Genomic DNA, 115,343 nt, shown 5'->3' with positions numbered 1-115,343 from the left:
GAACTCGCTGCCCGGCCCGGAGGAGCAGCCGCTGCTGCGCCGGCACGACTCGCTGCACCGCTTCCTGCTGCGGGCCACCGACCCGGACCCGGAGCAGCGGTTCGCCACCGCGGAGGAGATGGCCGAGCAGCTGACCGGCGTGCTGCGCGAGGTGCTGGCCCAGCAGGACGGCGTGCCGCGGCCGGGTGTGTCGCACCAGTTCACGCCGGAGCGGCGGGCGTTCGGCGCGGAGGGCGGGTTGGACGCGCGGGCGGCGGCGACCGGGCTGCCGGTGCCGCAGGTGGACACCTCCGACGCGGCGGCCGGGTTCCTGGCGACCGCGGCGACGACCGGTGACCCGGACCAGGTGGTGGCGGCGTTGCGGGTGGCGCCGGTGCAGACGGTGGAGGTGCGGCTGCAGGTGGTGCGGGCGCTGGTGGAGGCGGGCCGGGTGGCCGAGGCGGTCGTCGAGCTGGACGCGCTGGCCTCGCCGTTCGGCCACGACGACCTGGACGACCCGCGCACGCCCGCGCCGGACGACTGGCGTCCCGGCTGGTACCGGGGCGTGGCCGCGCTGGTGGACGGCCGGGTGGAGCAGGCGCGGGCGGCGTTCGAGCGGGTGCGCGACGCGCTGCCGGGCGAGGCGGCGCCGAAGCTGGCGGTGGCGGTGTGCGCGGAGTCCTCGGGTGACGACGTCGCGGCGGCGGCCGGGTACGAGGTGGTGTGGCGCACCGATCACTCGTTCGTGTCGGCGGCGTTCGGGTTGGCCCGGGTGCTGCTGGCGCGGGGTGAGCGGGAGGCCGCGGTGGACGTGCTGCACTCGGTGCCGGACACGTCGGTGCACCACGTCGCGGCGCAGGTCGCGGCGGTGCGCGCGCAGATCGGCGCGGCCCGCGACTGCGCGGGTGGTACGGGTGTGGCCGATGCGCTGGCGGAGGTGGTGGCGGCCGGTGCGAGGCTGTCCGGGTTGGAGTTGGACGTGGCGAGGCGGACCGGGTTGACGGTGGAGTTGCTGGACGTGGCGTTGGAGTCGTTGCCGGGCACCGGGTCCTCGCCCGCGGGGAAGCTGCTGGACTGCGAGTTGAACGAGGTGGGGCTGAGGTTGGGGCTGGAGCGCTGCTACCGGCTGCTGGCGCGGTTGGCCGACACCCCGGAGGAGCGCATCGCTCTCGTCGACCGCGCGAACGCGGTCCGGCCCAGGACGTTGGTGTGAAGCCCAGAATGTCGGTGAACATGGAATCCTGTCCCGAGTGCGCGTCGCCGGTGTCGGCGAAGGACCGCTTCTGCGAGGCGTGCGGGCGCAACCTGCGCGTGCAGCGGACACCGGTGGGTGGTCCGGGCGCGCAGTGGCCGCCGATGTGCGGGTGCGGCGGTGAGGAGTTCGACGCGGACGGGTGCTGCGACCAGTGCGGGCGGGCGCGGCCGTCGGCGCGGGACCGGGTGGAGTTCGTGCTGCCCGGGGTGGCCGGGGTGAGCGACCGGGGCAGGCGGCGGCAGCGCAACGAGGACTCGATGGCGTTCGGCCGGGTCCGGGGTCGTGGGGTCGCGGTCGTGGTGTGCGACGGGGTGGCGTCGTCGGAGCGGGCCGAGCAGGCGTCGCAGCTGGCGGTGGACACGGCGGCGGACGTGCTGCTGACGGGGTTGCAGTCCGGGATGGACGCCGAGGCGTTGACCACCGACGCGGTGCTGGCGGCGAACGACGCGGTGGGCAGGCTGGCCCGGCCGGAGGCGGCCGAGGTGGCGCCGTCCTGCACGTTCGTGTCGGCGGTGGTGCACGACGGCTCGGCGACGGTGGGCTGGGTCGGCGACAGCCGCGCGTACCTGGTGGGCGAGACGGGCGCGGCGCGGTTGACCACGGACGACACGTGGGCGGCGCAGCTGGTCGCGGAGGGCGTGCTGACCGAGGAGGAGGCGCTGACCGACCGGCGGGCGCACGTGCTGTCGCGGTGGTTGGGCGCGGACTCGGGGATCGAGGCGCCGCAGACGGTGGCGTTCAAGGTGGAGACGCCGGGGCTGCTGGTGCTGTGCAGCGACGGCCTGTGGAACTACGTGCCCGAGCCGGAGGACCTGCTGGCCGTCCTGCCGCGCGGCGTCCCGCCGGTGGAGGTGGCGCGGGAGCTGGTCGACGTGGCGTTGCGGGCCGGTGGGCACGACAACATCACGGTGGTCGTCGTGCAGCTGCGGGGCGTCGCCTAGGTGCGCTTGTCGCCCAGCATCCTCTCGATCCCCCTGACCAGCTCGGACGTGACGTTGACGTGGTCGGCGGTGACGTTGGCGGGACCGGTGACAGCGCGGTGGAAGCCGACGGCGTCCTCGCGGCGGACCTGGAGCGGGCCGCCGAGGGTGATCACGCCGTCGTCAGGGAGCCATTCAGGGGTGAAGTCGCGCACGACCGCGCCGCGTTCGCCCAGGAACAGCACCCGGTCACCGTGTTCCGCGTCCTGGTAGGGGAAGGCCCAGCCGCGGGTTTCCAGCAGCGGGGTGGTGACCTGCTCGATCCGGCGTGAGCCGAGCCAGGTGCGGCGGGTCGCCCCGCCTCGGTGCCGCACGCGGATCGGGGGCGCCTCCTCGCCGCGCTGTCCGGCGAGGAGGAGGAACAGGTTCGCCAGCGTCCGGTCGTGGCCATCGGCCAACCACGGCGGGCGTCGGCCCGCCACCGCCTCCACGGCCCGGGGCCCGACCGGGCGACTCATGTTGGCGTTGTCCCTCCACGCGGCCAGGAGGGCGCACCGGACCGCCGCGCGGTCGGGGGCGCCGCCCTCGGCGGCGCGCAGCGAGACGGCCAGTGCCGCGACGGCCTCGGCGAGGACGTGCTCGTAGCAGTCCGGGCACAGCGACAGGTCCTTCGCGTCCGCCGCCGTCCGCACCTCCAACGCGTTCCCGGAGGACCGCTCCAGGCGTCGCGCGCCGATCAGGCCCCACTCCAGCCACCAGCCCACCGGGTCGGGGTAGCGGCGGCGGTGGCGGTGGCAGGTGGTCGTGCGGTCGCGGACGCAGCGGGCCGTCGCCGCTTGGCCGCAGTCGCAGTAGTCCGCGCTCACCCCCGGCCTATCGGGGCGGCCGGGTGATCCGTTTCACCGGCCGTCGGGGGAGCTACGGCAGCCAGCAGACCGGGGCGCTGGTGCTGCCGGTCAGACCGAACCTGGTCTCGTAGTTCACCCCGTTCACCGCCACCAGTCCGTAGAAGAACACGCACTTGCCCGCCGCACCGTAGACCTCGATGCCGCCGGCGTAGGTCGCGAAGGTGCCGGTGTCGTAGCCGCTGAGCGCCGCCGTCGCGGGCAGGTCAGCGCGGCACGGCGTCCAGTGCCTTGAAGATCCGCTTGTCGGAGACGGTGTAGCGGGTGCCGATGGTCTGGGCGAAGTAGCTCAGCCGCAGCTCCTCGATCATCCACCGGACCTCGTCCAGCTCCTCGTGGGGCTCGTCGGCGGGCAGGGCGGCGCGCAGTTCCCGGTACTCGGCGTGCACGGCGTGCACCCGGTCCATCCACTCCTGGTCGCGGCGGACGTTCTCGGTCAGCTTCTCCAGCCTGCGGGCGATGCCCTGCAGGTAGCGGTGCACGTCGACCAGCCGGCCGGCGCCCGCCCCGGTGACGAAGCCCTTGTGCACCAGGCCGGCGAACTGGGCCCGGACGTCGGCCAGCGACTCCTCGAACACCGCGCCGCGCACGCCGTTGATCCGCAGCTCGACGTCCTGGGCGGCCTCCAGCACCCGGCGGACCTTGTGCACGACGTCGAACGTGGTCTCGCCGAGGCCGCGTCGGACGTGCTCGGTGAGCTTGGCGAACGCCGCCTGGTCCCACACCGGGCCGCCCGCGTCGCGCAGCAGCTCGTCCACGGCGGCGGAGATGCAGTCGGCCAGCAGGGGCGCCACGCCGCCGTGCGGGTTGCGGGTCAGCGCCAGCTTCTCGGCGTTGTTCAGCCCGCGCTGCAGGGTCTTGACCGGGGAGGGGGTGTTGAGCAGCAGCAGGCGGCGGGTGCCGCGCCACATGGCCTGCCGCTGGCGCCCGGGCGTGTCCATGATCTCGACCGCGACGGTGTCGCCCTTGTCGACCAGGGTCGGGTAGGCGGTGACGACGATGCCGGACCGCTGCCGCTGCACGGTGCGGGGCAGGTCGCCGACGTCCCACGTGGTCAGGCCGGTGCGGGCGAGGTTGCCCGCGGCGGCGGCCAGGGTCTGCCGCAGCTCGCCCTGCAGCTTGCGCTTGAGCGCGGCGAGGTCCTTGCCCTGGGCCAGCTCGCGGTCGTCCTCGTCCACGACGCGGAAGGTGAGCTTGAGGTGTTCGGGCACCTGGTCGAGCTGCCACTGCTCGCGCGCCACCACGACGCCGGTCAGCTCGCGCAGCCGGCGTTCCAGCGCGGGCAGCAGCGGCTCGTCGTCGGTGATGCCGGTCAGCGCGGCGGCGGCGACGTCGGGCACCGGCACGAAGTTGCGGCGCACCGGCTTGGGCAGCGAGCGGATCAGCGCGACGACGAGCTCGGTGCGCAGGCCGGGCACCTGCCAGGACAGCGAGTCGTCGGGCAGGGTGGTCAGCGCGGGCAGGGGCAGGTCGACGGTGATGCCGTCGACGGCGGCGCCGGGCTCGAACCGGTAGGTCAGCGGCAGGGTGAGGCCGCCGCGGCGCAGCTCGTCGGGGTAGGCGTCGGGGGTGACCCGGGCGCGCTCGTTGACCAGCATCGCCTTGTCGAACGTCAGCAGCTCGGGCTGGGCGTGCCGGGCCTTCTTCCACCACGTGTCGAAGTGCCGGGCGGACACGACGTCGGCGGGCACGCGCTGGTCGTAGAAGTCGTGGAGGGTGTCGTCGTCCACGACGATGTCGCGGCGGCGGGCCCGGGTCTCCAGCTCCTCGACCTCGGCCCGTAGCTCGCGGTTGCGGTGGAAGAACTTGTGGTGGGTGGTCCACTCCCCCTGCACCAGGGCGTGCCGGATGAACAGGTCGCGGGACAGCTCGGGGTCGATGCGCCCGTAGTTGACCTTGCGGGAGGCCACGATCGGCACGCCGTAGAGGGTGACCTTCTCCAGCGCGACGACGGCGCCGCGCCTGGCCTCCCAGTGCGGCTCGCTGTAGGTGCGCTTGACCAGGTGCTCGGCCAGCTTCTCGGCCCACTCGGGCTCGATCCTGGCCACGATCCGGCCCCACAGCCGGGAGGTCTCCACGAGTTCGGCGGCCATCACCCACTGGGGTGGTTTGCGGAACAGCGCGGAGCCGGGGAAGATCGCGAACTTCGCGTTGCGGGCGCCCAGGTACTCGGTGGCGGCGCGCTTGCCCGGGTCACGCTTGGGCACGTCCTTGACGCCGATGTGCGACAGCAGCCCGGACAGCAGCGACAGGTGCACGTTGCGCGGGTCGGCGGGCTGGTCGTTGACGTGCACGCCGAGGGTCTTGGCGACCTGCCGCAGCTGCTGGTAGATGTCCTGCCACTCGCGCACCCGCAGGTAGTTCAGGAATTCGCTGCGGCACAGCCTGCGGAACTGGTTGGACGACAGCTCCTTCTGCTTCTCGCGCACGTGCTGCCACAGGTTGAGGAACGCGGTGAAGTCCGACTCCGGGTCCTTGAACCGGGCGTGGAACTCGTCGGCGGCCTGCTGCTTGTCCGACGGGCGCTCGCGCGGGTCCTGGATCGACAGCGCGGCGGCGATGACCATGACCTCGCGGACGCAGCCGTTGCGGTCGGCCTCGATGACCATCCGGGCCAGCCGGGGGTCGACGGGCAGCTGGGCGAGCTTGCGGCCCAGCGGGGTCAGCTTCTGCTCGGCGGGCAGGATCGCGCCCAGCTCCTGCAGCAGCTGCACGCCGTCGTTGATGTTGCGGGCCTCGGGCGGGTCGATGAACGGGAACGCGGCGATGTCGCCCAGCCCGATGGCGGTCATCTGCAGGATCACCGAGGCGAGGTTGGTGCGCAGGATCTCCGGGTCGGTGAACTCCGGGCGGGCGTCGAAGTCGTCCTCGCTGTAGAGCCGGACGCAGATGCCCTCCGACACCCGGCCGCAGCGGCCCTTGCGCTGGTTGGCCGAGGCTTGGGAGACCGGTTCGATGGGCAGCCGCTGCACCTTGAGCCGGTGGCTGTAGCGGGAGACGCGGGCGGTGCCCGGGTCGACCACGTACTTGATGCCGGGCACGGTCAGCGACGTCTCGGCGACGTTGGTGGCCAGCACGACGCGGCGGCCGCGGTGCGGCTGGAACACGCGGTGCTGCTCGCCGAACGACAGCCGCGCGTACAGCGGCAGGACCTCGGTGTCGCGCAGCTCCAGGGCGGCCAGGGCGTCGGCGGTGTCGCGGATCTCGCGTTCGCCGGACAGGAACACCAGCACGTCGCCGGGCCCCTCGGCCTGCAGCTCGCGCACGGCGTCGCAGATGGCCTGCGTCTGGTCGCGCTCGGGGTCGGCGTCGGGGTCCTCCGGGTCGACCACGGGCCGGTAGCGGACCTCGACGGGGTAGGTGCGGCCGGAGACCTCGATGACCGGCGCGTCGCCGAAGTGGCGGGAGAAGCGCTGCGGGTCGATGGTGGCCGAGGTGATGACGACCTTGAGGTCGGGCCGCTTCGGCAGCAGCTGCTTGAGGTAGCCGAGCAGGAAGTCGACGTTGAGGCTGCGCTCGTGCGCCTCGTCGATGATGATCGTGTCGTAGCGCGACAGCAGCCGGTCGGTCTGGACCTCGGCCAGCAGGATGCCGTCGGTCATCAGCTTGACCAGGGTGTCCTCGCCGGACTGGTCGGTGAACCTGACCTTGTAGCCCACGGCGCTGCCCAGCGGGGTGTCCAGCTCCTGCGCGACGCGCTCGGCGACGGTGCGCGCGGCGAGGCGGCGCGGCTGGGTGTGGCCGATCTGGCCGAGCACGCCGCGACCGAGTTCGAGGCAGATCTTGGGCAGCTGGGTGGTCTTGCCGGAGCCGGTCTCGCCGGCCACGATCACGACCTGGTGGTCGCGGATGAGCGCGGCGATGTCGTCCTTGCGGGTGCTGACGGGCAGCTCGGCCGGGTAGGTGATCTTCGGCACGGCCTCGCGGCGCAGGGCCACGCGCAGCTCGGCGGCCTCGACCTCGGCTTCGATCTCGGCGAGGACGGCCGCGCGGGCCGCGCCGTCGCGGACCTTGCGCGCGCCCTCGAGCCTGCGTGCCAGCCTGCGCTGGTCCCGCGACATCAGGTCGGACAGGCGTTCGCGCAGGTCGGGGTGCGACATCTGGTTCATTTGGGTCAAGGATATCCAGGGAGGGCCGGTGGGGCCGCCGATTATCGGCCGGCGGGGGTCACTGGTCGGCCAGCAGGGCGAGTTGGCGGGACTGGGCGACGAGCCGACCGGTGGCGTCCCACAGCTCGACGTCCTCCTCGTGGTAGCCGCCGGCCAGGTGCCGGGTGGTGACGCGGGCGGCCAGCCACCCGGCGGCGGGCCGGGCCCTGATGTGCACGGTCAGCTCGACGGTGGCGGAGTCGGTCTCGCCGAGTTCGAGCACGGCGGGCGCAGCGGCGTCGACCAGCGTGGCCAGGCTCGCGGTGTCGGCGGGGCGGCCGTCGGCGAAGCGGAGCCAGAACTCGGTGCGCGGGGCGCCGGTCGGTTTGCCCCGGGTCCAGCCGTGCGGCTCGGGCGCGCGCAGCTCGACGCGGTCGGCGACGGTGACGCCGGGCAGCCGCAGGCCGCCGTAGGCGTCGACGCACTCGTCGGGCGGCGGCAGGTCGGGCGCCTCGCCGAGCACGAGGGTGCGGCCGGAGCTCGCGCCGAGGTCGGCGTAGGAGGCGACCACCCGCAGCACTTCGCGGTCGCCGCAGGTCAGGCGGGCCTCCCCGGTGGAGATCCGGCGGCCGGCGCGCACCGGTTCGGTGTCGACGCGGGCCGGGCCGACGACGCCGGGGCGCAGGTAGTGGGCGCCGACGACGAGCGGGTCGGGGTGGGGCAGCACCTCGCCGAGCGCGCGCAGGCAGAACGCGACGAGGTAGCCGCCGTTGGGCCGGCCGCCGGCGCTGCCCCACCGGTCGGTGAGGTGGGCGGCGAACCGCCCGTCCCCCGTCGCGTCCACCCGCGTGTCGGTGTCCCACTCGTGCATGCGGGTCACCCTAATGGGCGCTACTGGCGGGTAGTTCAGCCGCCGTAGGGGCTGCCGCCGTCACGCTTGATGTCGCCGACGATCGACCTGAGCTGCCTCATGAGCAGGTTGTGCAGGCCGGGCCCGAAGCTGACGCGGGCCACGCCCAGCTCGGTCAGCCGGGCGGGCGAGGGCGAGCCGGGGCCGTGCCCGATGTTGACCGGGCGCCCGCCGACCGCCTGGACGAACGCGGCGACCTTATCGGCGGGCAGGAACAGCGGGAAGACGCAGTCGGCGCCCGCCTCGAAGTAGGCCAGGGCGCGGCGGACGGTCTCGTCGAAGTTCCCGTCGCCGTTGACGTGCACGTCGATCCGGGCGTTGATCACCAGGTCGGGGTCGGCGGCGCGCACGGCGGCCAGGAAGTCGACCTGCTCGGCCAGCCCGACCATGGTCCGGGCGGCGGGGTCGGAGTCCTCCAGGTTGCAGCCGACCGCGCCCGCCTCGGCCAGCCGGGCCGCGATCCGCGCCGGCGGCAGGTCGTAGCCGCGCTCGATGTCGGCGGTCACCGGCACGTCGACGGCGGAGGCGATCCGGCGCACGGCGGCGAACGCCTCGTCGGCGGGCATGCCGTGCCCGTCGCGGTAGCCGAGGGCAGCGGTGACCGCGGCGCTGGCGGTGGCCACCGCCGGGTAGCCGGCCTCGGCCAGGACCCGCGCGGAGGACACGTCCCACGCGTTGGGCAGCACCACCGGCGCGCCGGGCACGTGCAGCGCGCGCAGCGCCTTCGCCGCGCCGCTCAGGTCGGATCCGATCCTGCTCACATCTGCTCCCGTGACAACTGGGGCCGCGGCCGTGCGACGGCTCGGGGTGTCGGTTGCGTGAAGATCCGGACACTACGCGCCGGCACCGGCCCGTCGCCGGGGTTCGCGACCGCGCCGCGCCGGAGGCGTGATCCCGCCGTGGTCCGCGGAAAACCCGTGGCGGGCCGCGACGGCCGCTGCTAGCTTCCCGGAGGCCGTGCCGGAGGACGAGGAGGTGGTACCCGTGAGCGCAACGACATGGGTGCTCCCCTCGGGGGTCATGGTCGGGCGATAGGTCGTCCGGGAGCGCCGTCCACGAGCACTCCCGAAGGGCAAGACCATGCGATTCACCTCCGAACAACGCCTCGACGCCGGCGTCCTCGAACGCCGGTTCACCCTCGACGGGATTCCCGGCGTCCTGTGGACGCCCGGACCCGCGCCGGCCCCGCTGATCCTGCTCGGCCACCCCGGCGGCCTGTCCGCGATGCACCCCCGGTTGGCGGCCCGGGCCCGGCACGCGGCCGCCGAGGGCTTCGCCTCGGCCACCATCGAACTGCCCTGGAGCGGCGACCGGCCCCCGTCCGCCGCCGCCGACCAGGCCCGCGCCGACCTGCGCCGGGCGCTGGAGGCCGGTGAACGGGTCGACGACGAGGTCGTGGACCGGCTCGTCCTCCCGCTGGTCGACCAAGCCGTCCCGGAGTGGCGGGCCGCCCTGGACGCCCTGCTCGACCTGCCCGGCATCACCGGCCCGGTCGGCTTCTCGGGCGGGGTGATCTCCATCGGCGTCCGGCTGGCGGCGGTCGAGCCGCGCATCGCGGCCGCCGTCCTGTTCGCCGGGAGCTACGTGCCCCGCGCCGTGGTCGCGGAGGCCCGGCAGGTCGCCATCCCGCTGCTGGTCCTGCTGCAGTGGGACGACGAGGGGAACGACCGGCAGGTGGCCCTGGACCTGTTCGACGCCCTGGGCTCCCGGGAGAAGACGCTGCACGCCAACACGGGCGGGCACACCGGCGTCCCGCGCTTCGAGGGCGACGACGCGAACCGGTTCTTCGCCCGGCACCTGAAGTGAGGCCGCGCCGCCACGGCGGCAGGTAGGGGGATGCCGCTCACCGCGAGCGGCATCCCCGTCGGGACTACGGCTCCAGGTCCAGGGCCGCGCCGAAGCTGCCGTCCATGTGGAACGGCGTCGAGGTGTGCTCGTGGGCGATGCGCCACGCGCCGTCGACCCGCCGCAGGCACACCGTGGAGCGGAACCACAGGTCGAACGCCTCACCGTGGCCGCGCGGCACGGCCGACATCCGGTTGAGGCTGCGGCAGAACGCCAGGTCGCCCTCGGCGGTGACCTCCAGGTCGCGGATCTCGTAGTCCACCGCCGAGTCGAAGCCCGCGAACCAGGCCCGCAGCGCGTCCGGGTCGGTCACCTCGGGCGCGGTGCGCGCCAGCGGCGGGGCGAGGGTGAAGGTGACCGCGTCGGGCAGGTAGTCGGCGACGAGGCGGTCGGCGTCGCCCGCGCGCATCGCGGCGGCGCGCCCGTCGAGCAGGTCGCGGATGTCGGTGTGCCGGCTCATGGTGGTGCTCCTCTCCGGTGAGCGCCCCGGTCGGGCGCCTTCCGCAGGGGACGTAGAAGCTGGGCGCGCGTTCTCGACATCCCCCGGACGGGTTTTTTCGGAGGTTCGGTGAAGTACCTGGTCCTGATCTACAGCAACCCCGAGTCCCGCGCGGTCTGGGACCGGCTGGGCGACGACGACCGGTCCGCCGGCCTGGACGCCTACGCGGCGCTGGACGAGGAGCTGGCCGCCTCCGGCGAGCTGGTGGTGTCGGAGGCCCTGGCCGAACCGGCGCGGACCACCCGGGTCACCGTCCGCGACGGCCGGGCGCTGACCACCGACGGGCCGTTCGCCGAGGCCAAGGAGCTGCTGGCCGGGTTCTACCTGGTCGACGTGCCGACCCCGGAACGGGCCGTGGAGATCGCCGCCCGGATCCCCGAGGCCCACCTCGGGCTGGTCGAGGTGCGGCCGGTGCGGCCGTCGCTGGACGACTTCCTGCGGTGACCGCGATCGGTCCGCTGCTGCGGGAGCTGGCGCCGCGGGTGCTGGGCGCGCTGGTGCGCCACCACGGCGGGTTCGACGCCTGCGAGGACGCCGTGCAGGAGGCGCTGCTGGCCGCCGCGACCCGCTGGCCGGTCGACGGCGTGCCGGACAACCCCACCGGGTGGCTGATCACGGTCGCGTCCCGCCGCCGGATCGAGCTGTGGCGGGCCGACGCGGCCCGGCGGCGGCGCGAGGAGGCGGTGTTCGCCCTGACCCCGCCGGACCCCGAGCCGGCGCCCGGCGTGGACGACACGCTCACCCTGCTGGTGCTGTGCTGCCACCCCTCGTTGACGCCGCCGTCGCGGGTGGCGTTGACGCTGCGCGCCGTCGGCGGGCTGACCACGGCGGAGATCGCGCGGGCGTTCCTGGTGCCAGAAGCCACCGTGGCGCAGCGCGTCAGCCGCGCCAAGCAGCGCGTCAAAGCCTCCGGCGCCCGGTTCGACCTGCCCGTCGGTGACGAGCTGGAAGACCGGCTCGACGCCGTGCGGCACGTGCTGTACCTGGTGTTCACCGAGGGCCACACCGCCAGCTCCGGCGCCGACCTGCACCGGGTGGACCTGTCCGGGGAAGCGGTCCGGCTGGCCCGCGAGCTGCACGCGCGCCGGCCCGGTGACGGCGAGTCGGCCGGCCTGCTGGCGCTGATGCTGCTCACCGACGCCCGCCGCCCCGCGCGCACCCGCGCCGACGGCTCGCTGGTGCCGCTGGACGAGCAGGACCGCACCCGGTGGGACGCGGCCATGATCGCCGAGGGGACCCGGCTGGTGCACGACGCGCTGACCACCACCCCCGTCGGCCCCTACCAGCTGCAGGCCGCCATCGCCGCCCTGCACGCCGAGGCCCGCCACGCCGACGACACCGACTGGAAGCAGGTCCTCGGCCTCTACGACCTGCTGCACTCGGTCGCGCCGGGCCCGATGGTGGCGCTGAACCGGATCGTGGCCGCCGCGATGGTGCACGGCCCGACCGCCGCCCTGGCCCGGCTGGAGCGGGCGGCGACCGACCCGGCGCTGGCCGGGCACCACCGGCTGCACGCCGTCCGCGCGCACCTGCTGGACCTGGCGGGCGAGGCGGAAGCGGCCCGCGAGCACTACGCCCTCGCCGCCCGCGCCACGCTGAGCCTGCCCGAACGCCGCTACCTCGAACACCGCGCCGACCACGTCCGGGCCGATCGACACCGGGCCAACCAGGACCAGGACAACCAAGACCGGGCCGGTCGCACCGACGACGCGGAAGCGCCACCCGACCCGCCCGCGACCTACCGCTAGCCGGTCCGATCTCGATCGGTGGTCGCGGGAAGACCCGCCCGCCCGACCACCGCGGCGGCTCGGCGCCCTCGGCTCGCCCCGCCACCCGTGCCGGCTCGGCCGGCCGCAGCGGCTCGATCACCTGCCCGGTTGTCCGCGGCGGCCCGACCCGCTCGGTCATTCGCGGCGGCCCGACCACCCGACGCGGCAACGACAAGCCGCCGTTCGGCGGCTGGCGGAGCGGTCCCGCGGCCGATGAGCTGGATCGTGCGATGAGTCGGGGGACTTATCGAGGGGGAGTTCGCTTGTTCCGACCCGTGCCGGTGCCCGTGCTGCCGCCCAGCACCGCACTGGCCGACCTGGCCACCGCGGGCGAGCGCCACGCGTGGCTCGCGGGCACCACCGGCGTGTTCACCAGCCGCCCGTCGGCGCCCCTGGTGCTGAGCTGGACCGGCGAGACCTGGCGGGTCGAACCGCTGCCCGAGCTGCCCGCCGCGGCGAGCCTGTCCGGGGTGTCGGCCGCCGCGCCCGACGACGTCTGGGTCGTCGGCAACAGCGCCGGCCGCCCCCTCGTGCTGCACTACGACGGCACGTCCTGGCACGTCGTCGCGACACCGCCCATCGCCTGGGCCAAAGCCGTGGCCGCGGTGGGCGACGGCGACGTGCACGTGGTCGGCGCCGACCGCGACACCCTGCACTTCGACGGCACGTCCTGGCAGCGCCGCGCCACCCTGTCCTCGGCCCGCGAAGGGCTCCAGACCATCACCGCCACCGGACCGCACGACGTCTGGGCGGCCGGCGGCGGCCTGGCCGGGGCCGGACCGGCCACCTACGACTACCCCGTGCTCGTCCGCTGGGACGGTCGCGCCTGGACCGAACCGGCCCGGCCACGCCTGGAGCGCGGCCACATCACCCGGCTCGCCGCCACCGCGCCCGACGACGTCTGGCTCGGCCACGCCCGCGACACCGAGGGCCTGCGCGTGCACCGCTGGGACGGCGCGCAGTGGAACGCCGTCCCGCCGCCCGACGACGTCGACCGCCTCAGCCTGCACGGCGTCGCCGCCGGCTGGACCTGGGGCGTGCGCGCCACCCGCGGCTCCTTCGAGACCAGGCCCGCCTTCCACCGCTGGGCCGACGACCGCTGGACCGCCGTGGCACTGCCCGACGACCTCGCCCGCACCTCCGCCTCGCACGTCGGCCTGGCCACCGCCGGCGCCACCACCTGGGCCTACCTGAAAACCGCAGCGGGCGTGCACGTGCTGCGCCACACTGTCGCGTGACCTTGCGCCTGACCGTCCTCGGCACCGCGACGCCCTACCCGCGCCCCGACAACCCCTGCTCGGGCTACCTGCTGCGCACCGACGACACCACCGTGTGGGTCGACGCCGGCACCGGCACCCTCGCCGAGCTGCAACGCCACCACCGGCCCGACCGGCTCGACGCCGTGTGGATCTCCCACACCCACGCCGACCACGCCGCCGACCTGCTGCCCTACTACTACGCGCTGCTGTTCGCCGACCAGGAGCCCCACGCGCCCATCCCCCTCTACGGCCCGCCCGGCCTCGCCGCCCGACTCGAGACCTTCCTCGCGGGCGCCGCCCCCAACCCGGCCGCCGCCGCGTTCGACGTGCACGAACTGCACGACGGGCACCACGCCGAGGTCGGCGACCTCACCCTCACCACCCGCGCCGTCCGGCACGGGCTGCCCGCCTTCGGCCTGCGCGCCACCCGCGGCGACACCGTGTTCGCCTACTCCGGCGACACCGGACCCTGCCCCGCCCTGGACGACCTCGCCGACGGCGCCGACCTGTTCCTGTGCGAAGCCGACAGCGCCGGACCCCACCACTGCTCCCCCGAGGACGCCGCCGCCGCGGCCCGGACCGCCGACCGCCTCCTGCTCACCCACGTCGGCCACACCACCGACCCCGCCGAAGCCGCCGAGCGCGCCAACGCACCCGTCGCCCGACCGGGCGACACCATCACGCTCCGCTGACCCCGACTGGCCACCGCGCCGAACAACTGTGCGAAACCCACCGGCCAATGTCAGCGGATAACCGGTGAACCGCCGCATTCCACCCGACACACCGCGCATCGGGTAAATCCCCGTCGAAGTGATCACGCCCACAACCACGACGGCGAACAACGACCCGAGCTTTTCCACGACCGTTCCACCAACACCCCGCGACACCGACACCGACACGCCCACCACGACGAGCACCGGCGCCACGGCTCCACCCGCCACCCGTCCCGCCCCCACCCCGCGCCAACACGCGCGACGTGGCACGACCCGCCCGCCGCCCGACCGCCGGGAAAGCACCCCGACCCACGATGTTCACCAAAAGGTAAAACGACGCCACCACCGCCGCTCCCACCGCCGACGGCGAATGTCCGGCCATCACCGCGAACGCCTAACCCGACGCACCCAGCACCAATGCGCCCGACACCACCACGACTGCGGGATTCGTCGGACGTGGGGGCGAGATGCCTGCGCTCACCGCCCACACAGTAGGCTGCGGCTTCACCGCCTCCGCTAGCCCTGTCCTGGCGCGCGGGCGGCTCCGACGGCAAAGAGCGCAGGGAAGGGTCGTGGCAATCGGATGGGTGTCCCACACCGCAGCGTGATCGCCGGTCCCACGAGGTGACGATGACCGCCATCGACATCATGCTCCCCCACTACGGGGACGTCTCGTACCTGAAAACCGCGGTGCGCAGCATCATCGCCCAGGACGACGACAACTGGCACCTCACCGTCGTGGACGACACCGCGATCGCCGACACCAGCCTCGCCGAGTGGTTCGACTCCCTCGACCACGACCGCGTCCACTACCGGCGCAACGAGCGCAACCTCGGCATCAACGGCAACTTCCAGCGGTGCCTCGACCTGGTCGAACGCGACTTCCTCGTGGTCATGGGCTCCGACGACGCCATGCTGCCCGACTACGTCAGCACCATCCGCCGCACCATCGAAGCCCACCCGGCAGCCGACGTCATCCAGGCGGGCGTCGAAGTCATCGACGACTCCGGCCAGGTCGTGCGCCCCCTCGTGGACCGCGTCAAGCGCAAGGTCTACGCCCCCGACACCACCACCCCCCGCCTGCTGGGCGGCGAAGACCTCGTCGTCAGCCTGCTGCGCGGCAACTGGACCTACTTCCCGTCGCTGTGCTGGCGCCGCGAAGCCCTCAGCGGGCTCGGCTTCCGCCCCGGCCTGAGCGTCGTGCTCGACCTGGCCCTCATGCTGGACCTCATCGAACGCGGCGGGCAGCTCGTCGTCGTGCCCGACACCTGCTTCCAGTACCGCCGCCACGACGCCAGCGTCTCCTCCGCCCTGGCCTCCGTCGGCGGCCGCTTCACCGAGGAGCGCGACTTCTTCCTCGACGTCGCCGACCGCATGGACCGCATCGGCTGGCACCGCGCCGCCAAGGCCGCGCGCCTGCACCTGTCCTCCCGGCTGCACGCCCTCCTGCTGCTGCCCGGCGCCGTCACCGCGCGCCAGACCGGCAGCGCCAAAGTGCTCGCCCGACACGCCTTCGGAACCACCAAACCAGTGAGGAAGTGATCAACGGTGCTGTCGACCGCGCCAGAACAACCGCCGCGGACCAGCCCCGAGAGCCCTCCGCCGCCGGCCACCCCCGCTCCACCGCACCGCCGAGGCGCGCTCTTCGCCGCTGAAGCCGCCGTGTCCGTGGCCGCCGCCGCGCTCATGGTGCTCCTCGCCCGCCGCGTCGACGTCAACCCGCTCGACCGCATCGGCCAGGTCAGCGGACTCGCCGCGCTCCAGCTCCGGTACGCGCTCATCGCCGTCGTCGTGCTCGCGCTCGCCGTGATCACCGCCCGCACCCGCTGGGCCGCGCACGCGCCCCTGATCCGCAGGCTCGGCGCCGCCACCACCGCCGGCCTGTTCGGCGGCCTCGTCGCCGGCGCCGTCGTCATCGCCCTGCGCGGCACCTCATGGGGCCTGTTCGCCAGCTACGGCGACGTCGGCGTCATCACCAGCTGGGTGCACAAGCTCATCGACACCGGCGCCATGCAGGACAACTACCCGCCCGGCTGGCCCCACGTGCTGGCCTGGTACTCCCAGCTCACCGACACGCCACCGGAGTACGCCCAGAAGACCCTGGGGATCGTCTTCACCGCGCTGTACGGCCCGATCGCCTACCTGTCCTGGCGACTGCTGCTGTCCCCGATGTGGGCACTCGGCCTGGGCGTCGTGCCCGCCATGGCGCTCATCGACCCCTACAAGCCCTACACCAACATCATGCTCGTCGTGATGGTGCCGGTGATGATCGCACTGCTGCGCCGGCTGCGCCGCTCCCCCGAAGCCCCCTGGCGCAGCCTGGTGCTCCAAGGCGTCGCGTTCGGCCTCGGCCTCGGCGTGGTGTTCCTCGTCTACTCCGGCTGGTTCGTCTGGTCCGCGCCCGGCGTCATCGTCGCCGCCCTGGTGCTGTTCCCCTGGCGCAGGGGCTGGAAGCAGGGCCTGGTCCTGGTCGGCGTCACCGCCGCCGTCTTCTTCGCCGTCAGCTTCCGCCACGTCCTCGGCCTGCTGCGCGCCTCCCAGGGATCGGGCGACGACAGCTTCTTCTACCTCGACACCTGGATCGAGCCCACCTACATCGCCATGTGGAAGAACGACCTGCCCGGCGAGACCGGCCCCTGGCCGCCGCTCGGCGAACTCGGCGGGGTCGGCCTGTTCACCGTGCTCGCCATCGCCGGCATGGCCGCCGCCATCGCACTGGGCCGCAAGCACACCGTGGTGATCACGCTGACCTCGATGTTCGCCGGCGCGTGGCTGCTGCGGTTCTGGTTCAGCTCGCAGATGTACGCCACCAACACCGTGCAGCTCTACCCGCGCAGTTCGGCCGAGCTGCTGTACTGCCTGCTGCTGCTGGCCGGGTTCGCCGTCTTCTACGGCGTGCGCCGCTTCGACGGGGTGGCGGCCGTCCGGGAGCGGCTGGCCTCGCCGTCGCCCGCCATCGGCGCCCTGGCGGCGCTGATGCTGCTCATCGCCTCCGCCGGCTCCGCCACCGGGGACCGCTACATGCCGCGCACCGACAACTCGCTCGGGTCGCTGGCGACCGCCGCGCAGCTGGCCCGCCAGCTCGACGGCCGGTGCTCGGCCTACGCGGCCACGCTGAACCGGGGCTGCTTCGAGCAGAAGGACATGACGTTCTTCGCGGTGATGGGCGAACTGGTGGACGTCGGCCCGCGGCGCGGCGAACTGCCCCACCAGCAGCCCGGGGGCTGACCGGCGCGGGACGCGCGTGGACGACGGCGGGGGTGGTCGGGTTTCCGACCACCCCCGCCGCCTGTCCGACCGGATGCGAATTCCACCCGGTCAGGTGAAGATCGGGCGATGAGGCTGACCGCGACCGTTCTCGACGCCCCCGACGCCCAGGCCCTCGCCCGCTTCTACCGCGACCTGCTCGGCTGGTCGTTCGGCGTCGACGAGCCGGGCTGGGCCACCCTGCGCGCGCCCGGCGGCGGCGCGGGCCTGTCGTTCCAGACCGAGCCGGACCACCGTCGGCCGGTGTGGCCCGGCCACGGCGGCGACCAGCGGATGATGGCGCACCTGGACATCGAGGTGGACGACCTGGACGCGGCGTGCACGCGGGCCGCCGAGCTGGGCGCCACCCTGGCCGAGCACCAGCCGCAGGAGCACGTGCGCGTGCACCTCGACCCGGCGGGCCACCCGTTCTGCCTCTACGTCGAGGGCTGATCCCCGATGGCGCGGGTGATGGAGTCCAGGACGCCGGGGAAGCGGTCCTCCATCTCTTCGCGCCGCAGTTCGTGGGTGCGGTAGCTGCCCTGGGGCGTCACCCTCAGCACCCCCGCCTCGCGGAGGACCTTCAGGTGGTGCGACAGCGTCGACATGCTGACCGGCACGTCGAACTGCCCGCAGACGATTCCGCCCGATCGGGCGAGTTCGGCCACGATGTGCAGCCGCACGGGGTCCGCGAGCGCGCTCAGCACGACCGCGAGTTGCAGGTCTCCCACATCCGGGTGTTGTAGAGCGCGCACGGTTTCGCATAGTAGTCACCCTGGTCAAGGGGTCAATTAGTCCACACTGAAGATATTGCGCTTGGCGAAATAGCTGCACGTCCGGGGGAGACCTGCGGCGCAGTGTGATCGACAGCGCACCGCGGGTCGTTAACTTCTAACAGGTCCGGTTCTTCCGGCCTGAACCGAACGGTCTAGGAGATTGGCGCGGGCGACTGCTTGCGCGGTTTGTTTCCAGCGCGTTTCCACACCGGCTGAGCTGCGGTTTTGATCGCTGCCGAGCACTTGGCGGGCGGGCTGACCTGCGCGACTGCGGCGAACGCGCGGGAGTTTCAGCCCTTAGGAGGGCATTTATCGGCGCATTAACGGCAATACGATCGTCTGCACGAGGCCGCCCGCCCCGGCCAAGCGCACCGTGGCCCCCGGACTACCCTGCACTGTCCGGGGGCCACGCGCTGCTCGCACCGGGTCAGGCGCCGGTGGCGCCGCCCACGACCGCGTCGGAGGACGGCGCTTCGCCCGGGCTCTCGGTGGGGTTCTTCGCCGGCACGGGGACGACGCCGGACAGGTCGCCGCCGTTGTCGTTGACCCGCAGCACGAACGGCCGGGTCTCGGTGTACTGGACGACCGACACCGACGCGGGGTCGACCACGATGCGCTGGAACCCGTCGAGGTGGACGCCGAGCGCGTCGGCCAGCACGGCTTTGATGACGTCGCCGTGGCTGCACGCCAGCCACACGGCGCGCGGGCCGTGCTCGGCGGTGACGCGGGCGTCGTGCGCCCTGATGGCGGCCACGGCGCGGGCCTGCACCCCGGCCAGCCCCTCGCCCTCGGGGAACACCGCGGCGGACGGGTGCTGCTGCACGACCGACCACAGCGGTTCGGCCAGCAGGTCCTTGATCTCGCGGCCGGTCCACTGCCCGTAGTCGACCTCGGCGAGGTCGGGTTCCTCGACGGCGTCGAGGCCGCGTTCGGCGAGCAGGGGCGCGAGGGTGCGCCGGCAGCGTTCCAGCGGCGAGGTCACCACGGCGCTCAGCGGCACGTCGGCGAGCCGGTCGACCAGCGCCTTCGCCTGCTCCTCGCCCCGCTCGGACAGCTGAACGCCCGCCTGACGGCCCGCGAGGACGCCCGCCCCGTTGGCGGTGGAGCGGGCGTGTCGCAGCAAGATCACGGTAGCCACGCGGTCAGCCTATGTCGGGTTGAGCAGTCCCATCGACAGCAGCCCCATCAGGACGATGCCCAGCAGCAGCCGGTACCACACGAACGCCGAGTAGCTGTGCTTGGAGACGTAGCGCAGCAACCAGGCGATGGTGGCGTAGCCGACGGCGAACGCGACGATCGTGGCCACGATCATCTGGGGCACGGACGCGGCGTTGGGCTCGGTGCGGTCCAGCACGTCGGGGATGCTGAAGATGCCCGCGCCGAACACGGCGGGCAGCGCCAGCAGGAACGAGTAGCGGGCGGCGGCGGCGCGGTCGAGGCCGAGGAACAGGCCGGCGGTGAGGGTGCCGCCGGAGCGGGACACGCCGGGGATCAGCGCCATCGCCTGCGCCAGGCCCATGCCGACGGCGTCCTTGAGCTGGAGCTTGTCGCGCACGTGCCGGGCGAACTGGTCGGCCACGCCGAGCAGCAGGCCGAAGACGACCAGCGTGGTGGCGGTGATCCACAGGTTGCGGAACGAGGAGCGGATCTCGTCCTTGAACAGGTAGCCCAGCACGCTGATCGGGATCGACCCGATGATCACGTACCAGGCCATCCGGTAGTCCTCGGTCTTGCGCGCGGCCTTGCTGAACAGGCCGCGGAACCAGGCCGAGACGAAGTTGCCGATGTCCTTGGCGAAGTAGATCAGCACCGCGACCTCGGTGCCCAGCTGGATGACCGCGGTGAACGACGCGCCCGCGTCGTTGCCGAAGAACAGCGTGGAGACGATCCTGACGTGCGCCGACGAGGAAATGGGCAGGAATTCCGTGAGTCCCTGGACGAGTCCGAGGACAAGGGCCTGCAACCAGCTCAACTACCCACTCCTGCCAGATCCAGAGCTTCGGTCGCCGTGCGGAGCGCGGCGATCCCCTGCTCGAGATCTTGCAGCATGGGCGAAAGGGTGAGCGTGGTGACCCCCGCGTCGGCGTAGGCGCGCATCTTGTCGGCGATGCGCTCCTTGGCGCCGAGCAGGGAGGTGCCGTCGAGGAAGTCGACCGGCAGGGCGGCCATGGCGCCCTCGTAGTCCTTGGCCAGGTAGCGGTCCTGCACCTCGGCGGCTTCGGCGGCGAAGCCCATCCGCGCGGCGTTGTCGTTGTAGAAGTTCTTCTGCCTGCTGCCCATGCCGCCGACGTAGAGCGCGGCGTAGGGGCGGATGCGGTCGGCGCAGGCGCGCCAGTCGTCGCCGACGACCATGGGCACGGTGGCCGCGACGTCGAACCCGTCCAGGGTGCGGCCCGCCTTCTCGCGGCCGGCCTTGAGCGAGGCCAGGGCGTCGCCGGAGTGCTCGGGCGACAGGAACAGCGCGAGCCAGCCGTCGGCGATCTCGCCGGCCAGCTCCACGTTCCTGGGCCCGACGGCGGCCAGGTAGACCGGGATGTGCTCGCGCACCGGGTGCACGGTCAGGGTGAGCGACTTGCCGGGGCCGTCGGGCAGCGGCAGCGTGTAGTGCTCACCGTCGTAGCGCACGCGGTCGCGGCGCAGGGCGGAGCGGACGATGTCGACGTACTCGCGGGTGCGGCCCAGCGGCTTGTCGAACCGCACGCCGTGCCAGCCCTCCGACACCTGCGGCCCGGACACGCCGAGGCCGAGCCGGAACCGGCCGCCCGACAGCGAGTCGAGGGTGGCGGCGGTCATCGCGGTCATCGCCGGCGTCCGCGCCGGGATCTGCAGGATGGCGCTGCCGACGTCGACCCGCTCGGTCTGCGCGGCCACCCAGGCCAGGACCGTGGGCGCGTCGGAGCCGTAGGCCTCGGCGGCCCACACCACCGAGTAGCCCAGTCGGTCGGCTTCCCTGGCCAGTTCGAGGTTCGCGGCGTCGTTGCCCGCGCCCCAGTACCCGAGGTTCAGTCCCAGTCGCACGAGCGATGACCGTACCGGTCGGTAACCTGCGGCGCCAGGGCGGCGTGCCCCGATCGTGGCGCGATCCGGCCTTGACAGGTGCGTGCCACGGGCCGCCGGAAAGTCGATCAACCCTTAGGCTCCCCCGCGTGGAACAGCGATACCTCGGGCGCAGCGGACTGCGGGTCTCCCGGATGGCCCTGGGCACGATGACCTGGGGGCGGGACACCGACGCGGACGAGGCGGCCACCCAGTTGCTGGCCTTCGCCGAGGCCGGCGGCACGCTGGTGGACACCGCCGACGTGTACGTGGAGGGCGAGAGCGAGCGCATCCTGGGCGGCCTGCTCGGCGAGGTCGTGCCGCGCGACGAACTGGTGATCGCGACCAAGGCGGTGGCCAGGCGCAACGACGGCCCGTTCGGCGGCGGCGCGTCGCGCGGCGCGCTGCTGCACGCGCTGGACGGGTCGCTGCGCAGGCTGGGCGTGGAGCACGTCGACCTGTGGCAGCTGCACGCGTGGGACGCGGGGGTGCCGCTGGAGGAGACGCTGTCGGCGCTGGACGCGGCGGTGACCTCCGGCCGGGTGCGGTACGCGGGCGTGTCGAACTACTCGGGCTGGCAGCTGGGCACGGCGGCGGCGCTGCCGGGGCACACGCCGCTGGTGTCGACGCAGGTGGAGTACTCGCTGCTGGAGCGCGGCGTGGAGCGTGAGGTGGTGCCGGCCGCGCAGCACCACGGGGTCGGGCTGCTGCCGTGGGCGCCGCTGGGGCGGGGCGTGCTGACCGGCAAGTACCGCAACGGCACGCCGTCGGACTCGCGCGGCGCGTCGGCGCACTTCGCCGGGTACGTGGAGCAGCACCGCACGGAGCGGGCGGCGCGGATCGTGCAGGCGGTGGCGACGGCGGCGGACGGGCTGGGCACGAACGCGCTGTGCGTGGCGCTGGCGTGGGTGCGGGACCGGCCGGGCGTGGTGGCGCCGGTGGTCGGCGCGCGGGACACGGGCCAGCTGCTGGGTTCGCTCGCGGCCGAGGAGCTGACCCTGCCGTCGGCGATCCGGGCGGCGCTGGACGACGTCAGCGCGATCGAGTTCGGCTACCCCGAACGGCCGATGGGCTGATTCGCGCGGTGTGTCCGAAAGGCCCCGCATGGGCGTATTGTCACTGTGCGTGGCCGATCATGTGATCTCCGTAACCCATCGTCACTCGAAAGGCCGAACCGGGTCTAGGTTCTGCCGCGTGCGTGAATTGAGCGTTGAGCCGACCGCGGTGACGCGGCGTCGGATGTTCGGCATCACGGCCGGGACCGCGGCGACCTTCGTGGCCGCCGGGGCGCCCGCATCGGCCCAGGCCCCCGCGTCACCCCAGGCCACGAGCCTGGACGCGGAGGGCGCGTGGCGGAAGCTCGCGGACGGCAACCACCGGTTCGTCACCGGCCGACAGACCCACCCCCACGAGTCGCTGCGCTGGCGCGAGTCGCTGGTGCAGGGCCAGCACCCGTTCGCCGTCGTCCTGGGCTGCGCGGACTCGCGGGTGCCGCCGGAGCTGGTGTTCGACACCGGGCTGGGCGACCTGTTCACCATCCGCGCCGCGGGCGAGGTGCTGGACAACAGCGTGCTGGGCAGCATCGAGTACGCGGTGGAGCACCTGGGCGTGCCGCTGATCGCCGTGGTCGGCCACGCCAAGTGCGGCGCGGTGTCGGCGGCGGTGGACGTGGTGCGCGGCCGGGCGCAGGTCTCCGGTGACGTCAGCGTGCTGGTGCGGTCGATCGAACCGGCCGTGCTGTCGACCCGGCCGAACGCCGACGAGGCGAAGTTCCTGGCCGCGGCCGTGGACAACCAGGCCAAGCGGGTGGCGTCGCTGATGCTGGAGCGCTCGGTGACGATCCGCACCGCGGTGGAGCACCACGGCGTGAAGGTCGTGGCGGCCAGCTACCAGCTCGACACCGGCGCGGTCACCCGCCTGACCTGAGTTCGCCCGCGGCCGGCCACAGCCAACCGCGCACCCCGTCGAGCCGGTCCTCCAACCAGGTCGCCACGTCGGCGGCGAGGTCCAGCGCGCGGGGTGTGCGGACCCGGCCGGCGACGTGCTCGACCAGGGTCTGGATGCGCCGCACGGGCGGCGGGTGCAGACCGGCGAACGGGACGGCGAGGCCCAGCTCGTCGGCGAGCCGGTCGGTGACCTCGTGCAGGAACAGCACCAGCAGCAGCGCGCCGACCAGGCACGGCTCGTGCGCCTCCAGCTCGCGGGCGCCGAGGTCGTCCAGGCTGTGCAGCATGATCGTGGCGGCGGCGCGGTCGGCCTCGTGCTCGCGCGGCCAGCCCACGGCGCGGGCGTCGAGCGCGCCCACAGGGGTGTCGACGTCGGTGTGCCGGCGGGCGTGCACCAGGTGCCCGGCGTGCACGTGGCCGATCTCGTGGGCGAGCACGAACTGGGTGGCGCGCCGGGCCATGAGCGAGACGAGCGCGGCGCGCTGCCCGGTCAGCTCGGGCAGCCGCCTGGCCCGGACCGCGCCGTTGCCGAAGAGGTGGGCGTTGAGGACTTCGGCCAGCGCGTAGGACGCCTGCTCGCCGGTCAGCAGCGGCGGCGCGCCGTAGTTCGGCGACGCCGCGGTCATGATCGTCAGCACGCCGTCGACCAGGTCCAGCAGCGAGGCGTTGACCAGCACCAGCACGCCGCTGCCCGGCACCGGGACGCTGATGCCGTCCAGCGTGCCGGTGGGGAACACGCCCGCGAGCACCGGGGTGGCCGGTTCGCGCCCGGCGGTGCGGGCCAGGTGCAGCACCTCCGGCTGGACGGCGTCCAGCGTCCGCTGCCGGTCGAGCAGGTGCCGGCGCCGGTAGGCGGCGGGCCGCACCCGCACCTCGACCAGCCGGGCGAGCAGGTCGGCGGGCGGCTCGGCGGCCACCCGGTTCCACGTGTGGTACCGCTCGCCGACGTCGGCGGGACCCGCCCGCGGGTCGGTGTGGTCCGGGTGGCCGAGGTCGTCGACCACCCGCCGGTCGCGCAGCAGCCGCACGTGCCGGCAGCGCAGGTCCTCCACGGTCATCGCGACGCCTCCCTCCACCGGGATAGTCGTCCTGAGTGGTCCGGGGGTACGGCCGCGGCGCGACTATCACCTTCCCAGACCAACGACAACACCCGCCCCCTGCGTGACGATGGCGGTTCGGTGATGGATGCTGGGAGGGCTGAACGGGGTCGATTCGGGAGGTCCGACGTTGCGCCGACTGGCGGCGGTAGTGCTCACCGGGGCCGCTCTGGTCTCCGCCTGCGCGAACGGGGACAACCCGGGCGACCCGTTGCAGGTGGCCACCACGCTGGAGCCCGCGCGGCCCGCGGTGGCGCCGGCGCAGTCCGCGCAGCCGGAGGGCCGGGTGCTGCCGCTGGGCCGGGCGACGGCCGTCGCGGTGGCCGGCGGCCGGGTGGCGGTGGCCGTGGCCGACCCGCCCTCGGTGGCCCTCTACCCCGCCGACGCCCTGGGCGAGCCGCTGGTGGTGCCGCTGCCCGGCCCGGCGGAACGGCTGGTGGCCGCGGGCGACGCGGTGGAGGCCGTGGTGCCCGCCGGCGCGGTGGTGACGATCCGGCCGGACGGCACGACGTCGCAGCGCGCGGTGGACGGCGCGCCGGTGGACGTGGCCGCGGTCGGCGGCCGGACCCTGGTCGCGCAGCGCGACCTGCGGCAGGTGTCGGTGGACGGGCACGTGGTCGGCGGCATCTCCAGCCCGGACCGGCTGGTCGCGGTGGGCGGCGCGGCGGTGGTGCTGGACCGGCCGCGCAGCGCGGTGTTCGACCTCGACCCGGCGGCGGACGGCCCCGGCGCGGGGCTGCGCGCGGGCGAGGGCGCGACCAACGCGGTGGCCGACCGGTTCGGCCGGGTGCTGGTGGTGGACACCCGCGGCGGCGAGCTGATGGCGTTCTCCACCGGCCCGCTGATCATGCGGCTGCGCTACCCGGTGCCGGGCGCGCCGTACGGGATGGCCTACGACGGTGAGCGCGACCTGCTGTGGATCACGCTCACCGAGCGCAACGAGGTGGTGGCGTTCGACGTCGCCGGGGGCGAGCCGGTGGAGAGGCGCCGGCACGCCACCGTCCGGCAGCCGGACTCGGTGGCGGTTGACCCAGGCAGCGGGCGCGTGTACGTCGCGTCCGGGGACGGCGCAGGGATGCAGGTGATCGGATGACGGTCGACGGGGTGGTCGACGGGGACTGGGAGTACCGGCCGCTGCGGCTGCCGGCCGGCGTCTCCCGCCGCACGGCGACGACGCAGCTGGCGATCCACGCGGAGTTCGCCGGGTGGGAGCTGTCGCGCACGCTGCTGTTCGGGGACGGCTCGCGCAAGATCTGGCTGCGCCGCAAGCGGACGGCCGCCGTGGTGCCGGGCGTGATCACCTAGAACGCGGCATCCGCCCGACTACCACAGGTGTGGTACCACACCTGTGGTAGTGATCGCTCCTGGGCGAACTCCTCGACCGATCGGGCTGTCGGAGGTCACTGGGGCGCCCCGTGATCCGGGTCGGCCGGATCGGATGGGCCGACGAGCGCGCGATCGCCTCAGTCGGTGTCGCCCAAGGCGGCGGTCGGGTCGCGGTGCGGGGCGCCGGTCGGCCACCAGTCGCCGTCGGCGGACCGGTAGGGGTACCAGCGGCCGTCGCGGCCGTAGCGCACCTGTCGGGTGTGGACGGTCCAGCGGTTGCGCCACACCGAGGGTTCGGGGAGTTCGCCGCTGTCCCAGGCGGCACGGGCGCGGGCGGTGGCGGCGCGGTCCGGGGTCCAGGGTTGCTCCAGGACGTCGAGCGCGACGTGGCCGCCCTGCTGCCAGGCGCGCACGGCACGGGGGTCGGCGTCGAGGCGGTCGCGCAGCGCGGGGTGGCAGGCGGCCATCCGGATGACGTCGCGGCGGTCGTCGGGCGCGGGCCACTCGCCGGTGGCGAGGACGTCGCGGGCCTTGGCGGCGGCGTCGGCGACCAGCAGCCGCAGCACCTCGACGTCCAGGCCCGGCACGGGCTCGAACTCCGGCAGCGGGCCGAGTTCTCCGGGTGGCGGGTCCTCGGGCAGGTCGCGGACGGGCCGGGCGTAGGCGTCCACCGCGCGCTCCCCCGCGGCGGACTTGCCGGTGGCCGGTCGGGCGCCCGCGACGACCTCGTCCTGGGCCCGGCCCCGCAGGAGCAGCAGCACCCACGGGTCGGCGTCGAGCAGCCAGGACGCCTGGTGGCACAGCGCGGCGGCGTGCTTGCAGGGCAGTTCCCAGCCCGGACAGGTGCACTCGGGGTCGAGGTCGCCGATGCCGGGCAGCAGCGGCACGCCCGCGTCGGCGGCGGCGTCGGCCAGCTCGCGGGGCATCTCCCGGTCCAGCAGCGCGGCCAGGTGGCCCGCCTTCGCGGCGATCTGGCCGAGGAACCGGTCCCACTCGGCGTCGGTGAGCGGGGTGAGGCGCACCGAGGTGCGGTAGGTGTCCTCGACGTCGTAGACGGTGGCGTCGAGGCGGCCGGGGCTGACGGTGATGGTGCCGACCAGCCCCGCGTGGGCGTACTTGCGGCCCTGCTTCAGGGGCTTCTGGTCCAGCGAGGTGTCCTCCAGGGCCTGCAGCCACGCCTTGCCCCACCAGGAACCGGCGCGGCGCACGCCCTTGCCGAACGCGGGGAAGCCCTTCACGCGATCGCTCATGTGCCGCTCCGCAGTTCGACCAGGTTGCCCAGCTCGTCGTCGGACAGCTCGGTGAGCGCGGCCTCGCCGCGGGACAGGACGGCGTCGGCGAGGTCGCGCTTGGCGCGCAGCATCGCGGCGATGCGGTCCTCGATGGTGCCCTCGGCGATGAGCCGGTGCACCTGCACGGGCCGGGTCTGTCCGATGCGGTGCGCGCGGTCGGTGGCCTGGTCCTCCACGGCCGGGTTCCACCACCGGTCGTAGTGCACGACGTGGTCGGCGCGGGTCAGGTTGAGACCGGTGCCCGCGGCCTTGAGGGACAGCAGGAACACCGGGCACTCCCCGTCCTGGAAGCGGCGCACCAGCTCCTCGCGGGCCGGGACGGGCGTGCCGCCGTGCAGCAGCTGGGACGGGACGCCGCGACCGGCGAGGTGCTTCTCGATCAGCCGCGCCATGGCGACGTACTGGGTGAACACGAGCACCGCGCCGTCCTCGGCCAGGATGGTGTCGAGCAGTTCGTCCAGCAGTTCCAGCTTGCCGGAGCGGCCCGCGAGCTTCGGCGACGCCTCCTTGAGGTACTGGGCGGGGTGGTTGCACACCTGCTTGAGCCCGGTGAGGAGCTTGACGATCCGGCCGCGGCGGGCGATGCCGTCGGCGGCCCGGACCTCGGCCATCAGCTCCCGCACCACCGCCTCGTAGAGCGCGGCCTGCTCGCGGGTGAGGGCGACCGGCTGGTCGGTCTCGGTCTTGGGCGGCAGCTCGGGCGCGATGCCGGGATCGGTCTTGCGGCGGCGCAGCAGGAACGGCCGCACCAGCCGGGCGAACCGCGCCGCGGCCTCCTGGTCCCGGTCGCCCTCGATGGGCCCGGCCCAGCGCGCCTTGAACTGCGCCATCGTGCCCAGCAGGCCCGGGGTGGTCCAGTCCAGGACCGCCCACAGCTCCGACAGCGTGTTCTCCACGGGCGTGCCGGTGAGCGCGACCCGGGCGCGGGCGGGGATGCGGCGCAACGCCTTCGCCGTCTCGGAGGACGGGTTCTTCACGTGCTGCGCCTCGTCGGCGACGACCAGGCCCCAGTCGACGTCGGCGAGCCTGTCGGCGTCCAACCGCATCGTGCCGTAGGTGGTGAGCACGAACCCCTCGTGCGCGACGTCGCGGCGCGGGCCGTGGAAGCGGCGCACCGGCACGCCGGGCGCGAACCGCTCGACCTCGCGCTGCCAGTTGCCCATCAGCGACGCGGGGCAGACCACGAGCGTCGGCCCGTCGCCGCGGTGCAGGTGCAGCGCGATGAGGGTGATGGTCTTGCCCAGCCCCATGTCGTCGGCCAGGCACGCGCCCAGGCCGAGCGAGGTCATCCGGTCCAGCCAGCGCAGGCCGTGCAGCTGGTAGTCGCGCAGGGTGGCGCGCAACGCGGCCGGCTGCGCGATCGGGTCGGTGTCGAGGTCGGCGAGCCGGGACTTCAGCTCGTCCAGCCAACCGGTGGCCGCGACCTCGACGTCCACGCCGTCGACCCGGGTGGCGCCGGTGAGGGCCGCGCCGAGCGCGTCGATCGCGGTGACGGGCTTGAGGGCGCGCTCACGGGCGCGGCGGGCCAGTTCGGGGTCCACCAGCGTCCAGCGGTCGCGCAGCCGCACGACGGGCCGGGTGGCCTCGGCGAGCACGTCCAGCTCGTCGGGGGTGAGCGGGTCGTCGCCCAGGGCGAGCCGCCAGTCCACCGAGGTCAGCTGGTCGGGCCCGAAGAACGCGGGCCGGTCGGCCGGGCGCTCCCCGATGACGACCTTCGCCGACAGGTCGCGCACCAGTTCCCGCGGCCAGTGCACGTCCACGCCCGCGCCGGCCAGGCGGACCGCGCCGGTGGTCAGCAGGTGCTCCACGTCGGCGTCGGACAGCTCGACCTCGTCGGGCACCGGCTGGTCGAGCAGCCGCTCCAGCGGCGACCAGGCGCGGGCCGCGCGGCGCAGGGCGACCGTGGCGTCGGCGCGGGAGCGCTGGTTGGCCGACGCCCACAGCTCGGCGGCGTCCACCACGCGGCCCGCGTCGGCCAGGCTGTGCACCTGCACGACCGCCCGGAACGGGCCGAAGCCCTCGATCCGCAACGAGATCCGCACGCCCTGGTCGGCCCAGTCCCGCAGGTGCGGCACCCGCTGCGGCCGCACGGCGGCGAACGCGGGCGCGCCCGCGGCGCGCACGGCCGCCGCGCCACGCGGCATGGTGTCGGCGACGGCGTCCAGGAACGCCCGCAGCAGCGGCTCCGCGTCGGGCAGCTCCACCGGGTCGCGCCCCGGCAGCGGCACGGCCCTGGCGTGCGCGGGCATCGCGGCGGCCAGGTCCCGCACGCGGGCCTGGTCGGCGTCGTCCAGCGGACCCAGCAGCCACGCGTCGAAGTCGCCGTCGGTGACCGCGGGCCGCACCCGGCCGCGCGCGACGAGCTGCAACGCCACCACCACGGCCGCGCCCCAGAACGCGGTGGCCGGGTGGGCCTGCGACGTGCGGCGAGCGCGGCTGAGCAGCGGGACGGCGTCGGACACCGGCATCCGCAGGGCGGCGACGTCACGGCGGACGCCGTCGGGACCGGCGACGGCGAGCGAGTCGCCGAAACCCTCCGGCGACTCGTCCGGGTCCCGGGCGGGGTAGAAGGCGACGGTGGACGTGCGTGGCGGGTCGGCTGCCTCGAAGACGGCCGCGTACCGCTCCAGACCTGTGCTCAGCGCTCCCCCTCGCTACTCAAGTTTGAGCATACCCCAACTGCCCGGCTCACCGGGCGAACCCGGCTCACCCGCCATCGGGTAGGCGCCGCCCTCCAAGCGCTCCACCAACCCCCGCGTCCACTCCGCCCCACCGGCCGCGGTGTGCTCCCACAACCCGTACAGCTCCCTCACGTGCGACGGCTCGCGCCACCGCTCCGCCTGCACCCGCGCCGCGTCACGACGCGCCTCCAACGCCGCCAACCGCTCGCCGAGCAGCCCCACCGCCTCCGCCCGCGACAACGACGGCAGCAGCGCCAACCCCGCCGCGAGCAGGTCCGGCCGGGTCTCGGGCCGGCGCAACGCGTCCCGCACCAACCTGCGGAACTCCGCCTCACCCCGGTCGGTGATCTCGTAATCCGTGCGACCCGGCGGCACGCTGTGGTCGACCAGGCAGCCGTCCTTGGTCAACTGCTTCAACGCGTGGTAGATCGAGCCCCACTTGACGTTGGCCCACTCCCCCGCGCCCCACGACATCAGGTCGTTGCCGATCAGGTAACCGTGAGCACGCCCGTACCCGCGCACCACCCCGAGCACCAGCAGCCGTGTAGCCGACATCGCGTCCCTGTCAATTCCGGGTTGGGGTGATCAGGGTAGATCGCCGAGGATGACCCGGTGACGCCCGCCGCGATCGACGACGCCCAGCGGCGCGCCCGCCTGGGCGCCCGCCACCTGCTCTCCGCCCGCGCCGCGACGGTCGAGGAAGTCGCCGACGCCGTGGTCGCGCTGCACGCCACCGACCCGGCCACCGTGTTCCTGTCCGCGTGCGCCCGCCTCGAACAACCCTCGGTCGCCGCGGTCGAAGCCGCGCTCTACGACCGCCGGTCGCTGGTGCGGCTGCTCTGCATGCGCCGCACCATGTTCGCCGTCACCGCCGACACCGCCCCGGTCGTGCAGACCGCCGCAGGCGTCGACATCGCCGTGAAGGAACGGCGCAAACTGCTCGCGTACCTCGCCGAAGGCGTCGGCTGGACCGCCGACCGCCTCACCGAAGTCGAGCAGGCCACCCTGGAAGCACTGCGACTGCGCGGCGAGGCCACCACCACCGAACTGACCCGCGACGTCCCGGCACTGCTCGAACAGGTCGTCGTCGCCCCCGGCAAGCCCTACGAGACCCGGCAGAACGTGTCCAGCCGCATCATCCGCGTCCTCGCCGCCGAAGGCCGCATCCGCCGCACCCGCCCCCTCGGCTCCTGGCTGAGCAGCCAGTTCCGCTGGGCCCCCGCCACACCTCGACCCGACCTCGACCCCGCCGCCGCCCGCGCCGACCTGGTCCGCCGCTGGCTCGCCGCCTACGGCCCCGGCACCGAAGCCGACCTCAAGTGGTGGACCGGCTGGAACCTCGGCGCCGTCCGCAAAGCCCTCACCGCCGTCGGCGCGGTCGAAGTCGCGCTGACCGACGGCACCGGCCACGTCCTGCCCGACGACCTGGAACCGGTCACCCGCCCCCGACCGTGGGCGGCCCTGCTGCCCGCCCTCGACCCCACCCCGATGGGCTGGCAGGCCCGCGACTGGTACCTGCCCGCCCACCACCGACCACGCCTGTTCGACCCGGTCGGCAACGTCGGCCCGACCGTCTGGGTCGATGGCGCCGTCGTCGGCGGCTGGGCACAACGCCCCGACGGCGAAGTCGTCTGGCAACTCCTCGACGACGTCGGCGCGGACGCCGTCGCCACCATCACCCGGGAAGCCGACCGGCTGACCGCCTGGCTGGCCGGCGCCCGCGTCATCCCCCGCTTCCGCACCCCACTGGAGAAGGAGCTGGCCAGGTGATCCTGCTGCGCGCCCTGGACGACGACGGGATCGAGCGCCTGCTCGACCTGGCCGTCGCCGACGCCGACCCCGCCGACGTCATGCCACCGGGCTGGACCACCGACCGGCGCGACGCGTTCCGCGACTTCTACCGCGGCTTCCTCACCGACGCCTACGAGATCGTCCGCGACGGCCGCACCGTCGGGATGGCCCGGCTCACCGCCGACGGCGAAACCGGCATGTGGATCGCCCGGCACGCCCGCGGCGGCGGCGTCGGCCTCGCCGCACTGCGCCACGTCGTCGCCGAAGCACCCCGACGCGGCATCACCACGATCGTCGCCGACACCACCACCGACAACACCGCCGCCCTCACCGTGCTCCGGAAAGCCGGCGCGGCGCTCGACGTCGACGGCGACCGGGTCACCGCGAGGCTCCCCGTCCCACCGCCCTAGCCGACCCGGCGGCCCACCACCACCGTCGCCGACAGCTCCTCGTCCGACGCCACCCCCGCACCCCACCCGTGCCGCACGAACTCCGCCACCGACCACACCGCCTGCGCGGCGCCCGTCTCCACCAACAAACGCCCACCCGGCGCCAACCACCGCGCCGCGCCCGCGACCACCCGCCGCTGCACGTCCAGACCGTCCACGCCGCCGTCCAACGCCACCAGCGGCTCGTGCTCACGCGCCTCCGGCGGCATCAACCCGATCGCACCCGACGGCACGTAAGGCGCGTTCGCCACCACCACGTCGACCCGCCCCAGCAACGACACCGGCAACGCCTCGTACAGATCACCCTCGTACACCCGGTCAGCGCCCAGGTTGCGCCGAGCGCACCGCACCGCCACCGGATCGACGTCCGCCGCGTGCACCTCCACCCCCGGCACCCGATCCACGATCGCGGCGCCGACCGCGCCCGACCCGCAGCACAGGTCCACCACCACCGAACCCGGCCCCACCAGCTCCGCCGCGACCCGCACCAGGAACTCCGTGCGCCGACGCGGCACGAACACCCCCGGCTCCACCACCACCCGCGACCCGCAGAACTCCGCCCAGCCCACCACGTGCTCCAGCGGCAGCCCCGACACCCGCCGAGCCGTCAACAGCTCCAACTCCGCCGCGCTGCCGGCCGCGGCCACCAGCACCCGGGCCTCGTCCTCGGCGAACACACAACCGGCCGCGCGCAACCGCGCGACAACACCATCAGGGACAACAGACACAGCCGAACGCCTCTCGCGAGAACCCGCGGGCGCCCTCAGACCGCCACAACGCGGCCGGGAGCGACCCGATCCACCACAGCGCTAATGGGTCCCACCTCCCTCAGCCGCACGAACCCGCACACCCTAACCCACCCCCATGATCGAGTTCCTATCGCCCAGGCGGCTTTTGGATTGGGATTCCTCCTCGCTAAACTTATATCGGGAGAGGATTTATTATGATCTACACTGAAGTCATCGAGTAGATTAAGCGGTTCGGAACGCCGCAGGTCGTTCCCACGGCCGGTCGATTGTCCGGCCCCACCCGCTCCTCTAACGTTCCCGAGCACGTCCGCGCGAACGTGATCGCAGAACCTCCACTCCTCCGGCCGACCCGCTCCGCATGGGTCTGCCGGAGCCCCTGCACGAGGGAGAACCCTGCAATGGGAGACGTTCGCGGATCCAGACGACCCCTGATAGCCCTGGCCGCCGCCGCGGTGACCGCCGCCGCGCTGGCCACCGGCGCCACACCCGCCGCCGCGGAAGGCGACATCCTCGGCGCGAACAACCCGACCGCCATCGCGGACAGCTACATCGTCGTCTACAACCAGCTGTCCACCCAGAGCGTCGACGCGCTCACCGCAGACCTCAGCGCCAAGTACGACGCCCGGGTCGACTTCACCTACCGGCACGCGCTCAAGGGCTTCGCGGGCACGCTGTCCGAACGGGACGCACGCCGGCTCGCCGCCGAACCCGGCGTCGCCTACGTCCAGCAGAACGGCGAGGTGAAGGCGACCGCGACGCAGCCCAACCCGCCGTCCTGGGGCCTGGACCGGATCGACCAGCGGGACCTGCCGCTGGACTCGTCCTACACCTACCCCAACGACGGCACCGGCGTCACCGCCTACATCATCGACACCGGCATCCGGACCACGCACCAGGACTTCGGCGGCCGGGCGTCGTGGGGCACCAACACCGTCGACAGCAACAACACCGACTGCAACGGCCACGGCACGCACGTCGCCGGCACCGTCGGCGGCACCGCGCACGGCGTCGCCAAGGGCGTCCGGCTGATCGCGGTCAAGGTGCTCAACTGCGCCGGCTCCGGCTCGTTCGCCGGTGTCGCCGCGGGCATCGACTGGGTCACCGGCCACCACACCTCCGGCCCGGCCGTGGCGAACATGAGCCTCGGGGGCCAGGGCAGCGACCCGACCGGCGAGGCCGCGGTCCGCAACTCGATCGCCGACGGCGTGACCTACGCCATCGCGTCGGGCAACTCCAACTCCGACGCGTGCAACTTCACCCCGGCCCGCGTCGCCGAGGCGATCACCGTGAACGCCTCCACCAACACCGACGCGCGCGCCTCGTTCTCCAACTACGGCACCTGCACCGACATCTTCGCGCCGGGCCAGAACATCACCTCGGCGTGGATGACCAACGACACCTCCACCAACACCATCAGCGGCACGTCGATGGCGGCGCCGCACGTCGCCGGCGGCGCGGCCGTCCTGCTGGGCGCCACGCCGGGCCTGACGCCCGCGCAGGTGGCCAGTGCGATGATCGCCAACTCCACCCCGAACAAGATCACCAGTCCGGGTTCCGGCTCGCCGAACCGGCTGCTTTTCGTCAACACCGGCGGCGGCCCCGGCCCCGGCAACCCGTCGGTCACTCCCCCGGGCAACCAGACCGGCAACGTCGGCACGGCCACCAGCCTGCAGCTGAAGGCGTCCGGCGGCACCCCGCCGTACACCTGGTCGGCCACCGGCCTGCCGCCCGGCCTGTCGATCTCCGCGGCCACCGGCCTGATCTCCGGCACTCCTACCACCGCGGGCGCCTACACCGTGACGGCCACGGCGACCGACAGCGCGGGCAAGTCCGCGGGCGCCACGTTCACCTGGACCATCAACCCGCCCGGCGGCTCGTGCTCCGCGCCCGGTGAGAAGGTCGTCAACGGCGGCTTCGAGAGCGGCGCCACCGGCTGGTCGAACGGCACCTGGACGATCGGCGCGTGGACCGGCGAGGGCGCGCCGCGCTCCGGCTCCCGCTCCGCCTGGATCAGCGGCTACGGCTACACCAACACCGAGACGCTGACCCAGAGCGTCACCATCCCGGCGGGCTGCACGAGCACCACGCTCTCGCTGTGGCTGAAGATCAGCACGGCGGAGTACGAGCCCGACGTGTTCGACACCCTCACCGTGTCGGTGGCCGGCACCACCCTGGCGACCTACACCAACCTCAACCCGTCCGGCTACGCGGTGCGCACCTTCAACCTGGGCGCGTACGCGGGCCAGAGCGTCACGCTGAGCTTCACCGGCACGGAGGACTGGTCCTACCAGACCTCGTTCGTGCTGGACGACGTCTCGGTCTCGGCGGCCTGATCGCGGGTGTGGGGAGGGTGGGTGCGCGCACCGACCCTCCCCACACCGTCACGTCAGCACGCGACGGGCGAGGAGCCGAGCGCCACGTCGTCGTACCAGAGGGTGTTCGCGCCGTCGCCGTAGCTCTCCCAACCCAACCGCAGGTCGGTGACGGCGGGCCGCCAGTTGGTCTTGCGCAGCCACTGGCCGTCGACGTCGGGGGTCGACACGCCGTCGGCCACCAGGCCCTCGACCACCGAGCCGTTCAGCGAGGTGGAGAGGCGACCGGCCGGGTCGACCGTGAACTGCACGCAGTTCCACTGGCCGGTGGGCAGCGGCTTGCTCTTGGAGACGCCCGTCGGGCTCTGCTCGGGCAGGGTGGCGTCGTCGGACTCGCGGTTCCACTGCAGCGCCGAGTTCTGGCCGCCCATGCGCAGGTCCTTGCCGCCGTCGGCGGAGTCCTTCATGGCCATGAACGTCACGTGCGCCATCGGCAGGGCCGTGGTGTGGCGGACGTAGAACCGGCCGTGCAGGGTCGAGGAGCCGTTGACCGGGGTGCCGAAGAAGATGTGGTTGCAGTAGCCCGAAGCGCCGTTGACCCGCACCGACTTCGAGCCGCTGCGCGCGACCGAGTTGTCGATGCTGACCGAGCCCTGGCCGGTGCAGTTGGCCGCGCCGACGGTCCAGCGGCCGGTCGGGGTCGTCCCGGTCTGCTGCTCGAAGCCGTCGCACAGCAGCGCCGTGCCGCAGTCGACCGGCGGCGTGTCGGTAGTAGTAGTAGTAGTAGTAGTAGTAGTAGTAGTAGTAGTGGTCGTGGGACCGTCGCCACTGCACGAGACACCGTTGAACGCGAAGTCGGTCGGCGCGGCGTTCGTGCCGCTGTAGGTGGCTTGGAAGCCGAACGCGGCGCTCGCGCCCGTCGCCAAGGTGCCGTTCCACGGCATGTTGGCGGCCGTGACCTGGTTGCCGGACTGCTTCACGTCGGCGCTCCACCCGGAGCTGATCGCCTGGTTGCCGGCGAACGACCAGGTGAGCTTCCACGAGGTGACCGGAGCGGACTGGTTGGTCACGGTCACGTTGGCGGTGAACCCGGTGGCCCACTGGTTGAGCTTGTAGTCCACGGCGCAGACGGGAGCCGCACCCGCGGTGCTGGTCCCGCCGATCACCACCAAACCGGCTATCGACACCACAGCGGCCACCGCCGCCAGCAGATTTCGCACAACAACCCCTTCGTTGTCGTCTCTGGGAGCGTTCCCAGAAACTGACTGTAACGATCCCGTCACCGCAATGGAATACTCCGCCTGCCGCAACGGTCACTCGAACGAAGGCGTGCCGGAGGGTGTGGCTCAGAGGCCGAGCACCACCGGGTCGGCGGGCGCGCCGTCCGCGATCAGCGCCGCCAGCGGTGTGGCGAGGTCGCGGGGTGAGAACAGGTCCGGGCCCCGGTGGTCGGCGATCTCCGACAGCGTCCACCAGCGCAGGCCGCTGATGTGCTCGGCGGCCAGTTCCTCGTCGGTCAAGCCGCCGCGTGGTGTGAACGAGTTGGCGCGGACGAGGAAGTAGTCGTTCACCACGCCGCCGTGGTCCGGCCTGACGACCTCCTGCCGCCACACCGGTCGCGGTCCGACGTCGAAGGCCGTCAGCCCGACCTCCTCGTACAGCTCGCGGCGCAGGGCTTCGTGCTCGGTCTCGCCGGGTTCGACGCCGCCGCCGGGCGCGACCCACACGACTGTCGTGCCGTCCGGCTCGGGGATGGCGAGGCGGCAGAGCAGGACGCGGTCGTCCTCGTCCAGGACGATCGCGCGGACCGAGTGGCGCGGCTTCACGGTCCGACTTCCAGCACGGTCACCGTGCCGCGCGATCCGTCGACCCGGACGCGGTCACCGGTCCGGATGCGGGTGGTGGCGTTGCCGCAGCCGACGACGGCGGGGACGCCCAGCTCGCGGGCGACGATCGCGGCGTGCGAGAGCGGTGCGCCGACGTCGGTCACCACGGCGGCGGCGCGGGGGAACAGCGGGGTCCAGCCGATGTTCGTCACCGTGGTCACCAAGACCTCGCCGGGTTCCAGTGCGCCGCCGTCCGCGACGTCGTGGATCACGCGCGCCACGCCCTCCACCACGCCGGCCGCGCCGGGGAAGCCGGACACCCCGTCGCCGAGGGGCGCGGCGGAGGCGTCGTGGACGTCGGACCTGCGGTCCGGGTCGGCGGCCCACGACTCGGGGTCGAACCTGCCCCGGATCACCGTCGGGTACGGCGGCAGCGCGCGGTAGCGGTGGTAGGCGGCGCGGCGGGCGGGCACGGACGCCAGCGGCGCCTCGTCGCCGTCGAGGACGCGCAGGGTCTCCTCGATCGGCAGGAAGAACAGGGCGTCGCCGTGCCCGGTGACCTCGCCCGCCCGCACCAGGAACGCCCGCAGCACGGCGAACGCGCGGGAGAACTCCGAGCGGGCCCGCTCCCGTTCGCGGGCCAGCGCGGCGAGCCCGGCCACCCGGCGGCGCAGCCGCGCCACCTTGCCGGGGTGCGCGGCGCGCAGCCGTTCCCACGCCGCCTCGCGCACGGCCTCCTGCCGAGCCAGCAGCTCTTCGGGGTCGACGCCGCTGTCGTCGAGGTGCGGCCACCGCGGGTCCTCGGCCGGTCGGGGCGCGGACACCTCGAACTCGTCGGCGAACCGGTGCCCGCACTGCCGGGCGTAAACCTCCCTGGTGATCTCGCCGCGCCGGAGCCGGGCCAGGCCGAGCAGCGGTCCCAGGCTCTCCAGCTCACCGGCCGCGCCGTGCGCGCCGGTCAGCAACGCGGTGGCGTCGTCCTCCCCCACCAGCTCCACCAGCCGGCGGCGGACCCTGTGCGAGGACATCACGCCGTTGCGCGCGCCGGCGTCGAACACCTTGGCGTCGACGTGCAGCACGTCGTCCACGTCGGACCGCCACAGCGCGAGCAGTTCGGCGGGCGTGGAGGCGGCGCGGAAGGCGGCGTGCAGCCGTTCGGCCCGAGCGGGCGCGGACGCCAGCAGCCCGTCGATCCTCGCCCGGTACTCGCGGCCCTGCCGGAGGAACGGCAGCGCCGCGCCGACCGCCGCGCGCAGGACGGCGAGGCGCGACATCGGCAGCCGGGGCACGTCCACGCCGGGCGGGAGGCGCCCGAAGTGCTGCTCGACCGTCCGGCCCAGGAACTCCCGGCTCAGGCCGAGGGCCTGCCCGACGGCGAGCACGGCGCTGAGGTTGAGGTAGAACCGGCCGCCGATGTTGCCCGACGTGGGGTGCCCGGCGATCGCCGGCTGGGCGAGCGCCTTCGCGAACGACCAGGTCGCGGGTGACATCACGCTCGGGACGGCTTCCCGCAGGTTCGCGCACGTCCACAGGTAGTCGCCGCGCAGGGTGTCGTTCCAGACCTCGGCGATGGCCGTGATCGGCCGGGCCTGGAGCACCGCGACCCGGCCGCCGGCCACGGCCCACTCGACGTCGACCGGCCCGCCGTGCAGGTCCTGGACGCGCGCGCCGAGCCGGGCCAGTTCCCGCACCCGCTCGTCGGACAGCAGCGAGCCGGTCCGGCGCACCTCGTCGTCGGTCACCACGTACTCGTCGGGGGTGACGGAGCCGCCGACCAGCGCCTCCCCCAGGCCGGGCGCGGCGTTGACCACGGTCTCGGTCCGCGCGCCGGTGACCGGGTTGGCGGTGAACAGCACCCCGGCCGCGTCGGCGGGCACCAGCTCCTGCACCACCACGGCCATCGCCACGTCGGTGACGCCGTGCCGGGCGCGGTAGGCGATGGCGCGCTCCGTCCACAGCGAGGCCCAGCAGCGCTTGACCGCGGCCAGCACGGCGTCGGCGCCGGTGACGTCGAGGACGGTGTCGTGCTGCCCGGCGAACGACAGGTCCGGCAGGTCCTCGGCGGTGGCCGACGAGCGCACCGCGACCGGACCGGTCGGCAGGGCCGCGCGGACCGCCTCGGCGACGTCCTCGGGCACGTCCCGGCGGGCGAAGGCGGCGGCGATCGCGGTGGCCGGGTCGTCGCCGCGCAGCGCGTCCCGGATCTCGGCGTCGAGGCCGGCGGTGAACCGGCGGTAGGCGTGCGTGGTCAGGTGGAAGCCGGTCGGGACGGGCAGCCCGGCGGCGGCGAGCCCGGCCAGCGAGGCGCCCTTCCCGCCGACCGCCTCCAGGTCGGCGGCGGGGTCGGCGAGCGGCAGCACCAGCGCGGTGGTCCCCATCGGTCGATCCTCGCACCGGCGACGGCCGTCTGTCGGGGGAACGGGAAGACCTCACGCCCGTCGAACACCCACGGGGCAGGGTGCCCCGGCGCGCGGCGTGAGGACGGACGCCGCGCGCCGGGGACGATCACAGGCCGTTGGTGAACAGCAGGCGGTTGACCGTGCCGCCGGTGGTGCCGCCGCCGACGACGTTCGGCGTGGCGGAGGAGTTCAGCCAGTTGTGCACGGTGGCCGACGACTGGTCGCCGAACCGCTGCTTGTACAGCGCGGCCACACCCGCCACGTGGGGCGTCGCCATCGACGTCCCGCTCATCGCGCCCGAGCCGCCGGTGCGGAGGGTCGAGATGATCGAGCTGCCCGGCGCGTAGAGGTCGACGCACGCGCCGGTGCTGGAGAACGACGAGCGGGCGTCGGTGTTGGTGGTCGAGGCCACCACGCTGGCGGTCTCGACCTTGCGCGGCAGGCGGTCGCACGAGTTGCCGCCGGTGTTGCCCGCCGAGGTGGCCAGGAAGACGCCCGCGGCGATCATGTTGCGGATCGCGGTCTCCAGGCTCGCCGACGCGGTGAAGTTCCACGACGTGTTGGCCACGGCAGGCTTGGTGTGGTTCGCGGTGACCCAGTTGATCGAGTTGATCGCGGACGTGGTGGTGGCGCTGCCGGAGCAGTTCATCATCTTCACGCCGTGCAGCCGCACGCCCTTGGCGATGCCGTACGTGGTGGAGCCGATCGTGCCGGCGACGTGCGTGCCGTGGCCGTGGCAGTCGGTGTTGTTGGTGTCGTAGCCGTTGTAGTCGAACGTGGCCCGGCCGCCGAAGTCCGCGTGGCCGGGCGTGATGCCGGTGTCGATGATGTAGGCGTGCACGCCCGCACCGGTCTGGTTGTAGGTGTAGCTCTTGGACAGCGGCAGGGCGCTCTGGTCGACCCGGTCGATGCCCCACGACGGCGGGTTGGCCTGGGTGGCGTCGAGCGCGTCGGTGACCAGCACGTCCTGCTCGATCGTGGTGACCGCCGGGTCGCGGCTGAGCCTGCGCAGCTGGGCCGGGGTGAGCTTGGCGGCGAAGCCGTGGAAGGCGGCGTCCCAGACGTGGGTCGGCGTGACGCCCGCCGCGGCGGCCACGCTCACGCCGCTGCGCGCGGTCGGGTTCAGCGCGACGATGTAGGAGTCCTTGATGGGGTGGACGGTGGCGGACGCCGTCGCGGTGACGACGTCGGCCTGGTGCGGGGGCTCGGCCATGGCGGCGTCGGTGGTGAGGCCGACGGCGGTGGTGGAGACGGCCAGGACGACGAGCGTTCGGTGAAGAGGACGCACGGGTTGGCTCCTTCGGGTGAACCCGGACGAGTGCGCCCCGCGGCAGGGTTCGCGGGGTCCGCTGCTCACTCGTCCGTGGTCCAGACCAGCAGCCTGACCAGCGGTTATGCCGTGGTCAACGGTGGTCGGCCGAACGGCCGCGCGGCTCGTCACCCTCGGTGGACATAACGGACAACTGGTAATGCCCAGGTCGCTCGGCCGGGCGCTTGTCCGGTGTCGACCGGCGCACCGCGAGCCGGGTGAGGGCGACGCCGACCAGGACCACGGCCATGCCCGCGAGGACGCGCGGCGTCAGCGGCTCGTCCAGCACGACCGCGCCCAGGGCGACGGAGACGACGGGCAGCAGGTAGCCGACGGTGGCGGCGCTGGTGGGGCCCTCGTCCTCGATGATCCGGTAGTTGAGGATGAACGTGACGCCGGTGCCGAAGACGCCGAGCACCACCACAGCGACGACGGCCGTGGCGTTGGGCGTCGCCGGGGTGCGGTCGAACGGGAGCGTGACGGCGGCCAGGACGGTGGCGGCGGTGAGCTGGGCGGCGGACATCGCCACCGGGCCTCCCCTGCCGACCAGCTTGCGCCCCATGTAGGCGAACGCGACCGCGTAACCGGCCGCCGCGCCGAGGAGGGCGAGCACGCCGGGACCGGCGCCGCCGTGCTGCCACGGGGCGAAGATGAGCAGGACGCCGGCGAAGCCGAGGGCCAGGCCGGCGACCCGGACCGGCGTGACGCCGCGGTCCGTGCCGACGGCGAGTCCGATCAGGAGCGAGAACAGCGGGGTGGTCGCGTTGAGGACGCCCGCCACCCCGGAGTCGACGGTCCGCTGGCCGATGGCGAAGAGCAGGAACGGCAGGGCGTTGCAGAAGAACGCGGCGACCGCCAGGTGCCCCCAGAGCCCGCGGGGCAGCCGCTGACCGCTCGCGCGGGCCAGGACGAGCAGGGTGGCGGCGCCCAGGGCGCAGCGGGTCACGGTGATCTGCGCGGGTGACAGGCCGGTCAGGGCCAGCTCGATCCACAGGAAGCACGAGCCCCACAGCAGGGCCAGCGCCGCCACCCGCAGCACGCCTCGTCCGGTCATGGGATCACCGTCGCGCACGCCGAACTTCAAGAAAAGTGAAACCTCATGACACAGCTTTAAGCAACGCTACAACGTCATCCAGTACCTGAATGGTGAACTCGGGGGTCCTGAACGTTCGACACGCGGGTCCTGGATGTAGGACTCTCGCGAGAGTCCTACATCCAGGGCGCGAGAGTCCTGCGGTCGGGGCCCCCGAGTTCAACGCTCAGCGGGTGTGCACGAGCAGCTTGTCGACGCCGTGCACGATGGACGCGGCGCGGAACGCCGGGCGCTCGGCGGCCAGGCGCAGGTTCGGGAAGCGGCGCAGCAGGGCCGGGTAGGCGGCGCGCAGCTCCATCCGGGCCAGCTCGGCGCCCACGCAGCGGTGCGCGCCGTGGCCGAACGCCAGGTGCGACGAGGCCGGACGGCCGGCGTCGAACTGCGGCGTGCCCTCGCGGTTGGCCGCCGACAGCGACACCACGACCACGTCACCCTCCTCGACCTGCTGGTCGCCGACCCGCAGCGGGTGCCGGGCGAACCGCGGGAACGCCACCTGCACCACGCTCAGGTGCCGCAGCAGCTCCTCGACCAGCGGCGCGGTGGCCGCGTCGTCGTCGCGCATCGCCGTCCGCGCCGCGTCGTCGCGCAGCAGCACGATCGCGCCCAGCGCGAGCATCGACGCCGTGGTGTCGAACCCGCCGGTCAGCACGCCGTCGGCCAGGCCGGCCAGCTCGATGTCGCTGACGTCGTCGCCGTGCTGGCGGATGATCGAGCCGATCAGGCCGTCACCCGGCGACCGGCGCTCGCGGCGCACGATCTCCTCCATGTAGGACAGCGACTCCGAGATCGCGCCCAACGCCTGCCCCGCGCCCCCGAACAGGTCGAACCGGGCCGCCGCCAGCTCCTGGAACCGGTCGCGGTCCTCGTAGGGCACGCCCAGCAGCTCGCAGATCGTCAACGACGGGATCGGCAGCGCGAACTCCTGCACCAGGTCGACCGGCCCGTCGGCGGCCTCCATCGCGTCCAGCCGCTCGGTCACGATCGCGTCGATGCGCGGCACGAGGCGGGACAGCCTGCGCATGGTGAACTCCGGCGTGAGCAGCTTGCGCAGCCGGGTGTGGTCGGGCGGGTCGGCGAACCCGAGGCCGCCGGGCGACTGCTCCAGCCGCCCCACCGCCTCGCCGAGCCGGGCGTAGTCGTTGCTGAACGCACCTGTGTCGGAGAGCACCTTCTTCGCTTCGTCCTGGCCCGTGACCAACCACACGCGCAAGCCGAACGGCACCGGGATGCGGTGCACCGCCGCGGTCTCGCGCATCCGCTCCAGCTCGGCGACCGGGACCACCCCGTCCCGCTTCAGCGGGACCAGCGCGCGGTCCGGGAGCAGCGACAACGCCCGCGAACCGATCTTGCCCAACACCCACCGCGTCGCCGAACGCCGAGCGACCCACGCCACCAAGCCGTCGCGCACGGACGCCAAAGTCGTCATCGAACACCCCTCTTCCCCAGGTCGAATGTTGGACGGTAACCGTACGTAGGGGTGAGCAGCATCGCGCCAGAGGCGGATTGACACACCGGTAACCGTGACAGACGATCGGCAATCGCGCGTGAGAATCGGGGGAAGCCGGTCGAAGTCCGGCGCTGACCCGCAACGGTAGGTCCCGACCGGGACGAGCCCGAACACCCGTCGCGCGCGCCACGCTCCAGACACCGTCGAGGTCACGGGTCGGAGCCCGGGGGAAGTCGGTGACGGCTGTCCGGGGTCCGCTCGCGCCCAGCGCCCGGAAAGGCCGAACATGCCGTTGAGACGGACCGCCGCCGCCATCGCCGCCGCCGCTGTCGCCGCCCTCGCGTCGGTGGCCACCGCGCAGGGCCAGGCCGCGCAGGGCGCGCCCGCGCCGACGGCGGACGTGAGCGACGCCGCCGCCGGGTGGCTGGCCCGCCAGCTCGTCGACGGCGACCACCTGGAGATCGTCCTGGACGGCACCGCCTACCCCGACCAGGGCCTGACGCTGGACGCGCTGTTCGCGCTGACCGCCGCCGGCGTGGCGTCCGACAACGCCGACGGCATCGCCGCCTGGCTCGCCGAACCGGCCATCATGGACAACTACCTGCACTTCGGCGACCCGGCCGAGTCGTTCGCGGGCGCGCACGCCAAGCTCGCGCTCGGCGTGCAGGTGCACGGGCAGGACCCGACGAGCTTCGGCGGCGTCGACCTGATCGCCGACCTGACGGCGTTGCAGGACCCGTCCGGCCGGTTCCGCGACAAGACGCGGTACACCGACTACTCCAACGGCTTCACCCAGGCGTTCGCGGTGCTGGCGCTGGACCGGTGGGACGGCGCGCCGCGGGCCGCGGTCGACTACCTCGTCGGCGAGCAGTGCGCGGACGGCGGCTTCCCGCTGATCCTGGAGGCCGAGACCTGCGCGTCCCACGTGGACGCCACCGCGATGGTCGCGCAGGCGCTGCTGGCGGTCGACCGGACCGCCGAGGCGGACCGGGCCCTCGACTGGCTGGCCGGCGTGCAGCAGCCCGGCGGCGGGTTCCGCGACCAGGGCGCGACCGACGAGGGCAACGCCAACAGCACCGGCCTCGCGGCGCAGGCGTTGCGCGCGGGCGGCCGGACGGCCGAGGCGGACCGGGCGGCGGGGTTCCTGACGTCGGTGCGGGTCGGCTGCGCGGCCGCGGCGGCGGACCGGGGCGCGATCGCGTTCGACAAGGCGGGTTTCCAGCGGGCCACGTCGCTGCGCGCGAGCGCGCAGGGCGTCCTCGGGCTGGTCGGCGTCAACTTCGCGGACCTGACGGCGGAGGGCGGCACGCCGGGCGCGCCGGTGCTCGACTGCGCGGACGTCCCGCCGACGTCGACCAGCTCGGAGACCACGACCACGACGACCACCGCCACGACGACCACGACCGAGGCGACGACCACCACCGCCGACACGAGCACGGCCACGAGCACCACGACGGCGGTCGTGGTCGCGGTGGCCGGTCACGGCAACCTGGCCCGCACCGGCGCCTCGGTCGGCCCGGCGCTGTGGATGGGCGTGCTGCTGCTGGTGGGCGGCGTGCTCGCGGTCGTGCTGGCGCGCAAGCGGCACGCGGGGGCGGGCAGGTGACGGCACGGCGCACGACGGCGGCCGGCCCCCTCGACCGCACCGCGCCGTGACGGGCCGGTGGCGGGCGGTCCTGGCGACGGCGGCCGTCGTCGGGCTCGCGCTGATCGGCGTCCCGCCGAGCGCCCAGGCCGCGGACTGCGCGGGCGTCACCGTGGTGGTGGACTTCGGCCCGTTGGGCGGCGGCGTGCGGACGGGCTGCGCGCCCGGTGACCCGGCCAGCGGGACGGCCGCGCTGACCGCCGCCGGGTTCGGCTACACGTTCGCCGCGCGGCAGCCGGGGTTCGTCTGCCGGATCAACGGCCTGCCGGGCAGCGACCCGTGCGTCACCACGTCGCCGCCCACGGCCTACTGGGGCTACTGGCACGCCCGGCCCGGCGGGTCGTGGGTCTACAGCGACACCAGCGCCGCCGCGCACGACCCGGCGCCGGGCACTGTGGACGGTTGGGCGTTCGGCGGCGGCGGGCAGCCCGGCATCGCGCCCCCGGCGCCGCAGCCGACCCGGCCCGCGCCGCAACCACCCGCGCCCGACCCGGGCCGACCCGCGCAACCGGTCCAACCGGGCCAGCCGGGCCAGCCGGGTCAACCCGCGCCGCCCGCGCCGCAGCCGGGTCAACCGACCCGGCCCGCGCAGCCGACGGAGTCCACCACCCAGTCGGAGCCCGTGCCGACGACGACCACCGAGACGACGACACCGCCTCCGTCGACGTCCTCCGCGGCGACGACGTCGGGCTCCCCCGCGCCGACGAGTGCCACGTCGGTCGCCGTGCAGCCGACGGCGGGCACGTCGTCCGGCGGCGCGGTCGGGCTGGTCGTCGGCGTCGTGGTGATCGCCGCGCTGGCCGGTCTGGGCGTGTGGACCGCGCGTCGGCGGGCCAAGGCGGCCGGGTGAGCCTGCACCCCGGCGCGTGGTGGCTGTGGGCGCTGTGCTTGGCCGCCGTCGCCAGCCGCACCACCAACCCGGTGCTGCTCACGATGGTGATCGCGGTCGCCGGGTACGTGGCCGTGTCGTGCCGCGAGGACACCCCGTGGGCCGGCGCGTACGGGGTGTTCCTCAAGTTCGCCCTGGTGGTGCTCGCGATCCGGGTGGTGCTGCACGTGCTGCTGGGCGGCATCGGCGGGCCGACGGTGCTGGTGACCCTGCCCGAAATCCCGCTGCCGGACTGGGCCAGGGGTGTCCGGCTCGGCGGCCCGGTCAGCGCCGAAGGGCTCGCCTTCGCGGTGTACCAGGGGCTGCAGCTGGCGACGTTGCTGTGCTGCGTCGGCGCGGCGAACGCGCTGGCCAACGCCAAGCGGCTGCTGCGGTCGTTGCCGGCCGCGCTGTACGAGGTGAGCGTGGCGGTGGTGGTGGCGTTGACGGTCGCGCCGCAGCTGGTGGCGGGCGCGCGGGCGGTGCGCCGGGCGAGGGCGTTGCGCGGTGACGTGGTGCGCGGGGTGAAGGCGGTGCGGGTGCTGCTCGTGCCGGTGCTGGAGGACGCGTTCGAGCGGTCCCTGGCGCTGGCGGCGGCGATGGACTCGCGCGGGTACGGCCGGACCGCGGGGCTGCCGAAGCGGGCCAGGGTGGTGACCGGCGCGCTGGTGCTCGGCGGGCTGTCCGGGCTGTGCGTCGGCGCGTACGGGCTGCTCGACGGCAGCGCGCCGGGCCTGGTGGGCGTGCCGATGCTGGCGGCGGGCTCGGTGCTGGCGGTCGCGGGGCTGTGGACCGGGTCGCGGCGGGTGCGGCGCAGCCGTTACCGGCCGGACCGGTGGGGTCCGCGCGAGCTGCTGGTCGTCGCGTCGGGGCTGGTCGCGGCACTGGCGACCTACCTCGCGCCGACGGCGTTGGGCGGCGCCGCGCTGACACCGGGCACCGTGCCGCTGACGGTGCCCGAACTGCCGCTGCTGCCCGCGCTCGGCGTGCTGTGCGCGGTGGCGCCCGTCGTGATCGCCAGGAACGGGGTGGACGCGTGATCCGGTTCGAGGACGTCTCGGTCACCTACCGCGACGCCGGCGCGCCCGCGCTGGCCGGCGTGGACCTGCACGTGCCGGAGGGCGAGCTGTGCCTGGTGGTGGGGCGCACCGGGTCGGGCAAGTCGACGCTGCTGCGCGCGGTGAACGGCCTGGTGCCGCACTTCACCGGCGGCGTGCTCACCGGCCGGGTGCTGGTGGCCGGCCGCGACACCCGCGACCACCCGCCGCGCGAGCTGGCCGACGTGGTCGGCGTGGTGGGGCAGGACCCGCAGGCGGGGTTCGTCACCGATTCGGTCGAGGAGGAGCTGGCGTACTCGATGGAGTCGCTGGCGCTGCCGAACCCGGTGATGCGCAAGCGGGTCGAGGAGACGCTGGACCTGCTGGGGCTGGCCGACCTGCGGCGCAGGCCGCTGGCGACGCTGTCCGGCGGGCAGCAGCAGCGGGTGGCGGTCGGCGCGGCCCTGACCGCCCACCCGCGGGTGCTGGTGCTGGACGAGCCGACCTCCGCGCTGGACCCCGGCGCGGCGGAGGACGTGCTGGCCGCGCTGCACCGGCTGGTGCACGACCTGGGCATGACCGTGCTGATCGCCGAGCACCGGCTGGAGCGGGTCGCGCAGTACGCCGACCGCGTGGTGTGGCTGCCCGGCGGCGGCCGGCCGCCGGTGGTGGGCGAGCCGGGCGCGGTGCTGGCGGACGCGCCGGTCGCGCCGCCCGTGGTGCGGCTGGGGCAGCTGGCCGGGTGGGAGCCGGCGCCGGTGTCCATCCGGGACGCCCGGCGGCTGGCCGGGCCGTTGCGCGAACGCCTCGCCGAGCCGCCGGTGGTGGTCGCGCAGCGGCGGGCGGAGTTGGTGCGGGTCGAAGGGCTCCGGGTGCGCTACTCCGCGGTGGAGGCGTTGCGCGGCGTGTCGTTGGGCGTCGGCGAAGGCGAGCGGGTGGCCCTGATGGGGCGCAACGGGTCGGGCAAGTCGAGCCTGCTGTGGGCGGTGCAGGGCACCGGGAAGCGGGCCGGTGGCGAGGTCGCGGTGGACGGCGTGGACCCGGCGGCGCTCAAGCCGGGGCCGCGGCGCGGGGTGGTCGGCCTGGTGCCGCAGCAGCCCGGCGACCTGCTGTACCTGCACACCGTCGGCGGCGAGTGCGCGCAGGCCGACCGCGAGTCGGACAAGCCCGCGGGCACCTGCCGCGAGCTGCTGGACCGGCTGGCGCCCGGCATCCCGGACGACCGGCACCCGCGCGACCTGTCGGAGGGGCAGCGGCTGGCGCTGGTGCTGGCCGTCGCGCTCACCCCGTCGCCGCGGGTGGTGCTGCTGGACGAGCCGACCCGCGGTCTGGACTACCCGGCGAAGACCCGGCTGGCAGCGGCGTTGCGCGAGCTCGCCGACGGCGGCCACGCGGTCGTGCTGGCCACGCACGACGTGGAGTTCGTCGCGGAGTACGCCGACCGGGTCGTGGTGCTGGCGGAGGGCGAGGTGGTGGCCGACGGGCCGACCGCCGAGGTGGTCACCGCGTCGCCGGTGTTCTCGCCCCAGGTGGCCAAGGTTCTCGCGCCGCGGGCCTGGTTGACGGTGGCGGACGTGCGCGCGGCCCTGGCGGTCCGGTGACCGGCTCCCCCGTCCGCATCCGCCCCCGCGCCACGCTCGCACTGGCTGTGGCGGCGGCGATCAGCGTGGTCGCGTTCGGCTGGCCGCTGCTGGTGTCGGCGGACGCCGGCATCGCCCGCGGCGGCGCCGGGCCGTGGACGTTCGCGCTGCTCCTGCCGCTCGTGCTGGCCGTGGTGCTGGCCGAGATCAGCGAGGGCGGGCTGGACGCGAAGGCCGTGGCGATGCTGGGCGTGCTGTCCGCCCTCGGCGCGGCGATCCGGCCGCTCGGCGCGGGCACGGCGGGCGTCGAGACGGTGTTCTTCCTGCTCGTGCTGGGCGGCCGGGTGTTCGGCCCCGGGTTCGGGTTCGTGCTCGGCAACACGATGCTGCTCGCGTCCGCCCTGCTCACCGGCGGCGTCGGGCCGTGGCTGCCGTACCAGATGCTGGGTGCGGCGTGGGTGGCGTTGGGCGCGGGGCTGCTGCCGCCGTTGCGCGGCAGGGCGGAGCCGGCGTTGCTCGCCGCGTACAGCGCGGTCGCGTCCCTGGTCTACGGGCTGCTGCTGAACCTGGCGTTCTGGCCGTTCGCGTTGAGCGCGGCCAGCACGTCGCTGTCCTACCAACCGGGCGCGCCGGTCCTGGACAACCTGGCGCGCGTGGTGGCGTTCAGCCTGGCCACGTCGCTGGGCTGGGACGTCGGCCGGGCGATCACCACGGCGGTCCTGGTGCTGGCGACCGGTCCGGTGCTGCTGCGCACGCTGCGGCGCGCCGCCCGCAAGGCGTCGTTCGGCGCTAGCGCGGCAACTGGGCCGCCACCTCCGCCAGCGCGTCCAGCACCTCCGGCGTGAGGTAGCCGGTGGCGACCTCGGCCTCGGCGACGGCGACCGTGGACCGGTCCCGCTCGGAGCCGTAGTTCGCGCCGGTGAACGGGACGTCGGCCAGCCCGACCTCGGCCAGGCCGAGCGGTTCCACGTCGCCGGTGCCGGAGGCGTCCACCAGCTCCTGGAACGCCCGCGCGTCACCGCCCGACGCGAAGTCGACCCAGGCCACCGAGACGACCGCCGAGTTGCCGACGTCGTCGCCGACGGTGAACAGCACCCGTTCCACGACCTCGCACCCGGCCCGCCGCAGGAACTCGCGCACCTCGCCGAACGACGCGGCCACGCACTCGTCCCGCTGCCGGTCGGTCCGCTCGATGCCGTGCAACCCCATCCGCCGCCACGCGCCCTCGGCGTCGCCGCGCCGGGCCAGGTCGCTCCCCTCGGCCTTGCGCGTCTCGACGCCGCCGCCCGGACCGCCGGCGCCGGAACCGCCGGCGCTGAGGCCCACCGCTCCCCCGTACCCGACCGCGCTGAGCGCGAGGAGCCCGGCCAGCAGCACCGTCCTGCTGCGCCCGCCCCGACCGGCGACCGGCCGCACGCGGCCTCGCTCGTCGGTGTAGAAACCCCTTGGCACCGTGACCTCCTCCCCCTGTGGGAAGGTTTAGCAACGCCGTGGGTTTCGAGACCCGAATTTCGCGGAGAACCGCTCGAAGAGCGCAAACCAAACGGTCGGTTCACTGACCGTGCGTAACCCGCTACGCCTCGTGGTCCACCTCGGGTGTCATCGGCGACGGGCGGCCAGCAGCAGCGCCAGGCCCAGGACGGACATGACCAGGCCCATGCCGTAGGCGGTGCGGAAGCCGAAGTGCTGCGCCACGCCCAGCAGCGGCCCGGACAGCATCGCGCTGGTCTTGGCCGTGTTGGTGTAGAGCGTGCTGGCGTAGCCGGGCCGGTCGGGCGCGAGGTCCTGGAAGTAGGAGATGCCCACGCCCATGACCGCGGAGATGACCACGGCGTGCAGCACCTGCGCCGCCATCACCTGCCAGGTGGCGTCGGTCAGGAGCATGATCGAGTAGTACGCCAGCGCGACCGCGCCGCCCGCGAGCACCAGCACCCGGTGGTTGAACCGGATCGCCAACGCGCCGAAGCCGAGCATCAGCGGGATCTCCAGGGCCGCGCACAGCCCCAGCACCAGGCCCGCGTCGCCGGTCGTGCCGCCCAGGTTCTCGGTGATGAACAGCGGCATCGCCGCGACGCCGACCGACGTCGCCCCCTGGAGCAGCACGAACGCCAGCGCCGCGAGCACGACCTCCCGCCGCAGCCCCGACTGCCGCCGCACCTCGTCCGACGGCGGCGCGGACGGCCCCAGCTCGGGCAGCCACACCAGGGTCACCACGACGGCCAGCACGTACACCGCGGCACTGGCGCCGAACAGGCCGGTGAACCCGCCGCCGACGATCAGCAGCGCGCCCAGCGGCGGCCCGCCGACCCACGCGATCGACATCGTCATCCGCAGGGCGCTCATCGCCAGCGGCGCCTTGGCCGAGCCGCTGCGCTCCAGCAGCTGCCGGGCGTAGGCGAACATCTGCGGCATCTGCGAGGACGACAGCGCCCACAGCGTGACCGCCACCAGCAGCAACAGCCAGTAGTCGCGCACGACGCCGAACAGCGCCCAGGCCAGCGCGCCGGACACCCCGGCCACCGCCAGCAGCGTGCGGCGGATCGCCCGCGAGTCGGACAACCGCCCGACCAGGGTGCTCACCAGCATCGCGGCCAGGGCGGCGACCAGCAGGAACGCCCCGACCGCGACCGGGCCGGCCTGGACCTCCTTGATCAGGAACAGCGACATGAACGGGCCCGCCAGCGCGTACCCGACGCCCGTCAGCAGGCTCACCGACACCAGCGGGACGAACGGTCGGGACCGGGCGGGGGCAGGGGTTTCGCTCAGGACGGGCACACCGGCGATCCTCGCCGTCCGGGTGGGCGGCGAGGAAGCCGATTTCCAGCATCCGGACTGGTGAGAGCGCTCACACAGTGGTCGGCGCGGTGGTCCGGAAGGCGGTCACCACACCGGTCACCACACCGGTCACCGCGCCGGTCACGCCGTGGCGCGGGCAATCAGCACGGCCATGTCCAGCGGCAGTTCGCGGATGTCCTCCAGCGCGAACCCGTTGGCGGCCAGCAGCTCCCGGTGCTCGTCGGTGGTCCGCTCGCCGCCCTGCACGGTGTTGACCATCATGTGGACGTTGAACGCCAGCGGCAGCAGGGTGCGGGGGTCGTCGCGGACGGGTCGCTCGACGATGGCCAGCGTCGCGCCCTCGGCCATCGCGGCGCGCACGTTGCGCAGGATGGTCGAGCAGCGCTCGTCGTCCCAGTCGTGCAGGATGCGCGAGAGCAGGTAGAGGTCGCCGCCCGGGGGCACCGGGTCGTGGAAGAAGTCGCCCGCGACGACGACGGCCCGCTCGCCGTGGCCGGCGAGGACCCCGGCGGCCGCGCCGGTCACGTGCGGCCGGTCGAACAGCACGCCGCGCAGGTCCGGTCCGGCGGCCAGGACGAGGTCGAGCAGCCGCCCGTCGCCGCCGCCGACGTCGACCACGGTGCCGCGGTCGGGCAGGTCCAGCAGGGCGGGCACGAGTTCCAGGAACGCGGTGCCGGCCGCCATCGCCCCCTCGAACAGCCTGGCGTCGGCGGGGTGGGCGGCGAAGTGCTCGAACGGCTGCGCGCCGTAGACGTGGCCGAACCCGCTCTCGCCGGTGCGCACGGCGTGCTCCAGCCCGCTGAACGACCGGTAGAACAGGCCGCCGTAGATGCGCGCGAGGTCGCGCAGCGATCCGGCGGCGTCGTCGCGCAGCATGGCGCCGACCTCGGTCAGCGACCACTGCTCGCCGTCGCGGCGGAACACGCCGAGCGCGGCGAGGTAGGCCAGCACGCGGCGGAGCTTGTCCTCCCGGGAGCCGGTGCGCTCGGCCAGCGCCGCGGTGTCGAGGGGTCCGGTGGCGAGCAGGTCGGCCAGGCCGAGTTCGGCCGCCAGGGCCACCGAGCGGGTGCGCCACGCGCCGGTCATCAGGTCGAACATCGTGCGTCTGGACTGGTCCGGCCGGCCCCTGTGGTGCTCCAGCACGGCGGGGTGGTGGCCGGGCAGCGTCAGCTCCAGCCGGCCGGCGCCGCCGCGGAAGCGCAGGGCGGTGGCGTTCTCGTGCTCGTCGTAGCCGCCGCCGTCGGCGGTGAGGCCGGAGTCGAGCAGCGTCGCGTGCACGCCGCGCAGCACCACGTCGTCGTCCTCGGTGACGTGGAACGCCAGGTGCGACTCGGCCTCGCGGTCGGCCTCGGACAGCGCCGCTCCGCCGGGCACGGCGAACAGCCGCAGCTCGCGGGGGCCGTCGGCGACGGCGCCGGGCACGACCCGCACGTCGAAGTCCTGCCCGGTCCGGTCGCGCAGCCGGTCCCGCACCACCACGCCCGCGACCGGGTCGCGCGCCTCGACGCCCAGCTCGGCCAGCGCGCCCAGCACGTCCTCGGTCCGCCGCACGGCGACCAGCACCGCGGCGTGCGTGAAGTCGAGGTGGCGCAGGACGCACGCCGGTGGTTCACCGCCCAACACGGACGCCAGCGCGTCCTCCGTGGTGCTGTTCCGGACGAAGGACACGGCTTGCGCCAACCGGCGTAAATCCGCGTCGCCCAAGGCGCCGGGCGCGCCGGCAACGGTCACGGGCATTGCAGGTCCTTCCGAGAGGGTGGCCGTGCCCTGCCCGGACCGGGCAGGGCACGGTGGACTCGTGCCCCCCGAAGCGCAGACGCTAGGCGGTCTCCGCCTCGGGGTGAAGCTCGATGTCGCACCAGCGCACGAGACCGGCGATGCGCGGTTGCCCGTCGTGCCGCCACACCATGGACGGCTTGGCCATCGAGCCGGGGGCGGTGACCCGGCTGGCGCCGAGGAGGGCGAGTTCGCGCGCGGTGCGGCGGAACTCCTCGCCGACCGCGCCGAGGCCGACGTTCTGGAAGTGCCGGGCGAACGGCCGCACCTGGTCGACCGCGGTGGCCAGGTCGGGCACCGAGACGATCCGCGCGACCCGGTTCCCCGCGCCGCTGAGCGGCATCAGGGCGTCGTCCAGCACGACCGTCCACTCCAGACCGTCGGGCGCCCACACCTCGCCGGTGTCCGAGGTGGCGGCCCGCCACTCGGCGACGAGCCTGCGGTGCTGCAGCACGGTGGCGCCCGCGTCGTCCATCGTCCCGGGTGGACTGTCCCGCGCCTCGCGGCGCATCGCCGCGGCCAGGTGCTCGGCGATCTCCCGGGCGTGGTTCCGCTGCACCAGGTACACCTGCGGCGACAGGCACGCCTGCTGGTCGAAGTCGCTGCAGTCGGCGGCGATCCGGCGGGCCACCTCGGCCGGGCCGTGCGCGGTCGCGTACTCGGCGCTGACGATGCCGAACGACAGCTTGTGCGCGTGCTCCTCGTAGAGCCGGTCCGGTCCGGCCTTGGCGCGGATCGCCGCGCACGCCTCGTCCCCGCCGTAGGCGATGACCGCGTCGGACTGCTCCAGCGCGGCGTCCAGCACGGCTTCGTCGTCGCGGTCCCAGTAGGTGGCGACCACGGCGTCGGCCAGCACCGGTTCCACGTCGTGCAGGGTGCGCAGGAACGCGGCGGTGAAGTGCGGTTCCCTGGCCGGGATCTTGGCGATCACGGTGGCCTTGACCAGCAGCGCCCGCACCAGCGAGCGGGCGGGCAGGCCGGGCACGTTGCCGGCGAACACGGCCAGCGCGGTGCGCGGTCCGATCGCCGTGGTGCCGCCGCGGAAGTCGTCGAGCACTTCCGGATCGCCCAGTTCCCTGGTCAGCGCGGCCAGCAGCGACTCGGCGCGCAGGTTGCCCAGCTCGGCGTCCAGGGCGCGGTCGATGGTCTCCTCCGACATGCCGGTGACCAGCGCGGCGTCGCGGACGGTCGCCCGGCGGGCGGTGAAGTCGCGCTTGGCCCACAGGTCGGCCGCGGCGTCGACGGCGGCCACGATCCGCCGCACGGGCAGTCGGCGCAGCTCGTCGTGCGCGGCGCGCAGACCGGCGCCGACGGCGGCCCAGTCGGCGGGTCGGACGCCGCGCCACTCGTGCGGGCCCGATCGCAGGGTGAACGGTTCGCCGTCGGCGGTCAGCCACCGCGGCATCCACGACACGCTCACGCGGCGCCCCCGGTCATCGCGTCCAGGGTCAGCGAGCAGCCGCGGCTGGCGCTGCCCGCGACGCGGCCCGCGATCGCGACGCCCTCGGGGCCCGCGATGCCGACGTCCCCGGTGAGCAGCACGTGCGGCCGGTCCAGCAGGGACAGGTCGGTGACCTCCAGCAGGCCGCGACCCTCGGCGAGGTGTTCGCGGGTGCGCGGGTCGCGGACCTTGGGCCCGCCCGCCGGGTGGCTGCCCTTGGGTCGTTCGCCGAGCGGGCCGACGGGGGTGTCGCCCGCGTCGTAGAGGTTGTTGGCCAGCTCGGTCATGCCGAAGATGTTGCCGTGCCGCTCGATGCCGAAGACCCGGCGCACGGCGTCGCGCAGCTCGTCCACGCGCATGACCCGCGAGCGGCCCTTGAAGCCGCCGCCGTCGTACATCCGCGAGCCGGGCGGCAGTCGCCAGCTCCGGCCCTGCTCCCGCAGCGCGTCGCAGATGTTGACGAACGCGAAGGTCGCGCCGACGAGGACCACCGGCAGCCCTTCGGCCACGGCGGCGTCCAGGCGGGCGGTGAGAAGGTCGAAGTCGACGCCGTCCGGGCCGACGACGGCCGTGCTGAGCGCCGGGTCGCCGCACGACTCGGCGATCCGGGCCATGTCGAACGCGATCGCCATCTCCGGCGCGGTCTGCTCGGAGGGCGCGAACGGCAGCACCACGGGCCGGACGCCGTCGTCGTCCAGCAGGTGCCGCCGCGCGCTCGCCTCGACGGCCAGCCGCTTGAGCTCCAGCCCCCGTTCGGAGTAGCGGACCGAACCCCGCGCGCTGCCCGACGTTCCGCTGGTGCGGAACACGCGGACCACCGGCGCGTCGGGGAACAGGTGCGGGCCCCCGTCCTTGTAGGCGGTGTCCGGGACGCCGACACCGACCCCCACCTGCTTCCAGTAGCGGGCCACGTCCGGCGAGTTGGCCGTGGCCAGCTCCACCAGCTGCTCGTGGACGTCGAGCGGGTCGCCGTCACCGTCGCAGACCAGCCGGGCCATGTGGTCGAACAGCCGCGCGACGTGGGGGTCGTCGTGGGCAACGGTCATCGCGAAGTCCTCCTGCGGTGATGTGCGGCGAGGGCACAGGATGACCCGCGACGGGGCCTGCGTAGAACCGAACATGAGCGTTCCGCTACGGGAAGCGGAACGATCGTCCGCTCCGGTGGTGCCGGCGGACGAACCGGAACGCCTGTGAACGGCCCGGCACGCCGCTGACACGCGTCTGCCCGCCCGATGACACGCCCTCCTCAGGACGACCGCGCGTGCCCTGCCGGGCGGCGTTGTTCGTGGTCGGGTTCGCGCCGCCGGCCAGGCGCGCCTACCGCCGACCCCACCTGGCCGCGTTCCTCTGCGACGTCTGCGACAGCGGGAGGGTCCGGTGCCCGGTCATGGTGTCCTCGGTTCGGGTCGGGTGGCGTTCTCGCGGTCGAGGTGTTCCTTCAGCGCGCTCAGGGGGCCGTCCCAGTCGCGGGCGAGCACGGCCAGGAACTGCTGGGCCACCCGCATGGGCGCGGAGCGCAGCCGGTACCGCACCCGGCGCCGCTCCCCCGGCTCGGCGGTCACCAGGCCGATCTCGGCCAGCAGTGCCAGGTGCTTGGCGATCGCCTGCCGGGTGATGGGCAGGCGATCGGCCAGGTCGGTGGCCGTCGCCGGGCCGCCCGCGGCCAGCGAGGCCAGGATGGCGCGCCGGGTCGGGTCGGCCAGGGCGGTGAAGACCTGTTCGGCGACGGACTCGATGTCAGGCGGCATTGAGGTAGTCGACCAGTTCACCCAGCTCCTTCGTCCAGTCCCCGTCGTTGTTGCCGAAGGCGTTGTCGTGGTCGTCCTGCGAGAGCTGGGCGAAGCCGGTCTCGGACACGGTCAGCCGGGTGCCCGTGCCGACCGGTTCGAGGGTGAACTCGACGTAGGTGCGGCGCGGGTCGTCCTCGGGCAGACCCGCGATGTGCCAGGTGTAGGCGAAGACGGTCGGTTCCTCGACCCGTTCCACGCGCAGCCGGACCGAGGGTCCGCCGGTCCACCTGACCTCCGCCACGCCGCCGGGGCGCAGGTCGATCGTCGCGTCGTCGCCGAGCCAGCCGCCCAGGCCCTCGGCCGTGGTGAGCGCGGCCCACACCTCGCCCGGGGGCTGGGTGATGTCCATGACGCGCTCGATCCGGTCCGGGAAAGCCATGGGTGTCCTCCAAGGAGTGGCAACTGGTTGGTTGCGACATTATGGCAACCGGGTGGTTGCGTCAATGGGTTTGGCGTGCGGGCGCGGCAAGACTGCGGGACGACTGCGGGCTGCCGCAGCGGGTTTCGGCAGGAGGTTGCGACAGGGGTTGCGGCAGCGCCCAGGTGTCGCGGCGGACGGCGAGGCGGCAGGGCGGCGGGGCAGCACGAATGGCGGGACTGGGCTGCGGCAAGCGGTCTGCGTTGGAGTCGACACCGAGGTCGCCGGGCGGTGTCGAGGTCGAAGCCGGCCGGGAACACCGCCAGCCGCTCGGAGAAGTCCCGTTCCGACCCGGACTGCCGCCGCGCGGTGGTCGGGTCGCCGGCGGCCGAGGCGGTCCTGGCCTCACGGACGAGCCGGTCGAACCGCAGCGCGTCGGCCGGCTCCTCCGTCGACCGCCGCGTCGTCCGCCGTCACCTCCAGCGCGCCCAACACCCCCACGCGCGTGCGATCACTGTGCCATGGTGGCCAGGTGGCGGTTGCGCACCGCGTCACCGGGGTCCGCCCAGGTCGGCGCGGTGCGCGACCGCCCGGAAACCCGCTCTGCTGTCCGCAATAGTGCGGACAACGTTCGGACATCCGACCATTCGTGCCGTAACAATGTCAGGGATGGGCTAACGAATGCCCGGAGCAACCGATATCGCCGCTATGGACGAGGATTCCACTCCGACGGAACGAGCCCTCGCGCCCGAACGCCGGAACGCGGCGTCCGAACGAGGGAACAGCGCCGTCGCAGGCCGAGCAACCACCTGGGGTGCCGGATGAACAGCCGAATGGTCGAACTCGAAGCAGTACTGTCCCGGTCCGCGCCGGACCGGCAGGCGGCCCGACGCCTCGCGGTGGACCTCGCGCGGTCGTTGGACGCGCTGAGCGCCCGCCGCGACCTGGACCGCCTGCTGCGCTGCGCCGCCGGGCTGACCCGGATCGGCTCGGCCGACGCCGCGGACGCGCTGCTGATCGCCATGCTGGCCCTGGTCGACCCGGCCGGCCCGGAGGCGTCGCGGGTGCACGACCAGCAGGCGCTGGTGTCGCTGGCCCGCGGCCGGCGGGACCCGGGCACGACCGGTCCGCGCCAGGCGCGGCGACGCCCGCCGGGCACGGCGTTCGGCCGCGGCGCGCCGCTGCGCCAGGTCGTCGGCGACTTCCTCGACCCGCTGCCCGCGCCCGACCCGGTCCCCGTCGGCTCGATCCCGGCCGGCTCGGTGGCGGTCGCCGTGGAACGGGCGAAACCGACCGAGACGGGCGCGCTGGAACTGGCGTTACAGCGCAACGCGGCGGTCCTCGGCTCGAACCACCCGCAGACCTGCGTCACGCGGCTCAACCTGATGTGCGCCCGGTTCCGGATCGCCCGCGACCACGGCGACGCGGAGGAGGTCGCCGAGTCGTTGACCGACCTGCGCGACGCCACCGACCGGGCGCTGAACTCGCTGGGCACCCACCACCCGCGGGCGCTGGTCGCGCAGGCCAACCTGGCGTCGGCGGAGTTCGAGCTGGCCAGGGTCCGCCGGTCCGCCGAACGGGCCCGGCTCGCGCTGCCCAGCCTGCGCTCGGCCGCCGACCGCACGGCGACCCGGCTCGGCCTGGACCACCCGCACGCGGTGATCGCCACGGCGAACCTGGCGTCGGCCGAGCTGGAGCTGGCGCACCTGGACGGCTCCCGCGCCCAGGCGCAGCGCCTGCTGGACGTGGTGCGCGACGCGTCGATGCGGGCGGTGTCGGCCCTGGGCGCGGACCACCCGGCCGTGCGCGCGCTGGACGAGCAGCGGCGGGCCTGCGAGGCCCTGCTGTCCGGCGTCGGCCCGGACCTGTCGTTCGAGCGCGGCTACGCGTCGTTCGCCGACGCCGGCCGCTCCCTGTCCACCACCAAGCCGAACCCGCCCACCGCGCGGCAGGGCGCGACGGCGCCGGAGTGGCCGCCCGGCACGCTGCTGGCCCGGCTGCGGGAGAGCACCCGGCACGAGCTGATGTCGCTGGGCACCACGGTCCGCTACGCCGCCGACCGGGAGATCATCGTCCAGGACGCCACCGACACCCACCTGTTCCTGCTGCTCGACGGCGTGGTGAAGGTGCTGGTCAACGACGCCGGCGGGGACACCGCGGTGCTCACCGTCCGGGTCGCGGGCGACGTCATCGGCGAACTGGCCGCGCTGGACCACAAGCCGCGCTCGGCGACCGTCGTGACCTGCGGCGACGTCACCGCGAAGCTGATCACCAGCGCCGAGCTGCACGGGTTCCTGCACCGCCGCAACGACGGGTTCGTCGAGCTGATCGGCGTCATCGACGACCAGCTGCGGTGGGCCAACCGGCGCCGCCGCGACTTCCTGTCGCACACCGCCGCCGAACGGGTCGCGCGGGTGCTGGCCGAACTCGTCGGCGCGCACGGCAGGCACGAGGTCGGCGGCTGGGTGCTCGGCATCCCGCTGACCAAGGTGGAGCTGGCCTCGATCGCCGGGATGAAGCCGCGCACCGCCGAGAAGGCGTTCGCCGACCTGCGCAAGGCCGGGGTGGTCGTCAGCCACCTGCGGCGCGACGTGGTCGTGCCCGACCTGGAGGGCCTGCGCCGGTTCGCGCGGCTGTGATCAACGGCCCCCGAACCAGCCGTCGACGAGCGGGTTGCCGAACTTGCCCGCCGGGTCCAGCTCGCCGCGCAGCGCGGCGAACCGGGCCCAGTGCTCGTAGCCCGCGCCGGGATCGGCCACCTCGGACAGCTTCCCCCAGTGCGCGCGGGGCTCCCAGGGGCTCAACGCCGCTTCGACCTCGCGCAGCACGGCCCGCACCGCCGCGTCGTCGGGCTGCCAGGTGAAGTGGAGCGCGACGCTCGGCCGACCGTGCACCGGGCTGAGCCACTGCTCGTCCGCGGCGACCGTGCGCACCTCGGAGGTCAGCAGCACGGGCGTGACGACCGCGGACAGGGCGTCGAGGGCGCGCAACGCGTCGGCGGCGTGCTCCCGCGCCACGAAGTACTCCGACTGCAGCTCACGGCCGACGCTGGGGGTGAAGTCGGCGCGGAAGTGCGGCAGCCGCTCGTGCCACGGACCGGGCACGCCCAGCTGGGCCGTGCAGTTCACCGCGAGCTGGCCGGGCACCGGGTGCACCGGCCCCGTCGCGGGCCTCGCCCCCGTCCAGGCCAGGTCGCGGCGGACGTCGGCGGTGCGGTGCTTGGCGAACACCTGCGCCACGCCCTGCCAGGTCGTGAAGGCGCTCACGCTGTAAGCGGAGGCGAAGACCTCCTCCACGTTCGCCACCAGGACGTCGAACGGCATGTCCTGGTAGACGCGCTGCTCGACGTCGAAGGTCGGCACCACGTCCAGCTCCAGCGCGGTGACCACACCCAGCGACCCGAACGCCACCACCGCGCCGTCGAACCCGGCGTCGCCGCGCCGCAGGGTGACCAGGCCGCCGTCGGCGGTGACCAGGTCCAGGGCGCGGACCAGGCTCGCCAGCGACGGCACGTCGTTGCCCGAACCGTGGGTGGCGGTCGCGCACGCGCCGATGATCGTCACGTGCGGCAGCGACGGCATGGCCGGCAGCGCCAGGCCCTCGGCGTGCAGCCGCTCGGCCAGGCGCGCCAACCGCGTCCCGGCGCCCACCCGGACCCACCCGTCGCCGACCTCGAACACCTCGGGCAGCCGGTCCAGGCTGATCAACGTGCCGGCGGTGTCGGCGATCGCGCTGAACGAGTGACCCGCGCCCACCACGCGCGCCGACCCGGCCGCCTCGACCACCCGCCGCACCTCGTCGACCGACGTCGGGTGCGCGGTCCGCGCGGCGGAGAAGGTGACGTTGCCTGCCCAGTTGGTGCTCACCGGCCCGATTCTGCCCCATCACCCCCGCCGACCGGCCCGTCGTCGCACGGGGTGGAACGGATCACCGGCCGATCCCGTCCCACGCGGGGAGGTGCGGGAATGCTGCGCTGGCTGGCTTTGGTGGGCGCGTTGTGCGCCGGGTGCGCGCCCTGGTTGTCCGGTGGCGCGCCGCGACCGGAGGCGGACGTCACGGTGATCGCCGCGGCGGCGGGCGTCGTGCTCGCGGCCCTGGCGGCGGCGACCGGGCCGAGGTGGGTACGGGTGGTGGCCGCCGTGGCGGCGGTCGCACTGGCCGGCGTCGTCGGGCGGCTCCTGGGACTGGACCTGACGACCGGGCTGACCGGCGACGACCTGCCGGTGCTCGCGGTGGGGTCGGCGGCGGTCGCGGTGGCCGCGACCGGACTGGCGCGGCAAGCCGCCGGAGCGCGGCAGGTCCGACCGGCAGGCGCCCTGGCGCTGGTCGTCGTGATCGCCGCCGCCGCCGCCGTCGCACCCACGGCCGCCGACGCGGCGGTGACCCGGTCCGAGACGCGCGACGCGCGCGACTTCGCACCCGAACCGGTCGCCGAACGACCCGGCCACCGGCAGTGGGCCTGGCAACCGGACACCGACGTGGTCGACGTCGTGCCCGCCGGCCACGGGGTCGCGGTCGCTACCCGCGACGGCTCCGTCGTCGCGCTCAACGGCCTCGACGGCCGGCAGGAGTGGCGCTACGCCCGCCCCGGAGCGGTGGTCGGCAGCCTGGCCGCCTCCGTCGACCGGCGCACCGTGCTGGTCTCCTTCGGCTCGCTGCGAGACACCAGGGCGCAGGCCGCCGTCCTCCTCGACGCCGACACCGGATCACCCCGCTTCGAACTGGTCGTCCGGTCGGTGCTCGTGCAGACCGACCAGCTCCTGCCCGTAGGCCGGGTCCTCGCCGTGCGCGACGACGACGTCATCACCGGCTACGACCTCGCCGACGGCCGACACCGGTGGCGCTGGACCCCGCCGCCGGGCTGCACGTCGCGGTTCGGCCAGGTCGCACGAGGCCGCACGACGGTCCTCGTGCCCCTGGAGTGCCCCGACACCCTGAGCGTCACGGCACTGGACGAAGCCACCGGCGAACAACGCTGGCGGCACGAGACACCACGCGGCCCGGCCAGGGACGAACAACAGGAAGTCCGACTGCGCGCGACCCCCGACGGCGCCATCGTCCACGTCCAGACCATCGGCGCGCGCACACCGACCGACGGCCTGCTGGACACCGCGACCGGCCGCGTGCTCTCCCGCCCCGACCGACCGTGGACCGTGCGCACCGACCCCGGCCCCACACCCCTGCTCGAAGAGCAGGAAGGCAACCGCGCCACCACCACCCACGCGCTGCACCCCACCACCGGCGCCACCACACCGCTCTCCGCCGAAGCCTGCCCCGGGCGCACCGCCGACCTCACCACCACCGCCCACTACCTGCGCGCCTGCGCCGACAACGGCCGCGAGCTCACCGTCGTCACCCAACCCCTCGACGGCTCACCACCCACCTCCACCCCGGTCCGCCTCGACGGCTCCGGCTCGCGCTCCGCCGACGTCCTCCTCATCGCCGCGCCCGGCGCCATCGTGCTCGCCCGCACCGCGTCCGGCGGCACACCCGCCCCGGTCGTCGGCCTCACCGGCTGACGCTTCACACCCCCGGAAACCGGAATTTGCCACCGCATTCCGGGGAACAAATGAAAAAATGCCGAAGAACACCCCAAGAATGTCCACACCTCCCCACCCACCACCGCCCACAGCGAGCCTATGGCAGGTCACCGACCCTGCGACAGCACGCCCATCAATTCACTCTTCCTGGTCAACTCACCGGCCGCCGGTTGACAGCACCACCCGACTGGGACAACGTCGGAGCATCATTTGTGAACGGACATCGCCGATTCCCGATGCCTCCGAGACCGGACGACAAGACGGGGCTCACCAGTGCGCACACTCGTCGTGGGACTGGGCCGAACCGGCGCCGAACAGCACCTCCCGGTGCTGGCCAGGGCGCGGACCTCGGTCCGGCAACTGTTCGACGACCGACCGGTCGTGGCGTGCGACCCGCGACGACCCGCCACCGAAAGACCGGGCCTGGCGATGACCGGCAGCCTCGCCGAAGCCGCCACCCTCCTCGACCCCGGCGACACGGTCACCCACCTCTGCACCCCGCCCGCCACCCGCGCCGAGGTGTTGACCGAACTCGCCGAACGCGGCTTCCGCAACATCATCGTCGACAAACCCCTCGCCGCCGACGCCGACGACCTCGCCCGCCTCATCCGCCTGCGCCGCAAGCACGGCCTGCGCATCGCCGTCGTCGAACCCTGGCTCACCAGCACCCTCACCGCCCGCCTCACCGAACTCCTCCGCGGCGGCGCCCTCGGCGAACCCAAGTCCATCACCATCGCCCAGAACCGACCCCGCTTCCGCCGCTCCCTCGCCGGACCCGGCCGACAGACCGCCTTCGACGTCGAACTCCCCCACGGCGTCGGCCTCGCCCTGCGCCTCGCCGGCAGCGCCCGCGTCACCCACGCCGCCGGCTACGACCTCGCCGTCGGCGACGTCGTCGTCCCCCGCATGGGCGGCGCGCGCATCGGCCTGCGGCACAACAACGGCATCCGCACCGAGCTCACCTCCGACCTCACCTCACCCGTGCGCGAACGCCGCGTCACCGTCGAGTTCGGCAAGGGCCGCGCCGTCGGCCACTACGCCGTCGGCGAGGACGACGACCACGCCCAGCTCACCATCACCGCCAACGGCCGCCGGAAGCACGAAGTCCTGCACGACGACTCCCTCACCGCGTGGGTCATCCGCGCCTACCGCCTCTTCCACGCCGACGGCGACCAGCACGCCCGCGGCTTCACCTTCGCCACCGACGTCGTCCAACTGCTGTCCGTCGCCAAGAACGTCTGCGCCGAACCCGTCATCCCCGCCGCCCGCGGCGAAACCACCCCCGGCCCACTCGCCGCCCACGTCCGCTGACCCAGGACGAACGGCGGGACGCCCGCCCCCGGACCCGCGCGGGACCGAGGACGGGCGTCCCGTCGGACGAGCACTAACCCCAGATCGACGCCGCCCACTCCGGGTGGTCGACGAACGGGTTGCGGTTGCGCTGGTACGAGTCGTAGATGACCTGGTTGCGCCGCTTCTCGAACGCGTCCGGCGGGTCCTGCGCGTTCCACTGCAGCAACACCGACAACCGGCCGTGGTACGGCGCCGTGCCGTTGCCGACCCTGTCGTTCAGCTCCAGGTCCGGGTAGCCGTCACCACCCTCGTACCGCACCGCCATGTAGAACAACATCCGCGCGACATCGCCCTTCACCGCGTTGCGCGGCTCCCACGAGTCCGCGTCGGTGTAGTTGCCCGGCGCCTCGCCGACCGGCGAACCACCCCTGTCGAAGTCCTTGTTCCCCCGCTCCGCGTTCACCGACACGTCGGTCGGCCGCAGGTGGTGGACGTCGGTGCCCGGCCCCGTCGCGGTGCCGAAGTCGCCGTGCGACTTGGCCCAGACGTGCTCCCTGTTCCAGTCGTCGGCGTTGCCGCCGTTGGTCGACTTGCTCTGCGAGCGACCGGTGTACAGCAGGATCACGTTGGCGCTGTTGGCCGGGTCCTGGTCGGTGACCTTCAACGCCTCCCACACCTGGTCGTAGGACAGCTTCGAGTTGTTCCGGATGATCCCGTTCAACGCCGTCTTCAACGACGCCCCGCTCTTGCCGAGCGCGTTGCGGTAGTAGGTGTCGTCGTAGTCGCCACCGGGCGTCCCGGTCGGGGTCACCGAGGTCGGGGTGACCGTCGAGGTGGTGGGGGAGGTCCCGGCGTTGGCGAACGCGGTCGGCGACGTCAGGCCGGGGTGCGAGAAGTAGGCGTTCAGCGGACCGGTGACGTCGATCCGCGCACCCAGCAGCCCGGGGTTGCTCCGCAGGCCCCACTGGGCCCGGAACGCCGACGTGACCTGCACGTACAGCATCTGGCCGGTGCTCGTCTGACCGGGCGAGTCGGCCAGGGCCAGCGCGTAGTCGGACGGGAAGCCCGACCGCACGACGGTGGTCGTGGCGGTGGGTTGGCCGACCACGTAACCGCGGACGGTGGCCGCTCCGCCGCCCTGCTGCCCGAGGGCCTGGGCGACGGTGATCGGCGTGGCGCCGGAGGCGGCGGTCGGTACCAGCAGGGCCGCCGCGACCGCGATGACGGCTACGAGGACGGCGAGGGGGTTCAGCAGGGGACGTGTTCGCACGATGGGTGTCTCCTCCCGGGTGCGGCGGCGCAGGGTGGCCGCACGCAGGCAGGATCCCATGAAAGATCACTCGTCAGGGTGAATGATCATCGAACACTCGGGCGGACTCGAAAGCTACTTTTAGTCAACACTGAAGTTATAGAGAGTATGGACCACTGGTCCACTCACGGTTCGGGCACGGCGGTGGCGCGCTTCAGCAGCTCCGCGTCGGCCTCCCCCACCCGCCCGGTCAACGCCGAGAGCAGGCCCGCGATCTTGCGCTCCTCGTACGTGAAGTGGGTTTCCACCAACGCCGCGACGCTGTCCAGCTCCCGGCGCAGCACCACCGGTTCGACGTCGCCCAGCGCCGCCAGCGACCGCAGCGCGTCCGACACGATCCGGTGATCACGACCCAGCTCGTCCAGCACCGGCCGCAGCTCCGGGTGCTCGCGGGCCAGCACCGGGAACGCACCCTCGTCCTCGGCGGTGTGGTGCCGCTCCAGGGCGGCGCAGAACGACAGGCAGTGCACGCGCAGGTCGGCGACGCCGACACCGGCGGACAGGCCGTCCCGCAACGCCTCGATCCGCTCGCGCAGCGCGATGTGCGCCTGCACCAACTGGTTGCCGAACGCCTCCAAGCGCGACGACGGTTCGATGACCCGCTCCCCTCCCCCGGACCGCGACCGCGGTCGAGGGCGCGGGGATCACCGACCGGCCGTCTCCCGCACCCGTTCGCCGATCCTCCCACCACCGGCCGAGGCGTCGGCGCCCCGCGCCCAGGCGGCCAGGCGCGGCGCCAGCTGCCGGTACACCTCGGGGTCCAGGGCCATGCCGGTGTGCGTGCTGCTCACCTCGACGCAGTCGGCGCACGGGTCGGCGCACAGCTCCCACGGCGCGATGTGGTCGTTGCGCGAGTACACCGCGATGGCGGGCACCTCCAACGGCTGCCCCATCGCCGTGGAGTTCGCGTCGTAGCACGAGCCGGCGAAGCAGTCCTGGTCGAGCAGGCCCGGGATGCCGGCGGCGGACAGCCGCGCCAACGTCCGCGCCACCCTGACCACGCTGGGGTGCGCGCCCAGCTGGTCCAGCACCGGGCTGGCGAGCATCACCAGGCCGCGCACCAGTTCCGGCCTGCGCACCGACAACAGCCTGGCCAGGCCACCGCCCCGGCTCTGCCCGAGCAGCACCACCGGGCCGCCGGTCGCCTCGACGTGCGCTTCCAGCCTGCGCTCCAGGCGGTCGACCAGGCTGGTCGTGCAGCCCACGTTCAGCCCGATGCGCGCCCCGATCGGCACGTAGCCGCGCTTGCGCAACCACGTCCTGGTCAGGTGCAGGCTCCGGTCGCCGAAGCCGAAGCCCGGCACCAGCAGCACACCCAGCCCACGGCCCTCGTGCGGATCGGTGGCACGCCACGCCGGGTGGGACAGCAGGCGGGGGATGCCGAGCATCGCCACCAGCACCTGCTCCCCGGCCACCGCACGGGTCCCCTCGACCGCGTCCATCCGACCTCCCTGCGTCCGGACCGCAGGGATTCCCCGGTGGGCGGCGGTCCATACCTGTCGGCCCGGACCCGTTTGCCGGCCGCACGTCCGGGAACCACCGTCCTATGTGGTTGTTGAGGCCGCCGGGCGTCTACCGGCCCCAAGAGGACACGTGGCTGATGGCCGAGGCGTTGACGCACGCGGGGATGCCGCGCGGCGGGCGCGTGCTCGACGTGTGCACCGGCACCGGAGCCCTGGCGGTCGCCGCCGGGCTGGCCGGCGCGAGGGAGGTCACCGCGGTCGACCTGAGCCGACGCGCCCTCGTGGCCGCGCGGGTCAACGCGCGCCTGCGCGGGCTCTCCGTGCGCGTGCGGCAGGGCGACTTCGGCGACCTGGTCGGCCAGGACCGGTTCGACGTCGTCACGGCCAACCCGCCGTACGTGCCGAGCGTCGCGGTGCCGGACCGCGGACCCGCGCGAGCGTGGGACGCCGGTCCGGACGGCCGGTGCGTGCTGGACCGGCTGTGCGCCGTGCTGCCGCTGTTGTTGGCGGACAAGGGGATGGGGCTGATCGTGCACTCGTCGCTGTGCGACCCGGACGTCACCCTGCGGCAGTTGCGCGGTGGCGGGTTGAAGGCGTCGGTGGTGGCCCGCCGCACGGTGGCGTTCGGCCCGGTGATGAGCGGGCGGGCGGACTGGTTGGCCCGACGGGGTTTCATCGAGCGCGGCCAGCGCCACGAGGAACTGGTGGTGGTCCGTGCCGACGCCGCGTGAGACCCGTGTGGTGACCGTCGTGCCCGGCGGCCCCGTCCTGGTGGAGGGGCCGGTCGAGGTGCGGCTGGACGACGGCGCCGTGGTGCGCTCGGACCGGTTCGTCGTCGCGGTGTGCGCGTGCCGCCGCAGCAAGCGGTTCCCGCTGTGCGACACGAGCCACCGCAAACGACGCTGACGGTCGACCGAGGGGTTCGCTAGAGGGGCAGGCGCAACGCCGTCTGCCCCTTCCGCCACGCGCCCAGCAGGTGCTCGCCGAGCCGCTGCTCCAGCAGTTCGGTGGCCTGCACGCCGAACACCACGGATTCCGCCAGCTCCGGCTCCCGGTCCAGCAGGTCGCCGATCACGTCCCGGCGCATCACCTGCTCGTGCACCGCGTCCGCCTCGATGTGCTCGGTGAAGAACTCGACGCAGTCCGGGTGCGCCCCCATACCCTGCAACGCCTTCGCCATCCGGGTGGCGCTGGGCGCGGTGGTGATCTCGGCCGCGGCGAAGTGCCCGACCAGGGAGCCGCGCAGGGACCGGTGCAGCCCGCACAGCGACATCAGGTTCACCGTCGCCAGCGCCACCGCGGGCGCGTGCTCCAGGTAGTGCAGGTAGCCGTGGTCCAGCTCGGCGCCGTCGAGCAGGTTCGCGAACAGCTGCGAGTGCATCCGGTCGCCGCGCCCGCCGCCGAACTCGTCGAACTCCACCGCCACCAGGGCGGCTTTCGCCGTGCCGCGCAGGCGTGGGATCACCCAGGCGTGCGGGTCGGCCTCCTTGAGGTGGTAGATCGAGCGCAGCACCAGGTACTCGCGCATCTGCCACCACTCCCCCTCGTCCTTGAGGAAGTGGCTGACCCCGACGCCGTCGACCGGCTCGACCAGCAGCTCGTCCAGCACGCCCTCGACGTCCGCGCCGCCGGGCACGTCGGCCCGCAGCGCGTCCAGGAACACCCGCTCCAGCGCGGCGCGGAACCGCAGCAGCTCGGGGTCCCACTCCCACTCGTCCGACACGCCCGCGAAGCCCTGGTAGTGCAGCTCGTAGCAGACGTGCAGGGCCAGTTGGAGGTCTTCGCCGTACGGCTCGGCGTCGACGCGCGCGGGCAGGCCGACCGCGGGTGGCGCGCCGCGCAGGGCGTCCAGGACGGCGGCGGACAGGGGGCCGCGCGGTGCGGGCAGCACGGCCCGGTCGACGGCGGGGTCCACAGTGGTCATGACAGGGGACTACCCGCTTCGGACGGGGTGCACGCGAGCAGGTCGACGGCGGCTCCCGGTGATCCCGCCCTCAGCTGCCGGTCCGCGCCGGTCCCCCGTCGCAGCACGTCGCCGACCAGCCGCCCGACGAGGTCGCGGTCGTCGCCCAGGGCGTCGGACACGTGCTCCAGCAACGCGCCCACCAGGTCCATCGCGGGGACCTGCCGCCCGGTGGCCGGGTCGACGCCCGGCCCCGACAGCCCGTGGCGGGCCGCCGACCACACCGCCGCGGCCAGCACCTGCTCGTCCGGCTCGGGAGGCGCCCCGGCCGTGACCGCGGTGTCGACCAGCGCCCTGGTGAGGGCGGCCTGGAGGAGGGCGTCGTCCACCGTCGCCGCGGCGTCGGCCACCCTCACCTCGACCGTCGGGTACCTGGGCGACGGCCTGGCCAGCCAGAACGTCTGGTTCGCGTCCACCAGGACACCGCTGTCCACCAACCGGCGCACCCGCGCGTCGTGCTCGGCGGCAGTGCGGGACAGCGGTGGCACGCCCGAGCCCGGGAACGCCGCCTGGCGCATCAGCCGCCAGCTCGCGTACCCGGTGTCGGCGTCGCCGTCGAAGGGCGAGTTCGCGCCGAGCGCGAGCAGCGTCGGGAGCCACGGCCGCAGGTGGTTCACCACGCGCACGGCCGTCTCCGGGTCGGGAACGCCGACGTGCACGTGGCAGCCGCAGCACTGGTAGCCCGTCACCTGGGCCCGGTACAGCTCGTCCACCCGCTCGAACCGCTCCCCCGCGCTCGACCGCGGTCGCCGGTCGGCCAGCGGCGGCATCCCGGTCGCGACCAGCCACAGCCCTTCGGCGCGGGCGGCGTCGGCCAACGCGCGCCGCCCGGCCACCAGGTGCTCGCGCAGCTCGGCCAGGTCGGCGCAGACGCCGCTGGAGAACTCCACCTGGGCCGCGCTGAGCTCACGTTGCGCCCGCGCGCCCGGCGGCAGGTCGGTGACGCGCGCCAGCACCTCGGCCGCTCGTGACGCCGGGCGACGGGTCGCCGGGTCGACGAGCAGGAACTCCTCCTCCACCCCGATGGTCATCAAGCGGGGTCGCGGCGGGGTAGCGGCTTGGTCGCCGGGCCCTCCAGCACGGCGCCGTCCACGTCGAACCGCGAACCGTGGCACGGGCAGTCCCAGCTGCGCTCGGCCGAGTTGAACCGCACCAGGCAGCCCAGGTGCGTGCAGCGCAACGACACGCCGTGCACGCCGCCCGCCTCGTCGCGGTACACACCCGCCTTGCCCGTGCCGTCCCGCACCACCCGCGCCTCGCCGACCGGCACGTCGGCCACCGAGTCGACCTCGGCCGACTTCAGCCGGTCGCCGACCAGGTCCGCGGCCACCTTCGCGTTCATCTTCGCCAGCTTCGGCGTCGCGCCCAGGGTCAGCCGGTGCGGGCTGAACCGGTCGGTCAGCGGGTTCTCCCGGCCCACGATCAGGTCGGTCAGCAGCTCGGCGGCCATGGTGCCGTTGCTCAGGCCCCACTTCATGTACCCGGTCGCGCCGTACAGCGTGGTCGAGCCGGGCGTGTACGGGCCGATCATGGGCAGGTTGTCGTAGGACGTCGGGTCCTGAGCGGACCAGCGGTGGGTCACCTCGGCGACGTCCCAGTGCTCGGCCGCGAACTTGGTCAGCTCGTCGTACGGCTCGCCGACCGACGAGCCGGTCTGGTGGCCCTGCCCGCACACGATCAGCAGCTCGCCGGCGCGCGACAGCGACCACGAGGGGCTGCCCGCGCTGATCGCCAACCCGGTCGGCGGCGTGCCCGAGGCCAGCCGCACCGCGATGCAGTAGGAGCGCATCGGCTCCAGCCGGGCGAAGTACAGGCCGCGGTCCAGGATCGGGTAGTGCGTGGCGATCACCACGCGCTCGGCGACGACGGTCCCCTGCTCGGTGTGGACGCGGCTCGGGCCGCCGTCCTCGATGCGCAGCACCCGGCTGGCCTCGTAGACCCGGCACCCGTCGCCGTCCACGGCCTCGGCCAGGCCGCGCACGTACTTCACCGGGTGGATCCGCAGCTGGTCGTCCAGCCGCACCGCGCCCGCCACCGGGAACGGCACGCCCATCAGCTCGCCGCGGTCGCGGGACACCGGCAGCCCGGCGCGCGCGGCGGCGGTGGCCTCCTGCTCGACCGTGGCCAGTTCCTGCTCGTCGAACGCGAACGTGTAGGCGGGCATCCGGTGCAGGTCGCAGTCGATGCCCAGCTCGGACACCAGCGAGGCCACCCGCTCGACCGCGGCGACGTTGCCGTTGGCGTAGTCGGCCGCCGCCTCGGCGCCCTGCTTGCGCTCGATGGACGAGTACACGGTGGACTGCAGCGCGGTGACCTTGGCCGTGTTGTTTCCGCTCACCCCGCTGCCCACCCGGTCGGCCTCCACCAGCGCGACCCGCAGGCCCGCGCGCTTGAGCAGCAGGGCGGTGGTGGCGCCGGTGATGCCGCCCCCGACGACCGCCACGTCCACGGTGGTCTCACCGGTGAGCGCGGGGAACCGGCCGTGCGGGATCGCCTCGGACCACAGCGAGTGGCGGGCGGTAGTGGTCGCTTCGGTCATGTCATAGCTCTACCCGGGCCACCCGTGTTCGAACCTCCACCGACGGGGCAACCCCGGCCCATGCGCACCTTCGCCGATCTCACCGACCTGGTCTCGCTGGTCGAGGACCGCGCACCCGCCCGCGAGCTGTACGTGCGCTGGTCACAGGGGCCGGAGGCGGACGGCGGGCGGTCCAGTCGGGACGGGCTGAGCGGCGTGCGGCTGCCCGGCCTGTCGGCCAACTCGCTGGCGGTCGAGCCGTGGTGGGGCGACCGGCCGCTGCGGCTCTGGGTGGCCCGCCGCCTGCACGACTACCGCCACCTGAAGGAGCACCGCGGGCCGGGCACGCGGCCGTGGGTCCTCGAAGGCGTCGAGGTGGGCCGCGGCCCGGACAACGAGCCCCTGGTGCAGTGCCGCCACCCGATCGGGTGGATCGCGGACGACGCGCTGGTGGAGTGCGAGCGCCTGGTGGACGAGCACGCCGCCACGAGCTGGGGCTCGCTGGACCGCGAGTCCTAGCCGACGGTGAACGCCCTGGTCGTGCCGCTGAACGCGGTGATCGCGCCGGTCCAACCGCTCTTCCAGTTCCCGTGGTGCGCGATCCGGTAGCTGCCCGCCGGCGTGTCGGCCGGGATCGTCCAGGTGATCGTGGCGTTCGAGTTGGCGATCCCGTCGCGCTGCCAGCGGTACCGGGTCGACCAGTCGCCGTCGTCGGCGTGCCGGGTCCACTCGCCGTCGACCAGGCGTTGCACCTCCAGGAACGTGCCGTTGCGGCGCAGGTCGTTCTTGGGGTGGCCGGTGACGAACACCGCCGTGGCGGTCTGGCCGCGGGCGTAGGTCGCGGCGGGTTGGGTCAGCACCTGGCCGAAGGAGTGCCACAGCGCCTTGTCGTCGAACACGACACCGGTCTGGAGGTTGAGGTCGGTGAACGGCGGCTTGGTCGGCGTCGCGCCGGGCGCGAGCGGCGTGCCGGCGCGCAGGGACGCGGCGAGCTCGCCGAACTCCTGCTGGTAGGCGGGCAGGGTGTTGCGGCCGAACAGGGTCGAGCCACCTTCGTACTGCTGGAGGTCGTACTCCTCCGGGGTGGTGATGTACTGGCTGTAGTCGTTGGCGTAGCCCTGCACCAGGACGTTCTCCAGCGGCACGCCCGCCTCGGCGGCCACCGCGCGGCGGATCCGCAGGCCGGCCACGATCGTCACCTCGCCGGGCACGGCGACCAGGTGCAGCGGTCCGATCCGGACGAGCTGCAGCGGCAGCACGTTCGGGGTGGCCTGCACCAGGCCGGTCGGCACCAGCGACGCCTTCGGGTACTGGCAGTCGCGCAGCCACTGCGGCACCTCGACGTCCAGGGGCTCGAACAGCGCCTTCCACGGGCTGGTCATGCCCTCGTCGAAACCGGGGATCGCCGGGCCGTCCTCCACGCTGCCCGCCATCGTGGACGCGCCGACCACGCCGGGGCACGTCGTCCCGGGCCGACCGTCGGTGGTGTGCCTGCCGTCGACGGCGACGGCGGCCATGTCCACGAACCGCATCCGGTAGTCCACTCCCCCGGTGACCGGCGACTGCGGTCCGGCGAACACCTGCTGCGCCCTGCGGTTCTGCCGCTCGCCGATGATCCGGGTGTTCTCCACCTCGTCCTCGGTGGGCCCGGAGCCGGGGCGCAGGTTGAGGTTCGGCGACATGTCGCCCGCGTTGGTGTTGGGGAACGCCGCGACGAAGCCCGGCCGGTCCTCCAGGTAGCGCACGCCCCGGTCGTCGTGCTCCCACTGGTAGGACGCGTAGCCCTTGTTGTCCGGGCTGATCAGGGTGTTCTCGTTCGTCATCGAGGTGTTGTGGGTGGCGAACCAGCTGATCGCGCCGACGTCCGCGCCGTTCTGCCGGAACCGCAGCACGGTCATGGCCGGGTCGATGGCCTGCGGGAAGTGCGCCTTGTCGGCGGCCGGGTTCCGCTCGAACGCGACCCGCGAGCGGTTCACGCTGGCGTCGGTCAGCTCGCCGCGGCCCAGGGAGAGCTCGCCGGGCTTGAGGTCTTCGTGCGCCGCCACGATCGACTCGGTGATGCCGTCGGTGATCGCGGCCAGCGTCTGCGGCTGCATGCCCAGGATCGAGAGGTTGTAGGCGAGGTTGTGCGAGTAGCCGCCGGGCCCGGCGTGCGTGTGGGTGGCGGAGAGCAGCACGTTCTCCCGGGTGTAGAGCGAGCCGTAGCGGGCCTGGAGCTTGGCCAGGACGCCCTCCTGCACCGCCCGGAAGATCATCGCCAGGTCGGCGTTGACGTACGCGACCCGCTTGCCGGTGGCCTGGTCGACCACGACGTACGCCCGGGAGCGCTGGCGCTGGTGGATGCCGGTGGTCTTCTGGTCGAACGCCGAGTACCCCATCATCCCGTTCTCGGCCGCGGGCCCGGTGACGTCGGAGATCCCCCGTCCGACCAGGTAGGGCTGGGGCGCCGCGTCCGCCACCGGCAGACCGACCACCACCAGGGCGCCGACCAGCGCCGTTGCCGCCAAGGACCGTCGAGACACCCGCATCCGCACTCCCCGACCCGAGATACGCGAAACCTCTTCACCTTTGCCCGACGGTAGGTGATCGCGCCCACCCCGGCAAGCCCCCGGCCGGCCGTCCCGGAGCCGCCTCTACCGTCTCGGGCATGCACACGGTGGCCGTCCTCGCCCTCGACCGGGTCGTCCCGTTCGACCTGTCCACGCCCATCGAGGTGTTCACCCGCACCCGGCTGCCCGACGGCCGGCCCGCCTACCGCGTGCTGGTCTGCGGCGCGCGGGCGACGGTCGACGCGGGCGCGTTCACGCTCCAGCCTCCGTGGGGCCTGGACGCCCTGGCCCGGGCGGACACGGTGGTCCTGCCCGGCTGCGCCGACGTCACCGCGCCGGTCCCGGACGACGTGCTGGACGCGTTGCGCCGAGCCGCCGCCCGCGGCGCGCGGCTCGCGTCGATCTGCACCGGCGCCTTCGTCCTGGCGGCCACCGGCCTGCTCGACGGGCTGCGCGCCACCACGCACTGGGCGGGCGCCGCCGCGCTCGCCGCCCGGCACCCCGAGGTCGACGTGGACCCCGACGTGCTCTACGTGGACAACGGGCAGCTGCTCACGTCGGCCGGGGCCGCCGCCGGGCTGGACCTGTGCCTGCACCTGATCCGCCGCGACCACGGCTCCGCGGTCGCGGCCGACGCCGCCCGGCTGTCGGTCATGCCGCTGGAGCGCGAGGGCGGCCAGGCGCAGTTCATCGTGCAGGAGCAGCCGCCGACACCACGCGGCTCGACCCTGGAGCCCTTGCTGCGCTGGGTGGAGGACAACTGCGCGCACGACCTCAGCCTGGGCGACATCGCCGCGCACGCGGGCATGAGCACCCGCACCCTCAACCGCCGCTTCCGCGAGCAGACCGGCACCACGCCGGTGCGGTGGCTGCACCGCACCCGCGTCCGCCGCGCCCAGCACCTGCTGGAGGCCACCGACCACCCGGTCGACCGGATCGCCGCGCGCGTCGGCTTCGGCTCGCCCACCGCGTTCCGCGACCGGTTCAAGCGCGTGGTCGGCACCAGCCCGCACGCCTACCGCTCCGCGTTCCGCGCTCAGTCGACCCCGGCGTAGGAGTGCAGGCCGACCGCGACGAGGTTGACGAAGAACAGGTTGAACAGCACGATCACCAGCCCGACGACGTTGATCCACGCCGACGGCCGGCCGCGCCAGCCCGCCGTCGCGCGGGCGTGCAGGTAGGCGGCGTAGCAGAGCCACGAGGCGAAGGCGACCGTCTCCTTCGGGTCCCAGCCCCAGAACCGGCCCCACGCCTGCTCGGCCCACACCGCGCCGGTGATGATCGCGAACGTCAGCGTCAGGAACCCGACCGCGCCCGTCCGGTAGGCGATCCGGTCCAGGTCCTCGGTCGGCGGCAGGCGTCGGCCCGGTTTCCGCTCGCTGATCAGGTGCAGGGCGCTGACCACACCGGACAGCAGGAACACGCCGCTGGCCATGATCGCCGCGGCGACGTGGATGACGATCCAGTACGAGCGCAGCGACGGCACCAGCGGCGCAGCCTCGGTGTAGAGCCGGTTGCCCGCCAGGAACAGCAGCAGCGCGATCGGCAGCAGCACGAACACCGACATCCGCCGCATGCCGTGCCGGAACACCAGGTACAGCCAGGCGGCGACGGCGATGAGCCCGACCGCGGACAGGTACTCGTACATGTTGCCCCACGGCACCCGGCCGGTGGCGATGCCGCGCAGCGCCAGCGATCCCAGGTGCAGCAGTCCACCCAGGACGGTCAGCGCCACACCGGACCTGCCCAGCCGCACCGCGAACGCGGGCGGGCTCGCCGCGTGCCTGGTCAGGGCGTACTCGGCCGAGCACAGCAGGGCGGCGAGCATGTAGACGCCGAACGCGCTGGTGAACAGCCAGTCGCTGAGCAGGGCCGGCGTGGCCAGGCGGTCACCCACGGCCCACCCACAGCTGATCGAGCCGCAGGTTCATCACCGGCACGGCCAGGCAGGTCACGGTCAGCACGCCCGCGCCCCACCGGGACCGCTCGGCCACCGACCACACCGCGCCGAGCGGCAGCACCACGGCGGCGCCGACCAAGTAGCCGACGAACGTGGCGCGGTCCAGCCCGCGGTCGGCGCCGAGCACCGCCACCACGCCCGTCGCGGCCTGCGCCAGCAGCACCGCCTCCAGCAGCAGGACGACGGCGGCCAGGCCGAGGGTCGGCTTGGTGCGCAACGTGATCGGGCGGCCGAGCACGAGCAGCAGCAGCGACCAGGCGGCCGCCGCCAGCGCGACGGCCGTCGACGCGGTCGTCAGGACTTGGATCATCGAACCCCTCCGAAGTGACTACTACGCAACGTAGCACTACGGCTTGTAGTAGTCGGTTCGAGGGGTCAGCGCGCTAGGAACACCGGTTCGGAGGGGTCAGCACACCAGGAACGTCACCGGGGTGGCGAGCAGCACCAAGGCTCCCGCCAGCGCGGACCACCGCAGCACGGCGGGCAGCGGCGGCAACCCCGCCAGCCGGTCCAACCGCGCCTCGACCGCGACGTCGGCCGCGCCCAGCGCGCCCTCCGGCGGCCGGACCGAGCCGAACCGGCGCAGCGCGCCCGCGAGCGACTGCGCGCCGTGCCGCAGGCTGGCGCTCTCGTCCGCCCTCATCTCCACCAGCAGCGCCACCGCCCGCGCGACCGACCGGACCAGCCGGACCCCGGGCAGCACCGAGCACAACGCGCTGAACGGCAGCAGCACCAGGTCGTGCCGCTCGCGCCCGTGGGCGTGCTCGTGCCCCAGCACGGCGTCGACCTGGTCGCGGGTCAAGGCCGTCAGCGCGCCCGAGCTGAGCACGACGGCCGACCGCGCGCCGGGCACGCAGTAGGCGACCACGTGCGGGTGGTCGAGCACCAGCGCGCCGGGCGCGGCGTCGTCCCGGCGGGCCACCAGCGCCAGCACGTCGCGGTGCCGCCGCCGCACCTTCAGCACCGACCACCACGTCCAGAACAGGCCGATCACCAGGTCCAGCGCCGACAGCAGGCCGAGCACGACCAGCACCGCCAGCGGTGTCACGGCGCCGCGCACGGCGTCCTCCGCCCACCGGCCCAGGGCCACCGGGATCGGGGCGTCGTAGGGCGCGAGGCCGAGGGCGAGCAGGAGCCCGACGACCGAGAGCGCCCACGCCAACCCGAGCAGCTGCCACAGCACGATGCCGGTGCGCGGCGCCCGCCACACCCACCGGGCGCGGGCCAGCGGGCCCGCCACGGCCGTGCACAGCGCCAACGTCGCCGCCAGGTGCAGCGCGGCGTTCACCGCTCGTCCAGCGCCTGGCTCAACGCCTCGGCCTCGGGCTCGCTCATCGACTGCGCGAAGTGCGCCAAGGCGGTCTCCCGGTCGCCGGTCAGCGACAGCGCCTCCAGCATCAGCCCGGCGACGTACTGCTCGCGGCTGGCCACCGGCGCGTAGTGCCAGGCGCGGCCCTCACCCGCCTCGCGGCGCACGAAGCCCTTCTTCGCCAACCGGTTCAGCACCGTCATCACGGTCGTGTAGGCCAGGTCCCGGTCGGCCAGCGCCCGGACGACCTCGCGGACCGCGACGGGCTCGCCCCGGTCCCACAGCACGTCCATCGCGGCCCGCTCCAACTCGCCCAACCGGTTCACCGCTGCGCTCCACCCGTCACGTGGCGATGGTACGAGCCGGGGGCCGGCCGCTCACGACGTGCCGGGAGCGGCCGGTCACTGCACGTCGCCCGTGGTGGCCGAGCGGACCGGGCCGGTGGACAGGTCGCCCGGCGGGATGCCGGGGTGGTGACCGGTCCGCGCGCCGAGCGAGGGCGCGGACGGCGCCAGCGACAGCCGGGAGACGATCCGGTAGCGGTCGCCCCGGTACAGCGAGTGCACGTACTCGACGGGCCGGCCGGTGGTGTCGTTGGTCAACCGCTCGAACAGCAGCGCGGGCGCGAAGACCGGCACGCCCAGCAGCTCGGACTCGGCGTCGTTGGTGACCGTCGGCTCGATGGACTGCACCGCGTCGCTGACGTGCACGCCGTGGTCGGCGAGCCGGTCGTAGAAGTTGCCGGACTCCATGTCCTCGACGCCGAGGTCGGGCGCGACGGCGACCGGCACGTGCAGGTGCTCGATCGCCATCGGCGCGCCGTCGACCAGGCGCAGCCGGGCGACGTAGGTGATCTCGGCGGCCGGCGACACGCGCAGCCGGCGGCCGACCCGCACCCCCGCCGGGATGCGGGCGTGCTCCAGCACCCGGCTGGTCCAGACGCCGCCCGCCTGGGGCAGGGTCATCGCCCGGTCGCCGGACACCAGCTCCTGGGTGATCTTGGCGGGCGCCACGAACGTGCCCCGCCCGTGCTGGCGGACCAGCAGGCCGGTGTTGACCAGTTCCTCCACCGCCGAGCGCAGCGTGGGCCGGGAGACCGCGAGCTGGCGGCACAGCACGCGCTCGGCCGGGATCGGCGCGCCCGGCGGGTGCGTCTCGATCAGTTCGAGCAGGTAGTCGCGCACCCGTTCGCGTTTGAGGATCGGTTCGGCCATGCCGCCTCACTTCGTCTTGCCGGTCGCGGACCAGTATGTCAGACCAGTGGTCAGGTGTGGTCTAGTACGACAGGAGAACGCTCTCATGGCTGTGATCTGGGTGTTGACTGCCAGATTGGTCTATGCCATCTTCGACACGCTCCGCCCAGGTTTACCAATTGGTCAGCTGAGAGGTGAGACGTGCCGAACCGACCCGTCGCCCTGTTCCTCGCGTCGCTGCTCGTCCTGTCCGCCTGCGGTTCCGACCCCGGAGAGTCGGGCGGCGAGCAGGAGATCACCGTCTGGCTGATGAAGGACTCGGCCACCGACGACTTCGTCAGCCGCTTCGAGACCGAGTTCGAGCGCGACCACCCCGAGCTGGACGTGAAGATCCAGGTCCAGGAGTGGAACGGCATCACCCAGAAGGTGACCAGCGCGCTGGCCAGCACCGACCCGCCCGACGTGATCGAGGTCGGCAACACGCAGGTCGCGCAGTACGCGGCCAGCGACGGCGTCACCGACCTGTCCGACAAGGTCGGCGAGCTGGGCGGCGAGGACTGGATCCCCGGCCTGGCCGAGCCGGGCGCGGTGGACGGCAAGCAGTTCGGCATCCCGTTCTACGCGGCCAACCGGGTGGTGATCTACCGCAAGGACCTGTTCGCGGCGGCCGGCGTCACCCCGCCCACGACGCGCGACGAGTGGCTGGCCGCCACCGCGGAGCTGGACCAGGGCGACACCCAGGGCATCTACCTGCCCGGCCAGAACTGGTACGTGCTGTCCGGGTTCGTCTGGGACGAGGGCGGCGACCTCGCCGAGCGGTCCGGTGACCGGTGGTCGGGCGCGCTGAACACGCCGGAGGCGTTGGCGGGCGCGGACTTCTACCGGCGGCTGCAGGCCCTCGGCGACGGCCCGAAGGACTCCGACGAGGCCAAGCCGCAGCAGACCGACGTGGTCGCGGGCGGGCAGGTGGCGCAGTTCATCGCGGTGCCCGGCGCGGCGAAGCTGGTCGCCAAGGCCAACCCGGAGCTGGCCGACCAGCTCGGCTTCTTCCCGATCCCGGGCAAGACCGCGGCCACGCCGGGCGCGGTGTTCACCGGCGGCTCGGACCTGATCATCCCGCTCGCCTCGACCCGCCAGGACGGCGCGTACCAGGTGGTCAAGGCGCTGGCCGGGGAGAAGTGGCAGGTCGAGCTGGCCAAGGCGATGAACTACGTGCCGAACCGGACGAGCCTCGCGAGCGCGGTCGGCGACGACCCCGGCGCGGCGGCGATGGCGGCGGGCGCGGTCAACGGGCACGCCACGCCGAACTCGCCGAACTGGGCCGCGGTCGAGGCCCGCAACCCGATCAAGGAGTTCCTGACCGCGGTGCTGACCGGCGCGGACCCGGCGACGGCCGCGGCCGAGGCGGACCAGGTGATCACCCAGGCGCTCAACTCGGGCGCGTAGCGATGTCCACGACGCTGACGCGGGCAGTGGACCACCGCCCGCCGGACGCCCCTCCCCCGGCGCGCCGTCGCCGCACGTCGTGGTGGCCGTACCTGCTGATCTCGCCGACGCTGCTGGCGACCGGCTTCCTGCTGCTCTACCCGATGGTCCGCAACGCGGTCATCTCGGTGCAGGAGTTCGGCCTGCCGCAGCTGGTGCGCGGCGACGCGCGGTTCGTCGGCCTGGCGAACTACGGGCGGGTGCTGACCGACCCGCAGTTCTGGGCGGTGGTGCGGCGGACGCTGGTGTTCACCGCCGTCAACGTCGTGCTGATCATGGTCCTGTCCACCCTGGTCGCGCTGCTGCTGGTGCGGCTGGGCAGGTGGACCAGGCTGCTGGTGATGTCCGGGCTGGTGCTGGTCTGGGCCACGCCGGTGATCGCGGCGACCACGGTCTTCCAGTGGCTGTTCCAGTCCCGGCTCGGGGTGGTCAACTGGGCGCTGGTCGAGCTGGGCTTCGAGGGCTACCGGGACTACACGTGGTTCGCCGACGGCCCCGCCACGTTCGCCATCCTGGTGGTGCTGATCGTGTGGCAGTCGGTGCCGTTCGCGGCGCTGTCGCTGTACGCGGCGATGGTGACCATCCCGGCCGAGCTGTACGAGGCGGCGCGGATGGACGGCGCGAGCGCGTGGCGGGCGTTCGCCTCCATCACGTTCCCGGTGCTGCGGTCCATGTTCGGGTTGATCACCTGCCTGGAGGTGATCTGGGTGGCCAAGTCGTTCGTGCAGATCTGGGTGATCAGCCAGGGCGGTCCGGGGCAGGCCACCACGACGCTGCCGGTGTACGCGTTCCAGGTCGCGCAGTCGCTGCAGCGCTACGACCTCGGCGCGGCGGTGTCGATGCTCATGGTGCTGCTGCTCGTGCTCGTGCTGCTGGCGTACTTCCGGCAGATGTACCGGCAGGAGGAGGTCTCGTGACCGGCCGGGTGCTGCGCGCGGTGGCCGCGCTGGTCGTGTTCGCGGTGTCGGTGTTCCCGGTCTACTGGATGGTGCTGACCGCGTTCAAGCCGACCCGCGACATCCAGGCGCCGACACCGTCGTTCCTGCCGCTGTCGCTGACGTTCGAGCACTTCGGCACGGCGGTGGCCGCGCGGGGGTTCTGGTCGTTCTGGCGCAACAGCCTGCTGGTGGCGGGCGGGGCCGTGCTGCTGTCGCTGGTGGTGGCGCTGCTGGCGGCGTTCGCGGTGGCCCGGCTGAGGTGGAAGGGGCGGCGCGGGTTCATCCTGATGGTGTTCGTGGCGCAGATGACGCCGTGGGAGGCGCTGCTCATCCCGATCTACGTGATCGCGCGGGACACCGGGATGCTCGACACGCTCTGGATGCTCACCCTGGTCTACTTCATGATCACGCTGCCGTTCACGGTGGTGACGCTGCGCGGGTTCCTGGCCGCCATCCCCGTCGACCTCGAAGAGGCGGCGCTGGTGGACGGGTGCTCCCGCGCGCAGGCGTTCCGCCGGGTGGTGTTCCCGCTGCTCGCGCCGGGTCTGCTGGCGACCTCGCTGTTCGGGTTCATCACCGCGTGGAACGAGTTCGCCTTCGCCAACGTGCTGATCATCAAGGACCAGGACGACCGGACGCTGCCGGTCTGGCTGTCGTCGTTCAGCAACACGTTCGGCACGGACTGGGGCGCGACCATGGCCGCCTCGACGCTGTTCATGCTGCCGGTGCTGCTGGTGTTCCTCGTGCTGCAGGGCCGGGTGACCACCGGCATCGTCGGCGGCGCGGTCAAGGGCTGATTCGGGGGGTTGCTGGTGATCGTTCCCAGACCGACGCGGCTGGTCCGCAGGCACGGCCGGTTCGCGCTCGACCGCGACACGGCGATCCGGGCCACGCCCGGCGCGCAGGGCGCGGCCAAGCTGCTGCGCGCGCTGGTGCGCCCGGCCACCGGGCTGCCGCTGCCGCTGCACGAGGACGGCCGGGTGGTGTTCGCGCTGGACGAGCGGCTGGTCGGGCTCGGCGACGAGGGCTACGCGCTGACCGTGAACGAGCACGCGGTGGTGCTGCGCGCGGCCACCCGGCAGGGCCTGGCGCACGGCGTGCAGACCATCCGGCAGCTGCTGTCGCCGATGGCCCTGGGTTCGCGGCCGGTGTCCGGTGTGGACTGGGCGCTGCCCGGCGTGGACGTCCGGGACGCGCCGCGGCTGCCGTGGCGCGGGGTGCTGCTGGACGTGGCGCGGCACTTCCAGCCGGTGGCGGTGCTGCGCCGGTTCGTGGACCTGATGGCCGTGCACAAGCTGAACGTGCTGCACCTGCACCTGACCGACGACCAGGGCTGGCGGATGCCGGTGCCGAGCCACCCGCGGCTCACGTCGGTCGGTGGTTGGCGGGCGGAGAGCGCGGGCGACGGTGTGCCGCACGGCGGTGCGTACACGCGCGCCGAACTGGCCGCGCTGGTCGCCTACGCCGACGAGCGCGGCATCCGGGTCGTGCCGGAGATCGAGATGCCCGGCCACGCCCGCGCCGCCCTGGCCGCCTACCCGCGCCTGGGCAACTTCCCGCGCCGGCGGTTGCCGGTGTGGACCGGGTGGGGCATCAGCGACGCGGTGTTCGGGGTGGACGACGCCGTGCTGGAGTTCTGCCGGGACGTGCTGGACGAGGTCGTCGACGTGTTCCCCGGCAGGCACGTGCACCTGGGCGGCGACGAGTGCCCGACCACCGAGTGGGAGTCCAGCCCCGCCGCGGCGCGCCGGGTCCGCCGCGAGGGGTTGGCCGGGCCGCACGAGCTGCACGGCTGGTTCCTGCGCGCGATGGCCGACCACGTGGTGGAGCGCGGGCGGGTCCCGATGTCTTGGGAGCCGGTCGGCGACCCGCGCGTGGTGGTGATGCCGTGGCGTGACGCGGCGGACGCGCGGTCGGCCCTGGACCTCGGGCACGACGTCGTGATGGCGCCGCACCGGTCGACCTACCTGGACTACCCGCAGTCCACCGACCCCGACGAGCCCGCCGGGCAGCCCGGCCTGGTGGTGACCGCGCACGACGTCTACCACCTGCCCCTGCCGTCCGGCGTGCTCGGCGCGCAGTGCGCGCTGTGGACCGAGTACGTGCCCACGGCGCACCACCTCGAACGGCTCGCCTACCCCCGGCTGGCGGCGTTGGCCGACACGCTCTGGGCGCAGCAGCCGTCCTGGACCGATTTCACCGAACGGATGCGCGCGCACACCGGCCGCCTGAGCGCGCTGTCCGTCCCCTTGCCGCGAAAGGAGGACGACGTCCGCTCCCCTGTCCCACCCTGCTGACTTGAGGAGAACTGTGTCCGCACGCATCTTCGCCGCGATCGGAGCCGCCGCGGTGTCGGTCGCCGCACTGGTGGCCGCACCGAACGCGATGGCCGCCGACGTGGTCACCGCCCAGTACCGGACCAGCGCGTCCGGCGCGACGACCGACCAGGTCGAGCCGTGGCTCAAGCTGGTCAACTCCGGCAGCACGACCGTGCCGCTGGCCGAGTTGAAGGTCCGCTACTACTTCAAGGCCGACACGCCCGACGTCGGCTACCGCTTCGCGTGCTCGTGGGCGGTGCGCGGCTGCGGCAACGTCACCGGCGCCTTCGGCACGCTGACCGGTGGTTCCGCCGACCGGTACCTGGAGGTCGGCTTCACGGCGGGCGCCGGCTCGCTCGGCCCCGGCGCCGACACCGGCGACCTGCAGCTGCGGTTCTACCGGTCGAACTGGGGCCAGATCAACCAGTCCGACGACTACTCGTTCCGCGCGGCGAGCACCTACTCGGCCTGGTCCCGGGTGACCGTGCACCGGGGCGGGACCCTGCTGTGGGGCACGTCGCCCGGTGGCACCGGTCCCACGACGACCACCACCACCTCGACCCCGCCGAACCCGAACGGACCGGCGCTGTTCGACGACTTCAACTACAGCGGTTCGAGTGATTCCCGGATCTCCCAGCGCGGTTGGACGGTCCGCTCCGGCAGCGGTGGTCCGGGCGTGCCGGGCGCGGTGTGGGACCCGGCCATGGTGACGTTCCCGACCGTGGACGGCCAGAAGTCGATGCGGCTGGAGTCGTCCAACAACGGCTCGTCGGCGCGCCAGACCGAGCTGTACCACCAGCGGAAGTTCTTCGAGGGCACGTACGCGGCGCGGGTGAAGTTCTCCGACGCGCCGGTGTCCGGCCCCGACGGCGACCACGTGGTGCAGACGTTCTTCACCATCACCCCGCTGAACAGCAACATGGACCCGAACTACGGCGAGCTGGACTTCGAGTACCTGCCCAACGGCGGGTGGGGCGAGCCCGCCAACATCCTCTACGAGACCACCTGGGAGACCTACCAGAACGAGCCGTGGATCGCCGACAACATCCACACCGAGCAGCGGCGGAGCTACGCCGGCTGGCACGACCTGGTGATCCAGGTGTCCGGCGGCCGGGTGAAGTACTTCGTGGACGGCGCGCAGGTGGCCGACCACGGCGACAAGTACTACCCCGAGACGCCGATGTCGATCAACTTCAACCTGTGGTTCATCTCGGGCGGCCTGGTCGGCGCCCCCGGTGACCGCGCCTACCAGCAGCACGTGGACTACGTGTACTTCGCCAAGGACCAGGCGCTCAGCCCGGCCCAGGTGCAGTCCCGCGTGAACAGCTACCGCTCGTCCGGCGTCGACCACGTCGACACGGTGCCCGCCTCCTAGCCCGACCCGGTCCGCTGCGGCGTCGCGTCCCGCCTCCGACGCCGCAGCGGCCACCGGCGTGCGGCCCGAAGTCTCAGCGGACTCCGAGATCCGGTCGCTACCTTGGCCGGACATTCCCACGACAGTCCGGGAGGGCACCGGTGAAATCACTCGCGCGCAGTGCCAGAACAGCGCTGACCCTCGTCGCGCTGCTGACGTTTCCCCTGGTCGGAACCCTGCCCGCCGCATCCGCGGAGGCGAGCGGGCACACCCGCACGTGGCACTTGGAGAACGGCGGCGACGCGCAGCGGATGTGCGTCCAGCAGGGGTCCGGGAGCGGGGTGCACAGGTCCTACCTGATATTCGCGGTGACCGGCGAGTGGTCCACGAACCTCGACTTCGGGATGGGCGGCCTGCCCCCGGGGTGGACTGCCACGCAGAGCCACATCCCGCCCGGCTCCAACTACCCGGACCCGGACGACGGGGGCGTCACCGTCAACGGGTGGATCTCCGTGGGAGGTCCCTCGTCGGCACCGCTCGGGGTCTACGACGCGGAGATCCGGGTGTCGGACGGAACGGTCACCGAAACGGCGCGGGCGGAGGTGGTCATCACCACCGCGTCCTGGCTCGACTGCATGCGGGCACGAGGGTGAGAGCCGACCGGTGAGCCCGCCCGACCCGGGTGCGGCGTTCATCCGCCGGTGAACGCCGCACCCGGAATCGCGTGACCACCCCCTGGGCTTCCCGAAGCCGGTCTCGCGCAGGTCGGGGGTCGAATGCGAAACTTCTCCGCCTATGCGGCAGATCACTCGTGGGGTCCGGGCGGGGTACGCGGCCGGGTCGTTCGTCACCGGCGCGTTCGGCACCGTGCCGGGCCTGCTCCTGCTGCCGTACCTGACCGACGGGCTGGCCGTGCCCGCGGCCGTCGCCGGGCTGCTGGTGCTCGTGCCCAAGGCGTGGGACGTGCTGTTCAACCCGGTGGCGGGGCGCATCAGCGACCGCGCCGGGGTGCGGCGGCCCTTCCTGCTGCGCGGCGGGCTCGTGACGGCGGTGCTGTTCGCGCTGCTGTTCGCCGGGCCGTTCGGCGGCGCGGGCGCGGCGGTGTACGTGGCGCTGGTGTTCCTGGCCTGCGCGACCGCGTACGCGTTCTTCCAGGTGCCGTACGTGGCGATGGCCGCGGAGATCACCGAGGACTACGACGAGCGCACCCGGCTGATGGCGTGGCGGATGGCGTTCCTGGCGCTGGCGATCCTGGTCAGCGGCGCGGGCGCGCCCGCCGTGCGGGACGCGGTCGGCTACTCCGGCATGGGCGTGGCGGTCGCGGCGCTGATGGTGGCGGGCACGCTGGTGACGTTCGCGGGCACGCGCGGGGTCCCGGTGTCGCGGCGGGTGTCGACCGAGGCGGGGTTGCGCGAGCTGGTGGCCGCGGTGCGCGGGTCCCGGCCGTTCCGGCTGCTGCTGGCCGTGTTCGTGGTGCAGGCCGTCGGGCTGGGCACGATGCTCGCCGGCGTCGACTACTTCGCCCGGCTGGTGCTGGGCGAGCAGGGGTTGCAGACGGCGCTGTTCGCCGGGTTCGTCGGGCCCGCGCTGCTGGTCATGCCGCTGTGGCAGCGGGTCGGGCGGCGGCACGGCAAGCGGGTCGGGCTGGTCGCGGCGTCGGTGCTGTTCGCGGTCGCGGTGGCCGGGCTGCTCGCGGCCCGCGCGCTGCCGGTGCCGGTGGTGCTCGCGCTGATGGCCGTGATCGGCGTCGGCTACGCGGGGATGCAGGTGTTCCCGCTGGCGATGCTGCCGGACGTGATCACCGCCGAGGAGCGCCGGACCGGCGTGACCCGGGCGGGCCTGTTCTCCGGTGTCTGGACGGCGGGCGAGACGCTGGGGCTGGCGCTCGGCCCCGGCGTGTACGGGCTGGTCCTGGCGGTGGGCGGGTACGTCGCGAGCACCGACGGCTCGGCCGTGCAGTCCCCCGGCGCGGTGACGGCCGCGCTGCTCGGTTTCACCGCCATCCCGGCCGTGCTGGCGCTGGCGGCCCTGCCCCTGCTGCGCGAGGAGACCGCGTGACCGACCCCGTCCCGACCGACCCCGTCCCCGCCGACGACGTGCTGGCCGAGCTGCGCGCGCTGCGGGCCGGCGACCTGCCCACCCACGGCGGTCGGACGCTGGCCTACGTGTACGACAGCGCGCTGCCCGGCCTGGACGAGCTGGCGGCGTCCGCGCACGCGCTGGCGGCGTCGGTGAACGGGCTCGACCCGACCGCGTTCCCGAGCCTGCTGCGGCTGGAGAACGACGTGGTGCGCACGGCGTCACGGCTGCTGGGCGGCGGTGAGGCCGCCGTCGGCACGGTCACGTCCGGCGGCACCGAGTCGTGCCTGCTGGCCGTGGTCGCCGCCCGGGACTCGCGGCCCGACGTCGAGCGGCCGTCGGTGGTGCTGCCGGAGACCGCGCACGCGGCGTTCCACAAGGCCGCGCACTACTTCGGGGTGCGGGTGGTCGCGGTGCCGGTCGACCCCTACACGTTCCGGGCCGACCCGGCGGCCATGGCGGCGGCGATCGACGAGTCCACCGTGCTGGTGGTGGTGAGCGCGCCGTCGTACGCGCACGGGGTGGTGGACCCGGTCACCGAGGTCGCGGCCGCCGCGCTCGAACGCGGGGTGCGCTGCCACGTGGACGCGTGCATCGGCGGGTGGGTGCTGCCGCACGCCGACGACGTGCCACCGTTCGACTTCTCCGTGCCGGGCGTCACCAGCGTCTCGGTGGACCTGCACAAGTACGCGTACTGCCCGAAGGGCACGTCGGTGCTGCTGCACGCGTCGGCCGACCTGCGCCGGCCGCAGTACTTCGCGTCGGCCGCCTGGCCCGGTTACACGATGGTGAACTCGACCACGCAGTCCACCCGGTCCGGTGGACCGCTGGCCGCCGCGTGGGCCGTGCTGCGGCACATCGGTGACGACGGGTACCGGTCGCTGGCCCGGCAGGCGCTGGCGAGCGCGGAGGTGTTGCGGGAGGGCATCTCGAAGATCGACGGGTTGCGGGTGCTCGGCGAGCCGTCGGCGACGTTGCTCGCGATCACGGCCGCGCGGGACGACTTCGACGTGTTCACCGTCGCCGACGAGATGAAGGCGCGCAACTGGTACGTGCAGCCGCAGTTCGCCCACCGCTCCTCCCCCGCCAACCTGCACCTGACCGTGACGGCGGCGAACGCGGGGCACGAGTCGGAGCTGCTGGCCGACCTGCGCGCGTCGGTGGAGGCGGCGGTCGAGGCCGGGCCGGTGCGGGTCGCGCCGGAGGTGGCGGCGTTCGTCGGCGGGCTGGAGCCGGACTCGCTCACGCCGGCCGAGTTCGCCGGGCTGCTCGCGGCGGCGGGCATGGGCGGCGGCGACGGCGTGCTGCCGGAGCGGATGGCGGCGGTGAACGCGCTGCTCGCGGTGGCGAGCCCGGCGCTGCGGGAGCGGCTGCTGGTCGAGTTCCTGGGGGCGCTGTACTCGTGACCGGCGGCGTTGCGCCATGTGCGCGATCATCGTCGGCATGCACCTGGACCTGAGTGGGAAGACGGCGCTGGTCACCGGTTCGACGCAGGGCATCGGCGAGGCGATCGCGGTGGCGCTGGCGCGGGCCGGTGCGCGGACGGCGGTGAACGGGCGCAAGCCCGACGCGGTGGACGAGGCGGTGGCGCGGCTGCGCGCGGTCGTGCCGGGGGCGGACGTGGTCGGCGTGGCGGCGGACGTGTCGACGGCCGCGGGCGCGGAGGCGTTGACCTCGGCGCTGCCGGGGGTGGACGTGCTGGTGAACAACGTCGGCATCTTCGGCTCGCGGCCGGCGCTGGAGATCAGCGACGACGAGTGGCGGCGGTACTTCGAGGTGAACGTGCTGGCGGCCGTGCGGCTGACCCGCGCCTACCTGCCGGCGATGCGCGAGCGCGGGTGGGGCCGGGTGCAGTACATCGCCAGCGACTCGGCCGTCGTGATCCCGGCGGAGATGATCCACTACGGCGTGTCGAAGACGGCGCTGCTGGGCGTGTCGCGCGGGTTCGCCAAGGAGGCGGCGGGCAGCGGCGTCACGGTGAACTGCGTGATCGCGGGCCCCACCCACACCGGCGGCGTGGAGGACTTCGTCTACGAGCTGGTGGACCGCTCGCTGCCGTGGGAGCAGGCGCAGCGCGAGTTCATGCGCGTGCACCGGCCGCAGTCCCTGCTGGGCCGGCTGATCGAGCCGGAGGAGATCGGCAACCTGGTGGTCTACCTGGCCTCGCCGCAGGCTTCGGCGACCACGGGCGCCGCGGTGCGCGTGGACGGGGGTTACGTCGACTCGATCCTGCCCTGACCCACCCCCGCGCCGGAGCCGATCGGTCGAGCCCGCGGCACGGGACCGGGCTCTGTGGGCGCGGCACGCCGCCGAGGTGCCGCGCCCACAGCCCGGTCGGTCCTACCCGGAAATCACGAACCGACCTGGAACGTGGCGTCCGCGCGATCGCCCGACGTGCTGATCGGGTCGATGCGCAGGACGTGACCGGAGTGCCGGACGTACCGGTCGGCGAAGTTGTGGGACCGGAACGAGGTCCACGCCGAGTCGGCCAGGCCGGCCACGCGGTGGAAGGTGGCGTCGGCGGCGAAGGTGGAGCTGCCGTCGTCGGCTGCCAGGGTGAGCGCGTAGTTCACGTGCCGCAGGTAGCGGTCCGGGTAGTTGACCGAGCGGAACGACACGCCGGCCGACGAGGCCAGGCCGGGCGCCAGGCGCCACTGCGAGTCCTGGTACGGGTCGAACGGGTAGGGGTCGATGCGGGCGACGTTGTCGGCGTGCCGGACGAGGTGGTCGGGGAAGTTGTAGGACTTGATCCGGTTCCAGCTCGGCGCGCCCCAGCGGGACAGCAGGTTGGCGTGCTCGGTGGCGGTGATGCCGCAGATCGTGGGGTGCTTGGCGTTGAGCGGCTGGGTGTACTGGGCCTTGGTCAGCGGCGACCACGAGTTGCTGTTGACGTCACCGCTGCGCCACGCGTACAGCTCGCCGTTGACCGGCGAGAACGAGTCGCCCCACAGGAACCACTCGTTGCGGTTGTGCGCCTTGACCACGATCGGCGCCTCGATGCCGCCGCTGACCACGCCGCTGGTGTAGGTGCCGCGGTCGAAGCTGCGCGGGTTCAACGTGGTGGAGCGCGCGCCGTACAGGCGGCCGTCGGCGAAGCTCTTGTAGTACAGGTAGTTCATCCCGTTGCCGACGTGCATGGTGGCGTCCAGGACGTTGAAGCCGGGGTCGAAGAACAGCTGCGGCGAGCCGACGGTGACGAAGTCGGTGGTGTAGTTGACGTAGAACGCGTCACGACCGCCGCTGTTGGCCGAGTAGAGGATGCCGTACTGGCCGCGCGCGGCGTCCCAGAACGCCTCCGGCGCCCACGTGTGGGTCGGCATCGAGTGCATCTTCAGCCGCCGGTACCCGGTGAACGACCGCAGGTCGGCCGAGTCCCAGGCGTGGATGTACTGGTTCTGCCGGGTGAAGTCGGTCCCGGTCAGGTCGGTGGCCAGCACGATGAACCCGCCGTTCTGCTTGCGCGTGATGAACGGGTCGCGCAGGCCGCCGGTGCCCGCCGTCGGCGTGGCGACCGGGTTGCCCTGGTTGAGCGGGGTCCACTGGAGGCCGTCGGCGCTGACCGCCAGGTGCAGCGCGTAGCGGTCGGCGACCTTGTTCGGCGACTCGGTGAAGTAGCCCATCACGTAGGCCGAGTCACCGGGCGCGGCCGAGGCGGCGAACCGGCTCGTGCCCGCCAGGGCGACCGCGGCGGCCCCACCGGCGAGGAAAGTGCGTCGTTGCAACATCTGCCGTGTGCCTTTCGCAGGGAGCCCGGGGCGGGCGGGAGACACCCGCCCCGGGGTTCTCATTCGCCGGACGGCGCGGCCAGCGTGGTGCCGAGCCGGACGGGCGTGCCGAAGTTGGGCGTCCCGTCGGAGTTCCAGGTGAACTTCTGCGCGCGGGTCGACCGGTTCATGTCGCAGCCGCCGCTCGCCGAGTCGTTGGCGTGGTAGACGATCCAGTCCTCGGTGCCGTCGGGCGACTTGAAGAACCCGTTGTGGCCCGGGGCGTACACGCCGTTGCCATCGTTGCGCTGGAACACCGGGTTGGGCGACTTGGTCCAGTGCGACCGGTTGAGCGGGTCGGAACCCGTCAGCGTCAGCAGGCCCAGCTTGTAGTCCGGGCCCCAGCACGCGCTGGCCGAGTACACGATCATCGTCCGGCCGTTGTGGTACAGCGGCTCGGCGCCCTCGTTGACCGGCGCGGTCTGCCGCTCCCACGACAGCGTCGGCTGGCTGATCGTCCGCCGCGAGCCGCTGAGCGTGTACGGGTTGGACATCGGGGTGATGGTCAGCGACTGGGTGCCGTCCATCGCGCTGCCCATCAGGTACAGCTTCCCGTTGTGCTGCAGGATGCTCGGGTCGAGCTCCCAGGTGTTGCCGAGGTCGGCCTTGAACGAGTACGGGCCCATCGGGTCGGCGCCCGAGGACTCCAGCACGTGCAGCCGCTGCGTCGGGTTGAAGTCCGACACGTTCTGCCCGGCCACGTAGTACAGGTACCAGCGGCCGTTGAGCAGGAAGAACTCCGGCGCCCACATGTTGCAGCAGCCGTTGGGCCGGGTCAGGTTGAAGATCACCTGGTCCGACGCGGTCGACAGCCCGGCCAGCGTCCGCGACCGGCGCATGGTGACGGTGGAGTTCCACGTCGTCGTGGCCAGGTAGTAGTACCCGTTGTAGTACTGCATCCACGGGTCCGGGCCGTTGCGCTTGATCGGGTTGGTGAACGTGCCCGCGGCGGGCGCGCCCAGCTTGACCAGCTGCCACTGCTGGTTCGTGCCGCCGGTGTCCGGCCACTGGATGAGCTCGGCGCCGTCGGCGGTGGAGAAGTCCAGCACGTCGACGGCCTTGCCGCTGGCGCGGTTGAGCAGCCGCACGAACCCGCCCGCCGAGTCGGCCAACCGGAACTGCTGGTTGGCGCCGTTGCGGTCGGTCCACTGGGTCAGGCCGGTGCGGTCGGCGGTGTTGGCGAAGTCCAGGACCTTGCCGCTGTGCCGCGACTTCAGCCGGTAGTAGCCGCCACCGGAGTCGACGAACTGCCACTGCTGCCACGCGCCGTCGTTGCGCGTGTACTGCGAGATCCGCGCGCCGTCCTGGGTGGCGAGGTCGTAGACGTCCAGCGCCTTGCCGCTGTTGCGGTTGACCAGCACGTACGAGGCGTTGGTGTCCACCGCGGCGGCCGACGCGGCGGGCGGGACGGCCGCGGTGACCCCGCCGAGCAGCGCGGTGACGGTGGCCAGGACGAGGCCGCCGCGGCGCGCGCCCCGATAAGTCGATCTCATGGTTGCTCTCCCTGCGACGCTGCATGGACGAACACGTGCGACCCGAGGCCGTCGAGCCGGTGCGGGCCGGTGGAACGGCGTGGCGGCTGCTGTTAACGCTAACAGCACGATCGCCGAAGGTTCAATAGTCGTCGCAGCAGAACCTCACAGCAGGGCTGTGGTGTCGAAGAGATTCGATGAATTGGGCCGTTCGGCCTCACGAGGTCGATCTGTTAGCGATAACAAGCACTAACCGGTCTTGGTTGCGCTCCGCCTGCTGTGCGACCTCGTCGCCGACGCCAAGATCGCCAGTGCGACGACCCAACCGGCGAACACCAGCGACGTCGCGCGCGGCGTGACGGCGTCCAGCAGCACGCCCGCGGCGGCGGCCCCCACCGGCGTCGCCGCCCAGATCGACAGGCTGAACGTGGCGCCGACCCGGCCGAGCAGGTGGTCGGGCGTGACCTCCAGCTGGTAGCTGAGCGCGGCCACGCCGAAGCACGGCATCGACACCGTGAACAGGGCCAGCACCACCCCCACCGCGACCAGGTCGCCGGCGAACGCCAACGCCACCCACAGCACCGCTTGCAGCCACAGCACCGACAGCAGCAGCCCGCCCAACCCGAGGCGGGCCTTGAGCTTCGGCGCGATCACCGCGCCGACCACGCCGCCGACGCCCAGGGCGGCGAACAACCCGCCGATGGCGGTGGGCGACGCGTCCCCCGCCGCCACGATCGCGACCAGGGAGACACCGGAGATCGCCACCTGCAACCCCGCCGCGGTCAGCGCGATCGACCGCAGCGGCCGGTGGTCCCACAGCCACCGCACCCCTTCGGCGACCTCGGTCCGCAACCGCGTCCGGGCCCGCTCCCCCGCGCCCTCGGCCCGGAAGTCGGCCCGCACCAACGAGAGGCACAGCGCCGACGCCAGGAACGACACCGCGTCCACCAGGAACGGCAGCCCGCGGAACAGCTGCAGCAGCGCGCCGCCGACCGGACCGGCCACCACGCCCGTCGCGGCCTGCGCGGTCTCCGCCGCGGACACGGCGGTGGTCAACTGCCCCCGGTCGACCACGTTGGGCAGCACGGCGTTCTCGGCGGCGGAGAAGAACACGTGCAGCACGCCGCCGACGAGCCCGGTGGCGAACAGGTGCGCCGGTGTCAGCGCGGAGAACGCCAGCGCCACCGGCACCGTCGCCACGTTCACCGCGCGGCCGAGGTCGCACAGCACCATCGTGCGCTTGCGGTCCCAGCGGTCGACCAGTGCTCCGGCGGGCAGCCCCAGCACCAGGTACGGCACCGCGCGGACGGCCGCCAGCGCGCCCGCCATGGCGGCGGAGCCGGTCAGCGCGAGCATCAGCAGCGGGTAGGCGAGCTGCGAGACGCCGTTGCCCAACGACGACAGGGTCTGGCCGGCCCACACCAGCCGGAAGTCGCGGTTGCGCCACAGGCTCACGAGAACCGCTCCCACGCCGACTGCCTGCTCATGCCGAGCGCCGCGCCGATCCGCGCCCACGTGACGCCCCGCTCGCGCAGGGTGGCGACCCGCTCCCGCAGCCCGGTCTCCACCTGGCTCGCGGTGGCCGCGATGCGCGGCAGGTGGGCCAGCAGCTCGTCGTCGGACATCACCGACCACTCCGGGACGGAGGCGTTCGACGTGCCGTCGTCGGCGTCGAGGATCGCGACGCACGCCGACACGCACCCGTCGCAGATGTAGATGCCGGGACCGCTGATGATCTTGCGCACGTCGGCCGCGGCCCTGCCGCAGAACGAGCAGCCCGGTGGGTGGGTCATCGGCGCTCCCGGAGTTGTCAGGCAATTCCTGACAAGGATAGCCGTGATCACCGAATGCCATCGAACCGGCTTCAGCCCTCCCGATTCGTCCCGTTCTGGGGGAAGATGCGCTCCTCCCGCTCCCGGGTTCCGACGCAGAAACGCAGGTGATCGCCGTGGACTCCGCACTGACGAGCGTCGGCCTCCCGGTCGCGCTGGCCGTGGTCATGTTCGGCCTGGGGCTGTCGTTGACGGTCGCCGACTTCGCCCGGATCGCCCGGGAGCCGCGCGCGGTGGCGGTCGCGCTGGCCACCCAGCTGCTCCTGCTGCCGCTGATCTGCTTCGGGCTCGTCGTCGGGCTCGGCCTGAGCCCGGTGCTCGCCGTCGGCATGATGCTGCTCGCCGCGTCGCCGGGCGGCACGACGGCGAACCTGTTCAGCCACCTGTTCCGCGGCGACGTCGCGCTGAACATCACGCTGACCGCGGTGAACTCGGTGCTCGCCGTCGCCACCCTGCCGCTGGTGGTCAACTTCGCCCTCGACCACTTCGCGCCGCCCTCCTCCGACGGCGGCGCGGTCGGCCTGGAGTTCGGCAAGGTCGCGCAGGTGTTCGCGATCGTGCTCGTGCCGGTGGTGCTGGGCATGGCGGTGCGCCGCTGGTCGGCCGCGTTCGCCGACCGCGCGGACCGGCCGGTGCGGATCTTCTCGGCGGTGGTGCTGGTGGCGGTGATCGCGGGCACGATCGTCGCCGAGCGGGACAACATCGGCGCTTACCTGGCCGACATCGGGCTGGTGGCCGTGCTGTTCTGCGCGTGCAGCCTGGCCGCCGGCTACCTGGTGCCCCGGCTGGCGCGGGTCGGCAAGCGGCAGGCGATCGCGTCGGCGTTCGAGGTGGGCGTGCACAACAGCACCCTGGCGATCACGGTCGCGGTGACCGTGCTGGGCAGCGAGCAGCTGGCCGTGCCGGCCGCCGTCTACGGGGTGGTGATGTTCCCGCTGGCGGCCGCCGCCGGGTTCCTGGTGAGCCGGACCAAGGCGGAGCGCGATCCCGTGCTGGGCTGAACGCCGGAGCGGCATCCCCTGTAAAGACCACTTCTCCACCGATTTATAGGGGTCGCCGATACTCCGCTCGTATGAGACCGGGCAGTAGCTCACACCGCGTCCGTCAAAGCAGTGCGTAGTCAGCAATCTTCATGTAAGCCTTCCGTGTTCGCCCAAAAGTGTCACGGATGGGACAAATCTGACTATGCGCTTACTCCGCCGCGCACCACTTCGCACCCGTGCCAGACGCATGACCGCCGTGGCCGCCGCGGCGGTCGTGGTCGCCGCCACCGCGGTGGCCCTCCCGCCGACCGCCACCGCCGCCGTGCCGACCGGGTTCACCGACACCCTCGCCATCGGCGGCCTCAGCAACCCCACCGCCGTCTCGTTCGCGCCGGACGGCCGCGTGTTCATCGCCGAGAAGAGCGGCCTGGTCAAGGTCTTCGACTCGCTCGCCGACACCACCGCCACCGTGTTCGCCGACTTGCGCCCGCAGACGCAGGACTTCTGGGACCGCGGCCTGCTCGGCCTGGCCGTCGACCCGCAGTTCCCGACCCGCCCGTACGTCTACGTCACCTACACCTACGACGCCGTGCCCGGCGGCACGCACCCGCGCTGGGGCGACCAGTGCCCGACCCCGCCCGGCGCCACCGACCAGGGCTGCGTCGTCACCGGCCGGGTCTCCAAGCTGACCATGGGCGCCGGCGGCACCATGACCGCCGAGCAGCCGCTGGTCACCGACTGGTGCCAGCAGTACCCCAGCCACTCCATCGGCACGGTCGTCTTCGGCCCCGACGGCGGCCTCTACGTCGGCGGCGGTGACGGCGCGAGCTTCAACTTCACCGACTACGGCCAGGTCGGCAACCCGTGCGCCGACCCGCCGTCACCGGCGGGCACCAACCTCACCTCGCCCACCGCGCGCGGCGGCGCGCTGCGCTCGCAGTCGATCCGCCGACCCGCGGGCGAGCCGGTGAGCCTGGACGGCTCGATCATCCGGATCGACCCCGACACGGGCGCGGGCCTGGCCGGCAACCCGTTCGCGGGCAACGCCGACGCCAACGCCCAGCGCGTCATCGCGCACGGCCTGCGCAACCAGTTCCGCTTCGCCTTCCGGCCCGGCACCGAGGAGCTGTGGGCGGGCGACGTCGGCTGGAACGTGTGGGAGGAGATCAACCGGATCGCCGACGTCAACGACGCCACGGCGGAGAACTTCGGCTGGCCCTGCTACGAGGGTTCCGCGCGCCAGGGCGGTTACGACGGCGCGAACCTGACGCTGTGCGAGTCGCTGTACACCGGCGCGGGCCAGACCGCGCCGTACTACGCCTACAACCACTCGGCCAAGGTCGTCGCGACCGACCCGTGCCCCACCGGCGGGTCGTCCATCTCGGGCATCGCGTTCGAGGCGGGCAGCAACTACCCGCCCGCCTACGACGGCGCGCTGTTCTTCGCCGACAGCTCGCGCGGCTGCATCTGGGCGATGCAGACCACCGCGGGCCAGCCCGACCCGACCAAGCTGGTGCCGTTCGTGACCGGCGTGAACGTCCCGGTGCAGGTCACCACCGGTCCCGGCGGCGACCTGTTCTACATCGCGCTGGGCGCGGGCCAGCTGCGCCGGGTGAGCTACCCGACCGGCAACCAGGCCCCGACCGCGGTCGCCACGGCCACCCCGCAGTCCGGGCCCGCGCCGCTGGCCGTGCAGTTCAGCGGCACCGGCTCGACCGACCCGGACCCCGGTGACACGCTCGGCTACGAGTGGGACCTGGACGGCGACGGCCAGTACGACGACTCCACCTCCGCCACCCCGACCCGCACGTACACCACGCAGGGCGCGGTGACGGTCCGGCTCAGGGTGACCGACCAGTCCGGCGCGTCGGGCACCACGGCGATCACCGTCACGGTCGGCACACCGGTAGCGGAGGACCCCGTGCCGGTGATCGACACGCCCGTCGCGCCGCTGAACTGGGTGGTGGGGCAGAACGTGCCGTTCACCGGCCACGCCACCGACGCGCAGGACGGCGCGTTGCCCGCGTCCGCGCTGAGCTGGAAGCTCAGCATCCAGCACTGCGCTACCAGCGGCTCGTGCCACGAGCACGTGGTGCAGAACTGGACGGGCGTGGCGTCGGGCTCGTTCATCGCGCCCGACCACGAGTACCCGTCGTACCTCGACCTGACGCTGACCGCCACGGACTCGTCGGGGCGCACCAAGAGCACCACGACGAAGCTGGACCCGAAGACGGTGGCGCTGACGTTCACGTCGAACCCGAGCGGCCGGCAGCTCAGCGTCGGCGGCGCGGCCCAGACCACGCCGTTCACCCGCACGGTGATCGTCGGGTCGAACAACTCGATCAGCGCGCCGAGCCCGCAGCCCGGCGGACCGCTGGGCCTGAAGTACCAGTACAACAGCTGGTCCGACGGCGGCGCGCAGACGCACAACATCGTCGCGCCGGCGAGCGCGACGACGTACCAGGCGAACTACTCGCTCTGCCTGTTCTGCTGACCCACCCCCGACCGGCCGCGGACCTCGCCGTCCGCGGCCGGTCGGCCCCTCACAGCAGCCCGACGGCCACCGCCACGCTGAGCAGCAGGGCCGCCGCACCGGCGAACGCGGCGCCCGCCGTCAGCGCGGCGCCCGGCAGCGGTGAGCCGGCCAGGCGGCTGAGCACGCCCGCCGCGAGGGCGGTCGCGGTGGCCGCGCCCAGGATGGCGGCCAGGGTCAACAACGTCACCAGCAGTGGGTTGGGTGTCATCGGCGTTCCTTCCCGACCTCGTCGTCCGTCGCCTCCGACTGTGCGGCGCGACCGGGGTGCGCGGTGCCGGCCCGCTGACCGATCCGTGACATCCTGACCGGGCGCGCAGGAGGTGGACTTGGTCTCGCTGGACGATGTCGCCGCCGACCTCCGGGTGTTGCGCCGGCGTGGTTTCGGCGAACTGGGCGAACGCACCCTCGCGGCCCGGCTGCCGACGCTCGCCAGCGCGGCCAGGCGGGTCTACGACGTGCCCGCCGACCGCCCCGCCCCGGTGCGGCGGCTGGTCGTCGCGGCGGGCAAGCAGGTCGCGCCCGCGGAGCTGCGCCCCGCGGTGGACGACCTCTTCGGCCTGGCCGACACGTTCGGCCGGAACCTGTCCTACCGCCAGGACGCGGCCGCGGCGCGGTTCACCCCGACGCCCGCGCCCAGCACGTTCCGGCAGGCGCCGCAGTACACCCGCCGCCTGGTGGAGTCGCTGGCGGCGGCCGTGGTCGGCCTGGTCTCCGGCGCCACGCTGACCGAGCTGCGCCGCGACGCCGCCGTCCACCTGGTCGACCGCCCGGCCCTGGTCGAGCGGGGTCTCGCGCTGATCGGGGACGGTGCCCGGCTGCTGTGGGTCCGCGGTGAGCCGGGCACCGGCAAGACGGTGCTCGCCGACCAGCTCGCCGAACGCCTCGCGCACCCCGTGGTCCGCATCCGCCTGGGCAACTCGCGCGTGACGGACGAGGACCTGCTGCGGGCGGTGGGCGAGCCGCACGTGGACGGCGCGGCGCGCTGGGAGCTGTTCCGGCGGGGGCTCGCCGAGGGCGGTTCCACCGGCCTGGTGATCCTGGACGACGCCGACTCCCCCGCCGCCGTCTCGGCCCTGGGTCTTGAGGGGTCGCGCGTGCCCGTCGTGGTGACCAGCCGGACCGCGGGCCCGGAGGGCGTGCCCGAACTGGTCGTCGGCAACCTCGACCCCGAGGACGCCGAGCGGGCCGTGCGCGTCCTGCTGCCCGACCTGGGCGACGAGCACACCGCCCGGCTGGCGCGGCTCACCGGCGGCCGTCCCCTGGTGATCGGCCACGTCTGCCGGTACCTGCGCGGCGCGGCCCTCGACGCGGGCACCGTGCTGGACGGCTTGGAGCAGGACACCGGTCGGGCGCTGGACGCCATCGACGCGACCACCGACCGGGGCCTGACCCCGGTCTACCGCGCGATGCTCGCCGGGTTCGCCGCGCTGGGCGACGTGACCGCGGTGCTGGACACCCTGCTCTGGATCGCGGTCGAGGGACTGGTGCCCCGCTCGGTCGGCCGCGCGTTCCTGGCCCACCGCTTCCCCGGCCCGGTCGGCGCGGTGCTGGTGTCGACGGCGGAGGTCGTGCTGGCCCGGCACGGGCTCGTCGCGGTGCGGGACGACGCGTTCGTCCTGCACGCCCTCACCGCGGAGGTGCTGTGCCGGCTGCGCCGCGAGTCGATGGCCGCGGTCCTCTCCGACTTCTTCGACTTCCTGCGCCTCCCGCCGCCCGAGCGGCCGGTGACCGACGAACGCGGCCTGATGCACGCCGAGCTGACCGTCACCGCCGGTCTGGTGGAGGGTGGCGACCTGCTGTGCCTGGGGACGAACACCTGGATCTCGATGCGGCGCCGCGCCGACGGGTCCCGCTCGGTGACCGTCCACCGCCTGCACCCGACCGGTGTCAACGCCCGGGTGGACGGCGGGGAGAGCCGGGCGATGGAAGGCCGTGAGCTGGCGGAGTGGGACGGGTGGACCGGCGACTACGGCGAGCGGTGCGCCTGGATGTACGGCTTCCGCGCCGAACGGGACGCCGAGCCGACCGAGCACGGCGACGGCCACGTGCACAAGCTCCCGTTCCACCCGGAGGGTCCGGTCGTGGACCGGGGTTTCACGGAGGCGCGGTGCGGCAGGCGGTGGCGCGTCCGGCTCGCCCCGGCGCAGGCCGAGGGTCTGCCCGCGTGCCCCCGGTGCGCCGGGATGTCGTGGCGGGAACCGCTGCGCGCGTGGGCGGACCTCGGCGTGACCACCACCCGACGGCGGCTGCTGGCCGACTTCGGCGCGGCGGTCGCGGCGGGCGACGTGCCGCGGGCGCTGGAGCTGCGCGAGCAGGTGGACCGGCACGTCGAGCGGACCCGAGCGCTGCTCGTCGTGCCCCTGGTGCGGCAGCTCGCCGAGGCGGACACCGCGTTGGCGGGGCTCGTGCGACCGGACGACCCCGAACGCGCGCTGGCGTTGCACGTCCGTGCCGCGAACCGGTACGAGCTGTGCCTCAGCCGCGTCGACGGCGACGACCGCTACCGCGTCCTGGACGAGCTGGCCGGCGCTCTCGCGTCGCAGACCTCGCTGCTGCCGCACGCCTCGACGGCGCTCGACACCGTGCACGCCCGCTTGGTCGAGGTGCACCGGGAGCAGCTCACCCTCCGACCCGACGACGTGTGGGCGCGGGACCTGCTCGGCGTGGTGCTGGCGAGGCAGGCCGACCTGGTCGCCGCGGAGGACCCGGCCGCCACTCTCGCCCTGTTCGACGAACCGCTCTCCCTGCACCGGGACGCCCTGGCCCGTGAGGGCCGTGCCTCCTCGCGGCGCTTCCTGGCCGACCTCCAGTCCACCCGGGCCGGGATCCTGCGCCGACTCGGCCGACCCGACGCCGTGGCGGCGGCGCGGGAGGCCGCCGAGCACTACCGGGTGCTGGTCGCCGACGACCCGACCGTGTTGGACGACCTGATCGCCGAGACCTACCGGGTCGCGTTCGCGGACCGCGACAGCCAGTCACCCGAGGCCCTGGCCCGGTGGGAGGAGCTGGAGGCGAACGCGCGCCGGTCGTCCGCGTCGGACCCCGACGACCCGCGCAAGGCGCACGCGCTCGGGGTGATCCTGACCCGCCACGCGCACGCGTTGCGCGGTCAGGTGGACCCCGAGCGCGCGGCCCGGTTGCGAGCGGAGGCGACGTCGCTGCTGGTGGCGTTGCCGGATCGGCACCCCGACGACGTCCGGACGTCGAGCGACGCGGCCCGGACCCTCGCGCTCCTGGCGGAGGCCGAGACCGCCGACCACGATCCCGCGACCCGTGCGGCGCTCGCCCTGTTCCACCGCCACCTCCTCCACCGGCCCGACGACGCCGAGGCGGCGCACGCGGTCGGCACGGTGTCGGCGCTCCAGGCGTCCCGGCTGTGGAACACCGACCCGGAAGCCTCCGCGCACCACTACGAGCAAGCCGTGACGTGGTTCCGGACCAGCCTCGAACGGCGGCCCGGCCACCCGGCCACCCTCTACCACCTCGCGTTCGCGTCGCACGACCACGCGAACCTGGTCAGCGACGCTGATCGCAGCGGGGAGGCCGTGGAGGCGATCCGGGACGCCTTGGCGGCGTTGCCGGGCGACACGCGCCTCCTGCGCGCGCTCGCCGTGGCGTTGGCCGTGCAGGCGGACCTGTTGTGCGACAAAGGTGATCGCGAGGGGGCGGCCGTCGCGTGCGACGAGGCGTTGGCGCTCTGCCGGAGCTTCCCCGCCGACCTGCCGCACTCCCTCGACACCGCCTGGGTCCTCGCGGTCGGTGCGATCGTCCACGGCTCCGACGCGCTGCGCGCGGAAGCGGAGGAGCGGTACCTCACCTACCTGCGGACGTGGCCGGGCGACCCGCGCCCGCACTACGAGCTGGCCGTCCTGTACGCGGTGAGCGGTGACGCGCACCGGGCGATCGGCCGCCTCGCCCGGTGGTGGCGGACCACGTCGAAGACGCCCGACGTGCGCCGGTGGCAGGTGGCGGTCGAAGCCCGCCTCGACCCGGTGCGCGACGACCCCAGGCTCACCGCCCTGCTGGCACGCGAGAGCTGACCCCGGGGTCGCCCCTGGGGCCAGCCGTCACGAGCGGCGTCAGACGATCGACACCGGGAACCGGTCCCACACGCGGTGCGTGGTGAGGAGGGTCTGGACCTCGGTGAACACGTCCGCCGGGCTGTCGCCGACGACGATGCCCAGGTCGCCGACCGAGCACCCGGCCTCGACCAGGGCGGCCTCACCGGTGCCCCACACGCCGATCGCCTTGGCGTGCCGGTAGCACTCCTGGACCATCAGCACCACGCGCGGGTCGACGGTGGCGGACGGCGCGCCCGCCTTGGCGTCGCGGTTGGGCAGCGCGTCCGGGCCGGGCGGCGGCGCGGCGGCCAGCAGCAGCGCGTCGAACTCCACCGACCGGGCGGTGAGGAACGTCCGCTGGGCCATCAGCCCGTCCTCCAGCAGCCCGCCGCGCGCGGCGATCAGCAGCGGCACCATCCCGGCCGCCATGATCGTCTGGCGCAGCGTGTGCAGGCCGTCCAGGCTCGCCGGGTCGTTCGCGTCCACGACGATGCCGATCAGCCGGCCGTCCGTCGGCCACACCTGCCCGACCTGCGACACCGCCGGGCTGGGCGCGAGGTCGACGGTGTCCGGCACGGTCGCCTCCGGCGCGGGCAGCCCGAGACCTGCCGCCACCAGGGCGCACAGCTCGGCGTCCACGTTGGCCAGCACGCGCAGCTCGCGCTCCTTGATCGCCTGCTCGTAGCACTTGCCCAGCTCGAAGGTGAACGCCCGCACCAGGTGCTCCTTCTCCACCGGGCTCAGGCTCCGGTAGAACATCCGGGGCTGGGAGTAGTGGTCGGCGAACGAGGCCGGCGCGCGGCGCTCCTTCACCGAGTCCGCGACCGCCTGCGGGAACTCCACGTACGCGCCGGTCGCCACGCCCGCCATGAACGGGCAGCCGCCGTCCAGCGTGTTCGGCTTGTACGGCGCCACACCGCTGTGCACGGCGTGCTGGTGGAAGCCGTCGCGCAGCATGTCGTTGACCGGGGCGTGCGGCCGGTTGATCGGGATCTGGTTGAAGTTCGGGCCGCCGAGCCTGCTCAGCTGGGTGTCGATGTAGGAGAACAGCCGCGCGTGCAGCAGCGGGTCGTCGGTCACGTCGATGCCCGGGGGCAGGTGGCCGACGTGGAAGGCGACCTGCTCGGTCTCGGCGAAGTAGTTGGTGGTGTTGCGGTTGAGCGTGAGCATGCCGATCGGCTGGACCGGCGCCAGCTCCTCGGGCACGATCTTGGTCGAGTCGAGCAGGTCGATGCCCTCGAAGGTCTGCTCCGGGGTGTCCGGGAAGACCTGGATGCCCAGCTCCCACTGCGGGAACGCGCCGGACTCGATCGCGTCGAACAGGTCGCGGCGGTGGAAGTCGGGGTCGACGCCCGCGATCATCTGCGCCTCCTCCCACAGCAGGGAGTGCACGCCCAGCTTCGGCTTCCAGTGGAACTTGGCCAGCGAAGTCCCGCCCTCGGCGTTGATCAGCCGGAACGTGTGGACGCCGAAGCCCTCCATGGTCCGGTACGAGCGCGGCACGCCGCGGTCGGACATGTGCCACATCACGTGGTGCGTGGCCTCGGTGTGGGTGGAGACGAAGTCCCAGAAGGTGTCGTGCGCGCTCTGCGCCTGCGGGATTTCGCGGTCCGGGTGCGGCTTGGCGGCGTGGATGATGTCCGGGAACTTGATGCCGTCCTGGATGAAGAACACCGGGATGTTGTTCGCGACCAGGTCGAAGTTTCCCTCGGACGTGTAGAACTTCGTCGAGAAACCGCGGGTGTCGCGCACCGTGTCCGCCGAGCCGCGCGAGCCCACCACGGTCGAGAACCGGGTGAACACCGGCGTGGTCACGCCTTCTTGCAGGAAGGCGGCCTTGCACACGTTCTCGGCGTTGCCGTAGCCGACGAACACGCCGTGCACGGCCGCGCCGCGCGCGTGGACCACCCGCTCGGGGATGCGCTCGTGGTCGAAGTGGGTGATCTTCTCGCGCAGGTGGTGGTCCTGCAGCAGTGTCGGACCGCGGGCCCCTGCCTTGAGCGAGTGGTCGGTGTCGTAGAGGCGCGAACCGGTCGACGTGGTCAGGAACTCGCCCTGCTGCTCCCGCGCGTCGGCCGGGGCGCCGGTCTCCGCGCCGGTCGCGGTGCGGGTCTGGGGCGAAGCCTGGTCGGGCTTGCGGGGCAGCGGGCCCTGCGGCTCGTCCGGCGGGTCCAGCGGCGGCGGCGCGCTGCCCGGCGTGCCCGGGACCGGTGGCGTGACCAGGTCGGCGACCTTCTCCACCGCCTTCTCGAGCGCTTCCTTCACTACCTTGGCGGGTTTGATCGGGTCCACTTGCTCCTCCTCGTCGGCAGTCTTCCGCCGACTACCCGGGTTGGCGCGTCCTACACACCCTCGCCGCTGTTCGATCTTCACAGTGCTCCGCCGGCTCAGGGGCGAGCACGGCCTCGGGCACGGGTACGGGCTGGTCGCGCGCCCTCGCCGGGTAATGGCTCGACGGCGCGGTCCGGTTCCCCTCAGGATGCGCACCGTGACCGGTTCCCTCTTCGTCCCGCCCTCGGCGATCCCCGCCCTCGGGCCGCTCGCCCGGGCGGCGGTCTCGCGCGGGCTGAGCGTCGTGTCCGCGGTGCCGGACGTGCCGCCGGGTCCGGTGCACTACCGCGGCGGGCCGCTGTTCGCCGACCGCGTCGCCACCCGCCTGGGCCTCGGCCTGCTCGAACCGGCCGACGACTGGCTGCCGGGGTTGCCGCCGGAACTGGTCGGCAGGCGCATCCGCGCGACGACGCTCGACGCGGCCCGCGCCGGGCGGTCGCCGGTGTTCGTCAAGCCGCCGAGCAGCAAGAGCTTCACCGCGCGGGTCTACGCGCACGGGGGTGAGCTGCCCGCGGACCTGCCGGGCGGCACGGCGGTGCTGGTGAGCGAGGTGGTCGGGTTCGCCGCCGAGTTCCGGCTGTTCCTGCTGGACGGCGAGGTGCGCGCGGGGTCGCGTTACGCGACGTGGGGCAGGCTCGACCCGGCGCCCCTCGACGAGTGCCCCGAGGCCGGGCGGGTGTCGGCGTTCGCCGCCGCGCTGCCGGGTCTGCCGAGCGCGGTCGTGGTGGACGTCGGGTTGACCGGGCCGCCGGAGGACCCGCGCGCCTCGGTGGTCGTGGTGGAGGCGAACATGGCCTGGTTCAGCCAGGTGTACCTGTCCGACCCGGCGCGGGCGCTGGACGTGGTGCTGCGGTCGGCCGGCCCGGTCGCGGAGGTGCCACCCGACGACCGGTCGTTCCTGCGCCCGGTCTGACCGCTCCACTTCGGACCACGGTCCGATCCCCAACCCGGCGCCGAGTGGCAGATTCCTCGGCATGACCTTCCCCAACCGCTGGATCGCCGCGACCGCGCTGACCCTGGGACCGCTGCTGCTGCTGGCCGCGGTCGTGCTGAGGTGGCCGTTCCACTACTTCTTCCCCCAGCAACTGGCCGCCGTTGCCGAGCACCCGGCCCTCATGACCACCGCGCACACGGCGATGATCGCCGGCAACGTCCTGCTGGCTCCGGCCGTGCTCGCCCTGGCTCACCGGATCGGGCGAACCCACCCGGTGCCGGCGACGTGGAGCGCGGCACTGGTGCTGGTGGGCTTGTTCGAACGGACCTTCCACGCGGGCGTCGACCAGGCGGCCCACGGCTTGGCGCGGCGGCACGGCGCGGCCGTCGCGACCGACCTGGTCGGCCAGGGCTACCAGGACCTGCACCTGTTCAGCTACCTGTCGTTCACCATCATGGCCGGCTGGCTGGTCCTGGCGTTCGCGGCCTACCACAGCGGTGTCCTGGGCCGCGTCCGCGCCCTGGCGTTAGCCCTGATGTGCCTGCTGCCGCTGGGCGTCCTGAAGGGCACCGAGCTCACCTCGCTCATCGCCGTGCTCGGCTTGTGCGTGGCCCTGGTGCCCAGCGGGTTCCGCTTGGCGGCGGAAGGTCCCCGGCCCAGCCGCCGATCGCTCCTCCTGACCGCGACCGCGGCGCCCGCGCTCGGCGCGCTCGCCTACGTCAGCACCCTGGGCTGAGGCGCACCCGGTGCTCGGTCACGGCCGGCATCGAGGTCACCCGGTGAGGGGTCGGTGAGGCGAGGGGCATGGTGAAGCGCCGCATGGTCCAGATCGTGCGCACGGCCAGCGCTTCGGCGAGCGTCCGGCACGGTCGGATCTCCTGGTCCAGGCCACTGGCCTCGAACGGTCGGAGGACGTGCCGGTGGCGGGCGACCACGCGCAGCTGCACGCCGACCGCCCTGGCGGCGAGGAGACCCCGGTAGACCTCGTTCAGCCCGGCCGCGGCGAAGAAGCGGACCTCGCTCAGGTCCACCACCAGCGGTGCCGGTGTGGTGGCCAGGGCGAGCCCTACCGCGATCTCGTTCTTCAGCTCGCGGACGGTCGACGCGTCGACCTCACCGGCGACGCGAACGACCACGGCATAGCCGTGCATCTCGCGCTCCACCCGGAAGGTCTGGACAAACGGTTCTACTGTCAAGGGCCGCAGCCTCCTCGTGCTCGAAGAAGGCAGTGGCTGTAGGTTCAACCCGCTGCTCGTCCGACCGTACTCTCAATTGAGCAAATCCGCAGCTCACCCTTGTAGTAACGGTCTGTTGACAGGCGGTGGCCGTCGAGCGGCCGAACAGCGCGCCCGGCTTCCGCACGGAGCTGATGTCCGCCGCCGCAGTCACCGCCGACCGGCCGGTCCGCATCCACGATCCGGCCACGCCGGAGAACGGGCTTCAGCGCTGGGACGCGGCGGCGACCTCCGACTTCCGGGTGATGCCGTCCTTGATCGCCGCCGCGTAGTCCGCCGTCTTCCGGCCCGGCTTCGCGCAGGCCAGCACGTCGGGGTAGGACCACAGGAAGCCGCCGACGATGCCGGCGGACTCCTGCCACTGCCTCATCCGGTCCTCGACCTCCGCCGGCGAGTCGTCCCAGTCGCAGTCCGGGCCGTGCTTGCACCACAGGCCGGGGTCGACCGGCATCCCCAGCGCGTCCTGCCACGTCCGGGGGTCGTTGCCCGACCCGCCCGAGTAGCACTGCAGGTAGACGCGGTCCACCAGCGGGCCGAGTTGTCCCTTGACGTCCTTCCAGTACTCCACCTCGGTGAACGGGGTGAGGGTGAAGTTCCGGTAGCCGATGTCCTGCGCCATCTTCGCGAACGCGACCGTCGAAGCCACGTCGTAGCACGACTCGTCGTCGCTGCTGAGCGCGTCGACGTCGAGCAGGTCGTGCAGCACTGTGAAGTTCTTGTACAGGATGTTCCCGGTGCCGCCGCCCTCCCCGAGCAGGTCCCTGATGTTCTCCCAGTCCGACGCGCCGGAGGAGCCCACCGAGAGCTCGACGCGGTCGATCCGGGTGTTCACCGTGGTCTTCAACGAGTTGACCCAGGCGGGCCAGTCGGCGTCGCCGTCGTACGCCCCGCCAGACACGATCCGGCGTTCGTTGAGGTACAGGTCGCCTTCCTCGTGCACGTGCAGGCTCCAGAGGAACACCGTGGTGAACCCCGACGTCACCAGGTCGATCCGGGCCTCGTCCGTGCCCGGGTAGCCGGGTCCGTTGACGAAGAGGGCCGACCGGCCGGGTTCTTCCGACGTTGCGCGCATCGCTCCGCCTTTCCTGGGCTCCGCCGCCAGCGTATTTCCCGCTGTGGACGGTCAGGCGCGGCTGCGCGTCGAGCACCCGGACGTGTTCGCGAGGTCAACCCGTCGAGGAGAGCGGCTACGTTCCGTGCAGAACGGCAGTCATCAGAACGGTGGCCGTCACCCAGCGGTCGTCAACGCCTCGAAGTGGGCCTTCTGGGACGGGTAGTAGTCGTCGAACGCGGGCAGCGGCGCCCCGGCGCGGGAGGCGACCAGCATGTCCAGGTAGTACTCCCAGCCCGGACCGACCTCGCCGATGCCCTCCTCGGTCTCCAGGTGGTGCACCAGGCGCAGCTCGGTGGTGCCGTCCACTTCGGACAGCAGCAGCTCCAGCCGCCAGGTGCCCGCCTCGTCCACCATCGACAGCGCCAGCCGGCGGGGCGGGTCGCACGCGTCGACGCGGATCTCCACCCACGGCTCCTGCTCCTCGAACAGCATCTGCGCCTTCACCGTGCGCCCCGGCCCGGCCTCGCCCTCCCACGGGCCGAACCACCGAGCGGTGCGCTCCGGTTCGGTCAGGCTCGCCCACACGTCGTCGGCGAGCGCGCGGAACGTCCGGGTGAGCACCAGGTCGCTGCCCGCGTCGGTGCGGAACAGCCGACCGGTGGGGGTGGGGGTCATGCGGTGTTCTCCTTCGGTTCGTCGGCGCGGCGTTCCCGCCGCGTGCGGTAGACCTCGGTCTGGAGCGCGTCGAGGAGGTGTTCCAGGGCGGCCGGCTGCTCCGCCGGCACGGCGAAGTCCGCGAGCCACCGCGTCAGCGGCGCCAACCGGGAGGCGTCGAGCGCGTAGAGCCGCTGCCTGCCCACCAGTTCGTCGCGCACCAGGCCGCACTCCCGCAGCACCCGCAGGTGCCTGCTCACCGCGGGACGGCTGATCGCGAACCGCTCGGCGATCTGCCCGGCCGACAGCCGCCCGTCGGCGCGCAGCATCTCCAGGACCTCGCGCCGCACGGGATCGGCGATCGCGCTCGCCACCTCGTCCACGCCCTAAAGCGTAACCACTGAGTTACGCTTTAGGCAATGCCCTCCAGGAACGCGATCAGCGTCTCCCGGTACGGCTCGACGGTGGTCAGGTCGGCGTGCTCGTCCGGACCGTGCTGCCCGTCGCCGCCGACGCCGAAGATCACCGCGTCGACGCCGCGCTGGAAGTAGAACCGCGAGTCGGCCGCGCCGTGCTTGCGCAGCAGGTCACCGGAGTAGCCCTGAGCACGGGCGGCGCGTTGCAGGGCGAGCACGTCGGGGTTGTCCGGGTCGGCCCGGTGCGGCGGCTCGACGTGGTCGACCTCGACCGTGACGCCGGGCGGGCACAGGGCGGCGAAGTGGGCGGCGACCTCGTCCGGCGTGCGGCCGGTGAAGTCGGGGTCGTCGGGCGGGAACCGGACGTCCAGCCACGCGGTGGCGTCCGCCGGCACCTGGTTGAGCGCCTGGTTGCCGGTCGTCACGCGGGCGACGTTGACCGTGGTCCGCCACTCCTCTCCCGTCGCCACCGGGTGCGCGGCGAGCACGCCGTCCACCGCCCGCATGACCTTCAGCAGCGCGTTGTCCCCGAGCCACTGGTACGCGCTGTGCGCGGCACGGCCGACCGCGTTCAACCGAACGGTGATCAGCCCCTTCGACTCGGCGACGACGCGCAACGCGCTGTGCTCACCGATCACCACGAACGACGCCGTCACCCCCTGCTCCAGCTGGTGCAGGGTGCCGTCGCGCCCGCCGACCTCCTCGTCGGTCACGAGCTGGAGCCCGATCGGGTAGGGCAGCCGGGCGGCCACGTCGCGGAACACCGAGGCCAGCACCAGCGCGGACAGCTTCATGTCCTGCGTGCCGCGCCCGACGAGCCGATCGCCGTCCCGCCGGGGCCGGAACTGCTCGTCGGTGCCCGGCACCACGTCCAGGTGCGCGTTGAAGATCACCCTGAAGTGCGGCCGCGACTCTCCGGGGTAGACGAGCGCGCTCGGTTTGCCGCCCGACTCGAACCGCTCCGCGGTGAAGCCGGGGCCGACGAAGTCGAGCACGAAGTCCAGCGCCCGGCGCAGGTCGTCCGGCCGGTCGGCGGTCGAGCGGATGCCGAGCAGCTGCTCGGCCGGGGGCAGCAGGTCCATCCCGCCATCGTGCCCGCGCTCCCGGGCACGCGCACCGATCACGGCGCGTCGTGGACCGCCTGCTCGGCGTCCGCCACGGCGGACGGGCAGCGCGGCCGGGCGCGCAGCTCGACCACGGCCACCACCAGCGCCAGCGCCACGGCCACCGTCGCGCCGCCGACCGCGACCGCCGCCGCCATCGGGAAGTCCCGCCCGGACGCGCTCAGCACCGTGTAGAACACGCCGGTCAGCGCCGCCGTGCCGATCGCCGAACCGAGGCGCTGACCGGTCTGCAGCGCCCCGCCGGCCGCACCCGCCATCGACACCGGCACGTGCCGCAGCGTCAGCGTGGTGTTCGGCGAGATCACCCACCCGCCGCCGATCCCGGCGACCAGCAGCGCGGGCGCGACCGCCCACCCGGCCAGGTGCGGCGGCGCCAGCACCAGCAGCACGGCCGTCACGCCGAGCCCGACCACCACCATGCTCAACCCGGTGACGGTCAGCTTCCGGCCCCAGTTCTCCACCAGCCGCCCGCCGACCACCGCCGACGCCGCCGAACCGACCGCGAACGGCGTCACCGCGAGCCCGGACTCCAGCGGCGTGTACCCCAGGCCGGTCTGGAAGTAGAGCGCGAACACCAGCCAGATCCCGGCGAAGCCGATGAAGTACACCATCCCGAGCAGCGCCCCGCTGCCGTACCCGGGCGTGCCGGTGAACAGGCCGATGTTCAGCATCGGGCTCCCGCCCCGCGCCGCGAACCGCCGTTCCCACCGCACGAACAGCACCAGCAGCACCGCGCCGAGCCCGAACAACCACCACAGCTCCGCCAGCCCGCCCGCCTCGGCCAGCACCAGCGGCAGCATCACGGCCAGCACGCCGGTGCCCAGCAGGGCCGCGCCGACCAGGTCGAGCTGCCCGCGCCTGCCGCCGCGCGCCTTGGGCAGCAGGCGGGCCGCCAGCACCAGCGCGACCACGCCGATCGGCACGTTGACGTAGAAGATCCACCGCCAGCCCTCGTCCTCGCCCGCGACGGCCAGGATCAGGCCGCCGACGACCGGGCCGACCGCAGTGGAGATGCCGACCGTGGAGCCGAAGAAGCCGAACGCCCGGCCGCGTTCCGCGCCGCGGAACAGCTGCTGGATCAACGCCGAGTTCTGCGGTGCGAGCGCGCCCGCCGAGATGCCCTGCGCGAGCCGGGCGACGATCAGCACCTCGGTCGTCGGCGCCAGCCCGGCCAGGGCGCTGAACAGCACGAAGCCGCCCAGCGCGACCAGGAACATGGTCCGCCGCCCGATCGCGTCGCCCAGCCGTCCGGCCGGCACCAGGGCCAGGCCGAACGCCAGCGCGTAACCCGAGACGACCCACTGCACGCCGGCCGGGGTGGTGCCGAGGCCGTGCTGGATGGACGGCAGGGCGACGGACACGATGCTGACGTCGAGCAGGCTCATGAACCCCGCGACCAGCGTGACCGTGAGGGCCTTCCACCGTCGCGGGTCCGGCTCGCGGGCGCTGGTCACCACCTATTCGTACCCGCCGTCGCGATCAGCCGCACGCCGACGTGTGGCCACGACCGCAGTGGATACCCCCGGGCCATGGACGTGGAGCCGAACGAACCGTCGAACGAGGACCTGCGCCGCTTCGTGCTGGAGCGGCTGACCGAGGACGAGGAGCGGCTGGCCGGGGAGGAGCTGCCGCTGCTGGACGAGGCCGAGCGCCGGGGACGGCTGCGGATCCTGCGGTCCGACGACGGCCAGGACCTGGTCCTGGTGCCCGGCGAGGCGCAGGCGCAGGACGAACGCGCGCCCGTGCGGTTCGAGGAGAAGGCGCAGTGGGTGCGCAAGGTGGTGGAGGGCACCGACGACCGTTCCGTGCTCCAGCTGCTCGCCGCCGCCTACGACACCGACCACGGCTGGCAGGAGGAGTGGCGGACGTGACCGGTCCCGGCCACCCCGGCGACGACGACCTGCCGCCACCCGCACCGCCGCGCAGCGCGTTGACCCTGCGGCTGTGGCTGGCGGCGTTCGGGGTCGTCTTCAACGGGGTGGCCGCGTGGTTGTGCGCGCGGGCGGGGCTGACCTGGTTGGCCGTGCTGCTCGGGGTGCTCGCGGTCGTGCTGCTCGTGGACTTCGGCTGGGTGGCGCACCGCAAGCGGCGTGGCGACCCGGGCTGAGCTTCGCCGGCGCGCGACGACCGCCGGTCTGCTCCTAGCGGGTCAGGGCCGGGTCGGCCGCGCGCGGTGCGGGCAGGTCGTGGTGGCGGCTGATGTTGCGCTCCAGCAGCGCCTGCGACTCGGCGACGCCGATCGGTCCCTCCGGCAGCAGGCCGTCACGGCCCTTCAGCTGCGCCATCGCGTCCTCCATCGCCGCGTGGGCGGCGAACAGGCACGGCGTGCTGTAGATCGCCACGTCGACGCCCAGGTCGGTCAACTCGGGCAGCGACAGGCTGGGCGACCGGCCGCCCGCGATCTGGTTGAACAGCAGCGGCTTGTCGCCCGCCGCCCGCCGGACCCGGCGGATCACCTCCACCGAGGGCACCCCGTCGACCAGCACGGCGTCGGCGTCCGTCGCGGCGAACGCGGTGGCCCGGCGCACCATCTCGTCCTCCTCGGTGGCGTCGGTCCGCGCCACCACGACCAGGTCGGTCCGGCTCGACAGCACCAGGTCCAGCTTCTCCAGGTACTCCTCCAGCGGCAGGACCCGCTTGCCCTCGACGTGCCCGCACCGGCGCGGCCGCCGCTGGTCCTCCAGGACGACGCCGGACGCGCCGACCTGCTCCAGCGCGCGCACCACCTGGCAGGCCACCTCGGGGTCGACGTACCCGTCGTCGACGTCCACCAGCAGGTGCTGCCGGGGCAGCGCCAGGCGCAGCCGCTGGACGAACCCGACCACGTCCGGCCAGGCGATGAACCCGATGTCCGGCAGGCCGTAGTGGGACGCGGCGAAGCCGAACCCGGAGACGAACAGCCCGTCGTAGTGCCGGGACGCGACCGACGCCGACAGCATGTCGAACACGCCGATCAGCGGGGTCGTCCCGGGGGCCGCGACCGCCTCGCGCAGTGCCTTGCCGTATGCCATGCGACGAACGTAGGTGGACCCCTGGAAGGTAGTCGAGATATCGGAAGGATGATCCACTCAGGCCGCCCACCCGCCGCTCGGCGCTCGTGCCGCCCTCCGGGTGCGTTCGCCGCCGGTCTACGCCGGTGCGCCGGTGACCGAGCGACCCGCCGACCACTGCCCGGTACTCCGGTCATGACGGATGCCGCGCACCCGCTCGGCCCGCTCACCGGCGCCTCGGACGTCCCGGTGGAGCTGGAGGCGAAGACGACCGGCGTGGTGTTCTGCGGCGCGGGACCGGAGTCGGCGTGCCGACCGGGCCGGACAACCCGCGCGGCAACGCGTTCACCACCAGCACGACCGTGCTGGACCGCGAGTCGGTCGCGGCGCGCACCGCCGACACCGCGCACGGCCGCACGTGGGTGGTGCGCAGCGCTGACAGTCGCAACCGGCTGGGCAACGCGCACCTACCAGCTCGTGCCGAGCCCGGGGCCGACGCTGCCGGCCCAGCCGGGTTCGAGCGTGGCCGGGCGGGACGCGTTCGCCGCCAGGCGCCTGTGGGTGACCCGGTTCGCCGAGGACGAGCGGTTCCCGGCGGGCGAGTACCCCAACCAGCACCCCGGCGGGGGCGGGCTGCCCGCGTGGACGGCCCGCGACCGGGACCTGGTGGACACCGACGTGGTGCTGTGGCGAGTGTTCGGGCCGGCGCGCCTGCCCCGGCCCGAGGACTGGCCGGTGATGCCGGTGGACCGCAGCGGTTTCCGGTTCCGGCCGCTCGGCTTCCTCGACCGCGACCCGGCGCTGGACCTGCCCGACCCGGCCGGGTGCGCGCGCTGCCCGCCGGGGGCCTGCGCATGCGAGCGCTGATCACCCGGTAGATCGCGGACGAGCGCCCGAAGTCGATCGACTTCGGGCATCCAGTACTGCCTTTCAGCAGGTCACCGCTTCGCCAGAGGAGTAATTCAGTATTTCTACGGACCGGCCGGGCACCTGTCCGGGACCACTCTGTGCCGACCACTCCAGCGGCTGACAGGACGGTGGATCCGTGAGTGCTTCGTCCATCGGGGGCGTTTCGGTCGACCGGGCTCAACGGCGACGTCACGGCGTTCGGACCTGCGACCCGCTGCACGCGGCGGTGCTCGCCGAGCACTACGACTTCCGGCTGCACCGGCACGTGCTGGACCTCGGCGGGCTGTCCACCGCGTTCCTGGCCGAGGCCGCGGCCAAGCACCCGAAGCTGACCGGCGCGTTCGTCGGCACGCCGCAGTTCCTCGACGTGGCGCGCGGGACGGTGCCGGCGGAGGTCGCCGACCGGATCACCTTCCACGAGGCCGACCCGCTGACCGACCCGGTGCCCGGCCACTACGACGCCGTGCTGCTGGAGCACGTGATCCACCGGTTCGACCCGGAGCGGAACCAGGCGATCATGCGGGCCGCGCGGGAGGTGGTCGACCCCGGCGGGCGGCTGCTGGTGCTGGACTTCCTGCTGCTGGCCGAGGACGCCCGGCGGCTGGACCCGGTGCTGGCGGGCGAGCACCTGGTGATCGACGGGACGGTGGTCTACCCCGAGGGCGAGGTGCACGACTGGCTGACCGGCGCCGGCTGGGAGGTGCTGGAGACCCGGCCGCTGCCGGGCAGCCCGCGCGTGGTCATCGCGGAGGCCGTGTGACGGGCCGAGGACGACGTCTCCCGCCTCACCGCCGCCGTGCCGCGGCGGTTCGGCGCGGGACCGGGCGGGGAGGAGGTGCCCGATGCCGTTGCACCCCGAGGCCAGGGCGGTGATCGACGCCGTCGACGGGCTGATCCCGGCGCCCACGACGGCCGCTGGGATGCGGGCGGTGTTCGCCGAGTCGTGGCGGCCCTCCCCCGACCCCGAGCCGGTCGCCGCCGTGGTGGACCGGACGATCCCCGGACCCGGCGGGCCGCTGCCGGTGCGCGTGTACACCCCGTCCGGTTCCGGGCCGTTCCCGGTGCTGGTGTGGTTCCACGGTGGCGGCTGGGTGATCGGGTCGCTGGACGAGAACGACGCCGCCTGCCGGGCGCTGTGCAACGCGGTCGGCGCGGTGGTGGTGTCGGTGGGCTACCGGCTCGCGCCCGAGCACCGCTACCCGGCGGCGGCCGAGGACGCCTACGCGGCGGTGCGGTGGGTGGCCGGGCACGGCGACGAGATCGGCGCGGACGGCTCGCGGCTGGCCGTCGGCGGCGAGAGCGCGGGCGGCAACCTGGCCGCGGTGGTGTGCCTGATGTCGCGCGACCACGACGGCCCGCCGATCGCGTTCCAGCTGCTCGCCGCGCCCGTCATCGCGCCGCCGGGCGACCGCCAGTCCTACCTGGACTTCGGCGTCGGGCACTTCCTGAGCCGCGAGAGCATGGAGTGGTTCTTCGAGCAGTACCCGCGGTCGCCGGAGGACCTGACCGACCCGTACCTGGCGCCGTTGGAGGCCGAGCACCTGGGCGGCCTGCCGCCCGCGCTGGTGATGACCGCCGAGTTCGACCCGCTGCGCGACGAGGGCGAGGAGTACGCGCACCGGCTGCTGGACGACGGCGTGCCGGTCACGCTCGTCCGCTACCCCGGCCAGATCCACGGCTTCTTCGCCCTACTGGTGGACCAGCTCACCGTGTCCGCCGAGGCCCACGCCCGCGCCGCCGCCGCGCTGCGCGCCGCTTTCACCGCCTTGGAGGGCCGATGACCCCCTCCCGGCGCCGACCGCGTGTCGTCGGGGGCACGCGGTCGGCGCACGTCCGTTGACCCGCAGCGCACCGGTCGTGCACGCGGGGTGACCCCTGTTGTCGGGTCACATCACGCGCCGTAGGTTGGTCCGCCTACCCGTTCACCCGAGGAGGCTCACCATGGACACCATCCGGGTGGCCTCGGCGATGCGGATCGGCGCCGCCCTCGGCAGTGCGGCGGACGTCGAGTGGGACGAGGTCTTCGCCGGGCTGCGGCTGGCCGTCCCGCTGATGTGCGCGGTGCAGGTGACCGGGTGGGACCCGGTGGCGCGGCGGTTCCTGGTCATGGCCGAGCACGGCTACAACCGGGCCATCAGCCAGGAGCTGGCGCACGAGCTGCCCAGGACCAAGTGGGGCGGCCAGCTGTTCGACTCCCCCGTGCCGCTGCTCATGGACGACATGCCGCACAACTTCCGCGACTCGCCGCACTACCAGGAGCAACTGCGGCCCGCCGGGTTCGAGGACGGCCTGTCCGCGGCACTCAAGCTCGGCCCGGAGCAGGTCGTCGGGGTGGTGCACCTGAACGCGCCGGAGCGCTCGGCGTTCGACGAGGACACCCGGCAGTTCATCGCCGAGGTCGGTCGCGCGCTGGCCCGCCGGGTCGATCCGCTGCGCCACCCCAGGTTCGACGCCTGGTTCGGTCCCGAGTGGACGGCGAGCTGGCTGCTGCCGGTCCAGGCGCCGGTGGCGGGCCGCTCCCCCGCGCCGCTCGCGCACGACCCGGAGCTGCGGGCGCTGGCCGAGCGGTTCGCCGCGCTGGGCGTGCGCACGGTGCCGTTCCTGTGGCCGGGGCGGGACGGCTGGCACCGGGTGCGCCTGCTGCGCGTCGCCGACGGCCCGCGCAGCGGCGTGATCGCCGCCTGCACGGCGTTCGAGAACGCGCCGGCCCTGACCGCCCGTGAGCTGGACGTCGCCACCGGCCTGGTGGCCGGGCTGAGCAACCAGGCGATCGCCGAGGCGCTGGTGGTCAGCCGCCGCACGGTCGAGACGTACGTGGAACGCCTGCTCACCAAGCTCGACTGCCGGTCCCGGGGCGAGGCGGCGGGCGTCGCGGCGCGGGCGGGCTACCTGCGCCCCTCCCCGGCGGGCCTGGGCGAGCTGGGCCGGTTGACCAGGGGTGCCGACCCGAACTGGGGCTGACCGGCCGGTGAACGGGCCGCCGACGGCCCTGTCCGGCCGGTGACCACGCGTTGACCTGGAGTTTCGGATTTCCGCGAGCCGACCGGCCGCGGGTAGCGTTCGCGCCCGCTGAACCGGTCGTCCGAACCGGTCGTCACCGTGGGGGGATCTCCGGAAGTGTCGTCACGAAGAGTGCTGCCCACCGCCGTCGCGCTGGCCGGCGTCGTGCTCCTGGCCGGGTGCGGCGGGGCGTCGCCGGCGAGCCCGCCGCCGTCCACGACGTCCAGCGCGGTGTCGGCCGCGCCCGTCGCCCTGGGCGACTTCGTCGCCATCCCGCGCACGCAGCTGTCCCTGCGCGTGCCGGAGGGCATGGCGGTCAACGAGGACCTGCCGGGGTTGGGTCAACCGGGCACCCGCAACTCGGTCGTGGTGATGGACCTCCCCATGGGGGGCCGGGACCCGAAGGTCGCCCTGGAGGACATCGCCGGCGGGTTCAGCGGGTCGAAGGCCGCCGACCGCGGGATGGAGATGGGCGAGGTGCGGCACCTGACGATCGCCGACCGCCCGGCCATCCTGACGTCCGGCGTCCAGCGCGTCTCCGGCAGCACCTACACCAAGGCGATCGCCGC

102 protein-coding genes, 2 pseudogenes and 1 riboswitch (2 of these 105 cut by a window edge) are annotated in these 115,343 nt (G+C 73.6%); of the genes and pseudogenes, 50 read left to right on the top strand and 54 right to left on the bottom strand.

Annotation, left to right across the window (positions count from 1 at the left end; genetic code table 11):
* Together AB0F89_RS25690 and AB0F89_RS25685 are read left to right on the top strand one after the other, a co-directional pair.
* Positions 1–1,192, top strand: partial view of a tetratricopeptide repeat protein gene (locus AB0F89_RS25690; protein WP_367128151.1) — the 3' portion only. 1,133 nt of this gene lie to the left of the window's left edge; 1,192 of the gene's 2,325 nt are visible here — the last part of the coding sequence; its start codon lies off the left edge, out of view; it ends in the stop codon at positions 1,190–1,192.
* Positions 1,189–2,175 (top strand): protein phosphatase 2C domain-containing protein, encoded by a 987-nt coding sequence (locus AB0F89_RS25685; RefSeq protein WP_367128150.1) that lies wholly within the window; start codon positions 1,189–1,191, stop codon positions 2,173–2,175. The genes AB0F89_RS25690 and AB0F89_RS25685 overlap by 4 nt, the downstream gene beginning before the upstream one ends.
* Here AB0F89_RS25685 and AB0F89_RS25680 read toward each other — a convergent pair.
* From AB0F89_RS25680 to AB0F89_RS25665, 4 genes are all read right to left on the bottom strand, one after another.
* The gene (locus tag AB0F89_RS25680; RefSeq protein ID WP_367128149.1) at positions 2,172–3,020 is read right to left on the bottom strand and encodes a hypothetical protein; all 849 of its coding nucleotides are present in this window, start codon (positions 3,018–3,020) and stop codon (positions 2,172–2,174) included. The two genes, AB0F89_RS25685 and AB0F89_RS25680, sit on opposite strands and share 4 nt — an antisense overlap.
* Positions 3,021–3,265: 245 nt before the next feature.
* The gene (hrpA, locus tag AB0F89_RS25675) at positions 3,266–7,168 is read right to left on the bottom strand and encodes an ATP-dependent RNA helicase HrpA (protein ID WP_367128148.1); all 3,903 of its coding nucleotides are present in this window, start codon (positions 7,166–7,168) and stop codon (positions 3,266–3,268) included.
* Positions 7,169–7,226: 58 nt separating this feature from the next.
* A complete protein-coding gene (locus tag AB0F89_RS25670) occupies positions 7,227–8,018 on the bottom strand; it encodes a thioesterase family protein (RefSeq protein WP_367128147.1) in 792 nt (263 codons plus the stop codon).
* A 35-nt stretch (positions 8,019–8,053) separates the two neighbouring features.
* Positions 8,054–8,818 (bottom strand): isocitrate lyase/phosphoenolpyruvate mutase family protein, encoded by a 765-nt coding sequence (locus AB0F89_RS25665; protein ID WP_367128146.1) that lies wholly within the window; start codon positions 8,816–8,818, stop codon positions 8,054–8,056.
* 319 nt (positions 8,819–9,137) lie between these two features.
* On the opposite strand from AB0F89_RS25665, the gene AB0F89_RS25660 reads away from it, so the two are divergent.
* The gene (locus AB0F89_RS25660) at positions 9,138–9,863 is read left to right on the top strand and encodes an alpha/beta hydrolase (RefSeq protein WP_367128145.1); all 726 of its coding nucleotides are present in this window, start codon (positions 9,138–9,140) and stop codon (positions 9,861–9,863) included.
* A 64-nt stretch (positions 9,864–9,927) separates the two neighbouring features.
* Here AB0F89_RS25660 and AB0F89_RS25655 read toward each other — a convergent pair whose 3' ends face one another.
* A complete protein-coding gene (locus AB0F89_RS25655; RefSeq protein ID WP_367128144.1) occupies positions 9,928–10,362 on the bottom strand; it encodes a nuclear transport factor 2 family protein in 435 nt (144 codons plus the stop codon).
* Positions 10,363–10,470: 108 nt separating this feature from the next.
* Here AB0F89_RS25655 and AB0F89_RS25650 point away from each other — a divergent pair, with 108 nt between their 5' ends.
* The 7 genes from AB0F89_RS25650 (at position 10,471) to AB0F89_RS25620 (ending at position 17,841) form a co-directional block, all read left to right on the top strand.
* Positions 10,471–10,845, top strand: a complete 375-nt coding sequence (locus AB0F89_RS25650) for a YciI family protein (protein WP_367128143.1) — start codon at positions 10,471–10,473, stop codon at positions 10,843–10,845.
* Positions 10,842–12,149: an RNA polymerase sigma factor gene (locus AB0F89_RS25645; RefSeq protein WP_367128142.1), complete on the top strand. Its 1,308-nt coding sequence runs from the start codon at positions 10,842–10,844 to the stop codon at positions 12,147–12,149. Before AB0F89_RS25650 ends, AB0F89_RS25645 begins: the two co-directional genes overlap by 4 nt.
* 284 nt (positions 12,150–12,433) lie before the next feature.
* Positions 12,434–13,408 carry a hypothetical protein gene (locus AB0F89_RS25640; protein ID WP_367128141.1) on the top strand — a complete coding sequence of 325 codons (975 nt, stop codon included), beginning with the start codon at positions 12,434–12,436 and terminating at the stop codon, positions 13,406–13,408.
* Positions 13,405–14,121: an MBL fold metallo-hydrolase gene (locus AB0F89_RS25635; protein WP_367128140.1), complete on the top strand. Its 717-nt coding sequence runs from the start codon at positions 13,405–13,407 to the stop codon at positions 14,119–14,121. The genes AB0F89_RS25640 and AB0F89_RS25635 overlap by 4 nt, the downstream gene beginning before the upstream one ends.
* 651 nt (positions 14,122–14,772) lie before the next feature.
* Positions 14,773–15,684 carry a glycosyltransferase family 2 protein gene (locus AB0F89_RS25630; RefSeq protein ID WP_367128139.1) on the top strand — a complete coding sequence of 304 codons (912 nt, stop codon included), beginning with the start codon at positions 14,773–14,775 and terminating at the stop codon, positions 15,682–15,684.
* A 120-nt stretch (positions 15,685–15,804) separates the two neighbouring features.
* Complete coding sequence (locus tag AB0F89_RS25625) at positions 15,805–17,370, top strand: hypothetical protein (protein ID WP_367128138.1); 1,566 nt, start codon at positions 15,805–15,807, stop codon at positions 17,368–17,370.
* Positions 17,371–17,478: 108 nt separating this feature from the next.
* Complete coding sequence (locus AB0F89_RS25620; RefSeq protein WP_367128137.1) at positions 17,479–17,841, top strand: VOC family protein; 363 nt, start codon at positions 17,479–17,481, stop codon at positions 17,839–17,841.
* Here the strand turns inward: AB0F89_RS25620 and AB0F89_RS25615 are convergent.
* The 4 genes from AB0F89_RS25615 to AB0F89_RS25600 form a co-directional block, all read right to left on the bottom strand.
* Positions 17,826–18,119 (bottom strand): ArsR/SmtB family transcription factor, encoded by a 294-nt coding sequence (locus AB0F89_RS25615; RefSeq protein WP_367128136.1) that lies wholly within the window; start codon positions 18,117–18,119, stop codon positions 17,826–17,828. The two genes, AB0F89_RS25620 and AB0F89_RS25615, sit on opposite strands and share 16 nt — an antisense overlap.
* 472 nt (positions 18,120–18,591) lie before the next feature.
* Positions 18,592–19,302, bottom strand: coding sequence for a histidine phosphatase family protein (locus AB0F89_RS25610; protein WP_367128135.1), 711 nt, complete (start codon positions 19,300–19,302; stop codon positions 18,592–18,594).
* A gap of 9 nt (positions 19,303–19,311) precedes the next feature.
* A complete protein-coding gene (locus tag AB0F89_RS25605; protein ID WP_367128134.1) occupies positions 19,312–20,136 on the bottom strand; it encodes an undecaprenyl-diphosphate phosphatase in 825 nt (274 codons plus the stop codon).
* On the bottom strand, positions 20,133–21,182 hold the full coding sequence (locus AB0F89_RS25600) for an LLM class F420-dependent oxidoreductase (RefSeq protein WP_367128133.1): 1,050 nt from the start codon (positions 21,180–21,182) through the stop codon (positions 20,133–20,135). The genes AB0F89_RS25605 and AB0F89_RS25600 overlap by 4 nt, the downstream gene beginning before the upstream one ends.
* Positions 21,183–21,310: 128 nt before the next feature.
* On the opposite strand from AB0F89_RS25600, the gene AB0F89_RS25595 reads away from it, so the two are divergent.
* Both AB0F89_RS25595 and AB0F89_RS25590 read left to right on the top strand, forming a co-directional pair.
* Positions 21,311–22,276 carry an aldo/keto reductase gene (locus tag AB0F89_RS25595; protein ID WP_367128132.1) on the top strand — a complete coding sequence of 322 codons (966 nt, stop codon included), beginning with the start codon at positions 21,311–21,313 and terminating at the stop codon, positions 22,274–22,276.
* Positions 22,277–22,394: 118 nt separating this feature from the next.
* A complete protein-coding gene (locus tag AB0F89_RS25590; RefSeq protein WP_367128131.1) occupies positions 22,395–23,126 on the top strand; it encodes a carbonic anhydrase in 732 nt (243 codons plus the stop codon).
* On the opposite strand, the gene AB0F89_RS25585 is transcribed toward AB0F89_RS25590, so the two are convergent.
* Positions 23,110–24,204, bottom strand: coding sequence for a hypothetical protein (locus tag AB0F89_RS25585; RefSeq protein ID WP_367128130.1), 1,095 nt, complete (start codon positions 24,202–24,204; stop codon positions 23,110–23,112). The two genes, AB0F89_RS25590 and AB0F89_RS25585, sit on opposite strands and share 17 nt — an antisense overlap.
* Before the next feature lie 169 nt (positions 24,205–24,373).
* Here AB0F89_RS25585 and AB0F89_RS25580 point away from each other — a divergent pair, with 169 nt between their 5' ends.
* The gene (locus AB0F89_RS25580) at positions 24,374–25,336 is read left to right on the top strand and encodes a hypothetical protein (protein ID WP_367128129.1); all 963 of its coding nucleotides are present in this window, start codon (positions 24,374–24,376) and stop codon (positions 25,334–25,336) included.
* Entirely contained in the window at positions 25,333–25,548 is a 216-nt protein-coding gene (locus AB0F89_RS25575; protein ID WP_367128128.1) for a DUF5703 family protein, read from the top strand. The genes AB0F89_RS25580 and AB0F89_RS25575 overlap by 4 nt, the downstream gene beginning before the upstream one ends.
* A gap of 158 nt (positions 25,549–25,706) precedes the next feature.
* On the opposite strand, the gene AB0F89_RS25570 is transcribed toward AB0F89_RS25575, so the two are convergent.
* The 3 genes from AB0F89_RS25570 to AB0F89_RS25560 form a co-directional block, all read right to left on the bottom strand.
* Positions 25,707–26,819: an SWIM zinc finger family protein gene (locus AB0F89_RS25570; protein ID WP_367128127.1), complete on the bottom strand. Its 1,113-nt coding sequence runs from the start codon at positions 26,817–26,819 to the stop codon at positions 25,707–25,709.
* The gene (locus AB0F89_RS25565) at positions 26,816–29,329 is read right to left on the bottom strand and encodes a DEAD/DEAH box helicase (RefSeq protein WP_367128125.1); all 2,514 of its coding nucleotides are present in this window, start codon (positions 29,327–29,329) and stop codon (positions 26,816–26,818) included. The genes AB0F89_RS25570 and AB0F89_RS25565 overlap by 4 nt, the downstream gene beginning before the upstream one ends.
* 186 nt (positions 29,330–29,515) lie before the next feature.
* Positions 29,516–30,097, bottom strand: a complete 582-nt coding sequence (locus tag AB0F89_RS25560) for a PadR family transcriptional regulator (protein ID WP_367128124.1) — start codon at positions 30,095–30,097, stop codon at positions 29,516–29,518.
* A 57-nt stretch (positions 30,098–30,154) separates the two neighbouring features.
* Between AB0F89_RS25560 and AB0F89_RS25555 the strand changes: the two genes are divergently transcribed.
* Together AB0F89_RS25555 and AB0F89_RS25550 are read left to right on the top strand one after the other, a co-directional pair.
* Positions 30,155–31,312 (top strand): winged helix DNA-binding domain-containing protein, encoded by a 1,158-nt coding sequence (locus tag AB0F89_RS25555; protein ID WP_367128123.1) that lies wholly within the window; start codon positions 30,155–30,157, stop codon positions 31,310–31,312.
* The gene (locus tag AB0F89_RS25550; RefSeq protein WP_367128122.1) at positions 31,309–31,743 is read left to right on the top strand and encodes a GNAT family N-acetyltransferase; all 435 of its coding nucleotides are present in this window, start codon (positions 31,309–31,311) and stop codon (positions 31,741–31,743) included. Before AB0F89_RS25555 ends, AB0F89_RS25550 begins: the two co-directional genes overlap by 4 nt.
* On the opposite strand, the gene AB0F89_RS25545 is transcribed toward AB0F89_RS25550, so the two are convergent.
* On the bottom strand, positions 31,740–32,510 hold the full coding sequence (locus AB0F89_RS25545; protein ID WP_367128121.1) for a putative protein N(5)-glutamine methyltransferase: 771 nt from the start codon (positions 32,508–32,510) through the stop codon (positions 31,740–31,742). The genes AB0F89_RS25550 and AB0F89_RS25545 overlap by 4 nt on opposite strands.
* Positions 32,511–32,929: 419 nt before the next feature.
* Here AB0F89_RS25545 and AB0F89_RS25540 point away from each other — a divergent pair, with 419 nt between their 5' ends.
* Positions 32,930–34,864 carry a S8 family peptidase gene (locus tag AB0F89_RS25540; protein WP_367128120.1) on the top strand — a complete coding sequence of 645 codons (1,935 nt, stop codon included), beginning with the start codon at positions 32,930–32,932 and terminating at the stop codon, positions 34,862–34,864.
* A 53-nt stretch (positions 34,865–34,917) separates the two neighbouring features.
* Here the strand turns inward: AB0F89_RS25540 and AB0F89_RS25535 are convergent, their stop codons facing one another.
* The 6 genes from AB0F89_RS25535 to AB0F89_RS25510 all read right to left on the bottom strand — a co-directional run bounded on the left by AB0F89_RS25535 (position 34,918) and on the right by AB0F89_RS25510 (position 42,896).
* Positions 34,918–36,063, bottom strand: coding sequence for a cellulose-binding domain-containing protein (locus AB0F89_RS25535; RefSeq protein WP_367128119.1), 1,146 nt, complete (start codon positions 36,061–36,063; stop codon positions 34,918–34,920).
* 126 nt (positions 36,064–36,189) lie between these two features.
* Entirely contained in the window at positions 36,190–36,669 is a 480-nt protein-coding gene (locus AB0F89_RS25530) for an NUDIX hydrolase (protein WP_367128118.1), read from the bottom strand.
* Positions 36,666–39,047, bottom strand: coding sequence for a PEP/pyruvate-binding domain-containing protein (locus tag AB0F89_RS25525; protein ID WP_367128117.1), 2,382 nt, complete (start codon positions 39,045–39,047; stop codon positions 36,666–36,668). Before AB0F89_RS25525 ends, AB0F89_RS25530 begins: the two co-directional genes overlap by 4 nt.
* 127 nt (positions 39,048–39,174) lie before the next feature.
* Positions 39,175–40,356 (bottom strand): S8 family peptidase, encoded by a 1,182-nt coding sequence (locus AB0F89_RS25520; protein ID WP_367128116.1) that lies wholly within the window; start codon positions 40,354–40,356, stop codon positions 39,175–39,177.
* A 115-nt stretch (positions 40,357–40,471) separates the two neighbouring features.
* Positions 40,472–41,431 (bottom strand): DMT family transporter, encoded by a 960-nt coding sequence (locus AB0F89_RS25515; RefSeq protein WP_367128115.1) that lies wholly within the window; start codon positions 41,429–41,431, stop codon positions 40,472–40,474.
* Between the two features lie 205 nt (positions 41,432–41,636).
* Positions 41,637–42,896 (bottom strand): cytochrome P450, encoded by a 1,260-nt coding sequence (locus AB0F89_RS25510; RefSeq protein WP_367128114.1) that lies wholly within the window; start codon positions 42,894–42,896, stop codon positions 41,637–41,639.
* A 78-nt stretch (positions 42,897–42,974) separates the two neighbouring features.
* Positions 42,975–43,114: riboswitch (cobalamin riboswitch) on the top strand.
* An 89-nt stretch (positions 43,115–43,203) separates the two neighbouring features.
* Between AB0F89_RS25510 and AB0F89_RS25505 the strand changes: the two genes are divergently transcribed.
* Genes AB0F89_RS25505 through AB0F89_RS25485 form a run of 5 tightly spaced genes read left to right on the top strand, consistent with a single transcriptional unit; the run spans position 43,204 to position 48,892 of the window.
* Positions 43,204–44,523: a prenyltransferase/squalene oxidase repeat-containing protein gene (locus AB0F89_RS25505; RefSeq protein ID WP_367128113.1), complete on the top strand. Its 1,320-nt coding sequence runs from the start codon at positions 43,204–43,206 to the stop codon at positions 44,521–44,523.
* Between the two features lie 46 nt (positions 44,524–44,569).
* Positions 44,570–45,412: a hypothetical protein gene (locus AB0F89_RS25500; protein ID WP_367128112.1), complete on the top strand. Its 843-nt coding sequence runs from the start codon at positions 44,570–44,572 to the stop codon at positions 45,410–45,412.
* On the top strand, positions 45,409–46,470 hold the full coding sequence (locus tag AB0F89_RS25495; protein WP_367128111.1) for a CbiQ family ECF transporter T component: 1,062 nt from the start codon (positions 45,409–45,411) through the stop codon (positions 46,468–46,470). Before AB0F89_RS25500 ends, AB0F89_RS25495 begins: the two co-directional genes overlap by 4 nt.
* The gene (locus AB0F89_RS25490) at positions 46,467–48,068 is read left to right on the top strand and encodes an ABC transporter ATP-binding protein (RefSeq protein ID WP_367128110.1); all 1,602 of its coding nucleotides are present in this window, start codon (positions 46,467–46,469) and stop codon (positions 48,066–48,068) included. The genes AB0F89_RS25495 and AB0F89_RS25490 overlap by 4 nt, the downstream gene beginning before the upstream one ends.
* A complete protein-coding gene (locus AB0F89_RS25485; RefSeq protein ID WP_367128109.1) occupies positions 48,065–48,892 on the top strand; it encodes an ECF transporter S component in 828 nt (275 codons plus the stop codon). Before AB0F89_RS25490 ends, AB0F89_RS25485 begins: the two co-directional genes overlap by 4 nt.
* Here the strand turns inward: AB0F89_RS25485 and AB0F89_RS25480 are convergent.
* The 7 genes from AB0F89_RS25480 to AB0F89_RS25450 all read right to left on the bottom strand — a co-directional run bounded on the left by AB0F89_RS25480 (position 48,837) and on the right by AB0F89_RS25450 (position 56,229).
* Positions 48,837–49,499: a hypothetical protein gene (locus AB0F89_RS25480; protein ID WP_367128108.1), complete on the bottom strand. Its 663-nt coding sequence runs from the start codon at positions 49,497–49,499 to the stop codon at positions 48,837–48,839. The genes AB0F89_RS25485 and AB0F89_RS25480 overlap by 56 nt on opposite strands.
* 147 nt (positions 49,500–49,646) lie before the next feature.
* The gene (locus AB0F89_RS25475; RefSeq protein ID WP_367128107.1) at positions 49,647–50,822 is read right to left on the bottom strand and encodes a sugar efflux transporter; all 1,176 of its coding nucleotides are present in this window, start codon (positions 50,820–50,822) and stop codon (positions 49,647–49,649) included.
* A gap of 141 nt (positions 50,823–50,963) precedes the next feature.
* The gene (locus tag AB0F89_RS25470; RefSeq protein WP_367128106.1) at positions 50,964–52,580 is read right to left on the bottom strand and encodes a methyltransferase; all 1,617 of its coding nucleotides are present in this window, start codon (positions 52,578–52,580) and stop codon (positions 50,964–50,966) included.
* 82 nt (positions 52,581–52,662) lie between these two features.
* Entirely contained in the window at positions 52,663–54,024 is a 1,362-nt protein-coding gene (locus AB0F89_RS25465; RefSeq protein WP_367128105.1) for an acyl-CoA reductase, read from the bottom strand.
* Between the two features lie 11 nt (positions 54,025–54,035).
* Positions 54,036–55,106, bottom strand: a complete 1,071-nt coding sequence (locus tag AB0F89_RS25460) for an acyl-CoA reductase (RefSeq protein ID WP_367128104.1) — start codon at positions 55,104–55,106, stop codon at positions 54,036–54,038.
* A 339-nt stretch (positions 55,107–55,445) separates the two neighbouring features.
* Complete coding sequence (locus AB0F89_RS25455; RefSeq protein WP_367128103.1) at positions 55,446–55,808, bottom strand: ArsR/SmtB family transcription factor; 363 nt, start codon at positions 55,806–55,808, stop codon at positions 55,446–55,448.
* On the bottom strand, positions 55,798–56,229 hold the full coding sequence (locus tag AB0F89_RS25450; RefSeq protein WP_367128102.1) for an SRPBCC domain-containing protein: 432 nt from the start codon (positions 56,227–56,229) through the stop codon (positions 55,798–55,800). Before AB0F89_RS25450 ends, AB0F89_RS25455 begins: the two co-directional genes overlap by 11 nt.
* Positions 56,230–57,029: 800 nt before the next feature.
* Here AB0F89_RS25450 and AB0F89_RS25445 point away from each other — a divergent pair.
* Positions 57,030–58,847 (top strand): cyclic nucleotide-binding domain-containing protein, encoded by a 1,818-nt coding sequence (locus AB0F89_RS25445; RefSeq protein ID WP_367128101.1) that lies wholly within the window; start codon positions 57,030–57,032, stop codon positions 58,845–58,847.
* Here the strand turns inward: AB0F89_RS25445 and AB0F89_RS25440 are convergent, their stop codons facing one another.
* Complete coding sequence (locus AB0F89_RS25440; RefSeq protein ID WP_367128100.1) at positions 58,848–60,074, bottom strand: FAD-binding protein; 1,227 nt, start codon at positions 60,072–60,074, stop codon at positions 58,848–58,850.
* Between the two features lie 99 nt (positions 60,075–60,173).
* On the opposite strand from AB0F89_RS25440, the gene AB0F89_RS25435 reads away from it, so the two are divergent.
* Positions 60,174–61,727 carry a PQQ-binding-like beta-propeller repeat protein gene (locus tag AB0F89_RS25435; RefSeq protein WP_367128099.1) on the top strand — a complete coding sequence of 518 codons (1,554 nt, stop codon included), beginning with the start codon at positions 60,174–60,176 and terminating at the stop codon, positions 61,725–61,727.
* A gap of 309 nt (positions 61,728–62,036) precedes the next feature.
* Entirely contained in the window at positions 62,037–63,059 is a 1,023-nt protein-coding gene (locus AB0F89_RS25430; RefSeq protein WP_367128098.1) for a Gfo/Idh/MocA family protein, read from the top strand.
* Between the two features lie 73 nt (positions 63,060–63,132).
* Here the strand turns inward: AB0F89_RS25430 and AB0F89_RS25425 are convergent.
* From AB0F89_RS25425 to AB0F89_RS25410, 4 genes and pseudogenes are all read right to left on the bottom strand, one after another.
* A pseudogene (locus tag AB0F89_RS25425) lies at positions 63,133–63,816 on the bottom strand (endonuclease I family protein); the annotation flags it as partial.
* A 96-nt stretch (positions 63,817–63,912) separates the two neighbouring features.
* Positions 63,913–64,371 (bottom strand): annotated as a pseudogene (locus tag AB0F89_RS25420) (DUF6359 domain-containing protein); the annotation flags it as partial.
* Positions 64,372–64,475: 104 nt separating this feature from the next.
* Positions 64,476–64,928 carry a hemerythrin domain-containing protein gene (locus AB0F89_RS25415; protein WP_367128097.1) on the bottom strand — a complete coding sequence of 151 codons (453 nt, stop codon included), beginning with the start codon at positions 64,926–64,928 and terminating at the stop codon, positions 64,476–64,478.
* A gap of 66 nt (positions 64,929–64,994) precedes the next feature.
* Entirely contained in the window at positions 64,995–65,792 is a 798-nt protein-coding gene (locus AB0F89_RS25410) for an alpha/beta hydrolase (RefSeq protein ID WP_367128096.1), read from the bottom strand.
* Between the two features lie 104 nt (positions 65,793–65,896).
* Between AB0F89_RS25410 and AB0F89_RS25405 the strand changes: the two genes are divergently transcribed.
* Together AB0F89_RS25405 and AB0F89_RS25400 are read left to right on the top strand one after the other, a co-directional pair.
* Positions 65,897–66,544, top strand: coding sequence for a HemK2/MTQ2 family protein methyltransferase (locus AB0F89_RS25405; protein ID WP_367128095.1), 648 nt, complete (start codon positions 65,897–65,899; stop codon positions 66,542–66,544).
* Entirely contained in the window at positions 66,528–66,719 is a 192-nt protein-coding gene (locus tag AB0F89_RS25400) for a CDGSH iron-sulfur domain-containing protein (RefSeq protein WP_367128094.1), read from the top strand. The genes AB0F89_RS25405 and AB0F89_RS25400 overlap by 17 nt, the downstream gene beginning before the upstream one ends.
* 19 nt (positions 66,720–66,738) lie before the next feature.
* On the opposite strand, the gene AB0F89_RS25395 is transcribed toward AB0F89_RS25400, so the two are convergent.
* Genes AB0F89_RS25395 through AB0F89_RS25385 form a run of 3 tightly spaced genes read right to left on the bottom strand, consistent with a single transcriptional unit; the run spans position 66,739 to position 70,315 of the window.
* The gene (locus tag AB0F89_RS25395) at positions 66,739–67,737 is read right to left on the bottom strand and encodes an iron-containing redox enzyme family protein (protein WP_367128093.1); all 999 of its coding nucleotides are present in this window, start codon (positions 67,735–67,737) and stop codon (positions 66,739–66,741) included.
* Positions 67,734–68,807, bottom strand: coding sequence for a glutamate--cysteine ligase (locus AB0F89_RS25390; RefSeq protein WP_367128092.1), 1,074 nt, complete (start codon positions 68,805–68,807; stop codon positions 67,734–67,736). The genes AB0F89_RS25395 and AB0F89_RS25390 overlap by 4 nt, the downstream gene beginning before the upstream one ends.
* Entirely contained in the window at positions 68,807–70,315 is a 1,509-nt protein-coding gene (locus AB0F89_RS25385) for an FAD-dependent oxidoreductase (RefSeq protein ID WP_367128091.1), read from the bottom strand. Before AB0F89_RS25385 ends, AB0F89_RS25390 begins: the two co-directional genes overlap by 1 nt.
* 60 nt (positions 70,316–70,375) lie before the next feature.
* Between AB0F89_RS25385 and AB0F89_RS25380 the strand changes: the two genes are divergently transcribed.
* A complete protein-coding gene (locus tag AB0F89_RS25380; protein ID WP_367128090.1) occupies positions 70,376–70,813 on the top strand; it encodes a DUF6098 family protein in 438 nt (145 codons plus the stop codon).
* On the opposite strand, the gene AB0F89_RS25375 is transcribed toward AB0F89_RS25380, so the two are convergent.
* Positions 70,810–72,822 carry a neutral/alkaline ceramidase gene (locus AB0F89_RS25375; protein WP_367128089.1) on the bottom strand — a complete coding sequence of 671 codons (2,013 nt, stop codon included), beginning with the start codon at positions 72,820–72,822 and terminating at the stop codon, positions 70,810–70,812. The genes AB0F89_RS25380 and AB0F89_RS25375 overlap by 4 nt on opposite strands.
* 119 nt (positions 72,823–72,941) lie before the next feature.
* Here AB0F89_RS25375 and AB0F89_RS25370 point away from each other — a divergent pair, with 119 nt between their 5' ends.
* The gene (locus tag AB0F89_RS25370; protein ID WP_367128088.1) at positions 72,942–73,898 is read left to right on the top strand and encodes a GlxA family transcriptional regulator; all 957 of its coding nucleotides are present in this window, start codon (positions 72,942–72,944) and stop codon (positions 73,896–73,898) included.
* Here AB0F89_RS25370 and ccsB read toward each other — a convergent pair.
* From ccsB to AB0F89_RS25345, 5 genes are all read right to left on the bottom strand, one after another.
* Positions 73,880–74,740 carry a c-type cytochrome biogenesis protein CcsB gene (gene ccsB, locus AB0F89_RS25365; RefSeq protein ID WP_367128087.1) on the bottom strand — a complete coding sequence of 287 codons (861 nt, stop codon included), beginning with the start codon at positions 74,738–74,740 and terminating at the stop codon, positions 73,880–73,882. The two genes, AB0F89_RS25370 and ccsB, sit on opposite strands and share 19 nt — an antisense overlap.
* The gene (locus AB0F89_RS25360) at positions 74,733–75,113 is read right to left on the bottom strand and encodes a hypothetical protein (protein WP_367128086.1); all 381 of its coding nucleotides are present in this window, start codon (positions 75,111–75,113) and stop codon (positions 74,733–74,735) included. Before AB0F89_RS25360 ends, ccsB begins: the two co-directional genes overlap by 8 nt.
* A gap of 96 nt (positions 75,114–75,209) precedes the next feature.
* Positions 75,210–76,091: a M56 family metallopeptidase gene (locus AB0F89_RS25355; protein WP_367128085.1), complete on the bottom strand. Its 882-nt coding sequence runs from the start codon at positions 76,089–76,091 to the stop codon at positions 75,210–75,212.
* The gene (locus tag AB0F89_RS25350) at positions 76,088–76,438 is read right to left on the bottom strand and encodes a BlaI/MecI/CopY family transcriptional regulator (RefSeq protein WP_367128084.1); all 351 of its coding nucleotides are present in this window, start codon (positions 76,436–76,438) and stop codon (positions 76,088–76,090) included. The genes AB0F89_RS25355 and AB0F89_RS25350 overlap by 4 nt, the downstream gene beginning before the upstream one ends.
* Before the next feature lie 75 nt (positions 76,439–76,513).
* Positions 76,514–77,326, bottom strand: coding sequence for a GntR family transcriptional regulator (locus tag AB0F89_RS25345; RefSeq protein WP_367128083.1), 813 nt, complete (start codon positions 77,324–77,326; stop codon positions 76,514–76,516).
* A gap of 180 nt (positions 77,327–77,506) precedes the next feature.
* Between AB0F89_RS25345 and AB0F89_RS25340 the strand changes: the two genes are divergently transcribed.
* The 9 genes from AB0F89_RS25340 to AB0F89_RS25300 all read left to right on the top strand — a co-directional run bounded on the left by AB0F89_RS25340 (position 77,507) and on the right by AB0F89_RS25300 (position 87,717).
* Positions 77,507–78,751, top strand: coding sequence for an extracellular solute-binding protein (locus AB0F89_RS25340; protein WP_367128082.1), 1,245 nt, complete (start codon positions 77,507–77,509; stop codon positions 78,749–78,751).
* Positions 78,752–78,753: 2 nt separating this feature from the next.
* On the top strand, positions 78,754–79,707 hold the full coding sequence (locus AB0F89_RS25335; RefSeq protein ID WP_367128081.1) for a carbohydrate ABC transporter permease: 954 nt from the start codon (positions 78,754–78,756) through the stop codon (positions 79,705–79,707).
* Positions 79,704–80,525 (top strand): carbohydrate ABC transporter permease, encoded by an 822-nt coding sequence (locus AB0F89_RS25330; RefSeq protein WP_367128080.1) that lies wholly within the window; start codon positions 79,704–79,706, stop codon positions 80,523–80,525. The genes AB0F89_RS25335 and AB0F89_RS25330 overlap by 4 nt, the downstream gene beginning before the upstream one ends.
* Positions 80,526–80,540: 15 nt before the next feature.
* Positions 80,541–82,025: a beta-N-acetylhexosaminidase gene (locus tag AB0F89_RS25325; protein ID WP_367128079.1), complete on the top strand. Its 1,485-nt coding sequence runs from the start codon at positions 80,541–80,543 to the stop codon at positions 82,023–82,025.
* Between the two features lie 13 nt (positions 82,026–82,038).
* Entirely contained in the window at positions 82,039–83,421 is a 1,383-nt protein-coding gene (locus AB0F89_RS25320; RefSeq protein ID WP_367128078.1) for a cellulose binding domain-containing protein, read from the top strand.
* A 140-nt stretch (positions 83,422–83,561) separates the two neighbouring features.
* Positions 83,562–84,053 carry a DUF5980 family protein gene (locus AB0F89_RS25315; protein ID WP_367128077.1) on the top strand — a complete coding sequence of 164 codons (492 nt, stop codon included), beginning with the start codon at positions 83,562–83,564 and terminating at the stop codon, positions 84,051–84,053.
* A gap of 142 nt (positions 84,054–84,195) precedes the next feature.
* The gene (locus AB0F89_RS25310) at positions 84,196–85,458 is read left to right on the top strand and encodes an MFS transporter (RefSeq protein ID WP_367128076.1); all 1,263 of its coding nucleotides are present in this window, start codon (positions 84,196–84,198) and stop codon (positions 85,456–85,458) included.
* Positions 85,455–86,885: an aspartate aminotransferase family protein gene (locus AB0F89_RS25305; protein ID WP_367128075.1), complete on the top strand. Its 1,431-nt coding sequence runs from the start codon at positions 85,455–85,457 to the stop codon at positions 86,883–86,885. Before AB0F89_RS25310 ends, AB0F89_RS25305 begins: the two co-directional genes overlap by 4 nt.
* A 37-nt stretch (positions 86,886–86,922) precedes the next feature.
* Positions 86,923–87,717 carry an SDR family NAD(P)-dependent oxidoreductase gene (locus tag AB0F89_RS25300; RefSeq protein ID WP_367128074.1) on the top strand — a complete coding sequence of 265 codons (795 nt, stop codon included), beginning with the start codon at positions 86,923–86,925 and terminating at the stop codon, positions 87,715–87,717.
* A gap of 113 nt (positions 87,718–87,830) precedes the next feature.
* Here AB0F89_RS25300 and AB0F89_RS25295 read toward each other — a convergent pair whose 3' ends face one another.
* The 4 genes from AB0F89_RS25295 to AB0F89_RS25280 form a co-directional block, all read right to left on the bottom strand.
* Positions 87,831–89,204: a glycoside hydrolase family 43 protein gene (locus tag AB0F89_RS25295; protein WP_367128073.1), complete on the bottom strand. Its 1,374-nt coding sequence runs from the start codon at positions 89,202–89,204 to the stop codon at positions 87,831–87,833.
* 59 nt (positions 89,205–89,263) lie between these two features.
* Complete coding sequence (locus tag AB0F89_RS25290; protein ID WP_367128072.1) at positions 89,264–90,736, bottom strand: family 43 glycosylhydrolase; 1,473 nt, start codon at positions 90,734–90,736, stop codon at positions 89,264–89,266.
* 228 nt (positions 90,737–90,964) lie between these two features.
* Entirely contained in the window at positions 90,965–92,185 is a 1,221-nt protein-coding gene (locus tag AB0F89_RS25285) for an MFS transporter (RefSeq protein ID WP_367128071.1), read from the bottom strand.
* Positions 92,167–92,508 (bottom strand): ClpX C4-type zinc finger protein, encoded by a 342-nt coding sequence (locus AB0F89_RS25280; protein WP_367128070.1) that lies wholly within the window; start codon positions 92,506–92,508, stop codon positions 92,167–92,169. The genes AB0F89_RS25285 and AB0F89_RS25280 overlap by 19 nt, the downstream gene beginning before the upstream one ends.
* Positions 92,509–92,663: 155 nt before the next feature.
* Between AB0F89_RS25280 and AB0F89_RS25275 the strand changes: the two genes are divergently transcribed.
* On the top strand, positions 92,664–93,548 hold the full coding sequence (locus tag AB0F89_RS25275; protein WP_367128069.1) for a bile acid:sodium symporter family protein: 885 nt from the start codon (positions 92,664–92,666) through the stop codon (positions 93,546–93,548).
* Positions 93,549–93,777: 229 nt separating this feature from the next.
* Positions 93,778–96,024, top strand: a complete 2,247-nt coding sequence (locus AB0F89_RS25270) for a PQQ-dependent sugar dehydrogenase (RefSeq protein ID WP_367128068.1) — start codon at positions 93,778–93,780, stop codon at positions 96,022–96,024.
* A 49-nt stretch (positions 96,025–96,073) separates the two neighbouring features.
* On the opposite strand, the gene AB0F89_RS25265 is transcribed toward AB0F89_RS25270, so the two are convergent.
* Positions 96,074–96,274, bottom strand: coding sequence for a hypothetical protein (locus AB0F89_RS25265; protein ID WP_367128067.1), 201 nt, complete (start codon positions 96,272–96,274; stop codon positions 96,074–96,076).
* A gap of 118 nt (positions 96,275–96,392) precedes the next feature.
* Between AB0F89_RS25265 and AB0F89_RS25260 the strand changes: the two genes are divergently transcribed.
* On the top strand, positions 96,393–100,106 hold the full coding sequence (locus AB0F89_RS25260; RefSeq protein ID WP_367128066.1) for an AAA family ATPase: 3,714 nt from the start codon (positions 96,393–96,395) through the stop codon (positions 100,104–100,106).
* Positions 100,107–100,145: 39 nt separating this feature from the next.
* On the opposite strand, the gene AB0F89_RS25255 is transcribed toward AB0F89_RS25260, so the two are convergent.
* Positions 100,146–102,419, bottom strand: coding sequence for a catalase (locus tag AB0F89_RS25255; protein WP_367128065.1), 2,274 nt, complete (start codon positions 102,417–102,419; stop codon positions 100,146–100,148).
* Between the two features lie 196 nt (positions 102,420–102,615).
* Between AB0F89_RS25255 and AB0F89_RS25250 the strand changes: the two genes are divergently transcribed.
* Together AB0F89_RS25250 and AB0F89_RS25245 are read left to right on the top strand one after the other, a co-directional pair.
* Positions 102,616–103,371 (top strand): ATP-grasp domain-containing protein, encoded by a 756-nt coding sequence (locus AB0F89_RS25250; protein ID WP_367128064.1) that lies wholly within the window; start codon positions 102,616–102,618, stop codon positions 103,369–103,371.
* 61 nt (positions 103,372–103,432) lie between these two features.
* Positions 103,433–104,128: a hypothetical protein gene (locus tag AB0F89_RS25245; RefSeq protein ID WP_367128063.1), complete on the top strand. Its 696-nt coding sequence runs from the start codon at positions 103,433–103,435 to the stop codon at positions 104,126–104,128.
* On the opposite strand, the gene AB0F89_RS25240 is transcribed toward AB0F89_RS25245, so the two are convergent.
* The 6 genes from AB0F89_RS25240 to AB0F89_RS25215 all read right to left on the bottom strand — a co-directional run bounded on the left by AB0F89_RS25240 (position 104,112) and on the right by AB0F89_RS25215 (position 109,329).
* Positions 104,112–104,555: an STAS domain-containing protein gene (locus AB0F89_RS25240; RefSeq protein ID WP_367139002.1), complete on the bottom strand. Its 444-nt coding sequence runs from the start codon at positions 104,553–104,555 to the stop codon at positions 104,112–104,114. The genes AB0F89_RS25245 and AB0F89_RS25240 overlap by 17 nt on opposite strands.
* Positions 104,556–104,832: 277 nt before the next feature.
* Positions 104,833–105,699 carry a lysyl endopeptidase gene (locus tag AB0F89_RS25235; RefSeq protein ID WP_367128062.1) on the bottom strand — a complete coding sequence of 289 codons (867 nt, stop codon included), beginning with the start codon at positions 105,697–105,699 and terminating at the stop codon, positions 104,833–104,835.
* Positions 105,700–105,855: 156 nt separating this feature from the next.
* On the bottom strand, positions 105,856–106,356 hold the full coding sequence (locus AB0F89_RS25230) for an SRPBCC family protein (RefSeq protein ID WP_367128061.1): 501 nt from the start codon (positions 106,354–106,356) through the stop codon (positions 105,856–105,858).
* The gene (locus AB0F89_RS25225; protein ID WP_367128060.1) at positions 106,353–106,718 is read right to left on the bottom strand and encodes a metalloregulator ArsR/SmtB family transcription factor; all 366 of its coding nucleotides are present in this window, start codon (positions 106,716–106,718) and stop codon (positions 106,353–106,355) included. Before AB0F89_RS25225 ends, AB0F89_RS25230 begins: the two co-directional genes overlap by 4 nt.
* 29 nt (positions 106,719–106,747) lie before the next feature.
* A complete protein-coding gene (locus AB0F89_RS25220) occupies positions 106,748–107,833 on the bottom strand; it encodes a M20 family metallopeptidase (RefSeq protein WP_367128059.1) in 1,086 nt (361 codons plus the stop codon).
* Between the two features lie 38 nt (positions 107,834–107,871).
* A complete protein-coding gene (locus tag AB0F89_RS25215) occupies positions 107,872–109,329 on the bottom strand; it encodes an MFS transporter (RefSeq protein ID WP_367128058.1) in 1,458 nt (485 codons plus the stop codon).
* Positions 109,330–109,404: 75 nt separating this feature from the next.
* Here AB0F89_RS25215 and AB0F89_RS25210 point away from each other — a divergent pair, with 75 nt between their 5' ends.
* Both AB0F89_RS25210 and AB0F89_RS25205 read left to right on the top strand, forming a co-directional pair.
* Positions 109,405–109,746 carry a hypothetical protein gene (locus tag AB0F89_RS25210; protein WP_367128057.1) on the top strand — a complete coding sequence of 114 codons (342 nt, stop codon included), beginning with the start codon at positions 109,405–109,407 and terminating at the stop codon, positions 109,744–109,746.
* The gene (locus AB0F89_RS25205) at positions 109,743–109,982 is read left to right on the top strand and encodes a DUF6343 family protein (RefSeq protein ID WP_367128056.1); all 240 of its coding nucleotides are present in this window, start codon (positions 109,743–109,745) and stop codon (positions 109,980–109,982) included. Before AB0F89_RS25210 ends, AB0F89_RS25205 begins: the two co-directional genes overlap by 4 nt.
* A gap of 34 nt (positions 109,983–110,016) precedes the next feature.
* On the opposite strand, the gene AB0F89_RS25200 is transcribed toward AB0F89_RS25205, so the two are convergent.
* Entirely contained in the window at positions 110,017–110,886 is an 870-nt protein-coding gene (locus tag AB0F89_RS25200) for an oxaloacetate decarboxylase (RefSeq protein ID WP_367128055.1), read from the bottom strand.
* A 456-nt stretch (positions 110,887–111,342) separates the two neighbouring features.
* Between AB0F89_RS25200 and AB0F89_RS25195 the strand changes: the two genes are divergently transcribed.
* The 5 genes from AB0F89_RS25195 to AB0F89_RS25175 form a co-directional block, all read left to right on the top strand.
* Complete coding sequence (locus AB0F89_RS25195; protein ID WP_367128054.1) at positions 111,343–111,732, top strand: hypothetical protein; 390 nt, start codon at positions 111,343–111,345, stop codon at positions 111,730–111,732.
* A 178-nt stretch (positions 111,733–111,910) separates the two neighbouring features.
* Positions 111,911–112,534, top strand: a complete 624-nt coding sequence (locus AB0F89_RS25190) for a class I SAM-dependent methyltransferase (RefSeq protein WP_367128053.1) — start codon at positions 111,911–111,913, stop codon at positions 112,532–112,534.
* An 82-nt stretch (positions 112,535–112,616) separates the two neighbouring features.
* Positions 112,617–113,555 carry an alpha/beta hydrolase fold domain-containing protein gene (locus AB0F89_RS25185; RefSeq protein WP_367128052.1) on the top strand — a complete coding sequence of 313 codons (939 nt, stop codon included), beginning with the start codon at positions 112,617–112,619 and terminating at the stop codon, positions 113,553–113,555.
* 160 nt (positions 113,556–113,715) lie between these two features.
* Positions 113,716–114,735 (top strand): response regulator transcription factor, encoded by a 1,020-nt coding sequence (locus AB0F89_RS25180; protein WP_367128051.1) that lies wholly within the window; start codon positions 113,716–113,718, stop codon positions 114,733–114,735.
* A gap of 156 nt (positions 114,736–114,891) precedes the next feature.
* Positions 114,892–115,343, top strand: partial view of a hypothetical protein gene (locus tag AB0F89_RS25175; protein WP_367128050.1) — the beginning only. It continues 535 nt past the right edge of the window; the window shows 452 of its 987 coding nt (coding positions 1–452); its start codon is at positions 114,892–114,894; its stop codon lies off the right edge, out of view.

It is taken from the genome of Saccharothrix sp. HUAS TT1, from assembly GCF_040744945.1.
Classification (GTDB): Bacteria; Actinomycetota; Actinomycetes; order Mycobacteriales; family Pseudonocardiaceae; genus Actinosynnema.
The sequence above is the reverse complement of the archived record's forward strand: the minus strand, read 5'-3'. Positions and strand labels throughout refer to the sequence as shown.

Coding starts and splice junctions, on each gene's coding strand:
- hrpA (WP_367128148.1), bottom strand. CDS start 7,168: ATGAACCAGATGTCGCACCCCGACCTGCGCGAACGCCTGTCCGACCTG.
- AB0F89_RS25670 (WP_367128147.1), bottom strand. CDS start 8,018: ATGCACGAGTGGGACACCGACACGCGGGTGGACGCGACGGGGGACGGG.
- AB0F89_RS25660 (WP_367128145.1), top strand. CDS start 9,138: ATGCGATTCACCTCCGAACAACGCCTCGACGCCGGCGTCCTCGAACGC.
- AB0F89_RS25655 (WP_367128144.1), bottom strand. CDS start 10,362: ATGAGCCGGCACACCGACATCCGCGACCTGCTCGACGGGCGCGCCGCC.
- AB0F89_RS25630 (WP_367128139.1), top strand. CDS start 14,773: ATGACCGCCATCGACATCATGCTCCCCCACTACGGGGACGTCTCGTAC.
- AB0F89_RS25620 (WP_367128137.1), top strand. CDS start 17,479: ATGAGGCTGACCGCGACCGTTCTCGACGCCCCCGACGCCCAGGCCCTC.
- AB0F89_RS25585 (WP_367128130.1), bottom strand. CDS start 24,204: ATGACCGTGGAGGACCTGCGCTGCCGGCACGTGCGGCTGCTGCGCGAC.
- AB0F89_RS25575 (WP_367128128.1), top strand. CDS start 25,333: ATGACGGTCGACGGGGTGGTCGACGGGGACTGGGAGTACCGGCCGCTG.
- AB0F89_RS25570 (WP_367128127.1), bottom strand. CDS start 26,819: ATGAGCGATCGCGTGAAGGGCTTCCCCGCGTTCGGCAAGGGCGTGCGC.
- AB0F89_RS25565 (WP_367128125.1), bottom strand. CDS start 29,329: ATGCCGGTGTCCGACGCCGTCCCGCTGCTCAGCCGCGCTCGCCGCACG.
- AB0F89_RS25560 (WP_367128124.1), bottom strand. CDS start 30,097: ATGTCGGCTACACGGCTGCTGGTGCTCGGGGTGGTGCGCGGGTACGGG.
- AB0F89_RS25540 (WP_367128120.1), top strand. CDS start 32,930: ATGGGAGACGTTCGCGGATCCAGACGACCCCTGATAGCCCTGGCCGCC.
- AB0F89_RS25525 (WP_367128117.1), bottom strand. CDS start 39,047: ATGGGGACCACCGCGCTGGTGCTGCCGCTCGCCGACCCCGCCGCCGAC.
- AB0F89_RS25515 (WP_367128115.1), bottom strand. CDS start 41,431: ATGACCGGACGAGGCGTGCTGCGGGTGGCGGCGCTGGCCCTGCTGTGG.
- AB0F89_RS25510 (WP_367128114.1), bottom strand. CDS start 42,896: ATGACGACTTTGGCGTCCGTGCGCGACGGCTTGGTGGCGTGGGTCGCT.
- AB0F89_RS25505 (WP_367128113.1), top strand. CDS start 43,204: ATGCCGTTGAGACGGACCGCCGCCGCCATCGCCGCCGCCGCTGTCGCC.
- AB0F89_RS25470 (WP_367128106.1), bottom strand. CDS start 52,580: ATGCCCGTGACCGTTGCCGGCGCGCCCGGCGCCTTGGGCGACGCGGAT.
- AB0F89_RS25465 (WP_367128105.1), bottom strand. CDS start 54,024: ATGCCGCGGTGGCTGACCGCCGACGGCGAACCGTTCACCCTGCGATCG.
- AB0F89_RS25460 (WP_367128104.1), bottom strand. CDS start 55,106: ATGACCGTTGCCCACGACGACCCCCACGTCGCGCGGCTGTTCGACCAC.
- AB0F89_RS25455 (WP_367128103.1), bottom strand. CDS start 55,808: ATGCCGCCTGACATCGAGTCCGTCGCCGAACAGGTCTTCACCGCCCTG.
- AB0F89_RS25450 (WP_367128102.1), bottom strand. CDS start 56,229: ATGGCTTTCCCGGACCGGATCGAGCGCGTCATGGACATCACCCAGCCC.
- AB0F89_RS25445 (WP_367128101.1), top strand. CDS start 57,030: ATGAACAGCCGAATGGTCGAACTCGAAGCAGTACTGTCCCGGTCCGCG.
- AB0F89_RS25435 (WP_367128099.1), top strand. CDS start 60,174: ATGCTGCGCTGGCTGGCTTTGGTGGGCGCGTTGTGCGCCGGGTGCGCG.
- AB0F89_RS25410 (WP_367128096.1), bottom strand. CDS start 65,792: ATGGACGCGGTCGAGGGGACCCGTGCGGTGGCCGGGGAGCAGGTGCTG.
- AB0F89_RS25405 (WP_367128095.1), top strand. CDS start 65,897: ATGTGGTTGTTGAGGCCGCCGGGCGTCTACCGGCCCCAAGAGGACACG.
- AB0F89_RS25395 (WP_367128093.1), bottom strand. CDS start 67,737: ATGACCACTGTGGACCCCGCCGTCGACCGGGCCGTGCTGCCCGCACCG.
- AB0F89_RS25390 (WP_367128092.1), bottom strand. CDS start 68,807: ATGACCATCGGGGTGGAGGAGGAGTTCCTGCTCGTCGACCCGGCGACC.
- AB0F89_RS25385 (WP_367128091.1), bottom strand. CDS start 70,315: ATGACCGAAGCGACCACTACCGCCCGCCACTCGCTGTGGTCCGAGGCG.
- AB0F89_RS25380 (WP_367128090.1), top strand. CDS start 70,376: ATGCGCACCTTCGCCGATCTCACCGACCTGGTCTCGCTGGTCGAGGAC.
- AB0F89_RS25375 (WP_367128089.1), bottom strand. CDS start 72,822: ATGCGGGTGTCTCGACGGTCCTTGGCGGCAACGGCGCTGGTCGGCGCC.
- AB0F89_RS25370 (WP_367128088.1), top strand. CDS start 72,942: ATGCACACGGTGGCCGTCCTCGCCCTCGACCGGGTCGTCCCGTTCGAC.
- AB0F89_RS25360 (WP_367128086.1), bottom strand. CDS start 75,113: ATGATCCAAGTCCTGACGACCGCGTCGACGGCCGTCGCGCTGGCGGCG.
- AB0F89_RS25345 (WP_367128083.1), bottom strand. CDS start 77,326: ATGGCCGAACCGATCCTCAAACGCGAACGGGTGCGCGACTACCTGCTC.
- AB0F89_RS25335 (WP_367128081.1), top strand. CDS start 78,754: ATGTCCACGACGCTGACGCGGGCAGTGGACCACCGCCCGCCGGACGCC.
- AB0F89_RS25310 (WP_367128076.1), top strand. CDS start 84,196: ATGCGGCAGATCACTCGTGGGGTCCGGGCGGGGTACGCGGCCGGGTCG.
- AB0F89_RS25300 (WP_367128074.1), top strand. CDS start 86,923: ATGCACCTGGACCTGAGTGGGAAGACGGCGCTGGTCACCGGTTCGACG.
- AB0F89_RS25295 (WP_367128073.1), bottom strand. CDS start 89,204: ATGTTGCAACGACGCACTTTCCTCGCCGGTGGGGCCGCCGCGGTCGCC.
- AB0F89_RS25290 (WP_367128072.1), bottom strand. CDS start 90,736: ATGAGATCGACTTATCGGGGCGCGCGCCGCGGCGGCCTCGTCCTGGCC.
- AB0F89_RS25280 (WP_367128070.1), bottom strand. CDS start 92,508: ATGACCCACCCACCGGGCTGCTCGTTCTGCGGCAGGGCCGCGGCCGAC.
- AB0F89_RS25270 (WP_367128068.1), top strand. CDS start 93,778: ATGACCGCCGTGGCCGCCGCGGCGGTCGTGGTCGCCGCCACCGCGGTG.
- AB0F89_RS25265 (WP_367128067.1), bottom strand. CDS start 96,274: ATGACACCCAACCCACTGCTGGTGACGTTGTTGACCCTGGCCGCCATC.
- AB0F89_RS25245 (WP_367128063.1), top strand. CDS start 103,433: ATGACCTTCCCCAACCGCTGGATCGCCGCGACCGCGCTGACCCTGGGA.
- AB0F89_RS25235 (WP_367128062.1), bottom strand. CDS start 105,699: ATGCGCGCAACGTCGGAAGAACCCGGCCGGTCGGCCCTCTTCGTCAAC.
- AB0F89_RS25230 (WP_367128061.1), bottom strand. CDS start 106,356: ATGACCCCCACCCCCACCGGTCGGCTGTTCCGCACCGACGCGGGCAGC.
- AB0F89_RS25220 (WP_367128059.1), bottom strand. CDS start 107,833: ATGGACCTGCTGCCCCCGGCCGAGCAGCTGCTCGGCATCCGCTCGACC.
- AB0F89_RS25210 (WP_367128057.1), top strand. CDS start 109,405: ATGGACGTGGAGCCGAACGAACCGTCGAACGAGGACCTGCGCCGCTTC.
- AB0F89_RS25200 (WP_367128055.1), bottom strand. CDS start 110,886: ATGGCATACGGCAAGGCACTGCGCGAGGCGGTCGCGGCCCCCGGGACG.
- AB0F89_RS25185 (WP_367128052.1), top strand. CDS start 112,617: ATGCCGTTGCACCCCGAGGCCAGGGCGGTGATCGACGCCGTCGACGGG.
- AB0F89_RS25180 (WP_367128051.1), top strand. CDS start 113,716: ATGGACACCATCCGGGTGGCCTCGGCGATGCGGATCGGCGCCGCCCTC.